This window comes from Microcella humidisoli, assembly GCF_024362325.1.
In the GTDB taxonomy this organism is placed as follows: domain Bacteria; phylum Actinomycetota; class Actinomycetes; order Actinomycetales; family Microbacteriaceae; genus Microcella; species Microcella humidisoli.
In genome coordinates this window covers 115344-227264 of record NZ_CP101497.1, presented here as the reverse complement: position 1 = coordinate 227264, position 111921 = coordinate 115344, and the positions used below count along the sequence as shown (strand labels likewise).

Genomic DNA, 111921 nt, shown 5'->3' with positions numbered 1-111921 from the left:
GACGACGTCGACGAGGCTTTCGTCGAGCTCGATCACTGGCTCGTCTTCGGCTGCTTTGTCGACGGTCGACTGGTGAGCGCGGCGAGCATGTACCCCTGGGATGGCAGCACACTGGCCGACACGGGGGTGCTCACTCTTCCCGCATACCGAGGCCGTGGTCACGGTGTGGCGACCGTTCGTGCACTGAGTGCCCGGGCGCTGCAGCTCGGGGATGAACCGCAGTATCGCTGCCAGGTCGACAACGTCGCGTCCGTGTCGCTCGCGCAGGCGGCAGGCTTCACACTCCTGGGCACGTGGGAAGTCGTTCTGCCGACGGACTGACGCCCGCCGCACTCGCAATAGGTGCCCTCGCGCCGCTTGCGCGCCGAGTGGCGGTATACTGGAGGGCTGTGCTCGAGATGGGCGCAGCATCCGCAGGCCGATCGCGTAGGAGGTGAACCGTGCCGAAGGAGAAGGGCGAGAAGGTCGTCGCGACCAACCGCAAGGCGCGGCACGACTACACGATCGAAGACACCTACGAGGCCGGTCTCGTGCTGAGCGGAACCGAGGTCAAGTCGCTGCGCATGGGTCGCGCGAGCCTCGTCGACGGCTACGGCTTCATCGACGGCGGTGAGGCCTGGCTCGATGCCGTGCATATTCCCGAGTACACGCAGGGCACGTGGACGAACCACCCGCCCCGCCGCAAGCGCAAGATGCTGCTGCACAAGGCGCAGATCATCAAGATCAGCCAGAAGGTCAAAGAGGGCGGCTACACCCTCGTGCCGCTGCGCATCTACTTCAGCGACGGCCGGGCGAAGGTCGAGCTCGCCGTCGCCAAGGGCAAGAAGGAGTACGACAAGCGGCACGCCCTGCGCGAGCGCCAGGACAAGCGCGAAGCCGATCGCGCCATGCGCACGCGCAACCGGCTCGGCGACTAGCGCCGGTCGGTCGCCCGTCGTCAGTCGACGTTTAGGGGCGCGGTTCCGGTCAGCTGCGGGTCGCGGTGGAACATCGGCCACGAGCCCGCGTCATCGACGGTCGCGCCGTCGCTGCCCGGGATCGAGTAGTGCTGCACGATGCTGCGCAGGGCGACGCGGCCTCCGGACAGTTCGCCGACATAGCCCGCGATTGTCACGCCGATGGTGCCATCCGGTCGCGCGGTGACCAGCGGCGAGTTCTGCAGCCCGATGCCGCCGATGGCGTGCACGAGTTCGCCCGTGCGGCCGTCGAGGATCCGCAGCCCGCTCGCCGTGGGCACGAGCACGCTCTGGTAGCCGTCGCCGAGATCAGCCGTCACGACCGAGCCGAAGACGCCGCCGCTCACCGGGCTGCTCCACAGCGTGTTGCCCGTGGCGCCGTCGAGTGCCCAGACGGTGGTGGTCGACGCGCCGACGCGCGCGGCGATCACGACGTCGAGGCTGCCGTCGCCCATGATGTCGGCCATGGCCGGGCTCGACCCGGTGGCGCCGTCGAGCTGACGCTTCCAGACGTCGCGGCAACGGTCGTCGACCATGAAGATGTACTTCGTCGAGGTCTGGTTCTTGTAGTACGTGCCGGTGCCGAAAGCGATGCCGGTCGCGCCACCCGCGAGCACGGGGCCGACGGCGGGCGACGACTGCACGACCTGGTTGGTACGGCGCTCGCAGATGAGCCCGCGGTTGGGATACCGCTCGCCGGAGCGGCCCGTCGGCTTCAGGATGCGCAGGGCGCCACCGTTCGTGTACGAGCGGTAGTACGAGGTGCCCGCCGTCGAGTCGGCTCCCGTGACGACGTAGTCGCGGCCCGTGCCGTAGAGATCGGCCAGCGCCGCCGTCGAGAAGGTCGAGTCGGCCGAGACCCACCAGAATCCAGGGATGCTCGAGCCCGACTCGGTCGCGAGCGCGTAGTGCAGCTGCCCCATCGTCGGGGCGTACACGTCGAGAGTCGACGGGCCGCGCAGGTGTCCGAGCGACACGGAGGCCTTGACGCCGCGCGTGCCCGACTGCGTGGGGTGCGCGCGCGGCGTCACCTTCCACATCACCACGCCGTTGTTCTTGATCTTCCAGATGCCGCCCTTGCTCGGGCTCGCACTGCCACCCACGCCGACGTACACGCGCGCGGAGTCGCCGCTGCCGAACACCGCCGGCGTCGAGTCGACCACGATTCCGCCCGTGCGCACCGGCCAGCCGCCCACCCACGAGCCGTCCGAGAGGTGCAACGCCCAGATGTTGCCCGCACGGTCGCCGACCACGACCGACTGGCCGCCGTTGTCGAGCGTGACGACGTTCGGTGACGAGGTCGCGATGGGCTTGCCGAGCGTGCCGCCCCGACGCTCCCACTCGAGGCACAGGGTGTCGCCGCACGACGGCGCCGCGGGCGCGACCGCGGTGCGCGCCACGCCCGATGCGCTGGTCGGGGTCACCGCGGTGGCCGGGCTGATGCCGGCGGCGATGATGAGGGCGGCACTCGCCGCTGATGCCGCGACCGTGCGACTGAGCTTGCCGACCATGCTGACCACGATGAATCCCCCCTGCGCATCCCCCCGGATACGACACACGTCAGGCTACCGGCGAGGGCGCCTCGGCACCCACCCCCGAACGGGTGTGCTGTTCGCTTCGCGAACCGCGCTCAGGCCGTGAATCGTGCGTCGACCGCGATCTCGATGATGATCGGCTGGGGCCGCAGGGCGAATCCCGAGCCGCCGGCATCCATCGCCATCGCCATGGCTTTCTCGAACCGCGGCTGGGGGATGGGCGACGGGCCGTCGAGCATGCCGGGGTCGGCGAGGGCGACTGCCACGACCTCCGACCTGCCGACCGCCGCCGCGAGCACCTGCGCCCGGCCGAGCGCGTCGCCGACCGCGAGCGTGCGCACCTCGGATTGCGCGGCGGCGAGCCGGGCATCCGTCAGCGACCACTCGAGTGCATCGATCGCGACCGTACCGTGGCCGGCGAGGGTGTCGACGAGCTCGGCGACGCCCGTCGCCTCAGCCAGCAGGGTCGCCCGCCCCGACGTGCTCGCCCGGTGCACGAGCGGGGCCTGGCTGCCGTCGTTCGTCCACGGTCGCTGCGCGCTCGCCGCGACCTGGTCGACCGACCACGCGAGGATCGGTCCGGCCTCGGCGTCGCATCGCTCGTCGAGCAGGGCACTGACCGCGGCGAGGCTCGCGGTCACCGCGTCGACGACGGGACGCCGGTCGGGGCCATCGGCGGCGACCGTGAACCGCACGGTGGCCCGCTCGGGCTCGAGCTCGATGCGGGCGGTGCCTTGCACGGTGAGGGTGAGGGGGGTCATCGGGTCCTCCTGTCAGCGGTGACGTATACTGTAGGGCTACGCCGCGAACGGCGTCTGACCGCCGGGCCTCGTGCGCCGGCCCCCACAACTCCACAGTGCGTGACAGCGACCCGCTCGTGCACCTCTCGATTCGTCGGGATGCGCGCGAGTGACCGAGGGGATGATCGGTTTCGACATCGCCTGCGAAACGGTGAGAAGCGGGTCGAGGATGCAGGGTTATCTCGTTAACGATCTCTGCAAACAACAGGTGCCAATGCTAAGCGCACCGACTTCGCTCTCGCCGCCTAGGCAGAGTAGATAGTCCGTCAGTCCGGGTGCGTCTCCGACCCGATCACTGGCGTCATGAAGGAGACTTGCTGCGTGCCTGCGCCTCAGGTGCACGTGGGACTTAAACTGAGGCTGGGCTCGTCGACCTAGGGGTCTGCAACAAAGGTCGGAGCCGAGGAGAACGTTTCAGCAGACTACGCCCGTAGAAGGCTCCGGCTCACAGCGATGGACGGGGGTTCAATTCCCCCCATCTCCACCACTGGTCGCTGTCACGCACTGATGGACCCGTCCCGCTCGCCGTACTGAACGGCGACGCAACTGGTGCCAGACTGATGCCATGCGCACCCTGCTCAACATCATCTGGCTCGTGCTCTCGGGCTTCTGGCTGTTCCTCGCCTACGCCCTCGCGGCGCTCATCATGTTCGTGCTCATCGTCACGATCCCGTGGGGCATCGCGGCCTGGCGCATCGGCGTGTACTCGCTGTGGCCGTTCGGCAAGACCGTCGTCGACAAGCCGAATGCCGGGGTGTGGTCGGTTCTCGGCAACATCATCTGGGTGCTGCTGGCCGGCTGGTGGCTCGCGATCGCGCACGTGACCTCGGCCGTCGCCCTCGCCATCACGATCATCGGTATTCCGTTCGCGTGGGCGAACCTGAAGATGGTGCCGGTGGCGCTGCTGCCGCTCGGCAAAGACATCGTCGACCAGCGGTGAGCCTGCGGCACTCGCTGCTCGCGCTGCTCGTCGTCGTCATCTGGGGCGCGAACTTCGTCATCATCGACGCCGGGCAGCAGGATGTCCCTCCGCTGCTCTTCCTCGCCCTGCGGTTTCTCGTGGTCTGCGTGCCCGCTGTCTTCTTCCTGAAGCCGCCCGGCATCGGCTGGCGGCAGCTGCTCCTGGTCGGCGGATTCCTCAGCCTCGGGCAGTTCGCCCTGCTCTACCTGGCCCTGGCTCTCGGCATGCCGCCGGGGCTTGCTTCGCTGCTGCTGCAGACCCAGGTCATGTTCTCGCTCGTCGTGGCGGCGCTGGTGCTGCGCGAGCGGCCGACCCCGCGCCAAGTGGTCGGGGTGGTTCTCGGCATGGCGGGCCTTGCGCTCGTGATCGTGGGGCACGCTCAGGCGGCGCCCTGGCTGCCGCTCATCGTGACGCTCGGCGCTGCGCTGTCGTGGTCGATCGGCAATGTGCTGGCGCGTCGGGCGCAGGCGAGCTCGGGGCTGTCGCTCGTCGTGTGGTCGGGCCTCGTCGTCCCCCTGCCGGCGCTCGCCCTCTCGCTTGTCGTCGATTCCCCTCCCGTGGTGTGGCAGGCGCTGACCGGGCTGTCGTGGGTCGCCATTCTCAGCACGGTCTACACGGCCGTCTTCGCGAGCCTCATCGGCTACGGCATCTGGAACTCGCTGCTCGCGCGCTACCCGACGAGCGCTGTGGTGCCGTTCACGCTGCTCGTGCCCGTGGTGGGCATCCTGACCGCGTGGCTCGTGCAGGGCGAGGTGCCCTCGGTGACGGAGTTCGTGGGAGGGGCGATCATGCTCACGGGCTTGGCGGCCGCGGTGCTGCAGCCGCGCCCCGCGCTCGACCCCCCGCCCGGAGTAGTCAAGAAAACTTGACATGATGTAATCCATCCTTTACCTTCGAACGTGTCAAGCATTCTTGACATTTTTCGAAGGGAGGCCGACATGGCCGACAGCGACGCGACGAAGAGCAACACGACCAGCAGTGACACGACCGACAGCGACGCGACCAGCAGTGACATGACCTACGAAGAGAAGGTCGCGTGGGCCGGGCTGATCGTCTCGATCGTCCACTTCACGGTCTACCTCAGTGTGCTGCTCTCGCGAGCGGCCGTGACCCCCATGCCCGAGACCCCCTACGTCGACGCCATGCTCTGGAGCATCGGTGCCGGGATCGTCGCGATGATCATCGTGTCGATCGTCGTGGCCGTCACGACGGGGAAAGACGGGCACGGCACCGACATTCGCGACAAGCAGATCAAGGCGCGCGCAGAGTTCACCTCGCGCGGCCTCCTGATCGCCGCCGCGCTCGCCGCGCTCATCTTCGCGATGCTCGAGCTCGACCCCTTCTGGATCGCCAACGTGCTCTACCTGGGCTTCTTCCTCTCGGCGATGCTCGAGACCGTCACGAAGATCGCGCTGTACCGCGGGGGAGTGCCCGCATGGTGAAGCCCACGCGCGTGACCAACAGCATCCGTGCCCTCCGCTTCGCCGCTGGCGAGTTGACGCAGGCCGAGCTCGCCGAGCGGGTGGGCGTCACCCGCCAGACCATCATCGCCATCGAGCAGGGCAAGTACTCGCCCTCGCTCGAGGTCGCCTTCCAGATCGCGCACGCACTCGGTGTGCGCCTCGACGAGGTGTTCAGCTACCCCACCACATCCACCACCACCACGACCGGAGCTCCATCATGACCACCGCCGCCCCCACCACCGCCACCATGACCGCGATCGTCCAGCACGGCTACGGCGGGCCCGAGGTTCTGAGCATCGACCGGATGCCCGCGCCGAGCCCGGGCCCCGAGCAGGTGCTCGTGCGCGTGTTCGCGGCCAGCCCCGACTCGGGCACCGTGCACCTCATGAAGGGTGATCCGTACGCGGTGCGTCTCGCGCTGGGTCTCCGGACTCTGCGGCAGCCGATCATCGGGCTCGCCTTCGCCGGGATCATCGAGGCGGTCGGCAGCGAGGTGAGCGGCTTCGCGGTCGGCGACCGGGTCGCCGGTTCAGCACCCGCCGCGTTCGCAGAACTCGTCGTGGCCTCGCCGGCGAAGATCGCGCGCATCCCCGACGGCGTCTCGATGACGGATGCGGCGACGCTGCCGATCTCCGCCGGCACGGCTCTGCAGGCGGTGCGCGACAGCGCCCGCGTGCAGTCGGGTCAGCGAGTGCTCATCATCGGTGCAGGGGGCGGGGTCGGATCGTTCATGACGCAACTCGCGGTCGCTCAGGGTGCCCGGGTCACGGGGATCGCGAGTGCCGCCAAGGCAGAGTTCGTGCGGTCGCTCGGTGCCGAGCGAGTGATCGACTACCGTGCCACGAGCGAGCCGCGCGACTGGGGGCGCTTCGACGTCATCATCGAGGCCGCCGACGGCCGTGCGCTGCACGTGCTGCGGCGCGCGCTCGCAGAGCGCGGCACGCTCGTGATCGTGGGCGCCGACAAGTCGGGCGGTCCGCTGCTGCGCGGTGCCGACCGCCAATTGCGTGCCCTGCTGCTCAACCCGTGGGTGCGCCACCGCCTCACGGCGGTCATGCAGCGCGAGAGCGGCGATGACCTCAGCATCCTGCTCGAGATGATCGCCGCGGGCAGCCTGCGCGCTCCGATCGACGAGGTGGTCCCGCTCGAGCGCGCCGCAGAGGCCATGGACCGCCTCGCGCGCCAGCAGACCCGGGGCAAAGCCGTCATCGAGCTGCAGGCCGAGCGCGACCGCTAGTCGGTGACGCCCTCGAGCGATCCCGTGACGGGCCCGTCGGGGTCGTAGATCACGCAGAGCACCTCACGGTCTCCGTTCGCCCAACTCTCGTCGGTCGGGTAGTAGAAGCTGAAGTCGAACCGCGACTCGAGGTACGGCTCGCCGACGAACTGCTCGAAAGCGGGCAGGCACAGAGCCTCGGCCTTGTCGACCACGACCTCCTCGCCCGGGTAGGCCGACTGGCCCAGCTGGTGCGACGAGTAGATCTCGCTGTCGTGCGGCTCGTCGCAGGGCACGGTCGGCACGGTCTGCACCTCGCCCGTCGCGCTCGCATCGTCGAGGCAGTCGCCCACCTGCAGAGCGAAGGCGTCGGTCTGCTCATTGGGCTCGATGATGCGCCCGTCGTCGTCGCGCACGGGTTCATCGTCGGGAACGATCGGCCCGAGCGCCGTGCAGGCGCTGAGCGCGACTACGGCGGCGCCGATCGCGAGCGTCGCGATCGGGCGCCACCGGGTCGAGTGCGTCATGGGCGGGATGCTCAGCGACCGATGTTCTCGAGCGAACCCGTGACCTGGCCAGCCTCGTCGTAGATCGTGCAGAGGATCTCGCGGTCGCCACCAGCCCAGCTGCCCTCGGTGGGGAAGTAGTAGCTGTAGTAGTACTGCGAGTCGGCGTACTCGATGCCCGCGAAGCCGGGGAAGGCCTCGAGGCAGGCGGCATCGGCCTCGGCGATGACGGCCTCGCTGCCGGGGAAGGTGTCGCCCTCGAGAATGATCGACGCGTAGATCTCGCTGTCGTGCGGCTCGGCGCAGGGCACGGTCGGGATGGTCTCGACGGTCTCCGAGGCCGTGGCGTCGTTGAGGCAGTCGCCGACCTGGAGGGTGAAGACGTCGGTGTTGTCGTTGCCCTCGACGACCTCGCCGCTGTCGTCGCGCGTGGCGTTGCCGCCGCCCGTGAACTGCTCGAGGATGCTGCAGCCGCTGAGGGCGACCGCGGCTGTCGCAATGCTGGCGATGGCGAGGGCGCGCGTCCAGGGCGCGGAGGAGACGATGGTCACAGGGGGCTCATTTCGGCTCGGGGTGTCGGGGTGGACGAGCGCTGGGCGATGCTGTGCACGGCGCTCGAGTGCGAGCCTACTCAGGCTGGAGCCGTCGCAACACCTCATCGTGCAGCAGGCCGTTGGTCGCGAGAGCACTTCCGTGCCACGGCCCGGCTTCGCCGTCGACCGAGCTGAAGCGCCCGCCGGCCTCTTCGACGATCGGCTGCAGCGCCGCCATGTCGTAGGGCTGCAGGTCGAACTCGCCGGCGATGTCGATCGCGCCCTCGGCCACGAGCATGTACGACCACATGTCGCCGATGGCCCGGGCGCGCCAGACCGCTCGGGTGAGGTCGATGATCTGCGTCAGTCGCCCGGCATCGTCCCAGCCCGGCAGGCTGTTGTAGCTCAGCACCGCGTCGCCCAGCTCGCGCACGCCACTGACCGACAGTCGACGCGGAGCGCCCCCCTGCACTGCCGCGTGGGCGCCGAGTCCGCGGGCCGCCCACCATCGCTGCCCGAGCGCCGGAGCGCTCACGACGCCGACGACGGGGACCCCGTCGACGGCGAGCGCGATCAGGGTTCCCCAGATCGGGACGCCGCGCAGGAAGTTGGCGGTGCCGTCGATCGGGTCGATGATCCACTGGCGATGGATACCGGCGCCCGTGCCCTCGGCCGTGCCGTACTCCTCGCCGAGGATCCCGTCAGTGGGGCGCTCCGTGGCCAGCCCCTCGCGGATCGCGCGCTCGACGGCCTGATCGGCGTCGGTGACCGGCGTGCGGTCGGGCTTCGTGGTGACCGCGAGATCGAGGGCACGGAACCGATCGAGCGAGACCGCATCCGCGCGGTCGGCCAGATCGAGGGCGAGCGCGAGGTCAGCGGCGAGGTCGACAGCGTGGTCGGATGCGGGGCTCACGGTCTCAGCGTATCGGCGCCGGTTCGCCCACTCGGGGTCATGAGCGTCGTCAGCAGGCGCTGCAGCGAGTCCAGCCGCTCGGCACCGAATTCGCCGAGCTCTCCGGCCGCGGCCCGCTCGACGAGCTCGCAGTCGGGCGCGTCGGGCAAGTGGGTGCAGCCGCGCGGGCAGCTCGCGCCGATCTCGGCGAGGTCGCCGAACGAGCGCAGGATGTTGTCGGGGTCGACGTGGCCCAGGCCGAACGAGCGCACGCCGGGGGTGTCGATGATCCATCCACCGCCGGACAGTCGCAGCGACACGGTCGACGAGGAGGTGTGTCGGCCGCGGCCGGTGACGGCGTTCACGACGCCCGTCGCGCGCCGGGCATCCGGAACCAGCGCGTTCACGAGGGTCGACTTGCCGACGCCCGAATGCCCGACCGCCACGGTCGTGCGGTCGTGCAGCATCGCGCGCAGCTCATCGACGGGTGGGGCATCGGAGCGACTCGTGACGACGCGCAGCTCGAGCCCGCGAAACTGCGCGAGAAACGGGGCCGGGTCGGCGAGGTCGGTCTTGGTCATGACGAGCAGCGGCTCGATGCCCGCGTCGAAGGCCGCGACGAGGTAGCGGTCGACGAGGCGCGGCCGCGGCTCGGGGTTCGCGGCCGCGACGACGATGAGCAACTGGTCGGCATTCGCCACGATGATGCGCTCGACGGCGTCGGTGTCATCGGCACTGCGGCGCAGCAGCGTGCGCCGCTCGTGGATGCGCACGATGCGGGCGAGGGAGCCCTCGACCCCGCTCGCGTCGCCCACGAGGTCGACCTGGTCGCCCGTGACGATCGCGCTCGTGCGCAGCTCGCGCGCGCGCGTCGAGATGACCTCGCGCTCGTCGGGGCCGCTCTCGTCGACGAGGCAGAGGTAGCGGCCGCGGTCGACCGTGACGACCCGGCCGACAACAGCGTTCTCGTGCGCGGGGCGCTGCTTCGAGCGCGGGCGGTTGGCCTTCGGGTTGGGCCGCGCCCGGATGAGCGACTCGTCGTACTGCTCGTACGGGTCGTCGTCGTCGGGCGGCAGCCAGCTCACGGAAGCCCTGCCGGATCCGCGCCACCCGACTGGTCGAGCATGGCGCTCCACAGCTCGGGGAACTGCGGCAGTGTCTTCGCCGTCGAGCCGATGTCGTCGACCCGCACGCCGTCGACGGCGAGCCCGATGATGGCCCCGGCCGTCGCCATGCGGTGGTCTTCGTAGGCGTGCCACTCTGCGCCGTGCAGCGGGCGCGGCTCGATCGCGAGGCCCTCATCGAGTTCGGTCGCCGCACCGCCGAGCGCCGTGATCTCGGCGGCGAGCGCGGCGAGGCGGTCGGTCTCGTGGCCGCGCAGGTGGCCGATGCCCGTGATCGTGCTCGGGGTGCTCGCGAGCGCGGCGAGCGCGACGAGTGCGGGGGCGAGCTCGCCACCCGTCGAGAGATCGAGGTCGACACCGGGCACGGTCGCGCCGCCGAGCAGTCCGGCACCGCCGTCGACCACGAGCGACTCGCCGTCGCGGTGCACGCTCGCCCCGAAGAGCGGCAGCAGCGTCTCGAGGTCGGCGCCGACCTGCGTGGTCGTCCGCGGCCATCCGTCGATCGTCACGGTGCCGCCCGCCACGATCGCGGCGACGAGGAACGGCGCGGCGTTCGAGAGATCGGGCTCGATCGCGAGCTCGCGGCCCGCGATGGGCCCGGGGGGCACGACCCAGACCCCCGGCTCGGGGCTCTCGACGACGACGCCGCGATCGGCGAGGGCGGCGATCGTCATCTCGATGTGCGGCATCGAGGGCAGGCGCTCGCCCGTGTGGCGCAGCACGAGGCCCTCGGTGAAGCGCGGGGCGGCGAGCAGCAGCCCCGAGACGAACTGGCTCGAGGCCGAGGCGTCGATGGCGATCTCGCCGCCGCGCACGGCACCCGTGCCCCACAGGCTGAACGGCAGGGCGCCGCGCCCGTCGTCGTTGACGTCGACGCCGAGCGCGCGCAGCGAGTCGATCGTCGTGCGCATGGGGCGGCGGCGGGCGCTCTCGTCGCCGTCGAACGCGACGGGACCGAGCGCGAGCGCGGCCACGGGGGGCAGGAACCGCATGACGGTGCCCGCCAATCCGCAGTCGATCGCGGTGCTGCCCGAGAGCTCTGCCGGGGGAGTGATGCGCAGATCGGGTCCGTAGTCGCCGTCTCCTGCGACCTCGTCGATACCGACGCCGAGCGAGCGCAACGCCTCGATCATGAGCATCGAGTCGCGCGAGTGCAGGGGCCGCCGCAGCAGCGACGGCGCGTCGGCGAGCGCCGAGAGCACGAGCTCGCGGTTGGTGAGGCTCTTGGATCCGGGGAGGGAGAGGCGAGCATCCAGCGGCGCGGTCGCCCGCGGGGCCGGCCACGCGTCGTCGGCGCCGAAGCCCGCGGAGACGCCCGTCAGCTGCTCGTCGCCGTAGGGCGTGAACCGAGCTCCGGAATAGGTGAAGACCTGCATCGGTTATCAGGGTAACGGCACCCGCTGGTGCCTGCCGCCCCGTGCTCGAGAGGAACCGCATGACGACGCTGCTGCTCGATGCTCCTGTCGCTGCTGCCGCCGCGAGCCCGTCGCAGGCGCGCTCGGTAGACTCGCGCGTGATGACCGAGATGACCGACGAGCTCGCCGAGCGCCGGCGCCTGTTCCAGGAGCAGGCGCTGCCGTTCATGGACCAGCTGTACGGCGCGGCCATGCGCATGACCAAGAACCCGGCCGATGCCGCCGACCTCGTGCAAGAGACCTTCGTGAAGGCCTTCGCCGCCTTCGCGCAGTTCGAGCAGGGCACGAACCTCAAGGCCTGGCTGTACCGCATCCTCACCAACACGTTCATCAACGTGTACCGCAAGAAGCAGCGCGACCCGTACCAGGGCACGATCGACGAGCTCGAAGACTGGCAGCTCGGCGGGGCCGAGTCGGCCACGTCGACGACCACGCGCTCGGCCGAGGCCGAGGCGATCGACCGCATGCCCGCGAGCGCGGTGAAGGATGCGCTGCAGTCGATCCCGGAAGACTTCCGGTTGGCGGTCTACTTCGCCGACGTCGAGGGCTTCTCGTACCAGGAGATCGCCGACATCATGAAGACGCCCGTCGGAACCGTCATGAGCCGCCTGCACCGCGGCCGACGCCTGCTGCGGGAACTGCTGGCCGACTATGCACGGGAGCGCGGCATGACCGCCCCCGATGCGGCCGCCACGACGAGAGGGAGCACGCGATGACCGACTGCGGCTGCGACAAGGCGAAGCAAGAGCTCGAAGAGTTTCTGCACAACGAGCTCACCCCCGAGCAGTGCGGCGACATTCGTGAGCACCTCGCGAACTGCGATGACTGCTCGGCCGAGCACCTCGTGGGCATCACCCTGACCACGAAGGTCAAGGAGGCGTGCCAGGAAAAGGCGCCCGACGAGCTTCGCAGCCTCGTGCTGGGCGCCATCTCGACGCTCGACGCGCGCTAGCCCGTCAGCTCAGCGCCGCATCCATGATGTCGGCGTGCTCCTGCGCGCTGCGCTTGCTCGAGCCCGTCGCCGGCGAGGCCGACGCGTGCCGCGAGACCACGCGCATCGGCCGCATGCCGCGCTTCTGACCCTCGAGCGCGAGGAACGGCCAGGCGCCCTGGTTCTCGGGCTCGTCCTGCACCCACACGACCTCGGCGTTGGGGTAGCGGTCGAGTACGGCGCGCAGCTGGGCCTCCGGCAGCGGGTGGTACTGCTCGAGGCGCACGAGGGCGACTCCGGTCGTTCCCCGCTTCTCGACCTCGGCCTTGAGGTCGTAGTGGATCTTGCCGGCGTGCAGCAGCACCCGGCGCACGGCGCCGGCATCCACGATCGTCGCGTCGTCGATGACGGGCTCGAAGCGACCGCTCGTGAAGTCGGCGACCTCGCTCGTCGCACCCCGCAGCCGCAGCATGGCCTTCGGGGTGAAGACGATGAGCGGGCGGCGCGGGCGCGCGTAGGCCTGACGGCGCAGCAGGTGGAAGTACGAGGCGGGCGTCGAGGGCCGCGCGATCGTCATGTTCTCTTCGGCCGCGAGCTGCAGGAACCGCTCGATGCGCGCCGAGGAGTGGTCGGGCCCCTGGCCCTCGTAGCCGTGCGGCAGCAGCAGCACGACGCTCGAGCGCTGGTTCCACTTCTGCTCGGCCGACGAGATGAACTCGTCGATGATCGTCTGGGCGCCGTTGGCGAAGTCGCCGAACTGGGCCTCCCACAGCACGAGCGCGTCGGGGCGCTCGACCGAGTAGCCGTACTCGAAGCCCATGGCCGCGTACTCGCTCAGCAGCGAGTCGTAGATCCAGAACTTTGCCTGGCTCTCGCTGAGGTTGGCGAGCGGCAGCCATTCCTGGCCGTTGACGCGATCGTGCAGCACGGCGTGGCGCTGCACGAAGGTGCCGCGACGAGAGTCCTGCCCGGCCATGCGCACGGGCGTGCCCTCCATGAGCAGCGAGCCGAGAGCGAGCAGTTCGCCGAAGCCCCAGTCGATCTGGCCGGTGCGGCTCATCTCGACGCGCTTCTTGAGCATCGCCTGCAGCTTGGTGTGCACGGTGAACCCGGCGGGCGGGTTGTCGTGCGCGTCGCCGATGTGCTGGATGACCGCCTGATCGACGCCCGTCGACTCGGGCTCGCCGGCGAGGTCGTCGGTCTCGGGAGCCGGCGTGCCCGTGATGACGGGCATGGAGCCCGTCTGGGCGGCGTGCGTCTCGGCGAAAGCGACTTCGAGGCGGTCTTGGAAGTCGCGGTGCGCGGCCTCGAACTCCTCCTCGGTGATGTCGCCGCGGCCGACGAGCGCCTCGGTATAGAGCGTGCGCACCGAGCGCTTGGCCTCGATGAGGTTGTACATGAGCGGCTGCGTCATCGAGGGGTCGTCGCCCTCGTTGTGGCCGCGGCGGCGGTAGCAGACCAGGTCGATGACGACATCGCGCTTGAACTGCTGACGGTAGGCGAAAGCCAGCTCGGCCACGCGCACGACGGCCTCGGGGTCGTCGCCGTTGACGTGGAAGATCGGCGCCTGGATGGTCTTGGCGACATCGGTCGAGTAGATCGACGTGCGGCCCTCGCCGGGAGGCGTCGTGAAGCCCACCTGGTTGTTGACGACCACGTGGATGGTGCCGCCCGTGCGGTAGCCGCGCAGCATGCTGAGTTGCAGCGTCTCGACCACGACGCCCTGACCGGCCATCGCGGCGTCGCCGTGCACGAGCACCGCGAGGGTGCTGAACGCGCCGTCGTTCTTGCGGTCCTGCTTCGCCCGCACGATGCCCTCGAGCACGCCGTTGACGGCTTCGAGGTGCGAGGGGTTCGCGGCGAGATACACGCCGACCTCTTGGCCCGCGGCCGACGTGAAAACGCCCTCGGTGCCGAGGTGGTACTTGACGTCGCCCGAGCCCTGCACCGACTTGGGGTCTTGCGTGCCCTCGAACTCGCGGAAGATCTGGCCGTAGGTCTTTCCGGCGATGTTGGCGAGCACGTTGAGGCGCCCGCGGTGCGCCATGCCGATGGCGACCTCGTCGAGCCCCTGCTCGGCGGCGCCCTGCAGCAGCTCATCGAGCAGCGGGATGACGCTCTCGCCGCCCTCGAGGCTGAAGCGCTTCTGACCGACGTACTTGGTCTGCAGGAAGGTCTCGAACGCCTCGGCCTGGTTGAGCTTGCCGAGGATGCGCATCTGCTCGTCGTGCGTCGGCTTCTGGTACGGCTTCTCGAGGCGCTCCTGGAACCAGCGGCGCTGCTCCGGCTCCTGAATGTGCATGTACTCGATGCCGACCGTGCGGCAGTAGGTGTCACGCAGCACGCCGAGCACCTCGCGCAGCAGCATCGTGCGCCGGCCGCCGAAGCCCGCCGTGACGAACTCGCGGTCGAGATCCCAGAAGGTCAGGCCGTGGCTCGAGATGTCGAGGTCGGGGTGGCTGCGCTGGCGGTACTCGAGCGGGTCGACGTCGGCCATGAGGTGGCCACGCACGCGGTAGGCGTTGATGAGCTCGTGCACGCGCGCGGTCTTGTTGATCTGGTCGGCCAGATCGACGTGGATGTCTTGCGCCCAGTGGATCGGGTCGTAGGGAATGCGCAGGTCGGCGAAGATGTCTTCGTAGAAGCGGCGCTCGCCGATGAGCAGCTCGTGCACCTTCTTGAGGAACTCGCCCGAGCCGGCGCCCTGGATGACGCGGTGGTCATAGGTGCTCGTGAGCGTGATGGTCTTGCCGATGCCGAGGTCGGCGAGGGTCGCCTGCGACATGCCCTGGAACTCGGCCGGGTACTCGAGCGCACCGGCGCCGATGATGGCGCCCTGGCCCTTCATGAGCCGCGGCACCGAGTGCACGGTGCCGATGCCGCCCGGGTTCGTCAGCGAGATCGTGTTGCCCTGGAAGTCGGTGGCCGTGAGCTTGTTGTCGCGGGCGCGCTTGACGACGTCTTCATAGGCGGCGATGAAGTCGCCGAAGCCCATGCCCTCGCAGCGCTTGATGCCGGGAACCAGCAGCGAGCGCGTGCCGTCGGGCTTGGGCAGGTCGATCGCGATGCCCAGGTTGATGTGGGCGGGGGTGACGACGACGGGCTTGCCGTCGACCTCGTCGTAGTAGACGTTCTGGCTGGGGAACTCGCGCAGCGCGCGCACCATCGCCCAGGCGATGAGGTGCGTGAAGCTGACCTTGCCGCCGCGCGCGCGCTTGAGGTGGTTGTTGATGACGATGCGGTTGTCGATCATCAGCTTCGCGGGGATGGTGCGCACGCTCGTCGCGGTGGGCACCGAGAGGCTCGCATCCATATTGGTCGCGAGGGTCTTGGCCATGCCCTTGAGGGGCGTGACGATGTCGTCGAGCTCGCCGTCGCCGTCGGCGTCGACGGGCAGCGTCATGGCGCCGGTCGTCGGCGCGGGCGCCTGGGCCGGAATAGGCGTGGGCTGCGGGGCGATCGAGGTGGTGCGTGCGACGGGCTGGCTGCCGGTGGCGGGCACGGCGGCGGAGGGGACCGACGCCGACGAGGCGGACGGCACTGCGGCGCTCGGCACGGCTGCGGCGGAGGACTCCGCGGGCGGCGGCGCGTCGATGGGGATCGTCGAGGGCGGCGGCGCGTCGACCGCACCCGCGGTCGACGACTGGTGGTACTTCTCGAGAATCGGCCACCAGGAGGGATCGACCGTGTTCTTGTCGACCTTGTACTGCTCGTAGAGTTCGTCAACGAGCCACTCGTTGGCTCCGAATTCGCCCGCGGCGTTGCCGTCAGGGCCGACTCCGGTCACTTGGCTTGACACAGCCGACCGCCCACTTTCGCTTCACATCGATGAGGTGGCACCGGCGGAGCCCTCGCTGGCACCGCCCGCACAAGCTTAACCGTTCCTGCACGCCGGTTTCGCCCCTGTGGGGGGCGAGTAGCGTTAATTCGTGCGATTCTTCCGCGAACCTCCTGCCCACGACCTGACCTACAGCGACGTCTTCCTCATGCCGCAGCATTCGGCGGTGGGCAGCCGGCTCGCCGTCGACCTCACCGTCGACGACCCCACGGGCCTGCGCACGCCGATCGTCGCCGCCAACATGACCTCGGTCACGGGCCCGCGTCTCGCCGCCGCGCTCGCCCGGCGGGGCGGCCTCGGCGTGTTGCCGCAAGACCTCGCGCCGCAGCAGCTCGTCGCCGCCATCGACTCGGTCAAGCAGGCGTCGACGCTGCTCGACCCGCTCGTGCTCGTCACGCGCGCCACGACGGTCGCCGTCGCGCGCGGCCTCGTGCCCGACACTGCCGGAGCCCTGCTGACGATCGTCGACGCCGAGGGGCAGCCCGAGCGCAGCATCCCCGCCGCCGCCCTGCGGCACGCGCTGCCCGACTCGGTCATCGGCGACCTCGTCGCGCCGAGCGTGCCCTCGATCGACGACGACGACGTCACCGAGGCGCGCGCGGCCTTCGCGCTCATCGACGCGGCGGGCGTCGAGGCCGTCGCGGTGCGCCACCACGGGCGCATCATCGGCTCGCTGAGCGCGCGCAGCGCCGTGCGGGCGACCCTGTACGAACCGGCGGTGGATGCTCACGGCCGGCTGCGCGTCGCCGCAGCCGTCGGCGTCACGGGTGATGCCGCCGCGCGGGCCGCCGCCCTCGTCAAGGCCGGCGTCGACGTCATCGTCATCGACACGGCGCACGGCCACCAGCAGCAGGCGGCGGATGCCGTGCGCGCGGTCGCCGCCCGAGGCCTCGGCGTGCCCATCGTCGCGGGCAACGTCGTCACCGCCGAGGGCGTCCGCGACCTCGTCGCGGCCGGTGCGCACGTGCTCAAGGTTGGGGTCGGACCGGGCGCCATGTGCACGACGCGCATGATGACGGCCGTCGGCCGCCCCCAGTTCTCGGCCGTGCTCGACACGGCGGCGACGGCGCGCGAGCTCGGCGCCCACGTGTGGGCCGACGGCGGCGTGCGGTACCCGCGCGACGTCGCGCTCGCGCTCGCCGCCGGCGCCTCGGCCGTGATGGTCGGCTCGTGGTTCGCGGGCACGCTCGAAGCACCGGGCGAGGTCGAGTCCGACGAGCAGGGCCGGTGGTTCAAGAGCAGCTGGGGCATGGCCTCCACGAAGGCGGTGGAGCAGCGGTTCCAACGGCTCGACGCCTTCGAGCTCGCGCGCAAGCGGTTGTTCGCCGAAGGCATCTCGAGTTCGCGCATCTACCTCGACCCCGAGCGGCCCTCGATCGACGACCTGCTCGACATGATCACGTCGGGGCTGCGGTCGTCGATGACGTATGCGGGAGCATCCACGCTGCCCGAGTTCCACGAGCGCGCGGTCGTCGGCACGCAGTCGGCGGCCGGGTACGAGGAGGGCAAGGCGCTGCCGGTGAGCTGGTAGCGGCACCCTCCCAGGCGCGAGCGACCCTCAGGCCCGTATAGTGGAGGCGTTATGGAGCCTCCTAGTACGGGCGATACGCCCGCCCCTGAAGAACCCAGTCATAGACCCTCGCCGATGATCGGGGGTCGCCGTGAGCGCTGAGTGGATCTCGCTGCTCGCTGGCCTGCTCCTGACCATCGGCACCGGCTTCTTCGTCGCGAGCGAGTTCGCGCTCGTCAATCTCGACCGCTCCGAACTCGAGGCGCGCCAGGCGCGCGGTGAGAAGCGGCTCGGCCCCACGATCGCGGCGCTCAAGATCACGTCGACGCACCTGTCGAGCGCGCAGCTCGGCATCACGCTCACGACCCTGCTCACCGGCTTCCTCATGGAGCCGGCGATCTCGAGCATGCTCGCCGACCCGCTGCGCTCGATCGGGCTGCCGGAAGGCGCCGTGCCCGTGGTCGGCTCGATCGTGGCGATCACGATCGCGACGCTGCTGTCGATGATCGTCGGCGAGCTCGTGCCCAAGAACTTCGCGCTGAGCCTGCCTCGCCAGACCGCGAAGGTCGTCGTGCCGTTCCAGTGGGCGTTCACGACCGTGTTCCGCCCGGCCATCGTCGTGCTCAACGGTTCGGCCAACGCCATCTTGCGTTCGATGGGGGTCGAGCCGAAAGAAGAGCTGAGTGGCGCCCGCACGGCCGAAGAGCTCGCCTCCCTCGTGCGGCGCTCCGCCAGCCAGGGGCGCCTCGACAGTGACACCGCCACCCTGCTCTCGCGCACGCTCGCGTTCTCGCAGCACACGGCGCAGGACGTCATGACCCCGCGTCCGCGCGTCGCCGCCGTCGAGCGGGGCGACAGCGCGCAGTCGGTCATCGAGCTCGCGCGCACGACCGGCCATTCGCGGTTCCCCGTCATCGACGAATCGATCGACGACATCGTCGGCATCGTGCACGTCAAGCAAGCCGTGGCCGTGCCGCGCGACCGTCGCGCAGAAGTGCCCGCCTCGGCGCTGCAGAGCGAGGCCCTGCGAGTGCCCGAAACGATGATGCTCGACACGCTGCTCGCCGAGCTTCGTGGTCGCGGCTATCAGATGGCGATCGTCGTCGACGAGTACGGCGGCACCGCCGGCGTTGCGACGCTCGAAGACCTCGTTGAAGAGCTCGTGGGCGAGGTGAGCGACGAGCACGACCGCGCCCGCGTCGATGTGGTGCGCTCGCGCAATTGGCTGACCTTCCCCGGAATCCTGCGCCCCGACGAGCTCACCGATCGCGCGGGCGTCACGGTGCCCGATGACGGACCGTGGGAGACCGTCGGCGGCTTCCTCATGGCCGAGCTCGGCCGTCTGCCCGAGGTGGGCGACACCGTCGAGATCGCGTCCGGCACGTTCCGCATCGAACGATTGGATGGCCGCCGCATCGATCGCGTGCGCTTCACCCCCCTCGCCACCGGTGAGATCGCCCTGCCCGCCGAGAGCGCGAACGGGGGTGCGTCACGATGACCGAAGCCGACTGGTGGGGCATCGCCTGGCTGTTCGTGCTGCTCGCGGGCAACGCGTTCTTCGTCGGCGCGGAGTTCGCCGTCATCGCCGCGAAGCGCTCGCAGATCGAGCCGCGCGCCGAGGCCGGCTCGCGCGCCGCGAAGACGGCGCTGTGGGCGATGGAGCACGCGACCCTCATGCTCGCGACGTGCCAGCTGGGCATCACGGTCTGCTCGCTGCTCATCCTCAACGTCTCCGAGCCGGCGATCAAGCACCTGCTCGAGATCCCGCTCGGGCTCACGGGCCTCACGCCGGAGTGGATCGCCGGCATCGCCTTCACGATCGCCCTGCTGCTGGTCACCTACCTGCACGTGGTGTTCGGCGAGATGGTGCCGAAGAACCTCTCGTTCACGCTGCCGACGCGCGCCGTGCTCCTGCTCGCGCCGCCGCTCGTGCTCGTCTCGCGCATTCTCTCGCCGGTCATCCGGGCCCTCAATGCGGTCGCGAACGGTGTGCTGCGCCTGTTCCGCGTCGACCCCAAGAACGAGGCCGAGAGCGCGTTCACGCTCGAGCAGGTCGAGACGATCGTGCGCCAGTCGACGCGCGAGGGCGTGCTCGACGACGCCACCGGCGCGCTCGCGGCCGCGTTCGAGTTCACGACGAAGGTCGTGAGCGATATCGCTCTGCCGATGGATGCCCTCACGTCGCTGCCCGATGACGCGAGTGCTCTCGACGTCGAGCGCGCCGTCGCCCAGCGCGGGTTCAGCCGATACGTGTTGATCGATGACGCGGGCGAGCCCACCGGCTACCTGCACCTCAAGGACGTCATCGACCTGCCCGACGACGAGCTCGACGACCCCGTGCCGCCGAAGCGCATCCGCCGGCTCGTGTCGATCCTCGCCACGGCCGACCTCGAAGACGCCCTCGCGGTCATGCGCCGCTCGGGCGCGCATGTGGCTCGCTCGGTCGACGCCGAGGGTCGCACGACGGGCGTGCTCTTCCTCGAAGACATCATCGAGGAGCTCGTCGGCGAGGTGCAGGACGCGACGCAGCGCGGCGGGCGCTAGGTTCCCGGCATGCTGCTCGAGACCGCTGACCTGCCATGACGCTGTCGCGTTGGGTCGGGGTCTGGCTCATGCTCCTGGTCGGCGGCACGGCCATCGAGGTGACCAGCGTCAGCAGAGCTGTTCGGCTTGCAGAATCGCTCGGTGACGCGAATGCCGGGGCACTCTGGGCTGACCTTCCTGCGACGTTGACAACGATCTACATCGGGTTGACCGCCGCCTACCTTCCGTTCCTCTTGCTCGGGGTCCCCGGAAGGCTGAATCAGAGTCGGGCGCGGCGCACCGCGACCACTGATCACGATGGGATCGTGCGAGGTGTCTGGAACCTCGCAGTGTCCGACGACCGGGGTGGTCCGCTGTTCGACGTTCCTCGCTTCAGCGCGATCTCGACGGTGCTTGCGGCGACGAGCGAAGGAATCCAACTCGCGAGCGGTGTCTTCAATCTCATCGCGAAAGCGCAGTTCTCCTGGGACTCCGTTGACGACATCACAGTCGTTCACCTCGCCAAGCGACCTCGTGTCATAGCCGGACCAGGTATCGCAATCCGTCTGCGAGAGTTCGACGAGCCGCTGGTCTTCTCCGTCGTCGTCGGAAGCTTCCCGTGGTTCGCCATCGGCTCTCTGCGATTCACAGAGGAAACCGCTTCGTCGTTACGGGCCCGGAGCGACGCAGCGCGCGATCGGTGACCAGGCGTGTCAGGGAGTTCAGTCGTTGAGGGATCTCGTCAGTAGTGCTGGCGGGCCTGCAGGATCACGATGTGGTCGTCGGTCACGAAGTAGACGAGGCGGTTCACGTCGTCGACGCGCCGTGACCACGCGCCCGACAGGATGTGCTTGAGCGGCTCTGGCTTGCCGATGCCCGCGAACGGGTCACGCAGAGCGTCGGTGATGAGCAGATTGATGCGCTTGAGCGTCTTGCGATCTTGGGACTGCCAGTAGACGTAGTCCTCCCACCCGTGCGGATCGAAGGCGACGGTGCGACTCATGAGTCGATCCGTTCTAGTCGTCGGTGAGGGTGTGCTGCTCGAACTCTCCACGGCGCGCGCGCTCGATCGAGGCGAGCAGTCGCTCGGCGCTCGCCGGGTTGCGCAGCAGGTACGCCGTCTCGGTCATGGCGTCGTAGTCGGCCTTTGAGAGAATGACCGCGTTGCCGTGCTTGGAGACGACCTCCACCGCGGTGTGGTCGTCGTTGACCTGCTGGATGAGCCCGAAGAGCGTCTTACGCGCTTCGGTGGCGCTAATGGCAGTCATGGCGACCTCCTGAGTGGTACTGGATACTGTACCACTCGGTGCGCGTTCCGACGCGGGCGCTAGCGGTACGCGCGCAGGTACTGCGGAGGCGTGCCGGCCGGGGCCCGGTCGACTTCGACGCCGAGCTCGCGCGCGAAGCGCAGTGCGGCGTGCGGGTCGCGCATGAACTCGCGGCCCATCATGACGGCGTCGGCCTGACCGGTGGCGACGATCGCCTCGGCCTGCGCGGCTTCGGTGATGAGGCCGACGGCGTTGACGGGAACGTCTCCCTCGCGGCGCACCGTCTCGGCGAACGGCACCTGGTAGCCGGGGCCGACCTCGATGCGAGCGCGCACGAGGCCGCCCGTCGAGATGTCGAAGAGGTCGGCGCCAGCGTCGCGCGCCCAGGCGGCCACGACCGCGGTGTCGTGCTCGTTCCAGCCCTGCACACCGGAATCGGCGAGCCCGTGCGACTCGAGCCAGTCGTCGTCGACCCAGTCGGTCGCCGAGAAGCGCACGAGAATCGGCACGTCGACGACCGCGCGCACGGCGCGCACGATGTCGAGCAGCAGGCGCGCGCGGTTCTCAAGGCTGCCGCCCCACTCGTCGTCGCGCGTGTTCGACAGCGGCGAGAGGAACTGGTGCAGCAGGTAGCCATGGGCCGCGTGGATCTCGACGAGATCGAAGCCCGCGGCGACGCTGCGGCGGGCGGAGTCGGCGAAGGCGACCACGACATCCTGAATGCCGGCGGCATCGAGCGCGACGGGCTCGGCGTAGCCGTCGAAAGCGATGGGCGAGGCCGACACGGTCTGCCACCCGCCCTGCTCGATCGGCACGGTGCCGTGGCCGGAGGCGCCGTTTGCCATCGCGCCCCACTCGGGGAAGACGGAGGCCTTGCGGCCGGCATGCGCCAGCTGGATGCCCGCCGCGGCTCCCTGCGAGTGGACGAAGTCGACCACGCGCGACCAGGCCTGCGCCTGCGCGTCGTTCCAGATGCCGGTGTCGTGGGGGCTGATGCGACCCTCCGGGTTGACGGCGGTCGCCTCGGCCATGACGAGCCCCGCGCCGCCCACGGCGAACGAGCCGAGGTGCACGAGGTGCCAGTCGGTCGGCACGCCGTCGGCGGCCGTCACCGAGTACTGGCAGAGCGGCGACACCCACAGCCGGTTGCGCAGGGTGAGCGAGCGGATGGTCAGGGGGGAGAAGAGCGCTGAGGTCACATCATCAGTCAAGCCCATCGCCCCCGGGTGTATTCCGTGCGGGGGCCCCGCGGCGGGCATAGGGTGGCCGCGTGAGCGAGGCACGCACCATCACGACCGCCGAGGTGGCGGCGCTGCTGCGCGTGCCCGGGCCGCACGACGACAAGTACTCGCGCGGTGTGGTCGGCATGATCACGGGCTCGACCCGATACCCGGGCGCCGCGGTGCTGGGCGTCGAGGCGGCCCTGCGCACGGGCGTCGGCATGGTGCGCTACCTCGGCCCCGCGCGGGCCGCCGACCTCGTGCTGCAGCGCCGCCCCGAAGCGGTGACGGCCGAGGGTCGCGTGCAGGCCTGGGTGCTGGGGTCGGGCATGGATGCGGGTGCCGCGTCGGTCGAGGAGGGACCGGACGCCGAGTCTGCCGGGCGGATGCGGGCGGCGCTCGCGAGTGGGCATCCATTGGTCATCGACGCGGGAGCCCTCGACGCCGTCGGCTCGGCTCGCGGCCCCGCCATCATCACGCCGCACGCGCGCGAGCTGTGCAGGCTGACCGGCAGCGACCTTGACGCTGTGCTCGCCGATCCTGCGAGTGCCGCGCGCGCGGCCGCCGATCAGCTCGGGGTGACCGTGTTGCTCAAGGGGCACGCGACGCACGTCGTGGCGCCCGGCGGGCCGATGCTCGTCGCACGTTCGGCGACCCCGTGGCTCGCGACCGCCGGGGCGGGGGATGCTCTCGCCGGCATCCTCGGCGCCCTCGTCGCGACGCACGAGGCCGCAGGGCCCGTCGACCTCGCGCATCTCGCGCGGCTCGGAGCCGCCGCGGCCGTCGTGCACGGGCTCGCCGCTCAGCGCGCCTCGGCGGGCGGGCCGCTCACGGTGCTCGACGTGTGCGCCGCGGTTCCCGCGACGATCGCGGCGTTGCTGCGGAGTCGCTAGAGCCGGTCGAGGTAACGCGAGAGGAACGCGCGCGTGCGCTCGTGCTGCGGGTCGCCGAAGATCTGCGCCGCCGTGCCTTCCTCGGCGATGCGCCCGGCGTCGAGGAAGACGACGCGGTCGGCGATGTCGCGCGCGAAAGCCATCTCGTGGGTCGCCATGACGATCGTCGTGCCCTCGTTCTTGAGCTCGCGCACGAGGTCGAGCACCTCGGTGACGAGCTGCGGGTCGAGCGCCGAGGTGATCTCGTCGAGCAGCAGCAGCTCGGGGCTCGTCGCGACAGCGCGCACGATGGCGACGCGCTGCTGCTGACCCCCTGAGAGGCGGTCGGGGAACTCGTGCGCCTTGTCGGCGAGCCCCACGCGCTCGAGCAGAGCGAGCGCGGTGGCTTCGGCCTCGGCGCGGGGCGTCTTGAGCACGCGGCGGGCGGCGAGGGTGACGTTGTCGAGCACGCGGATGTGCGGGAACAGGTTGAACTGCTGGAAGACGACACCGATGCGCGCGCGCACCGTGTCGACGGATACGCGCGGGTCGCTGATGTCGTCATCGCGCAGCCAGATGCGGCCGTCGTCGATCTGCTCGAGCAGATTGACGCAGCGCAGCAAGGTCGACTTGCCCGAGCCGCTCGCGCCGATGAGGGCGACCACCTCGTGCTCGGCAACCGCGAGATCGACGCCCTGCAGCACCGGGCTCTCGCCGAAGTTCTTGTGCACGTTCTCGAGGCGCAGCACGGCACTCATACGAGGCTTCCCATCTGTTCGCGGGCGCGCAGGCGGGCCGTGTACCAGTCGGTGAGGCGGATCATCGGCAGGGCGAGCAGCACGAACAGCAGCCCCGCGAGCACGTAGGGCGTGAAGTTGAAGGCCGCGGCGGTCTCGATCTGCGCGGCGCGCACGGCGTCGACGACGCCGAGCACCGAGATGAGCCCGACGTCTTTCTGCATCGCCACGAAGTCGTTCATGAGCGCGGGCGTCACCTTGCGCACGGCCTGCGGCAGCACGACGATGCGCATGGTCTGCCCGTGGCTCAGCCCCAGCGACCGGGCGGCCAGGCGCTGCGAGGGATGCACGGCCTCGATGCCGGCCCGGAACACCTCGCTCACGTAGGCCGAGTAGGTGAGAATGAGCGCGATCGTGCCCCAGAACTGCGCGGAGTTGCGCGGGAACAGCTCGAGCCCGGGAACCCCGAAGCCGATGAGGAAGAGCACGATGATGAGCGGCAGCCCGCGGAACAGGTCGGTGTATGCCGCCGCGAGGGCCCGCAGCGGGAACCAGATGGGCCCACGGAGGGTGCGGATCGTCGCGATGATGACGCTCAGCACGAGCACGCCGATGCTCGCGAAGAACAGCACCTGGATATTGACCCACAGCCCGGCGATGACGCGCGGCCACGCCTGGATCGCGGTCTCGAGGTCGAAGAAGCTGCGCTGCACCTGAGCCCAGCCGGGCGTGTTGATGACCGTCAGCCAGATGACGGCCGCGAACACGATCGTCGAGACGAGCGACACGAGCACCGACCGCGTGTTCTGGGTGCGGCGGTACTCGCGTCGCCCGATCTCGACGTCGCTGATCGGGCGGCTCAGCCCGGGCGGGTCGTTCGAAAAAGGCACTACTGAAGGATAGGCGCGCCTGCGTCGGCACCCAGCCACTCGTCGGCGATCTCGGCGAGGCGGCCGGAGTCGCGCAGGGCATCCACCGCAGCGGTCACCGCGGCCGTGAGGGGGCTGTCCTTCGCGAGCACGAGGCCCCACTCGTCGCTGATGCCGGCGTCGGCGGGCAGCTGGCCGAGCAGCACGCCGCCGTCGAGGATGACGCCCGTGAGGAAGAACGCCGTCGGCAGGTCGACGACGATCGCGTCGACCGTGCCGTTCTGCAGCGCGAGAACGGCGTCGTCGTTCGTGTTGAAGGCCTGGGCGCCCGCGCTCGGAGCGATCTGCTCTTCGATGGCCGTGAAGCTCGTGGTGCCGGTCGCGGCACCGACGAGCAGGCCCTCGAGGTCGGCGAGGCTGCCGGCCTCAGCGGCGGGCGAGCCCTCGACCGTGACGACCGCCTGCGGCGTCGAGTAGTACGGCGACGAGAAGTCGACGTTCGCGGCACGCTCGTCGGTGATCGTGTACTGCTGCAGGTTGAAATCGAAGTCCTTCGGGCCGGGCTGGATCGCGGCCTCGAAGCTCGTGCGCACCCAGACCACGTCTTCCGCCGCGAAGCCGAGCTCCTCGGCGACGGCGTAGGCGATGGCGGCCTCGAAGCCCTCGCCGCTCTCGGGCGCGTCATCGATGACGTACGGGAAGTAGGCGGGCTCGCCGGTGGCGATCGTGAGCTTGCCCTCGGTAACGAGGCCCGTGAGCTCGCCCTCGGCGGGCTCCTCGACGGGGGCTTCGGCGGCGGGCGTGCAGGCCGCGAGGGTCAGCGCGGCAGCGGCGAGGCCGGCCGTGAGGGCGGCGACGCGGCGCGCGCGGCGGGGGGAGCGGAACATGGTGCCTCCAGATGTCGAAGCGAGCAGCGTCACGAGGTCGTGCCGCAGAACGTGCAGGGAGTTTCATTATCGGTTGCGCCGTGTTTCACGCGTGTATCAGCGACGAATTGTTACACGGGCGCTCTCGCCGACCGGCGCTACGCTCGTCACCATGCCTGCGCCTGCCGCCCGTCTCGCGACCGCGCGCCGGTTCACCGTGACGGCCGCCGGCAGCGCCGTATCGCTCTGGGCCGCCTTCGCCGCGGTGCACCTCTGGCTCGGGTTCCTCAACCTCTACGGCCCCGGCCTGCCGATGGGCGACGTCACCTACGTCTACCTGTTCTGGGTCGAGCGCGGCGTGCTCGGCAACGAGTGGGTGGGCATCGACACCTCGTGGGTCTATCCGCTGCTCGCGCTCGTGCCCATGCTGGCCTCGTACGTCTTCGGGCCCGACCTCTACGGCACGACGTGGCTCACGATCGTCATGGCGCTCAACGCCGTCGCCCTCGTGTCGATCATCGGCGTCGAAGAGCGCGCCCGGCGTGCGGCGGTCGCCTGGTGGTGGATGCTCTTCCTCGTGCTCATCGGCCCGATCGCGCTCGGCCGCATCGACGCCATCACGGTGCCCGTGGCGCTGGTCGCCGTCATGCTCATCGCCGATCATCCCAAGTGGGGTGGCGCTCTGCTCGCGGTCGGTGCCTGGATCAAGGTCTGGCCCGCGGGCCTGCTGCTCGCCGCGCTCGTGGCCCTGCGTGCCCGCGGAGCGGTGCTCGCATCGGCCGTGGCGGTCTCGATGCTCGTCGTCGCCGCCGGTATCGCGCTCGGCGGCGCCTCGGCCCTGCTGACGCCCATCACCGAGCAGGCGGGCCGCGGGCTGCAGGTGGAGTCGCCCATCTCGACCGTGTGGCTCTGGGCCGCGGCGGCGGGGGAGTGGATGTCGCGCGTGTACTACGACCAGGGCATCCTGACCTGGCAGGTCGTCGGCGAGGGCAGCGCGCAGGCGGCCGCGGTCATGACGCCGCTCTTGGCGCTCGCGGTGCTCGTCATCACGGCGCTCGGCGTTATCGCCGTGCGGCGCGGGGTCGACGAGGTCGAGCTGTTCCCGGTGCTCGCGCTCGCGCTCGTCATGGCCCTCATCACGGTCAACAAGGTCGGCTCGCCGCAGTTCGCCACCTGGATCGCCGTGCCCATCGTGCTCGGGCTCGCCTGGCAGCGCTGGGGCGGACTGCGGTTCACCGTGCCCGCCGCGCTCGCGCTCGCGACCGCCGCGCTCACGCAGGTGGTCTACCCGGTGCTGTACGGCTCGCTGCTCGCGCTCGATCCGCGCATGCTCGTCGCGCTCTCGGCGCGCAACCTGCTCTACATCGTGCCGCTGGGCTGGGCGGTCTGGCAGCTCGTCGTGCTGTGCTGGCGTCCGCGGATCGTCGAGCCGGTCGCCGTCGGCGCGGCTCAGGAAGGAGCATCCTCATGATCGTCGCCTTCTCGGCGGCCCCCTCGGGCGGGTCGTCGTCGGATTCGGTGCACGACGCCGTCGCCGCCGCGGTGCGCGTCGTGCGCGAGTCGGGCCTGCCCAACCGCACCTCGTCGATGTTCACCGAGATCGAGGGGGAGTGGGACGAGGTCATGGATGTCGTGAAGCGCGCGACCCTCGCCGTGGCCGAGCACGGCACGCGGGTGTCGCTCGTGCTCAAGGCCGACTACCGTCCGGGCCATGTCGGCGAGCTCGACGGCAAGGTGCAGCGGCTCGAGGTCGCGCTCGAGGAGCCCGCCGACGGCTAAGAAATGTCGGTGGTCGATGGTGTGATTGCCTCATGAACGCACCCGAGGTCGCACTGGCTGAAGCGCAGTGGCCTTCGACACGGTTCGCAGACTCGCTGGTCGACCTGTTGCAGGCGGCGGCGACGCTCGACCGGGTCATCGCGTCGGCGCAGTCCATTCGGGCCGAGGTCATCGATCGCGCCCGCCAGCTGGCAGAGCTCTCTGCGGTGGCCGAGTCTGCAGAGCTGAACCGTGACGACTCGCCCTCGGCGCGACGTCAGCTCGCGCACCGAGTGCTCGTGTGTGAGGTAGCGTGCGCTCTGCGTCTGCCTGAGCGCACGGCCGAGCGGTTGATCGACGAGAGCGACATGCTCGTGACGCACCTGGGGGCAACTCACCGCGCGCTCGCCGAGGGGTCGATCAGCTACCGCCACGCCCAAGTGATCATCGACGAGGCGCACTCTCTGCCTGACGAGGCGCGACCCCACTTCGAGCAGACCGTGCTGCCCGCGGCCGAGCGACTCACCGCCGCTCGATTGCGACCGCGCGCGCGTGCCGAGCGCGAGCGGTGCCACCCCGAGAGCATCGAGCAGCGGGTCGAGAAGAGTCGCGCTGGTCGTCACGTGCTTCTCGAGCCAGCCCATGATGGCATGGCCTGGCTCAGCGCATTCCTGCCCGCAGTCCGCGCGAGCGCCATCTACGAGCGCATCACGACGGTGTCGGAGGGCATTCAGCGTTCCGAGGTCGGCAATGACGTTGCGCGCACTCTGGCGCAGTTGCGGGCCGACGTTCTCACCGATCTTCTTGTCGACGGCGTTGTCGATGCGACCGGATGCGGTACCGGGGTTCGCGCGACCGTGCACGTCACCGTGCCGGTCGAGCGGCTGCTCGGCGCTGCGACATCGGGCGAGGCGCACACACTCTCCACCTCGGCGTTCGTCCCTCCCGCCGAACTCGAGGGTTACGGCCCACTCGATGACGAGACTGCTCGCGAGCTGGCCGCTGGTGCGCCGTCGTTCACGCGCCTGCTGCGGCATCCCGAGTCGGGGGCCGTGCTGTCGGTCGGTCGCGATCGGTACTCAGTGCCCGCTGACCTCGCGACGGCCCTGCGCATTCGTGACCGCACGTGCCGCTTCCCGGGCTGTGGGCGCTCAGCCGCTCGTAGCGATATCGACCACACGGTCGACTGGCAGTTCGGCGGTAGGACGTCGATCGACAATCTCGCGCACCTGTGTCCGGCGCACCATCAGCTGAAGCACCGCAGCGAGTGGCAGGTGTCGCAGCAGGGCGGCGGAGTCCTTCGCTGGCGATCACCGAGCGGGTTGACCTACGTGACTGATCCTGAGGGCGGCCCCGCCCCGCCGTGAGGGACGATTGCAACGAAAGCTCGTTCTCTGGCCATGTCTCAGGTAGGGGCAACCAACCAGAGAGAGGTCGATCATGCACGACGACGACGTAGCGTTGCTGTTGAGGCAGTCTAATCCGGCAGCGGCCATAGTGCGGACTGAACGACTCGGCGCAGTCGAGGTCGAAGCACGTAGCCGGGCCGCAGGCACGCGTCTGCGACGACGGCGACTCGCCTGGATGATTCCCTCGATAGCGCTTGCTGGCGGGCTCACTGCGATCACGGCTGGGACCACGCTGGAGAACTTTGCGCTTTCGAGGCCGCCATTCTTTGGGCTTGCGCCTGATGAGCAGCGACCTGCCGTCGGGGCGCGATTCGTTCCCCAGAGCGGTCAGGACATGGGAGAACGGTGTTTGCTTTTTCCGGATTACGTCGGGCTTGAGAGCGATGAGCTACGAGTCATCACGGGAGCCATCGAGTCAGGTGCTTGGGAGGCGCCGCTCGCCGAGGCTTCCGAGCGAGCACTGAGGGATGCAGGTGTCGCTCCTCTTTCGTCTTCGGCGCGCTCCGACACGGCTCACGACGCAGAGATTGCAGAAGTCAATGTCGTCCTTCGTGAACTCAGCAAGAGTCTTGTCCCGTCGCTGAACGACGACGACAAGTACCTGACCGCGTTCACCATCACGTGTCGCGAGGGTCTGTGGTGAGCGGCAGCCGAGTCGCTGACGTGGATCAACTCGTACGCCGAGAGTCTGCAGATCTTCTCGCTTACTTTGCTCGGCGAGTCGAGCAGCCCGCCGACGCAGCCGATCTGTTGAGCGACACTTTGGTCGTCATCTGGAGGCGATCAGGAGATGTCCCTCGTGATCCCCATGACGCTCGACTGTGGTCATTCGGCATAGCCCGTAAGGTTCTGTCGGGGCACTGGCGATCGCGACGAAGGCGTGCAGACGCGGTCGTGAAACTAGGAGAAGAACTGACGACTGTGCTCTCGGAGTCAGACCAGGATTCTCTGCTGGATGTTCGATCAGCCGTTGCCCGTCTGTCAGAACTCGACCGCGAGATCGTGCGGCTTGTTTACTGGGAGGGCTTCACTCTGGAGGAGACGAGTCGTCTACTGGCCATGAGTTCAGCGACCGTCCGGAGTCGACATCATCGCGCGAAGGCGAAGTTGGCCGCCGAGCTGTCCGAACAGGGGGCACAGCCGTGAACTGTTGCTTCCCGCGATGATCCGCCATTCGTCGCGCTTGGAGTCGCATCGATAAACTCGGAATGAACCTGCCGGCAATGACGCGCGGCTCCACCCACTGCTCAGTTCGAGAGTTGCCGTGACCGTTTCGACCGCCAGTGTTCCCGTCATCGACGAGGCCAGCGCCGCTGCCTATGCGCGGCAACAGCGCGACCATGACGAGCAGCATCGCCGGGCGCACGGAGGTGCCGAGCGGGGCCCCCTGAGCCGCGCCCGCGTCTACGCCGCGCTCCTCGCGCTCGCGCTCGGCGGCTTCGGCATCGGCTCGACCGAGTTCGTGGCGATGGGGCTGCTGCCCGAGATCGCGCGCGACCTGCTGCCCGGCCTCTACGCCGCCAACACCGAGGAGGCGATCGGCCAGTCGGGCTGGGTCATCACGGCCTATGCGCTGGGCGTCGTCGTCGGCGCCCCGACGATCGCGGCGGTCGCGGGCCGGGTTCCGCGTCGGCGTCTGCTGCTGTGGCTCGCCGCCGCCTTCACCCTCGGCACTGTCGCCTCGGCGACCCTGCCGACCTTCGAGCTGGTCATCGCCGCGCGCTTTCTCGCCGGGCTCCCGCACGGCGCCTACTTCGGCGTCGCGGCGCTCGTCGCTGCGAGTCTCATGGGCCCGGGCAAGCGCGGCCAGGGCGTCGCCCTCGTGCTCAGCGGCCTGACGGTCGCCACCGTCATCGGCGTGCCCCTCATCACGGCCGTCGGCCAGTCCGCGGGCTGGCGCGCCGCCTACCTCGTCGTCGCCGCCCTGTTCGCGGCCACCTTCGTCGCCGTGCGCATCCTCGTGCCCTGGCAGCCCGGTGACGCCAACTCGACGGTGCGTCGCGAACTCGCCGCGTTCGGCAGTCTGCAGGTCTGGGTCGCCGTGGCCGTCGGCGCAATCGGCTTCGGCGGCTTCTTCGCCGTCTACAGCTACATCGCACCCATGGTCACCGACTCGGCGGGGATGCCGGGCGGCGCCGTGCCGTGGGTGCTCGCGAGCACGGGCATCGGCCTCACCATCGGCAACATCATCGGCGGGCGGCTCGCCGACGCGGGCACGGCGCGCGCCATGTTCTTCGGCTTCGCGGGCCTCATCGGCTCGCTCGCGCTGCTCGGGCTCACCGGCACGACGCCGGTCGGCCTCGTCGCCGGCACGTTCCTCGTCGGGTTCACCGCCTCGATCATGTCGCCCGTCATCCAGACGCGGTTGATGGATGTTGCGGGCGACTCCCAGACGCTCGCCGCGGCCCTCAACCACTCGGCCCTCAATGTCGGCAACGCGCTCGGCGCGTTCCTCGGTGGCCTCGTCGTCGCGGCCGGCTGGGGCTACCTGACGCCGGCGTGGGTCGGGCTGCTGCTCGCCCTCGGGGGCGTCGTGCTCGCGACCGTGAGCGTGGCGCTCGAGCGCCGCGCACGGCTCGCGGACTAGCGCCCCGACGGCAGCAGTGCAGGCCTAGAGGCCGCCGCCCCCGCCGGGAGCATCCACGAGGATGCCATCGGAGATGGCCTGCTTGCGCAGCGCGACCTTCGTACCCACATCGATGCCCGCGATGCGGTACTTCTCGCGGATGCGCTTGAGGTAGCTCTTGGCGGTCTCCTCCGAGATGCCGAGCTGGTACGCCACGGTCTTCACGGGCTCGCCGGCCCCGTACAGAGCCATGACCCGGCGCTCTTGCGCGCTGAGCCGAGGCGAGCCGCCGATGTCGGCGGCGTTGAGGGCCAGGTCGAGCTCGGCCGAGATGAACGACTCTCCCGCCCGCGCGGCGCGGATGGCCTCGACGATCATGCCCGCGTCCTCGCTCTTCACGAGGTAGCCGAGGGCGCCGGCGTTGAGCGCCTCGCGCACGACGTTCGGCTCGCTGTAGGTGCTCATGAGCACGACGCGCACGTTCATCGACTTGAGGGTCTGGATCTTGAGCGAGACGGGGATGTTGTCTTTCAGGTCGAGGTCGAGCAGCACGACGTCGACGGGGAAGGCGGGGTGCGAGAGCAGATCGGGCCACGACGCGACCGCGGCCACCATCTCGATGTCGTCGGCCGCCTGACGGATCCACTCGGTGAGCGCTCCGAGCAGCATGCGGTGGTCGTCGACGAGAGCCAGTCGAATGGGCGTGGACTGCGCCATCGCGGTGCCTCCTGGGGTCTCGGGCGGTTCGTGTTCAGAGCGTACGGGCGGCGTCGACCGGGTTGTCGACCGTGCAGTCGAGCTCGACCACGACCGTGCCGCTCGCCGTGCTGTCACTGTAGCGCCCGACCCGGTCGAGGGCCTCCCACACACCGGGGTCGACACGATTCCGTTTCAGCCCCGTGACCTCGACGCGCACGGGGATCACGAGGCGCCCGCCCGCGGGGGAGCGCTGCGGATCGAGCGGGCCGAGCTCGACCGTCACGGCCCGCGTCGGCGAAGCACCCGCCGGGTCGGCGGCCAGCAGCCACAGGGCCGCGAGCAGCGAGTCACGCTGCACGTCATCGAGCAGCCCCGCGAGCGTCGCGGGGTCGCTCACCGTGACGCGCCGCCCCAGATGCTCCGACTCGGTGATCGCGTGGAACAACCACGTTTCGCGCCGACCCTCGATGAGGTGCAGACGCAGCTCGGTCGCGAGCGTCGAGGCCCGCGACGAGTAGACCGCGGGCAGCGGCAGCGGCGCTTCTCCCGTGGCGACGGCCTCGAGCAGCTCCTCGGCATCGAGGTCGAGGCGCGCGAGCTCCTCGCTTGCGAGCATGCCGACCGCGAGGCGCGGGGCGGTCACGGTCGACTGCACGAGAACGCGGTCGAGCTCGCGCTTGAGCATCCGCTCGAAGCCGCTGACCAGCAGCACGCCCGTGATGCCGGGGCCGACCGCGAGGGCGACCGTGACGAGCTGCGAGGGGATCGTGACGGGGGTGAGCGGCGTCGTGAGCAGAATGGCGACGACGAAGGCGACGCCGAGCGCGGAGGTCGCGAGCAACACCTCCCATCGTGATCGCAGCGTCACGATGACGAGCAGCACGAAGCCGGCCGAGACCGAGGCGGTGGCGTGGCGACCGATGTCGCCGAGCGGCGCGATCGCGACGAAGTCGAGCCACACGACGGCGGAGAGCGCCGCGAGGAACACCGCGTAGAGCCAGTCGGGCAGCCGCTCGCCGCTCGCCGAGATCGTGATCGTGAGCCCGAGGAACGTCACCATGAGCAGCAGCCAGGCTCCGGCGACCGGCAGCACCGAGGGGTACTCGTCGATGCGCAGCAGGAAGAGCGCGATGCCGAGCATCGACTGCAGGGCGGCGATGATCGCCACGCCCAGACCGAGAAACCCCGAGCCGAGCGCCGAGGCATGCGTCGAGGTGGGGGTGCCGCGCCGCGTCGACGACCGCGCGCCCGCAGGGCGCACGAGCCCACCGAGGGTCGTCTCGTCGGGAGGTGTGTATCGGGCGCTCACCGCGGCACCTCGAGAATCACGGTCGTGCCGGCACCGGGGGTCGAGAAGACGCGCGCGTTGCCGCCGACGTCGTGCAGGCGGGCGACCACCGACTCGGTGAACCCGAGCCGCTCGGCCGCGACCTCGCTCGGGTCGAAGCCCACCCCGGCGTCGGTGACGACCGCGCGCAGCACGTCATCGCCCTGCGTGATCGTGACGTCGGCCTCGTCGACGCCCGCGTGCCGGCGCACGTTCTCGAGGCACTCGGCGAGCGCGAGCAGGAAGGCGTCGAGCACGTCGCTCGGCAGCAGCACCTGCCCGCTGCCGTGCCAGCGCACCGAGAGCCCCATGCGCAGGAAGCGCTGCTTGACCGACTCGAGCGTCGTGCCGAGCGGCGTCTCGGCGACAGGCTCGAGGCTGTACACGCCCGAGAACTGCGGCATGGGAGTCGAGCCGAGCCGCAGCTGGCGCAGCAGCCGGGCGTCCTCACCCGCCTGCTCGCGCAGCGCAGCGGCGGTGACACCGACGCCCGAGTGGGCGAGCAGCGTGAGCGTGGCGAGCACGGTGTCGTGCAGCAGCCGCGCGCTCTGGCGACGCTGGGCCTCGGTCTCGCTCGCCTGCCGCTCGAGGTGATGGGCGCGCCCGATGTTCTCGATGCGCCGAACCGCCCGCTGCACGCCGACCGTCACCCACAGGCCGATGATGAGCGTGATGACCCAGCCGGCGAGCGTCGCGATCGCCGAGGTCGAGAAGAACGCGCTCGTCGGGCCCGCCGTGGCCACGAGCAGGCTGCTGACGAGAGTGCCGCCCGCCCAGAGCAGCCAGCGTCCGGTGCTCTCGCTGAGCACCATGCCGACGGCGCCGAGCCCGGCGGCGCCGAGCGGGGCGAGCGAGGTCGAGAGCGCGAGCGAGGTCGACTGGCCCCACGGCAGCTGGGCGAGCGCGAGGGCCCCGCAGCCGAGCACGATCGTGAGGGCGACCCAGCCGAGGTGCCCGCTGCGGCCGACCATCACGAGCGACCCGGCCTGCCCGGCGAGCAGGATGAGCACCGAGGGCAGCACGTCGGGGTCGACGACCCCCGGCAGAGACAAGCACACCGCGGCGATGATCACGCCACTGAGCCCGAACGCGCGAGCCGCCGACTGGAGCAGCCGACGCCGCTCCTTCTCGATGAGCTCCATGGCGCTCAGTCTGGCACTCGAACGAGGGACAACCCCTACAGCCCGCACGCGCGTCGGAACGCGTCGTACAGCCCGCCCCGCGTTGCCGCATCGGCGGCGATCGTCACGGTGCCGGGCTCGCCGTCGAGGACGACGTCGATGCGGAAGAGCGTGCCCTGCTTGTCGTCGGCGAGGGCGTGCGCGTCACACCGCGCCGGCGTGAGCAGCAGCGGGATGCTCACCGCCGCCGCGCCGCCCCCCGTGCCGGTCGGCAGGAGCGCCTTCGTCACCCGGGTGCCGTCGCTCGCCTGCACGAGCCCGAACAGCACGGTGTCGCTGAGGCTCACGAGCTCGACCTCGGCCTCGCTGGCGCCGGCTCGCGGGGCGATGTCGAGCAGCAGCCCGATGTGCGCCCCCTCGTCGCGCGTCGCGTCGTGTCGCACCGTGATCCCCACCCGCTCGGCCACGGCGGCCGCGAAGCACTCGGCCGCCACCCACTCGGCCCACTGACCGATGCGGTCGACGGTCGGCACCGCGACCTCGGCGGTGCTGCCGTCGATGAGCTGCACGATGAGCACCGCCTGAGGGGGCTCGGGACCCTCGTCCGGGCACGCTGCGGGAGCGAGGGTGAGGGCGAGGTCGCGGGTGAGGCCGGGGCCGATGACGGTCGTGCGCTCGCGCACGATCGGCTGCTGCAGCGCGGGCGACTCGAGGCGGGCGCCGACGATCGTGAGCGGCACGGCACCGTCGTTGCGCACCGAGAGCTGCATGCCGCCGCGCGCCGGGTCGATGCGCGAGCGGTAGACCTCGGCGGTGACGGCGACGTCGGCGACCGTGACCGGCCCGGGCAGGGCGGCCGAGTCGAGGTCGGAGGGGGCGGCGGGCGAGCATCCGCTCAGCGCCGTCGATGCGACCACGAGCACGGCTGCCACGCGCGAAGCGAGGGGAGCGCGGCGGCGGGGCATGATCGCCTAGTCGGCGAGCAGCGCCGCGATCGGGGGCCCGACGAGGTCGTCCTCGATGAGGAACGCGTCGTGCCCGAAGGGCGAGGAGATGACGATGGCCTCCTCACCGTGGATGGTCGAGGGAAGGTTCGCCGCGAGCACCTGCTGCTGCTCGACGGGGAACAGCCGGTCGCTGTCGATGCCGAGCACGAGCGTGCGCGCGGTGACGCCACGGACCGCCTCGGCGAGCGAGCCGCGACCGCGCGTGATGTCGTGCGAGTTCATCGCCTCGACGAGCGTGATGTAGCTGCCGGCGTCGAAGCGCCGCGTGAACTTGTTGCCGTGGAAGTCGAGGTAGCTCTCGACCGCGAAGCGGCCACCGTGACCGAGCGGGTCGAGCACGCCCTGCCAGGACCGCTCGAAGCGGTCGTTGAGCTCGCTCGGCGAGCGGTAGTTGAGCAGCGCCATGCGCCGCGCGAGCGCGAGCCCGCGGTACGGCCCCTCGGGCTCGTCGTAGTAGTCGCCGTCGCGGAACAGCGGGTCCATGCGGATCGCCTCGAGCTGCACCGAGTTGAGGGCGATCTGGTCGGCGCTCGAGACCGCGGGGGCGGCGAGCACGGCGAGCCGTTCGACCCGTTCGGGATGCTGCACCGCCCACTCGAGCGCGTGCATGCCGCCCATCGACCCGCCGACGATCGCCGCGAACCGCTCGATGCCGAGCGCGTCGGCGAGCATGACCTGCGCCGCCACCTGGTCGCGGATCGTCAGGTAGGGAAACCGCGAGCCCCACTCGGAGCCGTCGGGCGAGAACGACGAGGGGCCCGTCGAGCCCTGGCAGCCGCCGAGCATGTTGGCGGCGATGACGAACCAGCGGTCGGTGTCGATCGCGCGGCCGGGCCCGACGATGCCGCCCCACCAGCCGGCGGTCGCATGCCCCGCCCCCGGTCGGCCGACCACGTGGCTGTCGCCCGTGAGCGCGTGCATGACGAGCACGGCGTTGTCGCGCGCGGCCGACAGGGTGCCCCAGGTCTCGTAGGCGAGGCGCACGTGCGGCAGCCGGGCACCCGACTCGAGCTCGAGCGGCCCGAGCGACTGGAACAGCCGATCGCCCGGATCGTCGCCCTCGCGCCATGCGCCCGTCGTGGGCGGCGTGCCCAGCATCGAGCGCCGATTGGCCTCGGTGATGAATGCCGAGGGCACCGTGTCTTCGCTCGTCTGCCAGTCCATGCTGGTGCCCATTCTGTCGCAGACACGGCCGTGCCCCCGCCGTATGACGACGGGGGCACGGTGAGCGCTGCCGAATGGCTGCCGCGGCTCAGACCGCCGCGTTGGCCGCGACGACCGCGCGCGCGGCCGTGAAGCCCGCCTCGAGGTCGGCGATGATGTCGTCGAGGTTCTCGAGCCCGACCGACAGTCGCACGAGGCCCGGCGTCACGCCGCTCGTCAGCTGCTGCTCGGGGGTGAGCTGCGAGTGCGTCGTCGAGGCCGGGTGGATGATGAGGCTGCGCACGTCGCCGATGTTGGCGACGTGGCTGAAGAGCTCGACGGAGTCGACGAGCGCGCGCCCCGCATCCACGCCGCCCTTCAGCTCGAACGAGAGCACCGCGCCCACGCCCTTCGGCGCGTACTTCTGGCCGGCCGCATACCAGGGGCTCGACGGCAGGCCCGAGTAGCTGACGCTCGCGACATCGGGGTGCGCCTCGAGCCAGTGGGCGACCGCCTCGGCGTTCTGCACGTGGCGCTCGACGCGCAGGCTGAGCGTCTCGATGCCCTGGATGAGCTGCCAGGCGTTGTCGGGCGAGATCGCGGCGCCGATGTCGCGCAGCAGCTGCACGCGCGCCTTGATGATGTAGGCGATGCCATCGCCGAGCACGCCCGTGTAGCTCGCCCCGTGGTACGAGGGGTCGGGCTCGGTGAGGCCGGGGAACTTCTCGGTGTTCTGCGACCAGGCGAACTTTCCGCCGTCGACGATGACGCCGCCGAGCACCGTGCCGTGGCCGCCGAGGAACTTCGTGGCCGAGTGCACGACGATGTCGGCGCCGTGCTCGAGCGGACGGATGAGGAACGGCGTCGCGATCGTGTTGTCGACGATGAGCGGGAGGCCGTGCGCGTGCGCGACCTCGGCGACCGCCGCGATGTCGAGGATGTTGACCTTCGGGTTGCCGATCGTCTCGCCGAACAGCAGCTTCGTGTTCGGGCGGATCGCGGCGGCCCACGCGGCCGCGTCATCCTGGTTCTCGACGAAGGTCACCTCGATGCCGAGCTTCGCGAGCGTGTAGGTGAAGAGGTTGTAGGTGCCGCCGTAGATCGACGACGACGACACGATGTGGTCGCCCGCCTGCGCGATGTTGAGCACGGCGTAGGTCGTCGCGGCCTGGCCCGACGACAGCAGCAGGGCTGCCGTACCGCCCTCGAGCGCGGCGATGCGCTGCTCGACCACGTCTTGCGTGGGGTTCTGGATGCGCGTGTAGATGTTGCCGAACTCGGCGAGCGCGAAGAGGTTCTTGGCGTGCTGCGCGTCATTGAACGTGTAGGCGGTCGTGCGGTACACGGGCGTCGCGCGCGCGTTCGTGACCGGATCGGGCTGAGCGCCCGCGTGGATCTGCAGGGTCTCGAACTTCCAGCTGGCGGTCATGGGGGTCTCCTCGTGGGTCGGTGGTTCGACTCGAACCGTACGACTCCGCGCAGGCGGCGGCAATGCCGGCCGACACACGCCGTAACCTGCCGCCGGGCTCAGTGCTCGTGGCCGGGCTCAGCGCTCCGGGTCGCGGCGCGAGCCCGTCGGGTCGGTGCGCGAGGGCTGGATGCGCAGCGGGCCCGTGCGCGCATCCAGATCGGGGCGGAACAGCCAGCGCGGCCTCGGCTCGACGAGCGGACGGAAGAGCCGTCGAACCGGTGAGCTTGCGAGCGCGATCGTGAGCAGCAGCGAGAACGCCACGAGCGCGACGAGCCACGGCCAGTCGGAGCGCTCATCACCGCCGATGACGCCGCTCTCGCGAATCGGGTAGAGCACGAAGCTGTGCAGCAGGTACACGTACATCGTGGCCTGTCCGAAGGGGGTGATGGCGATCGGGCGCCGCGGCACGAGCACGAGCACCGCCGCCGAAAGCAGGGCCGCGAGCGCGATGAGCCCGAGCCGAACGAGACCCGCCCACCATTCGTCCTGCCCGAGGTCGCGGTACGAGTCCTCGTAGAAGAACCAGAAGCGCAGGTCGATCGCGCGCCACACGTCGATGAATGCGATGAGCACGGCGAGCCAGGCGGCGAGCACGACGACCGCGATCGACCGCACGATCGCGGTCGGCGGGTCGGCGAGCCGCCAGCGGTCGACCACGCCCCACTCGTGCAGCTTCCAGCCGAGCACGAAGAAGGGCAGGATGCCGATCGCGCGCGAGAGCGAGAACGTCGAGTCGACGTTGCCGAAGTAGCCGACACCGACCGAGAGGGCGATCGACCACACGAGCGGCCACCGCACGAGGGCCAGGTACGGCAGCACGAGCCGGAAGATGCCGAGCGCGAGCAGGAACCACAGGGTCCACGACGGCCGGGTCGGGTTGAGGGTCCAGTTGCCCTCGACGATCGCCTGCACCGCCGTCCAGATGGTCTCGAAGATGAAGTACGGCAGCACGATGTCGGTGATGACGCGCCGCATCTGCCGCTCGTTCGGCGGGCCCGGCTTCGAGAAGTAGCCGCTGATGATCGCGAACAGCGGCATGTGGAATGCGTAGATGAACAGGTAGGTCACGAGCGCGGCGTCGGAGTCGGCGATGAGCCGCTGAATCGCGTGCCCCGTCACGACGAGCGCGATGGCGATGAATCGTGTTGTATCCCACAGCGGCACCCGCGGGCGCGCCGAGGTCGATGTAGCCCCCATGCGTCCAGGGTAGTGCGGGCCTCCGGGAAGGTAGCGTGGCCCCATGACCCCCTTGACAGCAGTCGTGACCGGTGCGAGCTCGGGAATCGGGGCGGCGACGGCCCGCCTGCTGCGCGGCCACGGGTGGCGCGTCATCGCCGTCGCGCGCCGCGCCGACCGGCTCGCGGCGCTCGCCGCCGAGACGGGGTGCGAGACCTTCGTGGCCGATCTGACCGATGCCTCGGCGGTGGATGCCCTGCGCGCGCACGTCGCCGCCTCCGGGCCGATCCACGCCATCGTCGCCGTCGCGGGCGGCGCGATCGGCACCGACACGGTCGAGTCGGCCGACGCCGCCGACTGGATGCGCATGTTCGACATCAACGTGCTGAGCGCGCAGCGGGTCATCGCGGCCCTGCTGCCCGCCCTGCGGGCCGGTGCGCGCGAGCGCGGGGTCGGCGACATCCTGGCCATCACGTCGACGGCCGGGCAGATCGCCTACGAGACGGGCGGCGGCTACAACGCCGCCAAGTTCGCGCTGCGCGGCATGATGCACGCGCTGCGATTGGAGCTCGCGGGCGAGCCGCTGCGCGTCATGCAGGTGGCGCCCGGCATGGTGCGCACCGACGAGTTCGCGCTCAATCGCTTCGGCGGGGATGCCGAGAAGGTCGATGCGCTGTACGAGGGCGTCGAGCACCCGCTGACGGCGCACGACATCGCCGAGCTCGTCGTGCATGCGATCGAGGCACCCGCCCACGTCAACGTCGACGAGCTGACCGTGCGCCCGGTGGCGCAGGCCGCCCAGCACAAGCTCATCCGGCGTCCCCTCGCGGTGCGCGAGGACTGAGCCCGCTACCGCGGCGCGTCGATCAGCGCCTCGTCGGCCGCGACGTCGCCGAAGGCGAGCCGCGGCACGAACAGCAGGGAGGCGGCCGCGACGAGCGCGGCTCCGCCGCAGATCGCGAACACGATGAGGTAGCCGAGCAGGCTTGACGCGGTCTCGGTGACGGCCTGGCCCGCGGCGAGCACGAGCACGACGGCGAAGACGGCGCTCGCGAAGGCGCCGCCGATCGTCTTGGTGGTGTTGGTGAGCCCCGTCGCGATGCCGGTCTGCCCGAGCGGCGCGGCGGCGGCCGCGGCGGCGGGCAGGGCCGCGACGAGCGCGCCCGAGCCGATGCCCGCGACGACCATGTTGAGGGTGACCCCCACCGCGGTCGTGTTGTTGACGAGGAACGCCAGGTACCCGAGCCCGACCGTCACCGAGGCGGCGATGAGGGCGAGACGCGGCGTGAACCGGCGGGAGACGACCGGGAAGAGCAGGGCGCCGATGATCATCGCCACGAGGTAGGCGCCGATGATGTACGACCGCTCGGTCGCGTCGAGGCCGAGCCCGAAGCCGTTCGCGGGGTCGGTGCCGGCGAAGGTGCTGAGCGGTGCCTGCGCTCCGAGAATGCTGATGCCGACGAGGCCGGCGGTCAGCTGCACGGGCCACATGCTCGGTTGCCGCAGCACGCGCAGGTCGATCGCCGGGTCGGGGTGCTTCAGCACCCACCGGCCGAAGGGGTACAGCAGCAGAAGGCCGACGACCATGAGCGCGTAGACCCACCACGTGGCGGGGCCGTTGATGCGCAGGAAGGTGAGCCCCGAGGTCACGGTGAGCAGCGCGATCGTCAGCAGGATGAATCCGATCGTGTCGAGGCGGCGCCCTGGCTGGGGGGTCGACTCTGGCACCCCGAAGAGGATCACGAAGAAGGCCGCCGTCACGGCGATGGCGGGGATCATGAGCGTCAGCGTGACGTTCTCGTTGAAGGCCGCGAACACGCGTGCGCCGCCGAGGGCGCCGACGATCGCGCCCGCCTCGAGCGCCACGACGAGGTAGCCCGCCGCGCGCCGCGTCTGCGAGGCGCCCGTGTCGCTGCGGCGGCCGCGGTCGAAGATGAGCGCGACCTCGAGCGGCAGCCAGACGACGTAGAACCCCTGCAGCGCCCACGCCGCGAGGAAGACCCAGAACGAGTCGGCGAACACGAGCCACCAGCTGGCCCCGGCGGTGAGCACGGTCGAGATGAGCAGCACCTTCTTGTGGCCGATCATGTCGCCGAGCTTCGCGAGCACGGGAACGACGAGCGCGCTCAGCAGCAGCTGCGCGGCCTCGAACCAGTTGAAGTCGGCGTCGCGGATGCCGAGGTACTCGACGAGGTCGCTGATGAGGGGCACGTAGTAGCCCTGCAGCACGCCGCTCACGAACTCGACGAAGAACAGGTAGCCGACGAGCCCCATCGTGATGGCCCCGGCCTTCCCGCGCAGAGGGGAGGGGGTGGTCGAGACGCTCGCGGGCTCGGTCATTCCGCGATGCTAGCGCGCGGCGGGGCGCGGTAGCGTGCTCGCATGAGCGAGGCACGGGCGGGCATGGCGCCCGACTGGGCCGCGGCGCTGGAGCCGGTCACCGACCGCATCGACGCCCTCCTGGCCGAGCTGCGCGCCGAGAGCGCAACGGGGTCGCCGTTCCTGCCCGCCGAGCACCTCGTGCTGCGCGCCTTCGCCCGCCCGCTCGGCGACGTGCGCGTCGTCATCGTGGGGCAGGACCCGTACCCGACCCCCGGCCATCCGATCGGGCTGAGCTTCGCCGTCGACGCGGCCGTGCGACCCGTGCCGCGCTCGCTCGCGAACGTGTACCGCGAGCTGCACGACGACCTCGGCATCGCGCCGGCCGCGCACGGCGACCTGAGCGCCTGGAGCGACCAGGGTGTGCTGCTGCTCAACCGCGTGCTCACGGTCGCGCCCGGTCGCGCCGGCTCGCACCGGGGGCGCGGCTGGGAGGAAGTCACCGCGTGCGCGCTCCAGGCTCTCGGCGCGCGCGGAGGGCCGCTCGTCGCCGTGCTGTGGGGGCGGGATGCGGCGGACGCGGCGCCGCTTCTGGGTGCCGTTCCCGTCGTCGCGAGCGCGCATCCGAGCCCCCTGTCGGCCCATCGGGGCTTCGTCGGTTCCCGTCCGTTCAGCCGCGTGAACCGGCTGCTCGCCGAGCAGGGTGCCGCGCCGATCGACTGGCGCCTCCCCCCAGCGGCGACCGTAGACTGACGCGGTCGACATCGAGAACGAGGCGCAGAGAGGGGCGGGATGCTCGAGGAAGAGTACGAGCGCCGTCGCACCCTGCCGCCCCACCTGCGCAAGCGCCCCGCGCCCGAGACGCCGTTCGCGTTCAGCGTGCGCGAGGCCGTCGAGCAGGATCTTCCCGACGTTCGCGAGATCTACAACCACTACGTGGCCAACTCGACGGTGACGTTCGACGAGTCACCGTGGACCCTGGCGGCGCTGCGCGAGAAGTTCGCGAAGGTGCGCGAGCTCGGCTACCCCTTCCTCGTCGCGGTCTCCCCGAACGGGGTCGTGCTGGGCTTCGCCTACGTGTACCCGTGGAAGGAGAAGGCCGCCTACCGCTTCACGGTCGAGAACTCGATCTACCTCGGCCCGGCCTCGACGGGCAAGGGGCTCGGCACGGCGCTCATGGGCGAGCTGCTCGACCGCGCGAAGGCCGCGGGCGTCAAGGAGGTCATCGCCGTGATCGCCGATCGCGGTGCCGAGGGCTCGATCGCCCTGCACGAGCGCTACGGCTTCGTGACGACCGGGTCGATGGGGCGCGTCGGCTTCAAGTTCGGCCGATGGCTCGGCGTCGTCATGATGCAGAAGTCGCTCGGCCGGCGCCGGTGAGCGCCTGCTGAGCCGCTGCTACTGGTAGACCTCGCCGGCGACTTCGGTGGCCAGCGTCACGGCCTCCTCGTAGAAGACCTCGCCGCCGAAGGTGCTGATGACGGAGATCCAGCTGTCGTCGGTGATGACGTTGTAGATCGCGGGCACGACGCCCTCGTCGCCCTGCTGGCTGTAGGTGACCGCGCCGTCGTCGGTCGTGGCCTCGTTGAGGCCCTGCGCCGTGAGGTCGTTGACGATGCCCGCACGGTTCGCGGCCGTGATCGGTGCGACGCTGATGAGCAGGCTCGAGAGGTCGACGCCGTCCTCGGCGTAGACGCAGCTGATGCCGCCCGCGAGCTGCTCGGGCGTCGGGTCGAAGAAGTACTCGTCGCCGTAGACGCCGCCCGGGCCGCCCAGCAGCTCGAGGTTCTGCTCGGCGAAGGCGTCGAGGCGCGACTGCGGCAGGATCGTCGTGCAGTCGGCGGGCATGGTGAAGAAGACGGGCTCGGGTTCGGGCTCGGTCGTCTCGACGGCCGTGGGCGTGGGCTCGGGAGCCTCGGGCTCGGCGACCGGCTCGGCCGCGGGAGCGCACGCGGCGAGACCGCCGACGAGGACGAGGACGGCGGTGCCGACGAGCAGGCGCTGCGCGATCATGGTGTTCCTTATCGAGGTGACCGAACCGAGAGGACGGGCGCCCCGAGCGGGCCCCCGGCGGCGAATCTAGCAGTCGATCCCCGGCGTTCTCAGGCCTCAGGACGGCGCAGGGCCCCTCGGGGCGCCCTTCGTTGTCGAATCGATATGCGCCGGGCGCGCAAGCTCGCCGCCGTAGGCTCGCAGGGTGTTCGAACTCCACCACCTCAGCGCGCTCGAGCAGGGGGAGTGGCTGCGTCGCGGCCGCATCAGCCCGCGCGAGCTCGTCGAGCACTACCTGGCGCGCATCGAGCGTCACAACCCGGCGGTGGGCGCCCTGACGGTCGTCGAGGCCGAGCGCGCGCTCGCCCGCGCCGAGGCGCTCGAGGGGCTCGTCGCGCGGTCGGCGCCGCTGTGGGGCATCCCGATCGCCGACAAAGAGCTCGTGCAGCGCGCCGGTCAGCGCACGACCTTCGGCTCGCGCCTGCGCGCCGATCATGTACCCGCCACTGACGACGAGCTCGTGCAGCACCTCGATGCCGCCGGCGCGATCAGCCTCGGGGCGACGGCCGCGCCCGAGTTCGGACTGCCCTCGTACACCGAGAGCCGGGTCGCGCCGCCCGCGCGCACGCCCTACGACCTGCGCCGCGGTGCGGGGGGATCAAGCGGGGGAGCGGCGGCGGCCGTCGCCGCGGGCCTGCTGCCCGTCGCGCCCGGCAGCGACGGCGGCGGCAGCATCCGCATCCCCGCCGCGGCCTGCGGTCTCGTGGGGCTCAAGCCTTCGCGCGGCCGCATTCCCGCGGGCAGCGGGCTCGACCGCCTCGCGGGCCTCGTCGTGCCCGGCCCGATCGCCCGCACGGTCGCCGACGCGGCGCTCATGCTCGATGCGCTCGTCGCCGCGGCGCCCTGGGAGTTCGCCACGCGCGCTCCGATCGATCCACCCCTCGCCTCCGGTCGCGAGCACCCGCACCACGGCCCCCTGCTCGGCGCCGCCGTGCGCGGCGAAGGCCGCTACCAGCTCGGGGTCATGACGACCTCGCCGTGGGACGAGTACGCCGACATCGCCCTGGATGCGGGGGCTCGGTGGGCGCTTGACGAGGCCGTCGCGGCCTTCGCGACGCTGGGGCACGGCATCGACGATCTCGCGCTCGACCCCGAGCCCGACTACGCGCGCCACTTCCGCACCGTCTGGATGGCGAGCGCCGCGGGCATTCCCGCCCGCACGGCCGACGAGCTCGCATTGCTCGAACCGCTCACCGCCTGGCTCGTCGGTCAGGGTCGAGCGCTGTCGGCCGAGACGCTCGCCGAATCGCTCGCGTGGTTGAGCGGCTTCGAGCGCCGGGTCATTCGCCGGCTGGCGAGCGTCGACGCCGTGCTCACGCCCGCGCTCGCAATGACCCCGCGCCCACTCGGCTGGTACGACGCCGAGGATGCTGAGCGCAACTTCACGCAGCAGGTGCAGTACACGCCGTACACGAGCTTCGTCAACGTGGCCGGGCTGCCCGCGCTGACCCTGCCGGTGGGGCTCACGCCGCCGACCTCGGAGGAGCCGGGGCTGCCCATGGGCGTGCAGCTCATCGGCCGGCCCGGCGGCGAGGCCACCCTGCTCGCGCTGGGCGCCCAGTTCGAGCGCGCGCGGCGCGGAGCAAGCATCCACCCGCCGCAGTGGTGAGGCTAGCGCCGTGCAGACGTGCCCGCGCCGCTACGGCAGCAGCTGGGCGAGCGCGTCGCCCGTGAGCGTCGCCGAGTCGCCGCCCGAGAAGTAGCTGCCGACCCAGAACCCGTCGGCGAGGATGTGGGTCTCGTTGTACGAGCCGATCTCGGAGTCGACCTCGATCTCGAACAGCGTGCCATCGACGACGTATCCGGCCGCGGTGAACGCGTCGATGAGCGTCGTGCGCGTGGCCTCGTCGAGCCGGGCGATTGACGTGGTCGAGCCGCTCTCGGTGGCGGGCAGGACCCAGGTGCAGCTCACGCGCTCGGGGATCGCGCTGAGTATGGCCTCGATGTTGTCGTCGGCGGTGCCCCAACCCCCCATGCCCGGCCCGCTGACGTCGCCGAGCGGGCTGCGCCCCTCGCCCGTGAGGCTCGCGACGACCGCGTCGGAGTAGATGGTGTCGCAATCGGGCAGCGCGATCGGCTCCGCCGTCGGAGTGGGCGTGCTGCTCGGGGCGGCGGTCTCGCTCGGCGTGGCGGTCGGCGCCGTGACGGGGGTCGGTGCGCACCCGGCGGCGAGCGCGACAATCAGGGCGGCGGGAACGAGCAGGGTGCGGCGCATGGCGTCAGGCTAGTGCGCGGCGGCGCGGCGGCGCATGAGTAATCACCGGTACCCGCCCTTCTCGAGGCCCGCTTCGACCTCGAAGCGGTTGTGCCGGGCATCCTGCCCCGCCGCGAGGTAGAGCGGGATGAAGGCGAGCCCGTACTTCTTCCACTGCGCGCGGTGCACGGCCTCGTGCTCGAGCACGCTCTCGCGCAGATTGTCGCGCGTGAGGTAGGCGGCGCCGATCGTCGTGCCGCCACGGCCGAACGCCCAGCGGGGCAGCCCTTCGCACACGATGACGCCCCCGCGCCGCGAGACCCGGAATCCGCCCAACAGGGCACCCCACGTGACGCCGACGGCCGTCGCGAACCAGTAGCCCGGCCGCGCGACGACGGGGTGCAGCCCGATCGCGCGCACGGCGCGGGTGCGGGCGAGCCGGTCGACGGCGCGCGCCGCGCGGCCGCGGGCGGGAGGCGCGCTCACGGCCGCCCGTAGCCTTCGAGCAGGCGCAGCCAGATCTCGCTGAGCGTCGGGTACGAGGGCACGGCGTGCCAGAGCCGGGCGAGGGGCACTTCGCCGACGATCGCGATCGTCGCGGCGTGCAGCAGTTCGCCGACGTCGTCGCCGACGATCGTGAACCCCACGATGACGCCGCGATCCTCATCGACGACCATGCGTGCCGTGCCGCGGTAGTCGTCGCCGTGCACGGTCGCGCCGGCGAGCCAGCCGAGCTCGTAGTCGACGACCCGCGTGCGCAGGCCCCGCTGCTCGGCCTGCGCGGCCGTGAGGCCGACGCTCGCGACTTCGGGGCTCGTGAAGGTCACCTGCGGCACGGCGTCGTGGTCGGCTGTCGCGACATGGGCGCCCCACGGGGCGTCGTCGATGGATGCTGTGCTCGCGCGCGCCGCGATCACGTCGCCCGCCGCCCGGGCCTGGTACTTGCCCTGGTGCGTGAGCAGTGCCCGGTGGTTGACGTCACCGACGGCGTAGAGCCAGTCGACTCCCCGCACCCGCAGGGTGTCGTCGACCTCGAGCCAGCTGCCGGGCTCGAGCCCGATGGTCTCGAGCCCGAGGTCGCCCGTGACGGGGGCGCGTCCCGTCGCGACGACGATCTCGTCGACCTCGAGCACCCGGCCGTCCGGGAGCGCGATCGTGACGGAGCCGTCGGCCGCACGGTCGACGCGGTCGGGGCTCGTTCCGAGCAGCACCTCGGCGCCGTCGGCGCGCAAGCGCTCGGCCACGGCCTCGCCCGCGAACGCCTCCACACCCGCGAGCAGGCCGCTGCGCGCGATGAGGGTGACCGCGCTGCCGAGGCTCGTGAAGGCCGTCGCCATCTCGCACCCCACCACGCCCCCGCCGATGATGGCGAGCCGGGCCGGCACGGTCTCGGTGCTCGTGATCTCGCGCGAGGTCCACGGCCGGGACTCGGCGAGCCCGGGAATCGGCGGCATCGCCGCGGTCGAGCCCGTGCAGATCGCCACGGCGTGCGCGGCCGTTACCGTGCGGGTTCCGCCGTCTGCCGCCGCGATGACGACGCGGCGCTCGCCGTCGAGCCGTACGTGGCCTCGGGCGAGCGCGATGCCGGTCTTCTGCAGCCACCGCACCTGGCCGGCGTCGTCCCAGTGGCTCGCCACCGCATCGCGGCTCGCGAGCACGGCTGCGGCGTCGACCGTGCCCGTGATCGCTGCGCGGGCACCCGGCACGGCGTGCGCCGCGCGCAGCACGCTCGCCGCCCGCAGCAGCGCCTTTGAGGGCATGCACGCCCAGTACGAGCACTCGCCGCCGACGAGCTCGTTCTCGACGATGAGCACGGTCAACCCGCCCTGCACCGCTCGGTCGGCGACGTTCTCGCCCACCGCTCCGGCGCCGATGACGACGACGTCGTACGTATCGAGTGGGGCGGCGTCGGTCTGGGCGGTCGTCGTGAGCGGGCGCATGCGCCTACCGTCCCACGAACTCCGGGTCGGTGCGAGTGAGAAAAGCCTGCATGCCGATGCGGGCATCCTCCGTCTGGGCGAGGCGCACGAGCTCGTGCGGCAGTCGCGCCTCGGCAGCGGCTTCACCCTCGCGCACCGCGAGGCGCGCGTTCGCGAGCGTCGCCTGCACGGCGAGGGGGGCCTGCGCCGCGATCCGACCCGCCAGCTCGCGGGCGCGGGCCAGCTGCTCGCCCGCGGGCACAACCTCCTGCACGAGGCCCATGCGGTGCGCCTCGGCGGCATCGAAGCGGTCGCCCGTGAGCATCCACCGCATCGCGTCACCCCAGCCAGCGGCCCGGGCGAAGCGCGTCGTCGCTCCGCCGAAGGGCAGGATCGCGCGGGCGACCTCGAGCTGCGCGAACACGGTGTCGTCGGCGGCGACGACGATGTCGCTCGCGAGCGCGAGCTCGATGCCGAGCGTCAGGCACGTGCCCTGCACGGCGAGCACGACGGGCTTGCGCACGCGCGTGCCGTCCATGCCCCAGGGGTGGATGCCCCCCTCCGGCACCATCGCGAGGCCCTGCGGCCCGATGCGCGGCACGACGTCGGCGAGATCGAGCCCGCCCGTGAAGTGGTCGCCGTGCGCGAAGACCACGCCCACGCGCAGTTCGGGGTCGCGGTCGAGCTCGCCGTAGGCCAGAGCGAGCTGCTCGAGCATCGCCACATCGGCGGCGTTGCGCTTCTCGGGCCGGTTGAGGCCGATCAGCAGCTGATGGCCATCGCGCTCGACGGTGACGCGGGGCGGGGTCGCGGTGTCAGAGGTGGTCTCGCTCATGCCCGTCAGCGTAGCCAGCGCATGCCCCGCGCCGGCCGGGCTTTGTCGCTCTCCGACGACGATTCAGCGGCTGAGAGCGGCCAAGATGCGCAGGATCACGGTGAGCGCGTCGGCCGAGCCCTCGTCGCCGTCCACGTCGGTCGCGCCCGCGCTGTCGCCCGGAACGGCCTCGCGCTCGGGGGCGGGAGCGAACTCGGTGAGCCCCGCGCCCACGAGGGGCAGCTCGGCGCGCGCGGCACCCAGCGCCGTCGTCAGCTGCTCGAGGCTCACGCCGAAAGGTGCGGGGAACCCGACACCGCCGAACACGGCCGGGTCGAGCACGTCGAGGTCGACGTGCGCGTAGAGAACGGGCTCGACGCCGTCGGCGCGGGCCGTCGCCACGCGCTCGGCGACGCGCGCGCCGACCTCGGTCGGATCGATGTGCGGCATGCCCGAGGATTCGATGAACTGCGCCTCGGCCTCGTCGAGGTCGCGCACCCCGAGCAGGAGGACGTCGGCAGCGTCGACGACGCCCGCGTCGACGAGCGAGCGCAGCACCATGCCGTGGAAGGCCTTGCTCGGCGAGGTTTCGGCCGTGTTGAGATCGGCGTGCGCGTCGGCCCACAGCAGGATCACGCGGCCCGCGCGCGCGGCGTGCTCGATGCCGGCGTACTCGACCCCGCAGTCGCCGCCGATGATGATCGGCATGTCGTCGAGCTCGGCGAGCTCGCGCTCGAGGCGCTCACGCACGAGCCGGATCGAGCTGTACCGCAGGATGCCCGTGCCCTCGCTGTCGCCGGCCTCGAGCGGCACCTCGATGAGGCGTGTCGCCGCGCTCGGCAGATCGGCCCGGATCGCGTGCGCGCCGTCGACGAGCCGCATGGCCCGCGATGAGCCCGAGCCCTGCCACTGCGGCACGACGAGGAAGGTGCTGGTCATGCGCCCAGTCTGGCACCCTGCCCATCATCGGCGCGGTCGCGGCCGCGGAACGGCAGCCCCGCCACGGTCGAGAGCAGCCATTCCAGCGGGCCGCGACGACCGAGTGCGTGCAGGACGAGCCCCAGCGCGCCGCCGCCGAGCGCCATCACGACGAGCAGCGGGATGCCCACCGCGGCCTCGAACAGGCCCGCCGGGCCGAGCGGCGCGAGCGCGGCGATCACGAGCACGTGGCCGACGTACACGGTGAGCGCCACGCGGCCGAGAGCCGTGAGGGGCGCGGCGACGAGCAGGGCGACGCGCCGGGGTTCGCGGCCGTCGAGCGCGAGCAGTGCCGCGCCGATGATCGCGATCGCGAGACCGCCCGCGCCCAGCAGCTCGGCGGTCGTGCCGCTGTGCGCCTCGGCGTCAATGCCCGGCAGCACGGCGGCCGCGCCGTAGCCCGCGACGCACGCCGCCGTGCCGAGCCCGAGCATCAGCACGCGCACGCGCGTCGATGCGAGCCCGGCGCGCGCGCACAGCAGGCCCACGAGCAGCAGCGGCAGCCAGAGCAGGGCCGGGTAGTAGCCCGTCAGCAACCAGTCGACGAGCACCGCACCGGGGTCGTCGCCGAGCGCGAGCGGTCCCGTCGGCCCGAGGCCCGTCAACTCGACCACCCGATCGCGCACGAGCGGCGCCACGACGAGGAATCCGAGGGCGAGGGCCGCGAGCAGCCCGCGCGCGGCAAACAGCACCGGCACGAGCAGCAGGAACATCACGCCGTAGGAGTCGAGGATGATCGCGATGCCGCTCGGGAGCATCCAGAGCAACAGGCCCATGACGACGAGCGCCGCGGCGCGGATCGCGAGGCGACCTCGGGCGGCGCCACGACGATCGGGTGGCGGCGCGTCGCCCCCGGTGACGAGACCGAGTGCGACGCCCGCGACGACCGCGAAGAGCACCGAGGGTCGGCCGTCGACGAGCAGCTCGCCCTGCTCGGCATCACGCGGCCAGGTGTGGGCCGCCATCATGCCGAGCACGGCGAGACCGCGGGCGAGGTCGACCCCGTGCCAGCGGGTGCGGGAGGCGTCGATCGCTACTGGCCGATCGCCTGCTGCGGGCCGCCCGACTTGAGCGCGGCGAGGCGGGCCTCGACCTCGAGCTCGACCCCGACGTCTTCGAGCGACTCGAACTGCGCGTCGAGCGTCGAGGCGGCGAGCTCCTGCCGACCCATGACCTTGGCCTCCTCGCGGCGGATCTTCTCCTCGAAGCGGCCGAGCTCGCTCGTCGGGTCCATGATGTCGATGCTCTGAACCGCGTCGATCACCTGGTTCTGCGCGTCGGCGATCTTGGCCCGGGCGATGAGCTGGTCGCGCTGCGAACGCAGCTGGTCGAGCTTGCCCTTCATGGCCTCGAGGCCGCTCTTGAGCTGGTTCACGATCTCGTTCTGGCTCGTGATCGTCGGCTCGACCGCCTTCGCCTCGGTCTCGGCTGAGAGCTGCTTGCCGAGAGCGACCTTGGCGAGGTTGTCGAACTTGTCGGCGTCGGCGGTGTTGCCCGCGGCACGCAGCTCGTCGGCCTTCGCGCTCGCGGCCACGGCCTTGCGGCCCCAGTCCTGGGCCGAGGCGACGTCTTCGGCGTGATCCTGCTCGAGCAGGCGCAGGTTGCCGATCGTCTGCGCAATCGCCGCCTCCGCCTCCTGGATGCTCGCGGTGTAGTCGCGCACCATCTGGTCGAGCATCTTCTCCGGGTCCTCCGCCGCGTCGAGCAGGGCGTGGATGTTGGCCTTCGCGAGCTGCGCGATGCGGCCGAAGATGGACTGCTTTGACATGAGTCGTGCCTTTCTGTCGGTGGTCGGTGGAACGTCGGGGATCAGTGACGGTCGTGTATCGGGGATCGTCGGGCTAGAAGCGGCCGCCTCCGCCGCGGCGGCCGGAGGACCGGCCGGAGGAGGAGCGTCGGGAGGACCCGCCGCCCGACGGTCGACGACCGCCGCTCGAGCCGAAGCGCGGCCGGCTGCTGCCGCCACCGCTGAAACCTCCGCCGCCCCCGCCGCTCAGCAGCCCGCCGATGAGCCCGCCGATGAGGGCCTCGCTGATGCCGCCACCGCCCCCGCCGCTTCGGCCGCCGCCGATGAGCCCGCCCACGGGGCCGCTCGGGGACATCGTCGCCCGCACGTCGTTCTCGGCCGACTGCAGCGCCTGCCCGGCGAGGTCGAGGGCGCGCTGCGCAGCGCTCAGCGCCCCGACCGGATCGGTGGCCTTCGTATCGGACGCGATCTGCTCCTGGGCTTGCGCCTCGGCGAGGCGCGCACGGGCATCCGCGCCGACCGCGCCCCGGTGCGCCGTCACGTACTCGGCAGCGCTGAGGATGCGGCTGCGCGCTGAGGCGAGCGTGCGCTCGAGCGCGGCCTCGGCCTTCGCGCGCCGCTCGCTCTCCTCGCGCGCCCCCGCGAGCTGCGTGTCGAGCTCACGGTCGACGGTCACAACGCGCTCGAGGGCGGCGATCGGATCGGCCGCGTCGGCGGAGGCGAGGGTCGACTCGGCGGCCGCGAGCGCGCTCGCGAGCGCCGCGCTCGTCGGCAGCGCGCCGGCCGCGGCGATACCGGCACGCAGGTCGTCCTGCTGCGCGGCGAGCGCGGCGCGGGCCGCAGCGAGCTCGGTCGCGAGCCGCTCGACGGCGGCCGTCGCGCTCGTCAGCTGGGCGATCGCGAGCTGCGCCGACCGCACGTCGATGGCCGCCTCGCTCGTGCGGCCGCCCTGCTGGTTCGCGGCGGCTTCGGCGAGCTCGGCGTCGGCGAGCTCAAGCAGGCGGCGGGCCTGGGCGGGAGCATCCACGACGCTCGCGATCGCCGTCGCCCCGAAGTCGGCGCGCAGGCGCTCCACGGTGGCTTCGGCGGTGTCGAGCGCGCCGGGGGCCTCGTTCCGCGCGGCCGTCACGGCGGCGAGGGCCGCCGGCAGATCCTGCTCGACGTCGCGCAGGGCCTCGAAAGCCTCCTCCTGGGCCTCAAGCAGCGCATCCGCCTCGTCGCACGCCGCGATGATGCCGATGAGCGCCGCGCGCTTCTGCTCGTCGGTCTCGGGGTTCTCGTCGTCGAGCTCGCGCCGCGCCCGGAACGCGTCGGCGACGAGCGACTTCGCTTGCGTGAGCGCGGTGCGGAAGCCCTCGGTGGGGGCGGCACCGAACTGGGCCTCGGCGAAGCCGAGCTCCTGCTCGCTCGTCGTGAGCGCGTCATCGAGCTGCACGAGCCGACGCGACGCCGACTGGTCGAGCTCGGCGACCGACTGCTGCTCGACCTCCGCGGTCACCGGGCCTTTCTTGCGTCGCGCGCGGGCGATGAGGAACCAGGCGATCGCGCCGGCGCCGCCGACGCCGAGCGCGATCGGCACGATCGGGATGCCGCCGCTCGCGCCGTCGACGGGGGTCCCCCCGGGCTCCGCACCGGAGGTCAGCGCCGCGGTGAGGCTGTCGGCGTAGGCGATGATGCCCTCGGCCCAGCGGTCCTCGCGCAGCTCGGGGATGAGGGCGTCGGTCTCGGCCGCAGTGAGCTCGGCGTCGCTCGCGGGGAACGCGCTGCCGACGCTCGTCGCGTACTCACGGTCGTCCACGGCGATCGCGAGCAGGGCATCCCGATCGCCGAGTCCCGAAATCGCCGCTGTCTCATCGGCCCAGGCGAGGCTATCGAGGGAGCCCTCGAAGCGGTCGACGATCACGACATAGAGCGCCGCACCGCCCGCGTCGAACAGCCGGTCGATGGCCTGCTCGACGCTCGGGATCCGGCCGTCGAGCACGCCCGTCTCGTCGAGCACGTAGGCGCCCGCCAGGTCGACGGGCGGCGCGGCGGCCGCGGGTGCCGCCGACGCCGCGAGCAGCCCGGCCGAGAGTGCCGTGAGAGCGAGGATGCGGCGGTGGCGCACAGTGGGCCTGCCCTTCATCGGTCGGGTCGCGCTGCGCGCCCTGTCGGGGGCCGAGGCGTCGTGCCGCGATTCTAGCCAGCCGGGGTTGCCGCGCGTCGAGCGGAACCCGATTCGCGCCCCGCTGCGCTCATTCCAGGCGCAGCAACGCCTCCGGTGCGATCAGCAGGCTCGGAGGCTCGTCGAACGAGCGGCTGGCGTCGATGACGGTGAGCACCGTGTACTCGCCGGGGGGCAGCGGTGCGCCGTCGAGGCACGAGGACGTCGACAGGCGGACCGGGATCGTGAGCGACCCGCCGGGCTCGAGGGTCGCGGATCGGGCGGCCTGGCCGACGACCGGGGACTCGCCCACGACCACGCCGTCCTGCAGGATGACCGCGCGCGCTTCCGTCCCCGTGATCAGGTCGCGCCGCTGAGCATCGGTACTGACGATTCTGGCGGTGCCCATGAGCTCGCTGCCCGTCGAGGCGCCGCTCGGCAGATCCGCCTCGAGCGCGAGCCCCGTGGGGCCCTGGCCCGGCGCGGGCGCGACCGCGCCGCACGACAGGAGCCCCTCGGCGACGGCGGGGGAGCCGCCATCCCGCTCCGGGGCTCCGAGCTCTTCCGCCCCTGCCGACTCGAGGTCCGCCGACTCGCCTGCCGCGATGAGGCTCGGCGGGGTCGCGGCAGCGACGGCTACGCTGCCGACCCCGAGTACGGCGACGAGGCCGAGCGCGCCGACGGCCCACTGGCGCGGGCGTCGTCGGGCGCGGGCGGCGCGCGTCACCGCATCCACATCGATCACCGACGCGTCGGGAGCGTTCGCCGCGGCGTCATCGCGCAGCGCCCTCCCCAGATCATCGAAGCTGGCCATGATGCTCCCTTCCGGGTTCGGTGAGAGCCGAGGCGAGCTTGGCGAGGCCGTCGCTCAGGTATCGCTTGACGGCACCCGAACTGATGCCGAGATCGGTCGCGATGTCGTCGACCTTCTGATCGCCGTAGTACCGCAGCACGACGCAGGCGCGCTCCCGCGGACTGAGTCCGTCGAGTTCGGCCTTCAGGTCGAGCCGGCGATCAATGGCCGCATCCGGGCCCTCGACCTGCTCGGGCACCACCTGCAGGTGCGCCGTCGCCCGCCAGCGCGACGCCCGGCGTCCGCGGTCGATGTAGGCCGAGGCGATCGCGCGGCGCACGTAGGCCTCGGCCCGCTCGATCGCGAAGCCGTTACGCAGCCGCCCGAAGGTCGCCACGAGCCCCGACTGCACGAGATCGGCGGCGTCATCCGCGTTGCCGCACAGCACATAGGCGTACCGCGTCAGGGCGTCGCCGCGCTCGGCGACGAGCGTCGCGAGCACCGACTCCCAGTCGGCGCGGGCCGTCTGCCCCACCGGGCCCGTCCTCTCCCGTCGTGCCGCAGGGTGCGCGGCATCCAGCACTGCTCTCACCCTCTCAGACGCGCGGCGCGGTGAGAACGTTGGGGCGCGCCGGTTCCGTTCGTCGTCGAATGCTGACACGCTGACTCGGGCACCGCCGCCATCGCTGCGGTGCTGTCACCCCTGTCGAACGGAGAACCTCATGGCTGGACGCGTCACGGAACGAACGGCGAATTGGCGGCTCTTCGGGGGCGGGGGGATGCTCGCCGGCAGTGTTCTCTGGCTCATCGCCCTCATCGCGGCCGCCGCAGGCTCGAGCGGTCCCGTCACCGGGTGGCTCACAACGATCGGGTTCCTGCTGCTGGGCGCCAGCGGGTTCTTCCTGGCCTTCGGGCAGACCGGCTCGAACGGCGTCGTCGGCGGTTCGGTGCTCGGCAAGCTCGGCTTCGTGGCCTTCGGCATCGGCTTCCTGCTGCTCGGGCTCGGCCCGCTGCTCGCCGCGTTCGGCGCGACGCTGCCGGCCGGCACGGGCACGGTGGCGATCGTGCTCATCGTTATCGGCGGCATCATCGGTGCCGTCGTCACCTACCAGAAGGGTGTCGCCCGCGGGGCGGCGCGTTGGTTCTTCGCCGTGCCCGTCGTGATGTCGATCGTCTGGCTGCTCGCCACCGCGGGCCTCCTCGCGATCACCGGCAACGTTCTGCCGCTGCTGGTCGCGCTCGCCTTCGCCCTCGCCGGCCTGCTCTTCCTGCTCAACCGCCGGTGAGCATCCGGCCCCCTACTGCTGCGCGGCCGCGAGTCGGTCGCGCAGCAGGGTGAGCTGGCGGCTGAGCTCGACCGGAAGTCGGTCGCCGAACGTCGCGAAGAAGGCCTCGATGTCATCGGCCTCGGCCTCGAACGCGGCCGGGTCGACCCGGAAGAGCTCGGTCAGCGCCGCCTCGTCGAGCTCGAGCCCCTCGACGTTGAGCGCGCCGTCGCTGGGCAGCGAGCCGATGGGGGAGTCGACGGCGCCGATCTGGCCGTCGAGTCGTCCGACCATCCACTCGAGAACGCGAGCGTTCTCGCCGAAACCGGGCCAGAGGAACGAGCCGTCGGCGCCCTTGCGGAACCAGTTGACCTGGAACACGCGCGGCACCCGGGCCGACCGGCGCAGGCGGCGACCGAAGTCGAGCCAGTGCGCGAAGTAGTCGGCCATGTTGTAGCCGGCGAACGGCAGCATCGCGAACGGGTCGCGGCGCAGCTCGCCAACAGTGCCTTCGGCGGCCGCCGTCTGCTCGGAAGCGATCGTGGCGCCCATGAAGACACCGTGATCCCAGTCGCGCGCCTCTACCACCAAGGGCACGTTGCTGGCTCGGCGGCCGCCGAAGATGATGGCGTCGATGACGACGCCTTCCGGGTCGTCCCAGTCCTCGGCGATCGAGGGGCATTGCCGGGCCGACACGGTAAACCGTGAGTTGGGGTGGGCCGCGGGGCGCCCGCTGTCGGGCGTCCACTGCTCGCCGCGCCAGTCGGTGAGGCGGGCCGGCTTCTCGTCGGTGAGCCCCTCCCACCACACATCGCCGTCGTCCGTGCGGGCGACGTTCGTGAAGATCGTGTTGCCCCAGAGCGCGTCGACCGCGGTGGGGTTCGTGCGCATCCCGGTGCCGGGGGCCACGCCGAAGAAGCCGGCCTCGGGGTTGATGGCGCGCAGGCGGCCGTCGGCCCCGATCCAGAGCCAGGCGATGTCGTCACCGATGGTCTCGACCTTCCAGCCGGGCAGGCTCGGGGTCATCATGGCCATGTTGGTCTTGCCGCACGCGCTCGGGAAGGCCGCGGCGAGGTGGTACGACTTGCCCGAGGGCGGCGTCACCTTGATGAGCAGCATGTGCTCGGCGAGCCAGCCCTCGTCGCGGGCCATGACGGAGGCGATGCGCAGGGCGTAGGCCTTCTTGGCGAGGATGGCGTTGCCGCCGTAGGCCGAGCCGTACGACCAGATCTCGCGGGTCTCCGGAAACTGCACAATGTACTTCGTGTCGTTGCACGGCCACGGGACATCCTGCTGGCCCGGGGCGAGCGGTGCGCCCACGCTGTGCACGGCGGGCACCCAGGATGCGCCGCGCGCGATCGCGTCGAGTGCCGCGTCACCCATGCGCGTCATCGTTCCGATGCTCACCACGACGTACGGCGAATCGGTCACCTGCACGCCGAAGCGCGCCATCGGCGATCCGATGGGGCCCATCGCGAAGGGCACGACGTACATCGTGCGACCGCGCATGGCCCCGCGCATGACGCCCTCAAGCTCGGCGCGCATGGCAGCGGGCTCGCGCCAGTTGTTGGTGGGCCCGGCGTCGGCCTCGTGCTCGGTGCAGATGAAGGTGCGGCTCTCGAGGCGGGCCACGTCGCTCTCGGCCGAGCGTGCGAGGAAGGAGTAGGGGCGCAGGTCGGGGTTGAGCTGCTCGATCGTGCCGGTCGAGACGAGCAGCTGCAGCAGCTCGTGGCGCTCGCGGGTCGAGCCGTCGACCCAGCGGATCTCCGCGGGTTCGAGTAGCTGGGCGATCTGCGAGACCCACACGTCGACCTCGGCGGGACGCTGCCGGCGCTCAGCGACGGGGGCGTTCGGGATGCTGGTGCGGTCGAGCAGGGTCATGGCGTCTCCCTCGGAGAATTCGGCGATATCCCCATGGTGTCGCGAAGGTTGCGTCTGTTCCGACGGTTTCGACTGGAAAGAACGACTGTTCTTTCGATATCGTCAAGGCATGAGCGACCTCGTGACTCTCGGCCAGCGCATCCGGCACTACCGAACGGCGGCGGGCCTGACCCTTGATCAGCTCGGCGACCGCGTCGGTGTGGCTGGCAGCCAGCTCTCGCTCATGGAGAACGGGCGCCGCGAGCCGCGCGTCACCCTGTTGACCGCGATCGCCACCGAGCTCGGTGCGACGCTCGGCGACCTGCTCGACACGACCCCGCCGACGCCGCGCGCGGCGCTCGAGATCGAGCTCGAGCGCGCGCAGCGCAGTCCGCACTACGCGGGCCTGGGCCTTCCCGTCGTGCGCGCGGGCCGATCGATGCCCGACGACGTGCTCGAGTCGATCGTGGGCCTGCACCGCGCCCTCGTCGAGCGCGAGCGACAGGCGATCGCGACGCCGGAGGAGGCGCGGCGCGCGAACACCGCGCAGCGCCTGCAGATGCGCACGGTCGACAACTACCTGCCCGACATCGAAGAACTCGCGCAGCAGGTCGTCGCCGAGTCCGGCCACTCGAGTGGAGCGCTCACGCACCGCGAGGTGGGCCTCATGGCGCAGAAGTTGGGCTTCGAGCTCGTCTACGTGAACGACCTGCCGCACTCGGCGCGCTCGGTCACCGACCTCGACCATGGGCGCATCTACCTGCCGCCCGCATCGATCCCCGGCGGGCACGGCCTACGCTCGATGGCACTGCAGGCCATCGCGCACCGACTGCTCGAGCACGAGGTGCCGACGAGCTACGCCGAGTTCCTTCGCCAGCGGCTCGAGATCAACTACTTCGCCGCGGCGTGCCTCATGCCCCGCGAGCAGTCGGTCGCCTTCCTCGCCCAGGCGAAGTCCGACCGCAACATCGCGGTGGAGGACTTCCGCGACGCCTTCGGCGTGACGCACGAGGCCGCGGCGCTGCGGTTCACCAACCTCGCCACGAGCCACCTCGATCTCACGGTGCACTTCATGCGCGTGGGCGGCGACGGCGCCGTCTACAAGGCCTACGAGAACGACGGGCTGCGCCTCCCGGTCGACGTCACCGGCTCGACCGAGGGCCAGCTCGTGTGCCGCAAGTGGAGCGCGCGCGCCGCCTTCGCGCGCACCAATCGCACGACCGAGTACTACCAGTACACCGACACCCCCGAAGGCACGTTCTGGGAGTCGACGCAGATCGGGTCAGGAACGTCCGACGAGTTCTCGATAACCGTCGGCGTTCCGTTCGCCGACTCCAAGTGGTTCCGCGGGCGCGACACCGTCAACCGGCATCGCTCGACGTGCCCCGACCCGGGGTGCTGCAAGCGGCCCGACGGCGAGCTCGCGACGCGTTGGCAGGGCAAGGTGTGGACGAGCGCGAAGCTGCACGCGCACATCCTGTCGCCGCTGCCGAGCGGCACCTTCCCCGGCGTTGACGATCAGGAGCTCTACCGGTTCCTCGAGAGCCACGCGGCCGACGCCGCGGTCGACTGAGTTCAGTCGCTCGCGGTCGCACTCCTCGGCAGCTTGCGCACAGCGGCGCGGCGGCGACGGCGGCTCGGTGTCATCGAGCGCATCTCCTCCATGCGGCCGAAGCACAGCAGCCGGTCCTCCGCCTGCAGCACCTGCGATCGCCGCGGGTTCGGGATCACCGTTGTGCCGCGATTGAGGGTGAGCACCGTGATGTCGCGGTCGAGGATGCCCGAGTCGCCGAGCGTGCCCCCGACGATCTCGGCTCCGGCGTGCACGACGAGCTCGGCCACCCCGTAGCCCGTCGACACCGAGAGCCGCTGCCGCACGTCGATGTCGGGGAAGGCGACCTCGTGCGAGATGTAGTCGATGATCGCGCCGGCGACGTCGAGCTTCGTCGCGCGCTCGATGCCTTCGAGGCCGGGGGAGGAGTTGACCTCCATGACGAGCGGCCCCTCGTTGCCCTCGAGCATGTCGACGCCGGCCACGCGCAGGCCCATGATTTGCGCCGAGCGAACGGCGGCGCGCTCGTACTCCGGGCTCAGCGTGACCGCCTCGACGGTGCCGCCGCGGTGCACGTTCGAGCGGAACTCGTCCCCCTCGGCCGTGCGCCGCATCGCGGCGACGACGCGGTCGCCCACGACGAGAGCACGGATATCGCGGCCGCGGCTCTCGGAGATGAACTGCTGGATAAGCACGTTCTGGTTCGTCGAGTGCAGCGTCTCGATGATCGCCTCGGCGACCTTGGCCTGCGGGGCGAGGATGACGCCGATGCCCTGCGTGCCCTCGAGCAGCTTGATCACGACGGGGGCGCCGCCCACGCGCTCGATCGCGGGGCGCACGTCGGCGCGGTTGCGCACGAAGGCCGTCGCGGGCATCCCGATGCCATGGCGGCTCAGAATCTGGGTGGCCCGCAGCTTGTCGCGGGCGTTGCTGATGCCGTTCGCGGTGTTGGGCGTGAAGACGTCCATCTGCTCGAACTGGCGCACGACGGCCGTGCCGAAGTAGGTGATCGAGTTGCCGATGCGCGGCAGCACGGCGTCATAGGTCGACAGCGGCTTGCCGCGGTAGTTGAGGTCGGGCTCGGGCCCCGTGAGGTCGACCGCGAAGCGCAGCGTGTTGAGCACCTTCACCCGATGGCCGCGCTGCTCCGCGGCCGCGCGCAGGCGCCCCGTGGAGTACGAGTGCGGGGCACGCGAGAGGATGGCGAGTTTCATGGGGTGCCCCTGACAAGATGAGGGTGTGACTGAGCCCGCCCATTCAACCACCATCGCCGGGTGGCGAGAGTGGGTCGGTCTGCCCTCCGCGGGCGTGCCGTGGATCAAGGCGAAGCTCGATACCGGCGCCCGCTCGTCGAGCGTGCACGCGTACGCCATCGAGACGATCGCACCGGATGCCGAGGGCATCGAGCGCGTGCGCTTCACGCTGCGTCCGTGGCAGCGATCCGACGCCGACTCGGTCGTGGTCGAGTGCCCCGTGCACGATCGCCGCACGGTGCGCAGCTCGTCGGGTCACACGGAGGAGCGCATCGTCGTGCTCATGGACATCACGCTCCTGGGCCGCACGGTCACTGCCGAGATGACCCTCAGCAACCGCGACAGCATGGGCTTCCGCATGCTCATCGGCCGCGAAGCGCTGCGCCAGGGATTCGTCGTCGACCCGCGCCGCTCGTTCCTCGGCGGCCGCGCGCCGAAGCCCGTGCGCCGCCAGAACCGCGGCGTCGCCGACTGACCTCGCCCGCGTCATCCGTCAGCGGCCGCGCGCCGGTCGTCATTCGTGGCATGAGTCGCGAAACGTCTCGCACCTCGTGCCACAAACCACGCCACTCGCCGCCGCCGTGCGGAAGCGGACGCTGCGCCGCAGAAGCGTCCACGGGCATCCCGAGCCGTGACCGCGAAGCGCGATGACCGCGCTCGTCGCGCGCAAGCGGACGCTGCGCCGCAGAAGCGGCGGCGCAGCAATCGGCACAGCGCCCCCGACAGGATTCGAACCTGCGACCCTCAGTACCGGAAACTGATGCTCTATCCCCTGAGCTACGGAGGCGGGTTCAGCCTAGCGGGTCTCGCGGGTGCCCTGGTCCCGTGCCAGGCTGACGGCATGGACATCGATCGCAGCATGCGCCGAACGGTCGGCTGCGAGATCGATGCGACGCTCGGCGAGGCGACGGCGATCGTGCTGGCTGTGGCGGTGTCGAGCGCACCCGGGCTGATGATCGACGAGCGGCTCGAGGTCACCGCGGGGGGTGCCCCGCTCGCGATGACCGAGGTGGTGGGCTTCAGCGGCACGCGCTGGCACACCGCCGATGCCCCGGAAGGCCCGCTCACGATCCGCTACTCGGCCACCGTGACGGGCCGCGGGGCTCCGCGCGTGGTCGACTCGACCGAGCGCATCCTCGCGGTGCGGCCGAGCCGCTACGTGCAGTCCGACGAGCTCGCCGGGCCGCTCATCGACGCGAGCATCATCGAGGGACTGTGCGCGCTGCCGGAGCGCGAGCGACTTCTCGCCGCACGCGAGTGGGTGGCGGGTCGGCTCGCCTACACGCCGGGTTCGACGTCGCCGACCGACGGGCTGCCCGAGATCCTCGCGACCGGGCAGGGCGTATGCCGAGACTTCGCGCACCTGCTCGCCGGTGTGCTGCGCGCGACCGACATTCCGGCTCGCGTCGTGTCGGTGTACGCCCCGCAGCTGCAGCCCATGGACTTCCACGCCGTGGTCGAGGCGCTCGTCGACGAGCAGTGGGTGGTCGCCGATGCGACGGGGCTCGCGCCGCGCACGGGCATGCTGCGCATCGCGACGGGGCGCGACGCCGCTGATACCGCGTTTCTCGCCAACGACGGAACGTCGCTCACCCTGCAGCGGCTGCACGTGCACGCCGAGGCCGATGCGCTTCTCGACGAGGACGCGCGCGCCCTGCTGCCGCTCGGCTAGCGCGCCGTCAGGGCAGCGCGGGCCGCAGCGCGGCCAGGAAGGAGCCGACTTCGTCGGCCCCCAGCAGGGCGGGGGAGTCGAGCACGATCCAGTAGCTGCCCTCGAAATCCTCCGCGTGTCCGACGCCGTTCTCCTCGCGGAAGTAGCCGTCGAAGTACTGCGTCTCGGGCTCGCCCCGTCGCGCCGCATCGCCGCGCACCCGATCGAGCGACGCCGCGTCGAGCTTGAGCACGCCCACCGAGATGCGGTCGCCGCTCGTCTGGTTGAGCCAGCCGCACGTGACGCCGCCCGCCTCGGCGATTGTCGCCACGAGTCCGGTCGCGCTCGGTTGCGGGTCGACGCCCACGTTCGGGTTGAACTCGTAGAGGGCATCGGCAGAGACGAGCTCGTCGCACGGGATCGAGAAGGGCAGCACCACGAGGTCGTTGGGCTGTTCGGTCGGCGAGCTGGTCGGCGTGGGCGACGCGGCCGGGGTCGAGGTCGGCGACGCGACGGGAGTCTCCTGGGGCTCCTCGGGCCCGCCGACGCAGCCGGCGAGCGCGGTGGCCAGCACGATCGCGGCGGCAACGGCAGGGGTCGTTCGCGAGAGCCTCATGCGGCCATTGTGGACCTCCCGCCCGCGGGAGGCGGGCAGCGACAGCCCGATAGGATCGACCCTCATGAATCCCGCCCAGCTCGCCGCCGCCCTGCTCGCCGTCGTCGTTGACGCGGTGGGGCGCCGCGACGCCGAGGCCGCGGGCCAGCTCACCGTCGACGACATCGCGCTCGAGCGCCCCCGCAACCGCGATCACGGCGACTGGGCCACCTCCGTCGCCCTCAAGCAGGCGAAGCGGGTCGGGATGCCGCCGCGCACCCTCGCCGACGAGCTCGTGCCCGGCATCCTCGCGATCGAGGGTGTCGCCGCGGTCGAGGTCGCCGGCCCCGGATTCCTCAACATCCGTCTTGAGGCGGGTGCCGCGGGCGAGCTCGCGCGTGCCATCGTCGAGGCGGGCGAGACCTACGGGCACAACGAGTCGATGCTCGGGCAGACCATCAACCTCGAGTTCGTGTCCGCCAATCCCACCGGGCCGCTGCACATCGGGCACACGCGCTGGGCGGCGCTCGGCGACTCGCTCGCTCGCGTGCTGAAGGCCAGCGGCGCGACGCTCGTGAGCGAGTTCTACGTGAACGACGCCGGCGCGCAGATGGATGTGTTCGGCGAGTCGGTGCTCGCCGCGGCCCTCAGCGAGCCTGCGCCCGAGAACGGCTACCCGGGCGAGTACATCACCGCGCTCGGGCTGCGCGCGCTCGGCGAGCGGCCCGATCTGGGTTCGCTGCCGCGCGACGAGGCGGTCGGGATCGCCCGCGAGCTCGCCTACGGCTGGCAGCTCGACGAGATCCGCGAGTCGCTCGAGCGCTTCAACGTGCACTTCGACGTGTGGTTCAGTGAGCGCGTGCTGCACGCCGTCGATGCGGCGAGCGGGTCGAGCCGTATCGACGAGGCCGTCGAGCGACTGCGCGCGCAGGGCCACGTGTACGACCTCGATGACGCCATCTGGGTGCGCACGACCGACTTCGGCGACGACAAGGACCGGGTCATCAAGCGCGGAAACGGCGTCTACACGTACTTCGCGGCCGACGCGGCGTACTACCTCTCGAAGAGCGACCGCGGCTTCGCCCATAAGATCTACCTGCTCGGTGCTGACCACCACGGATACGTGCACCGCCTGAAGGCGCTCGCCGGCGCCGCGGGCGATGACCCGGATCGCGACATCGAGGTGCTCATCGGGCAGCTCGTGAGCATCAACGGCGCGCGGCTCAGCAAGCGCGCGGGCAACATCATCGAGCTGAACGACCTGCGCGACTGGCTCGGCACCGATGCCCTGCGGTACTCGCTCGCGCGGTATCCGGCCGATTCGCCCCTCACGCTCGATCCCGAGCTGCTGCAGAAGCGCACGAACGACAATCCGGTGTTCTACGTGCAGTACGCCCACGCGCGCACCCACCAGGTGGCGCGCAACGCGGCCGCCTCGGGCGTCGACCGCGCGGAGTTCGCCGGCGAGCTGCTCACCGACGAGACCGAGAGCGTGCTGCTCGGCGCGCTCGCCGAGTTCCCCCGCATCGTCGCGCAGGCCGCCACGCTGCGCGAACCGCACCGCGTTGCCCGCTACCTCGAGGAGCTCGCGGCCGCGTACCACCGCTGGTACGACACCTGCCGGGTGACGCCGCAGGGCGACGAGCCGGTCTCGAGCATCCACGGCACGCGCCTGTGGCTGAATGACGCCACCGGACAGGTGCTGCGCAACGGCCTGACCCTCATCGGCGTCTCGGCGCCGGAACGGATGTAACCATGGCCGACCCGACGACGCCGAGTGAGCCCGAGCAGCCCGAGCAGCCCGAGCAGGAGCCGCAGCCCGAGCAGGAGCTGCAGCCCGAGCAGGAGCCGCAGCCCGAGCCGTCCGAGGCGAGCGAACCGCAGCCCGACACGGTCGTCGTCGTCGAGCCCGCGCCGCGCCCCCGCCGCCGAGGGCTCATCGCGGCGATCGTCGTGATCAGCATCATCGTCGTGCTCGGCGTCGCCGCGGTCATCGCCGAGTCGCTCGCGCGTCAGCAGGCCTCCGCACTCATCGCCGATCAGGTTCGCGAATCGCTGCAGCTCGACCCCGAGCATCCGGTCGAGGTCACGATCGACGGCGCCTCGGTGCTGCTGCAGGTCATCGGCGGGCGCCTCGACGAGGTCACGGTCGACGCGCCCGGCGTCTCCGTGGGCGAGCTCGCGGGCGACCTCACCCTCATCGCGCAGGGCGTGGCGATCGATCCGGCGCAGCCCAGCGACTCGGTGCAGGCCGTCTACCGCGTCGCCGAGGCGGATGTCGCGGCGATCGCCGGGTTCCTCGCCGGCACGGTCGTCAACGATGTGCAGCTCGACGAGCGCGAGATCCGGTTCCAGACCGCGTTCTCGTTCTTCGGCATCGATTTCTCGGTCGGCCTCGGCCTCACGCCCTCGGTGCAAGACGGGCAGTTGGCGTTCACCCCGTCGAGCGTGCAGCTCGGCGACGAGCGGCTCGACGCCGCACAGCTGCAGGAGCAGTTCGGCGGGCTCGTCGAGCCCCTGCTGACGTCGCAGCGCTTCTGCGTGGCGCAGTACCTGCCGCAGGCGCTCGAGCTCACCTCGGTGCAGGTCGGCGACGAGCAGCTCGTGGTGGTCTTCGCCGCCGAGGACGCGGCGCTGGGTGGCCCCGAGTTCTCGACGCGCGGCGCCTGCGGCTAGAACGCGCCTGCAGGCGAACCCTCGCGGGTGATTCCCCGCGCCGCGCGCCGCTAAACTCAGAACCGGCTTCAGGAACCAAGCCGGGTTCGCTCGCCTCACACTCCCCAGATCGTCGTCCCGTGAGGTCCTCCGTGCTCGCCAACCCGCTGTCGCCGTCGTGGCTGACGCCGCCCGCCGACGCGGGCGCGCTGCCGGCCCACGTCTGGCCCTCGAGCGCCGTGCGCACGGCTGACGGCGCGATCGCGATCGGCGGGGTGCCGCTGCCGCGCCTCGCCGCGGAGTTCGGCACGCCGCTCTACGTCATCGATGAGCAGGATGCCCGCGATCGGGCCGCGCGAACGCTCGCGGCCTTCACAACCGCGGCCGCCGCGCACGGCACCACCGCGGCCGTCTACTACGCCGGCAAGGCCTTCCTGTGCACGGAGGCCGCCCGGTGGATGATCGCCGCGGGCCTCAACATCGACGTGGCCAGCGGCGGAGAGCTCGCCGTCGCGCTCGCCGCCGGAGTCGATCCGGCCCGACTCGGCCTGCACGGCAACAACAAGTCGCTCGTCGAGATCGACCGCGCCGTCGAGGTCGGCGTGGGCGCGATCGTCATCGACTCCCTCATCGAGATCGAGCGCGTCGCCGCCGCGGCCCAGCGCCACGGGCGCGTGCAGCCGGTGCGCCTGCGCATCAACTCGGGCGTGCACGCCCACACGCACGAGTACCTCGCCACGGCTCGCGAAGACCAGAAGTTCGGCATCCCGATCTCCGATGCTCCGGATGCAGTGGCCGCCATCCGCGCCCACCCCGGTCTGCACTTCCTGGGCCTGCACTCGCACATCGGCTCGCAGATCTTCGCCGTCGAGGGCTTCCTCGAGGCGGCGCGCCGACTGCTGACGCTCCACGCCGCGCTGGGCGCCGGAGGCGAGGTGCCCGAGCTCAACCTCGGCGGCGGCTTCGGCATCGCCTACGTCGAGAGCGACGAGGCGCCCGCGATCGAGCAGGTCGCCGACGCGCTGCTCGCGGCCGTGGCCTCCGTGTGCCAGGAGTTGAGCATCCCGATGCCGAAGGTGGCTGTCGAGCCGGGCCGCACCATCATCGGGCCCGCGGGCGTCACGCTCTACACCGTCGGCACGACGAAGGACGTCGTGGTGACGCTCGAGGGCGACGAGCAGGCGGCCGCCGTGCGCCGCTACGTCAGCGTCGATGGCGGCATGAGCGACAACGCCCGCCCCGCCCTCTACAGCGCCGACTACTCGGTGGCGCTCGCCGGCCGCGGATCCACGGCCGAGCCCGTGCTCGTCCGCGTCGCCGGCAAGCACTGCGAGAGCGGCGACATCGTCGTGCGCGATGCCTACCTGCCCGCCGACACCGCGCCCGACGACCTCGTCGCCGTGCCCGCGACGGGCGCGTACTGCTTCTCGCTCGCGAGCAACTACAACTACCTGGCGCGGCCCGCGGTCGTCGCCGTGCGCGACGGCGCCGCGCGACTGCTCGTGCGCGGCGAGACCGAGCACGACCTGCTGCGCCGCGACGTGCTCGCCCAGCTCCCCCCTGCGACCCAGCCCCGAGGAGACACTCCGTGATCGAATACCGCAACCTCCGCGTCGCCCTGCTCGGCGCGGGCAGCGTCGGCGCCCAGGTCGCCGACCAGCTGCTGACGCACCGCGACGAGCTCGCCGCGCGCATCGGCGCCGGCATCGAGCTCGCGGGCGTCGCCGTGCGCGACCTCGATGCGCCGCGTGACACGGCCATCCCGCGCGAGCTGCTGACGACCGATGCCGAGTCGCTCATCCTCAGCTCCGACATCGTCGTCGAGCTCATGGGCGGGCTCGAGCCCGCGCGCACGCTCATCCTGCAGGCGCTCACCTCGGGCGCCGACGTCATCACCGCCAACAAGGCGCTCCTCGCCACCCACGGCCCCGAGCTCTTCGAGGCGGCCGGGCAGGTCGGCGCGCAGCTGTACTACGAGGCGGCCGTGGGCGGGGCGATCCCGATCATCCGCCCGCTGCGCGATTCGCTCGCGGGCGACCGCGTGGAGCGCATCCTGGGCATCGTCAACGGCACGACGAACTTCATCCTCGACCGCATGGACACGCAGGGCGAGTCGATGGAGCAGGCGCTCGCCACGGCGAGCGCGCTCGGCTACGCCGAGGCCGACCCGACGGCCGATGTCGGGGGCTACGACGCCGCGCAGAAGGCGGCCATCCTCGCGAGCCTCGCCTTCCACACGCTCGTGCCCGCCGACGCCGTGCACCGCGAGGGCATCACGGAGGTCACGCTCGAGCAGGTCGTCGCGGCGCGCAAGGCCGGCTACGTCGTCAAGCTGCTGGCCATCTGCGAGCGCCTCACCGATCCCGCGTCCGGCGTCGACGGCGTGAGCGTGCGCGTGCACCCCGCGCTCATCCCCGACACGCACCCGCTCGCGGCCGTGCACGGCGCGAACAACGCCGTGTTCGTCGAGGCCGAGGCCGCCGGCTCGCTCATGTTCTACGGCGCGGGCGCGGGCGGCATCCAGACGGCGTCGGCCGTGCTCGGCGATGTAGTCTCGGCCGCCCGCCGGCACGTCGTCGGCGGCCCCGGCGTCGCCGAGAGCACGCATGCCGACCTGCCCGTGCTGCCGATCAGCGCCATCACGACGCGCTACCAGATCACCCTCCTCGTCGCCGACGAGCCGGGCGTGCTCGCCGTCATCGCGGCCCTGTTCCAGAGCCACGGCGTCTCGGTCGAGACGGTGCAGCAGTCGGTGACCCCGGCCGACCCCGCGCGTCCCTCGGGCGCGGCGAGCGCGGCTACCCTGGTTATCGGCACTCATGAAGCCTCCGAGGCCGATCTCGCCGCAACGGTCGCGGCACTGACCACCAGCAGCGTCGTCCACAGCGTGACGAGCGTGCTGCGAGTAGAAGGACTGTAGATGGCGAAGCAGTGGCGCGGACTCCTGCACGAGTACGCCGATCGACTCGATATCAGCGAGGCCACCCCGATCATCACGCTCGGTGAGGGCGGCACGCCGCTCATTCCCGCTCGGTACCTCAGCGAGCGCACGGGTGCGTCGGTCTACGTCAAGTACGAGGGCATGAACCCGACCGGGTCGTTCAAAGACCGCGGCATGACGATGGCCATCTCGAAGGCCGTCGAGCACGGCGCGAAGGCCGTCATCTGCGCCTCGACCGGCAACACCTCGGCGTCGGCCGCGGCGTACGCCACGCACGCGGGCATCACGGCCGCGGTGCTCGTGCCCGAGGGCAAGATCTCGATGGGCAAGCTCAGCCAGGCGGTGGCCCACAAGGCCGAGATCATCCAGATCGAGGGCAACTTCGATGACTGCCTCGACATCGCCCGCGACCTCTCGGCCAACTACCCCGTGCACCTCGTCAACTCGGTCAACCCCGATCGCATCGAGGGCCAGAAGACGGGCGCGTTCGAGGTCGTCGAGGTGCTGGGGGATGCGCCTGACTTCCACATTCTTCCCGTGGGCAATGCGGGCAACTACACCGCGTACCACCGCGGGTACCGCGAAGAGCTCGACCGCGGCGCGACCACGAAACTGCCGCGCATGTTCGGTTTCCAGGCCTCGGGCAGCGCACCCATCGTGCTCGGCGAGCCCGTGCGCAAGCCCGAGACGATCGCGAGCGCGATCCGCATCGGCAACCCCGCGTCGTGGGAGCTCGCGCTCGCCGCGCGCGATGACAGCAACGGCTACTTCGGGGCCATCTCCGACGAGCACATCCTGCTCGCGCACCGTCTCCTCTCGCAGGAGGTCGGCATCTTCGTCGAGCCGGCATCGGCCATCTCTGTCGCGGGCCTGCTCGAGCGCGCCGAGGCGGGCGCCATCCCCGCCGGCTCGACCGTCGTGCTGACGGTCACCGGCCACGGGCTCAAAGACCCGCAGTGGGCGCTCAAGGGCCCCGACGGCGTGGACGTGTCGCCGACTGTCGTGCGCGTCGACACTGCCGAGGTCGCCTCGGTGCTGGGCCTGCAGCGGGTGTCGGCGTGACCGCCGTCGACCCGCGGCTGCTCGGTCGCCGCGTCACGGTCAAGGTGCCGGCGACGACCGCCAACCTCGGTCCGGGCTTCGACACGCTCGGTCTCGCACTGTCGGTCTACGACGAGCTCGAGGTGAGCGTGCGCGAGGCGCCAGGGGCCTCCGTTGCCGTGCACGGCGTCGGCGAGGGCGAGGTGCCGACCGACGAGTCGAACCTCGTCGTGCGCTCGATCGCCCACACGTTCGCCGCCCACGGGCTCGCGATGCCGGGCCTCGACCTCGTCGCCCACAACGTCATCCCGCACGGCCGCGGCATGGGCTCGTCGGGTGCGGCGATCGTCTCGGGCGTCATGGCTGCCAAGGGCCTTCTCGAGGGCATCGTCGACATGACGGCCGACGACTTGCTCGCGCGGGCGACCGAGCTCGAGGGCCACCCCGACAACGTCGCCCCGGCGCTCTTCGGCGGTCTCACCATCGCCTGGGTCACACCCGAGGGCCCGCAGCACAAGCGTCTGACCGTGCACCGCGGCGTCTCGCTGCTCGTCGCCGTGCCCGAGACGAGCACCATGTCGACAGCCCTTGCCCGCTCGCTGCAGCCCGAGTCGGTGCCTCACCAAGACGCGATCTTCAATGTCTCGCGCTCGGCCCTGCTCATCGCCGCGCTCATCCAGAGCCCTGAGCTCCTGCTCGCCGCGACGGAAGACAAGCTGCACCAGACCTACCGGGCAAGCGCCATGCCCGAGACGAACGCGCTCATCACGGTGCTGCGCGAGCACGGGCTCGCCGCCGTCGTGTCGGGCGCCGGACCCTCGGTGCTCGTGCTGTGCAGCGACCCCGCGCAACGGCTGCAGGCGGCCGAGCTCATCGAGCAGCACGCCACCACGCCGTGGGTGTCGCACATGCTGGCCGTCGATTTCAAGGGTGCTACAGTGAACACGCATCCGGTCGAGGCCGCGGTCTAACCGCCCTCCAGCCGAGCATTACCAGCAGCCCCGCTGCTTCCACTCGCGCCACCCCAGCGTTCGCGCGGTCGACACCGCTTCTCGGTCTCCTCCCCGCACCGCACCGGTATCGCGATCATGAGGCACCCGGCATCCTCCGTGGCGTATCTCGCTCGGAGCCGAAAGGAACAATTCCCGTGACTGACCCCATCGTCCGCGCCTCGAGCGCGGATGCCCCCGCCGACCTCGGCACCCTCAAGCTCGCCGAGCTGCAGCTGCTCGCGACCGAGCTCGGTGTCGCCGGCGTTTCGAAACTTCGCAAGGGAGAACTGGTGGACGCGATCACCCAGAACCGTGCCGAGTCCGCCGGCGAGGCCGTCGCCGCAGAGCCTAACGTCGAGCCCGCGGCCGAGCCCGTCGCCGACGCCGTCGCCGAGCCCGTCGAGCAGGCCGAGGCCACGACGCCCGTCGCCGACCAGGCCCCGCGCCGTCGCGGCTCGCGCCGCGTGACGAGCGACACCCTCACCGCCCTTCCGGTTGCCGACGCGGCCCCGGTCGAGAGCGCGTCCGAGCCTTCCGGTGCCGACAGCGCGGCCACTGAGCCGACCGACGCCCCGGCAGCCGCGTCGACCGACGGCGACTCCGCCGCGGGCGAGCCGGGAGAGGGCGACGAGTCGGCCACCGCGGGCGGCCGCAACCGCAGCCGCAACCGCAACCGCCGGGGTGCCGATCGCGGCGACCGCGCCGAGAACGGCGAAGCCCGCGGCCAGCAGAACGGTGGCCAGCAGAACGGTGGCCAGCAGAACAACGGCCAGCAGAGCGGCGCGCAGCAGAGCGGTGGCCAGCAGTCGGCCCGTGAGCAGCAGCGTGCCGAGGGCACCGCCCGCGCCGCCGAGCAGAACCGCGGGCCGCAGAACGACCGTGCCGAGCAGGACGCCGACGGTCGCAACCGCAACCGCGGTCGCGGCCGTGACCGCAAGCGCGGCCCCGGCGGCGACGAGCTCGAGCCCGAGATCAGCGACGACGACGTGCTCATCCCCGTGGCGGGCATCCTCGACGTGCTCGACAACTACGCCTTCGTGCGCACCACCGGCTACCTGCCGGGCCCGAGCGACGTGTACGTCTCGCTCGGCCAGGTCAAGAAGTACGGCCTGCGCAAGGGTGACGCGGTGGTCGGTGCGATCCGCCAGCCGCGCGAAGGCGAGAACCAGGGCCGCCAGAAGTACAACGCCCTCGTGCGTGTCGACTCGATCAACGGTCAGACCGTCGAGGAGGCCGCCGCCCGCGTTGAGTTCAGCAAGCTCACGCCGCTGTACCCGACCGAGCGCCTGCGCCTCGAGACCGCGCCGGGCACGCTCTCGACGCGCATCATCGACCTCGCGGCCCCTATCGGCAAGGGCCAGCGCGGCCTCATCGTCTCGCCGCCCAAGGCCGGCAAGACGCTCGTGCTGCAGGCCATTGCCGACGCGATCGCGAAGAACAACCCCGAGGTTCACCTCATGGTCGTGCTCGTCGACGAGCGCCCCGAAGAGGTCACCGACATGCAGCGCTCGGTCAAGGGCGAGGTCATCGCCTCGACGTTCGACCGCCCCGCGGAGGACCACACGACGGTCGCCGAGCTCGCCATCGAGCGCGCGAAGCGCCTCGTCGAGCTCGGGCACGACGTCGTCGTGCTGCTCGACTCGATCACCCGCCTCGGCCGCGCGTACAACGTGACGGCACCGACGAGCGGGCGCATCCTCTCGGGCGGTGTCGACTCGGCCGCGCTGTACCCGCCGAAGCGCTTCTTCGGCGCCGCGCGCAACATCGAAGACGGTGGCTCGCTCACCATCCTCGCGACGGCGCTCGTCGAGACCGGGTCGAAGATGGACGAGGTGATCTTCGAGGAGTTCAAGGGCACCGGCAACATGGAGCTTCGCCTCTCGCGCCAGCTCGCCGACAAGCGCATCTTCCCGGCCGTCGACATCTCGGCGTCGGGCACGCGCCGCGAAGAGATGCTGCTCGGCGCCGACGAGGTGCGCGTCACGTGGCAGCTGCGTCGTGCGCTCGCGAGCCTCGACACGCAAGCGGCGCTCGAACTCGTCCTCGGCAAGCTGAAAGACACGGCCTCGAACGTCGAGTTCTTGGTGGCCGTGCAGAAGTCGCTGCCGCAGGCGTCGACGCACGCCGACAGCTGAGCGTCGTGTTCGAATCGGTCGGCGCCCTGATCGCCGAGCACGAGTCGTTGCAGGAGCAGCTCGGCGACCCCGCCGTGCACGCCGACGCCGCGCGCGCGAAGAAACTCAACCGGCGCTACGCCGAGCTGAGCCAGATCGTGGATGCTCACAGCAAGTGGCAGCAGTCGGAAGAGGACCTCGTCGCGGCTCGTGAGCTCGCGAAGGACGACGAGGCGTTCGCCGACGAGGTGCCCGCTCTCGAGCAGGCCGTGACCGAGCGCGCCGAGAAGCTGCGCTGGCTCCTGATCCCGCGCGACCCGGACGACGGGCGCGACGTGATCATGGAGATCAAGGGTGGCGAGGGCGGCGAGGAGTCGGCGCTGTTCGCGGCCGACCTGCTGCGCATGTACAGCTACTACGCCGAGTCGCGCGGGTGGAAGGTCGAGCTGCTCGACGCCACCCGCAGCGACATGGGCGGGTACAAAGACGTGCAGGTCGCCATCAAGGGCAGCTCGAGCGATCCCGCTGAGGGCCCGTGGGCCAGCCTCAAGTACGAGGGCGGCGTGCACCGCGTGCAGCGCGTGCCGGCGACGGAGTCGCAGGGACGCATCCACACCTCGACGACGGGCGTGCTCGTCTTCCCTGAGGTCGATGAGCCCGAAGAGGTCGAGATCAACCAGAACGACCTCAAGATCGACGTCTACCGCTCGTCGGGCCCCGGCGGGCAGTCGGTCAACACGACCGACTCCGCCGTGCGCATCACCCACCTGCCCACGGGCATCGTCGTGGCGATGCAGAACGAGAAGAGCCAGCTGCAGAACCGCGAGGCGGCGATGCGCGTGCTGCGCGCCCGCATCCTCGCGCGCCAGCAGGAGGAGCGCGACGCGGTCGCGAGCGATGCCCGCAAGAGCCAGATTCGCGGTATGGACCGCTCGGAGCGCATCCGCACCTACAACTTTCCCGAGAACCGCATCGCCGATCACCGCACGGGCTACAAGGCCTACAACCTCGACGCCGTCATGAACGGAGCGCTCGCGCCCGTGGTCGAGTCGTGCATCTCGTTCGACGAAGAGGCGCGGCTCGCGGCTCTCGGCGACACCGACGCCTGACCCCCGACCGTGAGCATGCCCGACCTGGCGACGTTGCGCGCGCACGCCGTCAGCGTGCTGGGTGAGGCCGGCGTGCCGACGCCCGAGGCTGACGCCGACCTGCTCATCGGCCACGTGCTCGGCATGAGCCGCGGGCAGGTGCAGGCCAAGGCCCTCATCGGCGCGCCCGTCGATGCCGAGCAGGTCATGACGATCACCGAGTACATCGAGCGCCGCGCGACGCGCGAGCCCGTGCAGCACATCACGGGGGTCGCGCCGTTCCGCACGCTCGAGCTCGCGGTCGGCCCCGGAGTGTTCGTGCCCCGGCCCGAGACCGAGCTCGTCGTGCAGTTCGCGATCGACGCCCTCGCGGCCGTGCCGAGCGCGAGCCCGCTCGCGGTCGATCTCGGCAGTGGCAGCGGAGCGATCGCCCTCGCGATGGCTGTCGAGGTGCCCCACGCGCAGGTCGTCGCGGTCGAGAACTCGGCCCCCGCGTTCGTCTGGACGACTCGCAACGTGCGCCGCTACGGCGACGATCGCGTGCGGCTCGTCTTCGCCGATCTCGCGGATGCGGTGCCCGAGCTCGACGGAACCGTCGACGTCGTCGCCTCCAACCCGCCCTACATCCCCGTGGGCGCGGTTCCCCGCGACCCCGAGGTGCGCCTCTTCGACCCGGAGCACGCTCTCTACTCGGGTGCCGACGGGCTGGACGCCGTGCGCGCGCTCGTCGTCACCGCGCACCGCCTGCTGCGACCCGGCGGCACTCTCGTGATCGAGCACGGCGAGCTGCAGGCCGCGGCCATCGCGACCATCGTGCGCGCGGGGGGCTTCACCGCGGTCGCCTCACATCGCGACCTGCTCGGCCGCGACCGCGCGACCACCGCGCACCGCTGAGGATTCTCGTCTCCTCTCGATAGCACGGTGATATATTCACCGCATGGGCCGTTTCAGCACATCGCAGCCCGGCGAGCTCATCCGCCGGGCTCGGCTCGACGCGGGGCTCACGCAGAGTGAGCTCGCGCGCCGAGCCGGTGTGAGCCAGCCGAGCCTGGCGCAGATGGAGGCCGGCACCCGTGCCGCGTCGGACGAGATGCTCGAGCGGGTGTTGCGCGCGGCCGACTACCGGCCGTCGCTCCCGCTCGCCGATTGTGCTGAGCAGATCACCGCCCTCGCGGCCCAGCGGGGAATCGAGCGCGTGCGGGTCTTCGGCTCGACAGTGCGTGGTGAGGACCACTTCGACAGCGACATCGACCTGATCGTGTCGCCGGGACCGCGGGTCGACCTCTTCGACCTCGCCGTGTTCGCAGAAGAAGTGCGCGCCCTCACAGGATTCCCGGTCGACGTCGTTGCTGACACTGCGGACTCGCCACAGTCCGCGGAGGCGGCGCTCGAGGCAGTCGCATTGTGACCGACGACCAGAACCAGCCCCGCTTTTCGCCGCGCCCTCGTGCTGAGACCGATCGTCGGGCCCGCACTGACGCGCAGAACATCCAGGAGGAACTGCGCCGCATCTTGCAGCGGTGCTCGCTCGTGAGCGAGTCTGGCCGCGAGACGTTCGCCGAGGGAGCAGCACACTACGACGTCGCGAGCATGGTCGTCATTCGGCTCGCGGCCCTGCTCGAGCGCCCCGAGTTCGCCCCGCGCGCCGAGAAGCTGACTACCGACGAGATCACCGCGATCAAGGCGACGCGCAACATCGCCGCGCACGCCGGCTACGTCGGCATGAACGACGACCTGTTCTGGGCCGCCGTGACGATCCGCATCCCCGAGATCGTGCGCCGGCTCGTCATCGACGTATCTCCCGACTCGGAGGGTGAGGAGCCTTGGACCAGCTCAATCCGGTAGTTGTGCTCGTAACGGTGGCAATGGTGGTGATCGGAGCACTCGTGCTGGTCTTCGCGGCGCGGGTCGCCGATGCCAACCGGAAGCTGCTGGAATCCGCCTCGACTCGTTCATCGCTCAAGGCATCAAAGAACTCAACGCCGACCCAGTTCCGAATCGTCGGCGGGGGAATGTTGTTGATGGGAGTAGTGAGCTTCCTCTACGGAGTATTGCCGCGCCTACAAGCCTGAGTTGGCCGGGTACGGGTACTCGGCCGACCGCCCCTGGAACGTCAGGATCGCCTCGTTGCGCACGCGGCCATCCTCGATCTCGATCGCGCGCCGAATGGTGTCCGACGCCGCCCACGACGCCGGCCCCTCCATGACCGTGCGGAGGAAGGGCAGGAGCGCTTCGCTGATCTCCCACGTCGTCGAGTTCCAGAGCAGCGAGGGGCTGTGGTCGACGGCGTAGTAGTTGGTCGAGTCGCCGACCGTGATCATCGGCTCGGCGAACGAGGTGGCGCGCGCCCAGCTGAAGCCCATGCCTTCGTCGATCGACACGTCGACGATGAGGCTGCCGGGCCGGAACGCGTCGAGGTCGTCAAGCATCAGGTAGGTCAGGGGGTCGTTCGGGTCCTGCAGCGTGCAGTTGACGACGATGTCGTTCTCGGCGAGATACACCGCGAGCGCCACCGGCCCCTCGTCGGTGTTGACCGTGCTGCCGACCGCGGGGTCGTCGTCGTGCTCGAACTGCACGATGTCGACGGAGGGGATGGGTGCGCTGACAGCAGCGATGTCGCGGTTCGTGAGCACGCGCACATCGTGGATGCCGTGCGCATTGAGCGCCGTCACCGCGCCGCGCGCGGTCGCCCCGAATCCGATCACGACCGCCGTCAGTCGTCGGCCGTAGTCGCCCGTCGAGCCGCACAGCTGCAGCGCGTGGATGACCGAGCAGTAGCCCGCCAGCTCATTGTTCTTGTGGAAGACGTGCAACCCGAAGCTGCCGTCGGAGCGCCAGTGGTTCATCGCCTCCCACGCGATGAGGGTGAGGTGCTTGTCGATCGCGAGCTGCGTGATGGCACGGTCTTGCACGCAGTGCGGCCAGCCCCACAGCGTCTGGCCCTCGCGAAGGTCCGCGAGGTCGGCGGCTTGCGGCTTCGGCAGCAGCACGACGTCGGACCGGGCGATGACCTCGGCGCGGTCGACGAGGGGGCCGACGAGGGGCTCGAGCTCCGCATCCGCGATGCCGAACCGCGCGCCGTAGCCGCGCTCGAGGGTCATGGCCGCACGCAGGTCGGCGTCGATGCGCTCGAGGTGCCCGGGGTGGATCGGCAGCCGGTGCTCGTCGGGCTTGCGCGAGGTCGCGATGACGCCGAGGTGCAGCATCAGGCCGCCCGCGCCTCGGCTGCGAACGCCTCGATCGCCGCACGCAGCGACGCTTCGTCGACGTAGAGGTGCGCGGTGATGCCGATCGACTCCGCGCCCTCGATGTTCTCGGTGCGGTCATCCGTGAAGAAGGTGTCGGCGGCCGAGGCGCCGTAGTGGGCGATGATGCGCTCGTAGACGAGCGGATCGGGCTTGCGCGCCCCGAACGCGGCCGAGGCGTGCATGTGCTCGCGCCCCATGATGCCCACGAGCTCGGGCGCCACCTCGTGCAGGTGGTGGTGGATGAGGATGCCGTTGTTGGTCAGCAGCGCGACCTGTCCCAGCTCGGCGGCGCGGCGCACGGCCTCGAGGGCGGCGGGCCGCGCGTGCGTCGCCTCGGCGCGGATGCGCACCCACTCGTCGCGCGAAATCGGCGCGCCGATGGTCTCGGTGACCATCGCCAGATACTCGTCCGGGTCGCTCGGGTCGCCGGCCTCGGCCTTCCACTCCATGCCGCTGATCCACCACCGGCGGCGCAGCTCGTGCAGGTCGTGGCCGGTGACCGCGGTGAGCGACTGCATGCGCGCGCGCCAGTCGTAGTCGTAGAGAACATCATCCATGTCGAACACGAAGAGCAGGGTCACGCTGCTCAGTCTGCCCCAGTACGATGAACGCATCATGACCACCGTGTACGACTGCTCTGTCGAGAGCGAGCTGCTCGAGGGTCTGCGGGCGGCGCGCGGCGCCATCGGCCGTGGTGAGCTGGTCGTCATCCCGACCGACACCGTCTACGGGCTCGCGGCCGACGCATTCCGCCCCGCAGCGGTGCAGCGCCTGCTCGATGCCAAAGAGCGCGGGCGCGATGCCCCCCCGCCCGTGCTGATTCCGGGTATTCCCACCCTCACCGCGCTCGCCGAGAACGTGCCCGAGGTGGTCGAGAAGCTCGTGAAGCAGTTCTGGCCCGGTGGCCTCACCGTCATCGTCGAGGCGCGCGAGTCGCTCGCCTGGGACCTCGGCGAGACGCGCGGCACCGTCGCCCTGCGCATGCCCGATAACCGGCACGCCCTGCACCTGCTCGCCGACACCGGCCCGCTCGCCGTGTCGAGCGCCAACATCAGCGGAATGCCCGCCGCGACGACCGCACAGGAGGCGCTCGCCATGCTCGGCGACCGCGTCAGCGTGTACCTCGACGGCGGTGCGGTCGGGGCCGTGCTGCCCGCCGGCGCCGACCCGGGCTCGACGATCGTCGACGCCACGAGCCTGCACCTGCCCGAGGGCAAGCTGCGCATCGTGCGCCACGGCGTGATCCCCGACGACGAGATCATCCGCGTCGTCGGCGCCGAGCTGGTGTCGTGACCTTCTACCTGCTCGTGGCCCTCATCGCGGGCCTCGTGAGCTTCGGCGCCTCCTGGGGGGTGCTGCGGCTGAGCCATCGCTTCAAGCTGTACCCGGGCATCCGGGAGCGCGATGTGCACACGACGCCGACGCCGCGCCTCGGCGGCATCGCGATCGTCATCGGCATCGTCGTGGCCCTCGCGATCGCCTCGCAGATCAGCTGGTTCGACCTCGTCTACGCCGACCCGTTCCCGATCATCGCGATCATCGCCTCGGCGCTCATCATGCTCGGCCTCGGCGTCGTCGACGACCTCTACGACCTCGACTGGATGACGAAGCTCGCCGGCCAGCTGCTCATCGCCGGATTCCTCGCCTGGTCGAGCCTGCAGCTGACCTCGCTGCCAGTCGGCCCCGACGGCGGCATCACGGTGCTGTCGCCGACGCTGTCGCTCGTGGTGACCGTGCTCGCGGTCGTGCTCGTGATGAACGCCGTCAACTTCATCGACGGACTCGACGGCCTCGTTGCGGGCGTCACGATCATCGCGGGCACGGTCTTCTTCATCTACAGCTACCTGCTCTCGATCGACACGGCGCAGACCGCGTTCAACCTCGCCTCGCTCGTCATGGCCGTGCTGCTCGGGGCCACCGCGGGCTTCCTTCCCTTCAACTGGCACCCGGCGAAGATCTTCATGGGCGACGGGGGAGCCCTCGTCGTCGGCATGCTCATGGCCGTCTCGACGATCTCGGTCACGGGGCAGATCGACCCGGGCATCGACCGCAGCCAGCTCGTGCCCGCCTTCATCCCGCTGCTGCTGCCCTTCGCCGTGCTCATCGTGCCGCTGCTCGACTTCGGCCTCGCGGTGCTGCGCCGCCTGCGCGCGGGCAAGTCGCCGTTCAGCGCCGACCGCAAGCACCTGCACCACCGCCTGCTCGACATGGGGCACTCGCACTTCCACGCCGTGCTGATCTTCTACGCGTGGACGGCCGTCGTCGCCTTCGGCGCCCTCCTGTTCCTGTTCTGGACGTGGTGGTGGGCGCTCACCGCCATGGTGGTCGGCCTCGTGGCCTGCACCCTCGTCACCCTCGCCCCGCTGAGTCGCCGCAAGCGCATCGAGGCGGTCGCGCAGTCGGCGCCCGAGAGCGAGGAGGCGCTCGCACGCTTCGATCCGCTGGATGCCGCCGCGCCCGATGCGCTCGATGACGAGTCGCTCGACGCCGAGGCCGTCGCCACGGGCCTCATCGACCCTCCGACCGCCCCTGCCGACCCTGCTCTCCGACCCGAGGAGTCCCGTTGACCACGTCGCCCGACCCCCGTCCCTCGACCGCCGCTCCCGTGCTGCGCCGAGCTCTTATCTACGGCGCCGCGCTGTCGTTCGCGATCGCGATCGTCGGCAGCGTGGCCGGGGCGCTCGTCGCCGAGCTGCCCGGCATGCTGAGCGCCCTCATCGGCGCGGGCATGGGCTTCGTGTTCCTCGCGCTGACCGCGGCGAGCATCCTGCTGGCCGATCGGGTCACGGGCAGCGACCTGCTCTCGCCCGCCTACTTCGGCATCGTCATCGGCGCCTGGATCCTCAAGTTCATCGTGTTCCTCGTGCTCGTGTTCACGCTGCGCGACGCCGCCTTCGTCGAACCGGTCGTGCTCTTCGTCTGCCTCGTGGCGGCCGTCATCGGCGGGCTCGTGACCGACATCATCGCCGTCACGCGCTCACGCGTCCCCTATGTGAGCGACGTGCGGTTGCCGGGCAAAGACGAGATTCCCGACCTGTGACGCCCACGCCCTGAGAAGGGCCTTTGAGGCGCGGCCGATCGGCCGCCCCGCGTACGTCGGTGCCCGGTTCTCTTGGTAGGGTGGAGGAACCGCCGCCGATCGCCGCGAAGCCGACCGTTTCGCCCCGATGCTGGAGACTCCCCTGAGCGCTGCCGCCCTGATCCCCGCCCTCGCTTTCGCGACCGCTCCCGCGACGGATGCTCCGGAGTTCAAGGGGCCGTCGATCCTCGACTTCTTCCCGCCGGCCATCTTCTTCGAGGGCAACGAGTTCTTCGAGATGAATCGCATCATGCTGCTGCGGCTCGTCATCGTCGCCCTCATCTTCATCCTGTTCTGGCTCGGTACCCGCAAGATGCAGCTCGTCCCGGGCCGCTTCCAGGGCACGATCGAGATGGGCCTCGAGTTCGTGCGCAAGAGCATCGTCGAAGACCTGCTCGGGCAGAAAGACGGCAAGCGGTTCCTGCCGCTCATCACGACGATCTTCTTCCTCGTGCTGTTCATGAACCTCACGGGCATCGTGCCCGGCATCAACATCTCGGCGAACTCCGTCATCGGCATGCCCCTCGTGCTCGCCGTCGCGGCGTACATCGCGTTCATCTGGGCCGGGCTGCGCAAGCACCCGTGGGCGTTCCTGCGCAACGCGCTCTTCCCGCCCGGCGTTCCGCCGTTCCTCTACATCATCGTCACGCCGATCGAGTTCGTGTCGATGTTCGTGCTGCGGCCCGTCACGCTCACGCTCCGACTGCTCATGAACATGATCGTCGGCCACCTGCTGCTCGTGCTCTTCTTCTCGGCCACGGCCTTCTTCATGGTCGAGCTGGGCGGCTGGTGGATCGCGGCGAGTGCGGTGACGCTCGCGTTCGGCACGGCCTTCACGTTCTTCGAGATCCTCGTCTCGGTGCTGCAGGCCTACGTCTTCGCCCTCCTGACCACTGTCTACATCCAGCTCGCGCTGGCAGACGAGCACTAGAAACGACCCTCCGGGCGCGCATCCGCACGCCCGGTTCCGATACGGAAGGAAACACCCCTCGTGGACGCAAACACGGTTCTCGCTGAGATCAACGGCAACATCGCGACCGTCGGCTACGGCCTCTCGGCCATCGGTGCCGGTATCGGCGTCGGCATCGTCGTCGGCAAGACGATCGAGTCGGTCGCCCGTCAGCCCGAGCTGCAGGGCCGCCTGACGGTGCTCATGTACATCGGTATCGCCTTCACCGAGGCGCTCGCGTTCATCGGCATCGCGACGTACTTCATCTTCACGAACTAGGGATTCCGTCATGCTCGCAGAGCTCATCATCGCGGCGGAAGAGACGCCGAACCCGCTGCTTCCGGCGTGGTACGACATCGTCTACTCGCTGATCCCCTTCATCCTCGTCCTGCTGCTCTTCTGGCGCGTGGTGCTGCCGCGCATGCAGAAGACGCTCGACGAGCGCGCAGCCCTTATCGAGGGCGGCATCGAGAAGGCGGAGTCGGCGCAGGCCGAGGCCAAGGCCGCCCTCGAGCAGTACAACGCGCTGCTCGCCGAGGGTCGCGCCGAGGCGGCGAAGATCCGCGAGCAGGCGCGTGCCGAGGGCAACGCCATCCTCGCCGAGCTCAAGGAGGCCGCGCAGGTCGAGGCCGCTCGCGTCACCGCGACGGCTCAGCAGCAGATCGAGGCTGAGCGCCAGGCGGCGCTCGTGTCGCTGCGCGCCGAGGTCGGTTCGCTCGCTCTCGACCTCGCGAGCGGCGTGATCGGCGAGAGCCTCGCCGACGACAAGCGCGCAACCGCGCTCGTCGACCGCTTCCTCGCCGACCTCGAGAACGACACCGCCACGTCGAAGAAGGCGGCCAAGTAGCGATGGGGTCCGCGACGCGCAGTTCCCTCCAGACGGCCCGCTCCGCGCTGGCCGCCGCGAAGGGCGTTGATCTGGCGACGGGCGAGCAGCTGCTCGCCGCCGCGCGCACGATCGGCGGCTCGACGCAGCTCCTCAGCGCGCTCGCGAACCCCTCGGGCGACGCCGCCGGCACGAAGGCGCTCGTCGCCGCGGTGTTCGGCGAGATCGGCCCGACCGCTCGTGGTCTCGTCGACGTCGTCGTGAGCAGCCGCTGGTCGAGCGGAGACGACGTGCTCGCCGGTCTCGAAGAGCTGGGCATCCGGGCCATCGCGACCACCGCGACGACGCCCGGTGCGATTGAGGCCGAGCTCTTCGAGTTCGGCCGGGCCGTGACCTCGGATGCGGAGCTCGAGCTCGCGATCGGCAGCAAGCGCGACTCCGCGGCCGGCAAGCTCAGCCTCGTGCAGAGCCTGCTCGGCGGCAGCGCCTCGGCTCAGACCCTCGCGATCGCGGGGCACCTCGTGCAGCAGCCGCGCGGCCGCCGGATCGGCGAGCTCGTCCGCGGTGCTGCGGCCATCGTCGCCGACACCGCCGGCAAGGGCGTCGCGACCGTCACGGTCGCCCGTCCGCTCTCGGCGGCGCAGATCTCGGCGGTGACGGCGAGCATCGCGCGCCGTTACGGCCGCGACCACGTGGTCAACCAGGTCGTCGACGCCTCCCTCGTGGGCGGCGTGCGCGTGCAGGTCGGCGATGAGGTCATCGACGGCAGCATCGCCTCGCGACTGGCCGATGTGAAGCTTCAGCTGGCCGGTTAGGCGCAGCCCACCAGATACCAGACGAGCACCCGCAACGGTGCTCGAACGAAAAGGGAAGAACATGGCAGAACTCACGATCAGCCCGGACGAGATCCGCGACGCGCTGAAGAACTTCGCGAAGTCCTACGCCCCGGGCACGGCCGTCGCCACCGAGGTCGGTCACGTCATCGATGCCGCTGACGGCATCGCGCACGTCGAGGGCCTTCCGGGCGTCATGGCCAACGAGCTCATCCGTTTCTCCGACGGCACCCTGGGCCTGGCTCAGAACCTCGACGAGAACGAGATCGGCGTCGTCGTGCTCGGCGAGTTCACCGGCATCGTCGAGGGCATGGAGGTCACCCGCACGGGCGAGGTGCTCTCGGTGCCCGTGGGCGACGCCTACCTCGGCCGCGTCGTCGACCCGCTCGGCGCCCCCATCGATGGCCTCGGCGAGATCGCGAGCGAGGGCCGCCGCGCCCTCGAGCTGCAGGCGCCCGGCGTGATGCAGCGCAAGAGCGTGCACGAGCCCCTGCAGACCGGCATCAAGGCCATCGACGCCATGATCCCCGTCGGCCGCGGCCAGCGTCAGCTCATCATCGGCGACCGCCAGACCGGCAAGACGGCCATCGCGATCGACACGATCATCAACCAGAAGGCCAACTGGGAGTCGGGCGACGCCAACAAGCAGGTGCGCTGCATCTACGTCGCCATCGGCCAGAAGGGCTCGACGATCGCGGCCGTGAAGGGCGCGCTCGAAGAGGCCGGCGCGATGGAGTACACGACGATCGTTGCGGCTCCCGCCTCCGACCCCGCAGGCTTCAAGTACCTCGCCCCCTACACGGGCTCGGCCATCGGCCAGCACTGGATGTACGGCGGCAAGCACGTGCTCATCATCTTCGACGACCTGTCGAAGCAGGCCGAGGCCTACCGTGCCGTCTCGCTGCTGCTGCGCCGCCCGCCGGGGCGCGAGGCCTACCCGGGCGACGTCTTCTACTTGCACTCCCGTCTGCTCGAGCGTTGCGCCAAGCTCTCGGACGAGCTCGGCGCCGGCTCGATGACGGGTCTGCCGATCATCGAGACGAAGGCCAACGACGTCTCGGCGTACATCCCGACCAACGTGATCTCGATCACCGACGGCCAGATCTTCCTGCAGTCCGACCTGTTCAACGCCAACCAGCGTCCCGCGGTCGACGTCGGCATCTCGGTCTCGCGTGTCGGTGGCGACGCCCAGGTCAAGAGCATCAAGAAGGTCTCCGGCACCTTGAAGCTCGAGCTCGCGCAGTACCGCTCGCTGCAGGCGTTCGCGATGTTCGCGAGCGACCTCGACGCGGCCAGCCGCCGTCAGCTCTCGCGGGGTGCCCGCCTCACCGAGCTGCTCAAGCAGCCGCAGTACTCGCCCTACCCCGTCGAGGAGCAGGTCGTCTCGATCTGGGCCGGCACCAAGGGCAAGCTCGACACGGTCGACGTCGACGACGTGCTGCGCTTCGAGGCCGAGCTGCTCGACCACTTGCGCCGCAACACCTCGATCCTCACGACGCTGCGCGAGACGAACGTGCTCGACGACGCGACCGAGGCCGAGCTCGAGAAGGCTGTCGACGCCTTCGTCGTCGCCTTCCAGGGCGGCGAAGAGGGCGGCGTGCACGCCGGCAGCGAGCAGTTCGACGCCGTTGAGGCGGAAGACATCAACCAGGAGAAGATCGTCCGCCGCAAGAAGTAGGGCTCCGGGCGGGCGCTTCGCGCCCGCCCCATCCCCGGCGATCGACCACGACAGCACCGACCAAGAAACGGAAACCAACCATGGGAGCGCAACTTCGGGTCTACCGGCAGAAGATCCGTTCTGCCCAGACGACCAAGAAGATCACGCGCGCGATGGAGCTCATCTCCGCCTCGCGGATCCAGAAGGCGCAGGCGCGGATGGCGGCATCCGGCCCGTACGCGCGCGCCGTCACGCGCGCCGTCTCGGCCGTGGCCACCTACTCGAACGTCGACCACGTGCTGACGACGGAGCGCGAGAACCCGACGCGCGCCGCCGTGGTGGTCTTCACCTCCGACCGCGGTCTCGCCGGCGCGTTCAGCTCGCAGGCGATCCGCGAAGCGAACGAGTTGCGCACCCGGTTGGAGGACGAGGGCCGCGAGGTCGTCACCTACCTCATCGGTCGCAAGGCGGTCTCGTACTACGCCTTCCGCCGCCGCGCGGTCGAGAAGCAGTGGACGGGCAACACCGACCAGCCTGAGTTCGCCACCGCCAAGGAGATCGCCGACACGCTCGTCGAGGCTTTCGTGCGCGGCGGCACCGACGGCGGCGTCGACGAGATCCACATCGTCTACAACCGCTTCGTGAGCCTCGTGACGCAGACCCCCGAGATCGTGCGCGTGCTGCCGCTCGAGGTCGTCGATGGCGTCGACGAGCCCGGATCGACCGACGTGCTGCCGCTCTACGAGTTCGAGCCCGAGGTCGACAAGGTGCTCGACGCGCTGCTGCCGGTCTACATCGAGAGCCGCATCTTCAACGCCATGCTGCAGTCGGCCGCCTCTGAGCACGCCGCCCGTCAGAAGGCGATGAAGTCGGCGAGCGACAATGCCGACAAGCTCATCACCGACTACACCCGACTGGCGAACAACGCTCGCCAGGCGGAGATCACCCAGCAGATTTCCGAGATCGTCGGCGGCGCCGACGCACTCGGCTCGAAGTAGCTGCGGCTCGACCGCGCACCGACACACACAGAGACGACAGGAAGAGAAACCATGGCTACCGCAACCAAGAAGGCCCCGGCCGCGAAGGCTGCCTCCGCAGGAGTCGGGCGCATCGCCCGCGTGACCGGCCCGGTCGTCGACATCGAGTTCCCGCACGACGCCATCCCCGGCATCTACAACGCGCTCTCGACCACGATCACGATCGATGGCGAGTCGACCGAGCTCGTGCTCGAGGTCGCTCAGCACCTCGGTGACGACCTCGTGCGCGCGATCGCGCTCAAGCCGACCGACGGCCTCGTGCGCGGCCAGGAGGTGCGCGACTCGGGCTCTCCCATCACGGTGCCCGTGGGTGACGTCACCAAGGGCAAGGTCTTCAACGTCACGGGCGACGTGCTCAACGGCGCGCCGGGCGAGACCATCGAGGTCTCCGAGCGCTGGCCGATTCACCGCAAGCCGCCGGCGTTCGACCAGCTCGAGTCGAAGACCCAGCTGTTCGAGACGGGCATCAAGGTCATCGACCTGCTCACGCCCTACGTGCTCGGTGGCAAGATCGGCCTCTTCGGCGGTGCCGGCGTCGGCAAGACCGTTCTCATCCAGGAGATGATCCAGCGCGTGGCGCAAGACCACGGCGGTGTGTCGGTGTTCGCCGGTGTCGGTGAGCGCACTCGTGAGGGCAACGACCTCATCCACGAGATGGAGGAGGCGGGTGTCTTCGACAAGACCGCCCTCGTCTTCGGCCAGATGGACGAGCCCCCGGGAACCCGTCTGCGCGTCGCCCTCTCGGCGCTGACCATGGCGGAGTACTTCCGCGATGTGCAGAACCAGGACGTGCTGCTCTTCATCGACAACATCTTCCGGTTCACGCAGGCCGGCTCCGAGGTGTCGACGCTGCTCGGCCGCATGCCGTCGGCCGTGGGCTACCAGCCCAACCTCGCTGACGAGATGGGCATCCTGCAGGAGCGCATCACCTCGACGCGCGGCCACTCGATCACCTCGCTGCAGGCGATCTACGTTCCCGCCGACGACTACACCGACCCGGCCCCGGCGACGACCTTCGCGCACCTCGACGCGACGACCGAGCTCAGCCGTGAGATCGCGTCGAAGGGCCTCTACCCGGCCGTCGACCCGCTGACCTCGACGAGCCGTATCCTCGACCCGCTCTACATCGGCGAGGACCACTACCGCGTGGCGACGACGGTCAAGCAGATCCTGCAGAAGAACAAGGAGCTGCAGGAGATCATCGCGATCCTCGGTGTCGACGAGCTGTCGGAAGAGGACAAGATCACGGTGTCGCGGGCGCGCCGCATCCAGCAGTTCCTCTCGCAGAACACCTACATGGCCAAGAAGTTCACGGGTGTCGAGGGCTCGACCGTGCCGCTCAAGGACACGATCGAGTCGTTCGACGCGATCGCGAAGGGCGAGTTCGACCACGTGGCCGAGCAGGCCTTCTTCAACGTCGGTGCCATCAGCGACGTCGAAGAGCGCTGGGCGCAGATCCAGAAGGAGAACGGCTAGTCATGGCCGAGCTCACGGTGAGCGTCGTCTCGGCCGACCGCGAGGTGTGGTCGGGCACGGCGAAGCAGATCGTCGCGCGTACGACCGAGGGCGAGATCGGCATCCTGCCCGGTCACGAGCCCCTGCTCGGCATCCTGAGCGCCGGCGAGGTGCGCGTCACGCCGACCGAGGGCGCTGTCATCGTCGCGCAGGCGGAAGACGGCTTCCTCTCGGTCGAGAACAACACCGTGACGATCGTCGCGGGCGCCGCCGCGCTCGTCTAGCTCGGTCGGAGAGGGCGTCGTGCTCGTCGCGATGGCGGGCCTGCCGGGCTCGGGCAAGAGTGCGGTGGCCGACGAACTCGCGCGCCTCGTCGGCGTGCCCGTGGTCTCGGTCGACCCGCTCGAGTCGGCGATCCTGCGCGCGGGCATCGACGCCGACCAGCCGACCGGGCTGGCCGCCTACCTCGTGGCCGAGACGATCGCCGACGCCGTGCTGCGCTCGGGGCAGAGCGTCATCATCGACGCCGTCAACGCGGTCTCACCCGCCCGCGAGCAGTGGGTGCTGCTGGGCGAGCGGCTCGGTGTCGACGTGCGGTTCATCGAGACGGTGTGCAGCGACCCGGCGGTGCACCGCCAGCGTCTCGAGCAGCGTCGCCGCGACCTCGCGCACATCGCCGAGCCGACGTGGCACGCCGTCGAGCAGAGCCTCGACGAGTACGCCCCCTGGTCGGGGATCGCCGAGCAGCGACCCCGCCTCACGCTCGACACCGTGCAGCCGCTCGCCGCGCTCGTCGAGCGCGCGGCGGCCTTCGTGCGCGCCTGATGCGCTTCCTGCTGCCCCCCTCTGAGACCAAGCGCGACGGAGGTCTCGGCGCCCCGCTCGACCTCGCCGCGCTGTCGTTCCCGATGCTGACGGATGCCCGGCGCGCGGTGCTCGACGCTCTCGCACAGCTCTCGACCGACGACGCGGCGGCCGCGCGAGCCCTCAAGCTCGGCGCCAAGGCCGCGCCGCTCGAACTCGCGCGAAACCGGCAGCTCGAGCGCAGCGGCACGATGCCGGCGATCGAGCGCTACACGGGCGTGCTGTACGACGCGCTCGACGTGGGGTCGTGGGGGGCGGATGCGCGCGCGCGAGCATCCCGGCACCTCATGGTGCACTCGGCCCTGTTCGGACTCGTGGCGGCCGACGACGCCGTGCCCGCCTACCGCCTCTCGCACGACACCCGCCTGCCGGGCCTCGTGCTGCGCTCGCACTGGGCGCCCGCCAACGCCGCCGTGCTCGCCGCCTGTGAGGGGCCGTTCATCGACTTGCGGTCGGAGGGCTATGCAGCGCTCGGCCCGTTGCCCGCCCGTGACGACGCACTGTTCGTCCGCGTGGTCGCGATCGGCGACGACGGCGTGGCGCGCGCGCTCAACCACTTCAACAAGAAGGGCAAGGGCGAGTACCTGCGGGCCCTGTTGCAGCACGGCCCCGTGCCCGCGTCGGTCGACGAGTTGTGCGCGATCTCGACCGCGCTCGGGTGGCCGTTGCGCCGCTCCCGGCCCGGCGAGCTCGAACTCGTCGTGCCGGGAACGCTTCCCCCGCGCTGAGCCGGGGGCGTCAGACCGCGCGCCAGCAGCCCGCGACGTGGTCGTCGACGAGCCCCGCCGATTGCATGAGCGCGTAGGCCGTCGTGGGCCCCACGAAGCGCAGCCCCCGGCTCTTGAGCGACTGGGCGAGGGCGCGCGAATGCTCGGTCTGGGCGGGCACCGCGGCGAGTGTCGCGGGTGCCGCGTCTCGTCGCGGCTGCGCGTGCGACCAGACGAGGGCGTCGAGGCCTCCCGGCTCGGCGTCGAGCCACGCGACGAGAACGCGGGCGTTCGCGATGGTCGCCTCGATCTTGGCCCGGTTGCGGATGATGCCGTCGTCTGCGAGCAGCCGCCGCACCTCGTCGTCGCCGTAGGCCGCGATGCGGTGCCAGTCGAAACCGTCGAAGGCCCTCCGGAAGCCCTCGCGCCGACGCAGGATCGTGATCCACGACAGTCCGCTCTGAAAGGCCTCGAGCGTGAGCTTCTCGAACAGGGCGCGATCGCCGTGCAGCGCGACGCCCCACTCCTCGTCGTGATAACGCTCGTAGAGGGCATCGGCGCCGACCCAGGCGCAGCGCGCCACTCCGTCGGCGCCGACCCGCACGGAGGGCGCGGTCATCGGTGCGCGATGCCTTCGTGATCGAGCAGCCAGACCTTCGTCGGAATTCCGTCGCCGGCGCTGTAGCCGGTGATGCGGGCGTCGCTCGCGAGCACGCGATGGCAGGGGATGAGCAGCGGCACAGGGTTCGCCCCGACCGCACCGCCGACCGCGCGGCCGGCGGTGGGCCGGCCGGTTGCGCGCCCGAGCTCACCGTAGCCGCGCACCGCGCCGAAGGGGATCTCGCGCAGCTGCTGCCAGATCGCCTGCTGGAAGGGCGTGCCGTGCACCCGCACGGGCACGTCGAACGCGGTGCGCCGGCCCGAGAAGTACTCGGCGAGCTCGGCGGCGGCCTGCCGCAGCACGGGCGTCGGGGCGTCGGGTACGCCCTCGGTCGAGAGGTGGCCGCCCGTCGCGATCTCGAGCCGCGTCACGGCCTGCGCGTCGCCCTGGAGGGCGATGCGGCCGAGCGGGGAGTCGATGGTGAGCAGGCCCACGGGGGGAGCGGTGGGGGTCGTCATGGTCCGAGGCTAACGCGAGCGCGCATCCCGGCACTGGCGGTTTCGCGACACGGGGATTGCGCGTCGCGAGCCCGCCCGGGGGAGGATGGAGGCATGACCTCGATGCCGCAGCGCGCCCTCGCCGATACCGACCTGCTCGTCTCGGCCGTGGGACTCGGCTGCAACAACTTCGGCCGTCCCGGGTCGGCGACCGAAGAGCAGGGCGGCACCGATCGCGTGCTGCACGCGGCGATCGATCACGGCATCACGCTGCTCGATACGGCGGAGATGTACGGCTATGAGCACGGCCGCAGCGAGTCGATGATGGGTCGAGCGCTCGCCGGCCGTCGCGACCGCGTCGTCATCGCGACGAAGTTCGGGCACGCCGACGCGAAGAACCCCGACCTGCTCGATGTGCCGCACGGCTCGCGCGCCTATGTCCGCACGGCGGTCGAGGGCTCGTTGCGCCGGCTGCGCACCGACCGCATCGATCTCTACCAGGTGCACACGCCCGACCCCGAGACGCCCATCGACGAGACGCTGAGCGCCCTGCACGAACTCGTCGACGAGGGCAAGGTGCGCTTTCTCGGACACTCGAACTTCATGCCCGCGCAGGTCGAGGAGGCCGAGCGTGCGGCGACCGCCGCCGGTCACCCCCGGTTCGTGAGCGCCCAGAACGAGTACAGCCTGCTCGTGCGCGAGGCCGACACCGAGCTGCTGCCCGCCCTCGAGCGCCATCGACTGGGCCTGCTGCCCTACTTCCCGCTCGCGAACGGCTTGTTCACCGGCAAGTTCTCGCGCGAGGGCGGACCGGCCGATTCGCGCATCATGCGGCAACGACCGCATGTGGCCACCGACGCCCCGTGGGACGCGATCGAGGCGTTCGCGGCGCTGTGCGCCGATCGGGGGGTCGGGATGCTCGAGGGCACGATCGGCTGGCTGCTGAGCCGCCCGGCGATGGCCTCGGTGATCGCGGGGGCGACGACCGAGCAGCAGGTCGCGCAGAACGCCGCGGCCGCCGGGGCGTGGACGCCCGATGCCGAGGCGCTGGCGCGCATCGACGAGCTGTTCCCGTCGCGTGCGTAGTCGCTAGTCGGTGGGGGCGATCGGCTGCGGATCGATGTTGAGATCTTTGTCGAGCGCTGCGGCCTGCTCGTTGAGGGCCGTGAACTCGTCGACGAGCTCGTTGTAGCGGTCGATCTTGGCGTTGGTCTCGTCGATGCGCCGTGTGAGAGCCGACTGCCGGTCGAGCAGAGCCTGTCGGTCGCGCTCGAAGGCCGACTGGCTCGTGTAGCCGCCCGGCCGTGAGGCGCGCGCGTTGAAGGCGGTGATGTCGCGCTCGAGGGCGGCGGCGGCGCGCTCGGCGGCAGCCTGGTCGTCGTCGATCTCAGCGCTCAGCGCTTCGAGCTCGGTGTTGAGGCGTTCGAGTTCTTCTTCGAGCGCGACGAAGATCGCCTCGACCTCCTGCCACAGGGCGACGACGGCACTGCGGTCGTCGAAGTACTGCGCGTAGTGCTCCTCGAGCACGGCGGGAATCTGCGGCAGCTCGGTTCCGACGATCGCGTACAACTCGGGAATGCGCGAGTCGCGGTCGTAGTCCTCGTAGGCGGCGATGCGCTCCGCAAGCTCGCTCTCGGGCCCAACGGTGGCGAAGGCCTCTTCGAGCGGCTCGACGAGCGCCTCCTGCTGCTCGATCGGCAGGCGGTCCCACGCGGCGTGCAGCATCTCGTGGGCGGCGACGACGACCTCGAAGGCGGCGAGGTCGACGTTCGTGATGTCGTACAGGTAGATGCGCCCATCGGCGAGCGTGTAGCAGCCGAGCACGCCGATGTCGGGCTCGTCGCGCGAGCACAGCCGGTCGAACTCGGCATCCGGCACGACGGCAGGCGTGCTCGCGTAGAACAGGAAGCGCCCGCGCTCGCTCATCGCCGCGCGCGTGGCGTAGCCGGCGATTGCCGGAGTGGGGTCGTACTGCCAGACCGTGAGCTGGTCGCTCACGGCCCGCGGGTTCGCGACGGCCCAGGCGGTCGAGGCGATGAGCGCGGACTGCGCGACGATCGCGACAGCGGCGATCCCGAGCAGGATGCCGCGCCCGACCCGGGCGGCCCGGCTGCGGCGCCCGGGCGGTTCGGGGGCGATCGGCGGGGCGAACTCGGTCATGCGTCCACGCTAGCGGCGGTCACGTCGCTAGCGGGCGAGCACCGCGATCGCCGCGTTGAGTGTCGTGGCGAAGAGCGCCCAGACCCAGTACGGAACCAGCAGGGTCGCGGCGAGTCGGCTGACGTCGCCGAACCGGATCATCGTGGCGAGGATCGCGAAGTCGAGGACGACGATCACGACGAGCGCCACCCACGCGCCGGGTGCCCCGAGGAGCGCACCGAGGCCGAAGAAGGCCGGGCTCCAGACGGCATTGAGCCCGAGCTGCACGGCATAGACCCGCAGGGCTCGCGTGCGCGCGAGTGAATCGGGCCGCCGCCAGACGAGCCACGCGGCGACCGACATGAGCGCGTAGAGCACGGTCCAGACGGGCGCGAACACGGCATCGGGCGGCGTCCACATGGGTTTCGGCGTCTCGGCGTACCAGCCGGCGATGCCGGGAGCTGAGAGCACGGAGCCGAGTGCGGCGGCCCCCGACGCGATGACGAGCAGCAGCACGAGGGCGAGCGCGGATCGTGCCGCTGAGCGCTCGGGAACCGCGGTCGACGACGCGGTCGGGCGCGAGTCCATCGGTCGCGGAGTGGCCGGCATGGCGCTCGAACGGTTCGCGGACGGGAGACCCTGCCGCGGGCCTTCCATCGACTGCGTCGCCGTCATCGCACCTCCTCTGCGCTCCCGCGAGAGTAGACGCCGATGCTCCGAGCATCCTGCGCGTCGACTGCGCACATCATCGATGCGGACGCGTCAGTTGAGGAGGGCGATGCCGATGGTGAGGGTCGCAGCGTAGGTCACCCACACGAGGTAGGGCATCATCAGCACCGCCGCCGCGCGATCGATGGGACGGAACTCGGCGATCGTGACGATGATCGCCACGAGCAGCAGCACGTGCACCGTGAGCGAGAGCCACGTCGCCGTCTCGCCGATGACGGGGTAGAGCGCGAAGAACAGCGGCGACCAGATGGCGTTGAGCACGAGCTGCACGGCGTAGAGGGTGAGCGCCCGATCGACCCTGCGGCGGCGGCGTTGCCGCCAGACGAGCCACGCGGCCACCGAGGTGCTGAGGTACAGCACCGTCCACACGGCCGAGAACACCCAGTTCGGCGGCGTCCATCCGGGCTTCACCGCCTCGGCGTACCAGCCCTGGATGAAGGGTTGCGATACCGCCGAGCCGAGCGTCGCCGACAGAACGTTGATGGCGATGATCGCGCCGAGCACGAGCAGCGACAGCGCGGTCGACGTCGCGGTGCGCCGCGCCATCAGTGCCCGATGAGCGGGCTCATCGCTCGAGCGATCACGGAGGACCGCCCGGTCGCGCGCTCCTCCGCATCGGCTGTCGTCATCGCGACGAGGCCGGCGTTGGCCCCGAGGAACCGCAGCGGTTCGGGCTCCCACGAGGGTGAGCGGTGCCCCACCCATGGCAGTCGGGTGAGCGCGGTGTCGCGGCCCGTCACGAGGTCGGCGAGCGTGCGACCGGCCAGGTTCGTCGTCGAGAGCCCGTCGCCCACGTAGCCGCCGGCCGAGCCGATGCCCGTCGTCGGGTCGTAGGCGACGCTCGCGTGCCAGTCGCGCGGCACGCCGAGCGGTCCGCCCCAGGCATGCTCGATCTCGAGTGGCGGCAGCTGCGGGAAGAGGTCGTGCAGCGTCGCGACGAGGTGCTCGAAGACGCGGTCGACGCGGTCGTACTCATCGCGGATCGCGCTACCCCAGTGGTACCGCGCCCCGCGTCCGCCGAAGGCAATGCGGTTGTCGGCAGTGCGCTGGCCGTAGATGACGAGGTGGCGGCCGTCGGAGAACGTCTGCCCATGGGCGATGCCCATCGCCTCCCACACGGCGTCGTCGAGCGGCTGCGTCGCCACCATGAGCGAATAGAGAGGCAGGATGCGGCGCTTCGACTGCGCGATCGTCGCCCCGTAGCCTTCGAGCGCCGTGATGATGTGCCGCGCGCGCACGGTGCCGCGGTCGGTGCGCACGGCTCCCGGCGTCCAGCTCTCAACGGCGGTGTGCTCGTGGATGACCGCACCGCGCTGCTCGACACGGCGCGCGAGCCCGCGCACGAGGGCGGCCGGGTGCACGCGGGCGCAGGCCGGGTCGTAGACCGCGCCCCGGGCATCCCGTGCGTGAACGCGATCGGCGCCCCACAGCTCGAGGGCGTCGACGCCGTAGCCGCGCGCGTGCTCGACCTCGTGCTGCGCGGCGCGCCACTGGCTCTCGCTGCGGGCGAAGACGATCGTGCCGCCGCGCTCATAATCGCAATCGATGCCCGCCTCGGCGGCGGCCCTGCCGACCTCGTCGACGGTGTCGATCATGGCCCGGCGCATCGCGAGGGCGGCTTCGCGGCCGTGCTTCTTCTCGAGCGCCGCGGTCGAGGCCGGGAAGAGGGCGCTGCACCATCCGCCGTTGCGCCCGGAGGCGCCGAAGCCCGCGATGCGCTTCTCGAGCAGCGTGATGCGCAGCCCGGGGTCTCGCCGCTGCAACTCGTACGCCGTCCACAGGCCCGTGAGTCCGGCTCCCACGATGGCGACGTCGGTGTCGAGGTCGCCATCGAGGGCGGGGCGGGGTGTCAGGTCGTCGTCGACCGTCGCGTGCCAGAAGCTCAGGCCGCGGTAGTCGGCAGCGGATGCGGGGCGCGCGGTCGTGCTCAGAGCAGTGTTCCCGCCTCGGTCAGCACGCGGCGCAGAATCGCCTCGATCTCGTCGAACTCGGCCGGTCCGATCGTGAGCGGGGGAGCGAGCTGGATGACGGGGTCGCCACGGTCGTCGGCGCGGCAGTAGAGCCCTGCGTCGAAGAGTGCCTTCGAGAGGAATCCGCGCAGCAGGCGCTCGGACTCCGCCTCGTTGAAGGTCTCCTTGGTCTCCTTGTTCTTGACGAGCTCGATGCCGAAGAAGTACCCCTCGCCGCGCACGTCGCCGACGATCGGGAGGTCTTTGAGGCGCTCCAGCGCCGCGCGGAACTTCGGAGAGTTCTCGCGCACGTGGGCGAGGATTCCCTCTTCTTCCATGATGTTGAGGTTCTCGAGCGCGACGGCGGCCGACACCGGGTGCCCGGCGAAGGTGTAGCCGTGGTAGAACGCCGTCTGGCCGTGCTTGAACGGCTCGTACAGGCGGTCGCTCACGATCATGGCGCCGAGCGGCGAGTACCCGCTCGTGAGACCCTTCGCGCTCGTGATGATGTCGGGCACGTAGCCGAGGGCGGTGCAGGCGAACATCTCACCGATGCGGCCGTAGGCGCAGATGACCTCGTCGCTCACGAGCAGCACGTCGTACTTGTCGCAGATCTCGCGCACGCGCGTGAAGTATCCGGGGGGCGGCGGGAAGCAGCCGCCCGAGTTCTGCACCGGCTCGAGGAAGACCGCCGCGACGGTGTCGGGGCCCTCGAAGAGGATCGCTTCTTCGATGCGGTTGGCCGCCCACTGCCCGAACTCCTCGAGCGAGCCGTGGAAGCCCATCTCGGCGGCGCGGTAGTAATTGGTGTTCGGCACGCGGAACCCGCCGGGCGTCAGCGGCTCGAACATCTCTTTCATGCCCGGGATGCCCGTGATCGCGAGGGCGCCCTGCGGCGTGCCGTGGTAGGCGATCGCGCGCGAGATGACCTTGTGCTTCATGGGCTTGCCGGTGAGCTTGAAGTACTGCTTCGCGAGCTTCCACGCCGACTCGACGGCTTCGCCGCCGCCCGTCGTGAAGAAGACGCGGTTGAGGTCGCCAGGCGCGTAGTCGGCGAGACGGTCGGCCAGCTCGATCGCGGTCGGGTGGGCGTACGACCACAGCGGGAAGAACGCGAGCTCTTCCGCCTGCTTGCGGGCTGCCTCGGCGAGACGCTCGCGGCCGTGGCCCACCTGCACGACGAAGAGGCCCGAGAGGCCGTCGATGTACTTCTTGCCGTGCGAGTCGTAGACGTGGTGGCCCTCGCCGCGCACGATGATGGGCACGCCGTTGCCGGCCTCCATGCCCGACTGGCGGGCGAAGTGCATCCAGAGGTGGTCTTTCGCCTTCTGCTGCAGGTCGGCCTCGGTCGAGGCGTCGAGGGCGGTGCCCGCCGGGGCGATGGAGGTGTCGATCGACATCGTGTGCTCTCTCGTGTGGTGCGTCGGCTCGGCGTGCGTCGTGGGCGCGCTGATCGTCGCGGTCGCGGTCTTCTTGCGGAAAATACTCATCGGGTTCCCCAGTTGTAGAACTGCTTCTGCAGTCGTAGATAGACGAAGGTCTCGGTCGACTGCACGCCCTCGATCGCACGGATGCGACTGTTGAGCAGGTCGATGAGGTCGTCGTCGTCTTCGCAGACGACCTCGGCGAGGATGTCGAAGCTGCCGGCCGTGAGCACGACATAGTCGACGGCGCGCATGTTGCTCAGCTCGTCGGCAACATGCGTCGTGTCGCCCACGACGCGGATGCCGATCATGGCCTGGCGGTAGAAGCCCAGCTGCATCGGGTCGGTGACGGCGACCACTTGCATGACCCCGGCATCCGTCAGCTTCTGCACGCGCTGGCGCACTGCCGCCTCGCTGAGGCCAACGGCCTTGCCGATCTCGGCGTACGAGCGGCGGCCGTCGGTCTGCAGCTGCTCGACGATGGCCTTCGACACGTCGTCGAGGTGCACCGGCTTGCTTCGGGAGGCCATGGGCTGATTCTGACAGTGTCAAGCCGGGAATACAAGTGAATCCGCAGTAACAGACGCCATCGAGCAACGGAATCCGTCGCAGTAGGGGTGGATGCGCGCTCCCGTGCGCGCTACAGTGGCGCCATGAGCGCCCGCATCCTCCGTAACGTCATCGGCGGCGAGTCCGTCGAGAGCACCTCCGACACTCACCTCGACCTCATCGACCCGGCGACGGAGGAGGTCTACGGTCACGCTCCCGTGAGCACGGCGGCGGAGATCGACTCCGCGTACCGCGCCGCCGAGACCGCGTTCCGCCACTGGGGCCGCACGACGCCCGCCGAGCGCCAGCTCGCGCTCTTCCGACTGGCCGACGTCATGGCCGAGCACGCCGAGGAGCTCGCCGACCTCGAGTCGCTCGACACCGGCAAGCCGCGCGCGAGCCTCGTGGCCGACGAGATCGATCAGTCGGTCGACCAGCTGCGGTTCTTCGGCGGCGCCGCACGCGACCTCGACGGCCGCTCGGCGGGGGAGTACCTCGCCGACCACACCTCGTACGTGCGGCGCGAGCCCATCGGGGTCATCGGGCAGGTCACGCCCTGGAACTACCCGCTCAACATGGCCGTCTGGAAGATCGCCCCGGCGATCGCGGCGGGCAACACGGTCGTGCTCAAGCCCTCCGACACGACTCCGCTCTCGACCGTGCGGTTCGCCGAGCTCGCCGCCGGCGTGCTGCCCGCGGGCGTGTTCAACGTCGTGATGGGTGACCGCACGACGGGTGCGGCCCTGCTGCAGCATCCGACCCCCCAGATGGTCGCGATCACCGGATCGGTGCGCGCGGGCATGGAGGTCGCGAGGGCGGCCGCAACCGACCTGAAGCGCGTGCACCTCGAGCTCGGCGGCAAGGCGCCCGCGATCGTGTTCCCCGACGCCGACCCGCAGAAGGTGGCCGAGGGGCTCGTGCTGGCCGCGTACTTCAACGCCGGGCAGGACTGCACGGCCGCGACGCGGGTGATCGTGCACGAGTCGGTGCACGACGAGGTCGTGGCCGCGCTCGTCACCCGCGCAGCGACGCACGCCGTCACGGGCGGACCGCGCGACGACGGCGTCTTCTACGGCGCGCTCAACAACGCCGCGCAGCTCGAGCGCGTCGCGGGCGTCATCGAGCGGCTGCCCGCGCACGCCGAGATCGTGGCGGGCGGCGCCCGGCAGGGCGATCGCGGCTACTTCTGGCCCGCGACGATCGTGACCGGCATGCGGCAAGACGACGAGGCCGTGCAGGAGGAGATCTTCGGGCCCGTGCTCACGGTGCAGACCTTCCGCACTGAGGAGGAGGCGCTCGCGCTCGCGAACGGTGTGCGCTACGCCCTCGCGTCGTCGGTGTGGACGAGCGACCACACGCGGGCCATGCGGTTTGCCCGCGACCTCGACTTCGGGTGCGTGTGGATCAACACCCACATCCCGTTCGTGTCGGACATGCCGCACGGCGGCTTCAAGCACTCCGGCTACGGCAAAGACCTCTCGCACTACGGCTTCGAGGACTACACGCGCCTCAAGCATGTGATGTCATACATCGGCGACTAGCCGATGGATGACCAGGGGGCACGGCATACGAGGGCGGCCCGCCGGGGTCGCCCGTCCATCGGCGACTAGAGGGACGATCGAGGCGGGGGGCGCCATGGGGGATTGGCCGGAGGACACCGGCGACACGGTGCTGCGTCCGCGTGGTGCGGACCGCGCGGGCGACCGCCCCGTCGCCCCTGACACTGGGCCGCCGTCGGCCCGCGATGTCGAGGACACGATCATCCGCCTCGTCGAGCCCGCGCGCCCGGCCGCGGCCGGTGCGCTGCCGCTCGACGCCGCGCTGCCGCCGGAACCGCCGGAGCCCGACCCCGTCGACTGGGCGCTGCGGGTGCGCGGCACGAGCACGGTCGTGCCGCTCGATGTGCCCGTCGTCATCGGACGTCGGCCGGGGGCACCTCGACCGAACGAGCACCCCGTGCCGCGGCGCGTGGTCATCCCCGCCGATCGTGCTGACGTCTCTGCCCGGCACGCCCGCATCGAGCGGCTCGGGCGCTCGCTCGTGGTCGCCGACCTCGGGTCGACGAACGGCGTGGTCGTACACTGGTCGACGGGGTCGAGTCTGAGGCTGCGGCCGGGCGACTCGTGCGCCGTGCTGCCCGACGCGATCATCGAGCTGGGCGACGGCGTCGAGGTCGAGTTCGTCGCCCCGAGCATCCCGCACCCACCCCGACCTTCGGAGCCCTCGTGACCGCCCTCGGCCGCAGCAGCGTACGCCACATCGTCGCTCTGCCCGATCGCGGCGAGCCCGTCGAGCTGTCGTGGCACGGGGTGACCCACACGGGCTACCGACGTTCGGGCAACGAAGACAGCTACCTCGCCGATGTGCCCCTGTTCGCGGTCGCCGACGGCATGGGCGGCCACTCGCACGGCGATCGGGCGAGCGACGCCGTCGTGCGCCGGCTGCAGGCGGCCGTCGACGGCGACTTCATCGAGCCGTCCGCGATCGTCGATGCGCTCAATCTGGCGACGTGGGACATCCACCAGCTCGATGATGCTGATCACGGCATCGGCACGACGGTCACGGGCGTCGCTCTCACGCTGGTCGACGGGCATCCGCAGCTCACGGTCTTCAACGTCGGCGACTCGCGCGTGTACCGGTTCTCGGGCAACGAACTCAGCCAGGTGACGACCGACCACTCGATCGTGCAAGAGATGGTCGACGCCGGGCAGCTGAGCGCCGAGCAGGCCGAGAACCATCCCGACTCGAACGTCATCACGCGCGCGGTCGGCTTCTCGGTCGAGCCCGAGGTCGATCTGAGCGTGCTGCCCCTCGAGCCCGGGATGCGCCTGCTGGTGTGCTCCGATGGGCTCACGAAAGAGGTGCCGCTCGAGCGGCTGCGGCTGCACCTCGCTGCGCGCTTGAGCGCCCGCGAGACCGCGAATGCGCTCGTGGATGCGGCGCTCGCGCAGGGCGGACGCGACAACATCACCGTGATCGTCGTCGACGTGGTGCGCGCCCCCGGCCCCTGACGCCCCGCACTCCCTACACTGGGGGGACATCGTGCCGGGAGGGGGAACCATGACGCGACGTCGACCGTCGGAACCCCCGATCCTGCCCGGGTTCAGTCACGTGCGCCTGCTCGGCAGCGGCGGCTTCGCCGACGTCTTCCTGTACGAGCAGAACATGCCCCGGCGGCAGGTCGCCGTCAAGGTCATGCTCGCTGACGTGGTCACCGAGCACGTGCGGCAGATGTTCCAGGTCGAGGCCAATCTCATGGCCCAGCTCTCGTCGCACCCCGGCATCCTGACCGTCTACCAGGCGAGTATCTCGGCCGACGGTCGCCCCTACCTCGTCATGGAGCTCTGCTCGGCACAGCTCGCCACGCGGTACCGGGCCGAGCGCATCCCCGTGCCGGAGGTGCTGCGCATCGGCGTGCAGATCGGCAGTGCGATCGAGACGGCGCACCGCACCGGGGTGCTGCACCGCGACATCAAGCCCTCCAACATCCTCATGACCGCCTACGGGCACCCGGTTCTGAGCGACTTCGGCATCGCCTCCTCGCTCAGCGCGGCCAGCAGCACCGACTCGGTCGGCATGTCGATCCCCTGGTCGGCGCCGGAGGTGCTGCTCGACGAGACGGCCGGCACGGTGCTGAGCGAGGTGTGGTCGCTCGGGGCGACGCTGTACACGCTGCTCGCCGGACGGTCGCCCTTCGAGGTGCTCGACGGGTCGAACACCTCCGACGAACTCATCGGCCGCATCGCGCGCGCCCGCGTGCCGGCGATCGATCGCGAGGATGTTCCCGCATCGCTCGAGGCCGTGCTGCGCCGCTCTCTCAGCCGTGATCCGGCCAAGCGCCAGCAGTCGGTGCTCGAGCTCGTGCGCGATCTGCAGCGGGTGGAGGCGGAGCTCGGGCTCGTCACCACGCAGGCCGACGTGGCGATGGACGACTGGGCGCTCGCGACCATCGGAGACCCGGGCGATCGCACGATCGTGCGCGCGATCGCGCCGCGCTCGCCGGGTTCGTCGACGGGCCGCCGGCGGCGCCGGCGCACCGCCGCGGCGCAGGCCGCCGCGGTCGACTCCGCTCCCGAGCTCGTCGGCACGGCGACCCGGCGTACCGCGACGCGCACCCGCTTCCTCGCCGCAGGCCTCGTCGTCATCTCGCTCGCCGTCATCGCGCTCGGCGCAACGGCGACGCTGCTCGCCATCCAGGGAGGCGATCGCGACCTGCCGAGCGTGACCAACGTCGAGGCGGTGCTCGACGGGACAACGGTGGTGTTCTCGTGGAGCGACCCGGGCATCCAGCCCGACGACACCTACCGCGTGCAGCTGGCCGGCGGCGCCGAGACCTTCCAGCGCACGACGGAGTTCGCCGTCGTCGCGGCCCCGGGCGACCGCGTCTGCGTGACGGTGCGGGTTGCGCGCGAGGGTCGCCTGGGTGCACCGAGCGACGAGAAGTGCGCCGAGGTCGCGGCAGGGTGACATCGTGATCCGGCAGTGGTTCGCGCGGCACCGATCGGCCGCCCTCACGGGGGTCGGCGGCGGTCTCGTCGCGGTCGTCGTGGCGACCATCGCGGTCGTCTACCCCGGTTTCGAAGCCCAGCGGCTCGACATCAATGACGGCGCCGTGTGGGTCGTCAACGGCGACCGCCAGGCGGTCGGCCGCGCCAACCTGCAGGTGGGCGAGCTCGACTCGGTCATCCCCGGCGAGGGGTCGCAGCTCGAGCTCGTGCAGCGGGGCGCCGACGTCATCGTCGTCGACACGGTCAACGCCACCGCCGAGATCGTCGACACCGCCCGCTCGGAGGTGCTCGAGTCGGTGCCGCTGCCGCCCGACGAGCCGCAGGTCATGCTCGCCGCCGACAGCGTCGTCGTGCACAGTGTGGGCTCCGGCGAGACCTGGGTCACGGCCCGCTCACTGTTCGCCGATTTCGACCCCGCGACCGTCGCGGCGTTCCAGTTCGGCCCCGACAGCGTCGTCGCCACGACCGATGCCGTGGGCATCGTCGCGGTCGCCCCCGGGCTCGGCGAGGTCTACCGCGTCGCCCCGGGCGCCACCGATCGGGTCGACCGCACGTGGAGCATCGACGTCGAGGAGACCGTCGAGCTGCAGATCACGATCGCGGGCGGGCGCTGGGCGGTGCTCGACACGGGCACACGGCTGCTGCACACCGAGTCGGGCGTGGTCGACCTCTCGGGCGTCATCGGCGCGGCCGACGATCCGCGCCTCGCCCAGGCGAGCGATGACGCCCAGCAGGTGCTCGTGGCGCACCGCGGCGGGCTTGTCTCGGTGGGGCTCGACGGCTCGGCGCTGACCGAGCTCGTCACCGGTCGGCAGGGCCGCCCCGCCGCCCCCGTCGTGCTCGGGGACTGCGCCTTCGCCGCGTGGACCGACGGCATCTCCTGGCGTCGCTGTGGCGAGCAGGTGACCGAGCTGCCTCTCTCGGCGGTTCCGGCCGCCGCCGATCTGGCCTTCACGGTGCGTGACGAGCGCCTGGCCCTCAACGATCGGGCCGGCGGCGCCGCGTGGGCGGTGCAGAGCGACGGCCGGCTCATCGACAACTGGGATGACCTCATCCGCGACGAGGAGGATGAGCGGCAAGAGCAGCTCGACCAGCTCGACACGCCCCCCGAGCTCGAGCGCGCGCAGCAGCCGCCGATTGCGGTCGATGACGAGTTCGGGGCGCGACCCGGACGCGCGAGCGTACTGCCGGTGCTGCTCAACGACACCGATCCGAACGGCGATGTGCTCGTGATCACCGAGGTCACCGCGATCGATCCGGCGATCGGGCGGCTCGACCTCATCGGCGATGCGCAGCAGCTGCAGCTGACGCTCGAGAGCGGGGCGAGCGGCGAGATCGACTTCTCCTACACGATCACCGACGGCCGCGGCGGGTCGGACTCGGCGACGGTGCGCGTGGATGTGCGCGCGGCGGGCGAGAACGGCGCGCCCGTGCAGGTGCGAGCGAGCAAGACGACGGTCGCCGAGGGCGGCACGGCGACGGCGGCGGTGCTCGCGGAGTGGGTCGATCCGGACGGCGACCCGATCTATCTGCAGGCCGCGAGCATCCCGCCCCCCGATGTCGTCACGTTCCGCCCTGATGGCCGCGTCACGATTTCGGAGGCGGGCGGGGCGGGAACGCTGCGCACCGTCGCGCTGACGGTGACCGACGGCCTCGCGACCGGGCTCGGCACGCTCGCGGTGACCGTGCGGCCGGCTGGTCAGACGCCCATCATCGCCGAGCCCTTCGTCGTGCTCGCCTACGCGGGTCAAGAGGTGCGCATCGAGCCGCTCGTGCACGTGCGCGGCGGCACGGGCACCATCCGGTTGAGCGCCGTTCCCGAGAAGAGCGGCACGACGATCACGCCGAGCTTCGATCGCGGCGTCTTCCGATTCGTCAGCGACGAGGTGCGCACGCACTACCTCGAGTACGTCGTCACCGACGGGTCGACGACGGCGACCGGCATCATCCGCGTGGATGTCGCCGCTCCGCCTGCGGCGGGCGCGGCGCCGATCACCGTGCCGAAGACGCTCTTCGTGCGCACGCTCAGCAACGCGACCATCGGCGTCGCGACCGCCGACATCGATCCGGGCGGCGGGGTGCTCGTCGTCACGGGCGTCATCGGCGTGCCGCCGACGAGCGGGATCCGCGCGGAGGTGCTCGATCAGCGCGATGTGCGCATCACCCTCACGCGACCCCTCGACGGTCCGCAGATCGTGACGTACCGCATCAGCAACGGCCTCGCCGAGTCGACGGGCGAGATCACCGTCATCGAGATCCCGCGACCCGATCGGCTGCAGCCGCCCGTCGCGATCGACGACACGATCACGGTGCGTGTTGGCGATGCCGTGAGCATTCCCGTGCTGGCCAACGACGAGCACCCCGACGACGAGCCCATCACGCTCTCCCCGAGCCTCGTGCAGGGGCTCACCGGCGAATCGGGCCTGCTCTTCGTCGCCGGTGATCGGCTGCGCTACCTCGCACCCGACCAGCCGGGCGACTTCACCGCCGTGTACGAGGTGCTTGGCCCCCTCGGGCAGGAGCGCGCGCAGGCGAGCGTGCGCATTAGCGTGCGCGAGGTGAATGAGGCGACGAACCAGGCGCCCGTGACGCGCACGGTCACCGCGCGCGTCATCGCGGGCGACTCGGTGCGCGTGCGCATCCCGGTCGACGGCATGGATCCCGACGGCGACTCGGTGCAGGTCATCGGGCAGGAGTCGAGCCCCCAGAAGGGCGCCGTCGTCGAGACGGGGCTCGACTACCTCGACTACCAGGCCGGCAGCTACTCGGCCGGCACCGACGAGTTCCGATACACGGTCGTCGATGCGCTCGGCGCGCGCTCGTCGGGCGTGGTGCGCATCGGCATCAGCCCGCGGCTCGAGGGCGCCCGCAACCCCGTCGCGAACGACGACCAGGTGCTCATCCGGCCGGGGTTCACGGTGCTGGTTCCCGTGCTCGACAACGACACCGACCCCGACGGCTCGGCGCTCACCGTGACGGGCGTCGAGGCGAACGGGGCCGAGCTGAGCGCCGAGATCGTCGACGGGCAGTTCGTGCGCGTCGTGCCGCCCGCCGCCCCGGGCCGGTACGGGCTCGTCTACACGATCGAGAACGCGCTCGCGGGGGCCTCGCAAGCCTTCATCACGATCATCGTGAGCCCGGATGCTCCGCTCTCGGCCCCCGTCGCCCGAGACACCGTGCTCTCGCTCACCGACATCCTCGATCGCGACGAGCTCGACGTCGACGTGCTCGCGAGGGTCTTCTTCGCCGAGGGTGAGGTCTCGGAGCTCGGGCTCGAGCTCGTGCCCGGCTACGAGTCGGGCGCCGTCGTGCAGCCTGACCGGCGCGTGCGCGTGCAGGTCGGCGCGCAGCGTCAGATCATCCCCTTCCAGGTCGTGCACCCCGCCGATCCGACCGTGCGCTCGACCGCCTTCATCTGGGTCCCCGGCACCGATGATGCGCTGCCGCAGCTCGACCGCCGCGCTCCCCGCATCGAGGTCGTCAGCGAGGAGACCGTGACGATCGACATCAACGACTACGTGCTCGCCGTCGGCGGGGCGCAGGTGAGGCTGACCGACACGGCCACCGTGAGCGCGACGCAGTCGAACGGCGAGCCGCTCGTCGTCGACGAGAACACGCTGCGTTTCACCTCGGCCGACCTCTACTTCGGCCCCGCCTCGCTCACCTTCGAGGTGACCGACGGCGCCAGCGCGACCGACCCCGAGGGGCGCGTCGCCACCATCGTGCTGCCCATCGAGGTGACGGCGCGCGAGAACCAGCCGCCCGTGCTGATCGGCGCCGCCCTCGAGCTCGAGCCCGGTCAGGAGCGCCTGCTCGACCTCGTGCGCGTCACGGCGTACCCCTACCCTGACGACGTCAACGAGCTCGCCTACTCGATCATCGAATCGGCATCGCCCGGGCTCGAGGTCGAACTGAGCGGGCAGTCGCTGCGGGTGCGCGTGCTGCCCAGCACGCCGCGCGGCACGACCACGGGCGTGACCCTCGGCGTGCGGGATGACGCCGCGCCGGGCACCCCCGGCCGCATCCAGGTCACCGTCGTGCCGTCGACGCGCCCGCTCGCGCGACCCGCACCCGACGCCGTCATCGCGCCCCGCTCGCAGACGACGACCGTGCGCGTGCTCGACAACGACCAGGCGAGGAACCCCTTCCCCGGCCAGCCGCTGCGGGTCGTCGCGGTGCGCGGCCTCGAGAGCGGCAGCCTGCCCGCGGGCGTCAGCATCGTGCCGAGCGCCGACGGCCAGACGCTGCTCGCCACCATCAGCGCAGCGGCTGAACCCGTCGACACCAACCTCGAGTACCAGGTGGCCGACGCGACGAACGATCTTGAGCGGTTCGTCTGGGGCGCCGTGCGCATCTCGGTGCAAGACGTGCCCGACCCGGTGACGAACCTGCGCGTGTCGTCGTTCGCCAACCGCAGCCTCACGATCGCATGGGCGCCCGGCGCCTCGAACAACGCGCCCATCGAGCGCTTCGAGGCCACCGTGACGCGTGTGAGCGACGGCAGTTCGACGACGACCGTGTGCCCCGCCTCGCCATGCGCCGTTCCGACGCCGGGCAACGGCTCCGACAATCGCGTGCGCATCAGCGTCATCGCGGTCAACGCGCAGGGCCCCTCGGCACCGACCGTGCTCGCCGACGCCGTATGGAGCGACCTCGTGCCGCCCGCTCCGGCGCTGCTCGGCGTGACGCCGCTCGATCACGGCCTCCGCATCGGCTGGACCAAGCCCGCTCAAGACGCGGCGGCCTCCGACATCCGCAGCTACCGCGTCGCGGTCGGGCCGGTCGTGCGCACGGTCACCGTTCCTGCGAGCGACCCCGTCGGCACCGAGTACTGGCTCTCGGTCGTCGATGTCGGGGCGCTCGACAACGGCACCGCGTACCCCGTCTCGGTCAGCGCTCGCAACGACTCGTTCGACCCGCTCACCTCGTGGAACAGCTCCACGACGACGGGCACGCCGGCGGGGGCGCCGCTCGCGCTCGCGGCGCCGACGGCGGTCGGATCCACCTCCGATTCGGGGGCGGGCGACGCCTCGGTGACCGTCTCGTGGGCGGGCGCGTTCTCGGGCAACGGCCGCGCCGTGCAGGCCTACTACGTGTGGATCGGCACGGCCGGCTCGCCCCCCGCCTGCACCGTGACGGGCGTCGAGGAGGGCGCTCCTGCGCACGTTCCCCCCGCCGGGGTCACCCAGCTCGCGGGCTCGCTCACCGCGACGACCGTCTCGGGCCTCTCCGCCGACACGACCTACCGCGTCGTCGTCTACGCGTACAACGGGCAGGGCTGCACCGAGAGCGTCGAGGTGACCGCGACGCCGCGTGAACGCCCGAGCACGATCACCGCGATCACCCTCGACGGGCCTGTCGCCAACGGCGAGGGGCGCTGGGACTTCCGCCTCACGGGCGTCACGACGGCCGGGGGCGATGGCGTCGACCAGGTGCAGTACCGCCTGATCGGCGCGGGGGTGGACCCCGCCGAGTCGAGCGGTGCGACGCTGCCCCAGTTGCTCACCGCCGGCACGAGCCACTACGGCCGATCGGTGCAGGTCGAGGTGCGCGGCTGCCGCCAGTACGAGCAGCTGCTGTGCGGCACCTGGTCGGCCCCGTTCGCGGTCGGCGTCGCGGTGCGCATCGACGTGCAGCCGACCATCACCGCGACGGGCGAGGCCCCGAACGACCGCAGCGTCGCCATCACCTGGACGCCCGTCGAGCAGGGCGACTACGACGCCGTCGAGCACACCTGCGCGGGCGGCGACCCCATCGACACCCCCACCCCGTCGAGCTGCACCATCACCGCCGCGCCACCCGACGACCCGCGCCTCATCGTGAGCGTCACCGAGAACGGCATCACCTACACCCGGGAGTACCGACCATGACCATGACCCCCGAGCAGGCCTCCTGGTTCGCCGACATCGTCGAGCGCATCGTGGGCAACGTCGAGCACGTCGTGCTGGGCAAGTCGTACGTGATCCGGCTCAGCCTCACGGCCCTGCTGAGCGAGGGCCATCTGCTGCTCGAGGACGTGCCCGGCACCGGCAAGACGTCGATGGCACGGGCGCTTGCGCAGAGCATCCGGGGCACGACGACGCGCGTGCAGTTCACCCCCGACCTGCTGCCCGGAGACATCACGGGCATGACCGTCTACGACCAGCGCTCGGGAGAGTTCGAGTTCCACCGCGGACCAGTGTTCGCCACGATCGTGCTCGCGGACGAGATCAACCGGGCGAGCCCGAAGACGCAGTCGGCCCTGCTCGAAGTCATGGAGGAGGGGCATGTCACGATCGACGGGGTGACCCACCCCGTCACGGCGCCGTTCCTCGTCATCGCGACCCAGAACCCCATCGAGCAGGCCGGCACCTACCGGCTGCCCGAGGCGCAGCTCGACCGCTTCCTCATGAAGACCGCGATCGGCTACCCCGACCACGCGGCGACCGTGCGGATTCTCGACGCCGCGGGCGGGCCGCGGGCCGCGGTGCTCGAGCCCGTCGTCGAGCTCGACGTCGTGCGCGACATGATCGCCGTCGCGCGCACGGTGCACATCGACCCCGTCATCACCGACTACGTCGCTCGACTCGTCGACGCCACCCGCACCCACCCCGACGTGCGGCTCGGCGCGAGCGTGCGCGGAGCTCTCGCCCTCGTGCGGTGCGCGAAGACCTTCGCCGCGATCCAGGGGCGGCACTACGTCGTGCCCGATGACGTCAAGGCGCTCGCCGAGCCCGTGCTCGCGCACCGCCTCGGCCTCGACCCCGAGTCGGAGTTCGACGGCGTGACCGCCCCCTCCGTGGTCGCGCAGATTCTCGTCGAGACCCCGCCGCCGAGCGATCGGGTCGCCGTGTGACGAGCGCTCCCGAGAGTCGCGGCCGGGCTCCCGCCGCAGCGCCGTCGAGCGAGCGATCGCGGCGCACCGTCGACGAGTCGACCATCGGGTCGACCGTCACGACGGCGCGCACGCGGATCGTCGGCGAGCGCACCGGCTGGGGGGCGGATGCCGTGGTCGCGATCGTGCGCTCGGCCCGTGCCGCGCGCACCGGTCTCGACCGCGCCCGGCAGGCCGCGTCGTCGGTCGTCACGCCGCTCGGCTGGACCGTGGCGGCCCTCGTGCCCGTCGCGCTCCTCGCGGGATACGCATGGGGATGGGCAGAGCTCGTCGTGCTCGGCATGGTCGGCGCCACCCTTGCCGTGGTCGCGGCCGTCTATCTTCTCGGGCGGACGAGCCTCAGCGTCGAGCTGGCTCCGCCGCCCCATCGCGTCGCGGTGGGCGACCCGGCCGTCGCCCGGCTCCGTGTGCGCAACCCGAGCGGCCGCCGGTCGTTCGGGCAGGTCGTCGACCTGCCGGTCGGCGCGGAGATCGTGCCGGTCTCGGTGCCGGGCCTCGCTCCCGATGGCGACATCGCCCGCGAGGTCGCCGTGCCCACCACCCGCCGCGGCCGCGTGGGCCTCGGGCCGGTGCGCTCGGTGCGCGCCGACCCCATCGGCCTCGTGCGTCGCGAGCTCATCTGGACTCCGGCGGTCGAGATCGTCGTGCACCCGCGCACGATCGACATCCCCTCCACTTCGAGCGGGCTCGTGCGCGACCTCGAGGGCCAGCCGACGCGCGACCTGACGCCGAGCGACCTGGCCTTCCACGCGCTGCGCGAGTACGTGCCCGGCGACGACCGGCGCCATATCCACTGGAAGTCGACGGCGAAGACGGGCACCTTCATGGTGCGCCAGTTCGAAGAGACTCGGCGCAGCCACCTGATCGTGGCGCTCAGCATCGCGAGCATCGATTTCGGCTCAGACGAGGAGTTCGAGCTCGCGGTGAGCGTGGCGGGCAGTCTCGGAGCGCGCGCGATCCGCGACGCGCGAGAGGTCTCGGTCGTCGTGAGCGCCGTGACCCCCGAGTTCGCCAAGCGCGCCGTCGTGGCGCTGCGTCCGCTCTCGACGCTGACCCCGTCCCGACTGCTCGACGAGCTCGCGGTCGTCGAGCACGGGCCGGCCGCCCTCGGAATCCTCGACGTCGCGCGCCTCGCGGGCGAGAGCGCCCGCGGAGTCTCCGTGGCGTTCCTCGTCGTCGGCTCCACCGTGACGCCCGCCCGCCTGCGCACGGCCGCGGCGGGCTTCCCGCCCGCGGTCGAGGTCGTCGTCATTTTGTGCGACCCCGACCACGTGCCGGGTCGCCGACGCCTGGGCGCGTTCTCGGTCGTCACGATCGGCTCGCTCGCCGACCTGCGCCGAGCCATGCGGGGGGCGACGACATGGTGAGCGCATCCCGGCGCCCCGCCGCGCGCCGTCCCGTCGTCCGTCGTGCGCCGCGCCCCCGCGCCTCGCGTGCCGTCATGACCACGGCGACCGCGTTCACGCTCGTCGCCTGGACGGTCGTCGCCGTCGTGCTCTGGCCGATCTACCGCGACCCCGCGTTCGTCGTGCTCGCGGTCGTCTCGATCGGGCTCGGATGCGCGCTCGCCCTGGCCGGGGCGATCGCGCGTTGGCCCGCCTGGGGCACCGCGCTCGCCGTGCTCGCGGCCTTCACCGTATTCGGGGTTCCCCTCGCGGTGCCGAGCCGCACCGTCTACGGCGTCCTGCCCGAACCGGCGGGACTGCTCGACCTCTTCGCCGGCGTCGCGCTCGGCTGGCGGCAGCTCATCACGATCGACCTGCCTGTGGGCTCCTATCAGGCGCTGCTCGTTCCCGCGTTCGTGCTGCTGCTGATCGGTCCGGTGCTCACGCTCACGATCGCGGTGCGCGCGGTTCGCGGCGAGCTCGCGGCCATCGTGCCTCTCGCCGCCTTCCCGATCGCCGTCGCGCTCGGGCCCCAGCAGCCGCTGCTGCCGATCTCGACGGCGATCGCCCTCGCCACCACCCTGCTGCTCTGGATGGCGGTCTGGCGACGCCACCGGCGGGCGGCCGCCGTCGGCGCCGCGGCGGCGGGCGACTCGCGCTGGCTCGGGGCTCGGGCCCTCGCGTCCGGCGTGGCGCTGCTGCTCGTCGCCGGCGGAGTGGGGGCCGCGACGGTCGCCGCGGTGCCGCCCACCAGTGATCGCACGGTGCTGCGCACGAACGCCGAGCGTCCCTTCGACCCGCTCGACGAGCCCAGCCCGCTCGCCGCCTATCGCGCATCGTTCGACCCCGCGATCGCGGATGATGCGGCGCTCACCGTGACGGGCGCGCCCGCTGGAGCGCGCATCCGCCTCGCCGTGCTCGATAGCTACGACGGCACCGTCTTCGCCGTCGGCAGCGATCTCGTCGACAGCGAGTCCGGCCGATTCGTGCGCATCCCGACGCGGCGCGACCTGACCGGGGTCGACGGCGATCGCGTCACCGCGACCCTGACCGTGCAGCGCGGCACCGGGGTCTGGTTGCCGTCCATCGGCGACTTCGGGGCCATCAGCATCGCGGGCGAGGACGCCGCCGACCTGCGCGACCGCTTCGTCTACAACGCTGTCACAGGCACGGCGGCCTTCGTCGGGGGAGTGCCCGTGGGGCTCGAGTACACGATCGACGCGGTGCTGCCGCCGCGGCCGGTCGAGAGCCTCGCTGACGCGGCCCCCGGATCCGCGGCGGTGCCCGCGATCACGGCCATCCCCGAAGCCCTCAGTACGTGGCTCGGCGACGTCGTCGCCGGCGTCGAGGGCTCGGGCCCGCGTTTGCAGCGAGCGCTCGATACTCTGCGCGAGCAGGGCTACCTCAGCAACGGGGTGGCCGACGACGAGCCCCCCAGCCGATCGGGCCACTCGGTCGAGCGCATCGAGCAGCTCGTGCTCGACCGGCCCATGATCGGCGATGCCGAGCAGTACGCCGTCGCGGCCGCGCTCATCGCGCGCGAGCTCGGGTTTCCCTCCCGCGTCGTGCTGGGCTTCGGGCCGATCGACGAGAGCGGTACGACGACGTTCGTCGAGCGCGACCGCACCGCGTGGGTCGAGGTGTCGACCGCCGGCTCGGGCTGGGTCGCCGTCGATGTCGTGCCCGAGCGCCGCGAGATCCCGCCGACCGAGCCCGACGAGCCCGTGCCGGTCGCGCGTCCCCAGAACGCTGTGCCGCCGCCGGTCGACGACCCGCCCCCGCTGGAGGAGCTCGCGCCGCCCGAGATCGAGCAGCTCGACGACCCCGCGATCGATCCCTTCTGGCAGGCCGTGCTCGCCGTGCTCTCCGTCGTCGGGCCGGTGCTGCTCATCGCGGGCCTCATCGCCTCGCCGCTCATGGGCATCGCGGCCGCGAAGCTGCGTCGGCGCCGTCGTCGCCGCACCGCGAGCGATCCGGCCGCGCGCATCCTCGGCGGATGGCGCGACGTCACCGACGAGGCGATCGACTTCGGTGTGGCGCTGCCGCAGTCGGCAACGCGCTCCGAGGTCGCCGCGGTCATCGGGCGTCCGCAGGCCATGGTGCTCGCCCGCGTCGCCGATCGTGCGGTGTACGCGCCCGAGGCGCCGGAATCGGCGGAAGCCGAGCGAGTGTGGGCGACGGCCGACGCGGTGCGGGCATCCCTCGCCGAAGGGCGCACCCGCCGGGAGCGCTGGCGGGCGGCGATCTCGCCCCGATCGCTGCGCCGGTATCCTGAACGGCGACGGACGACGGGGGGTCGGGCATCGTGACGTGCCAGCACTGCGGGGCAGCGCTGCCGCCGTTCGCCCTGTTCTGCGGGGAATGCGGGCGGTCTGTCTCGGCCCCGGCCGTCGTTCCTCCCGTCGTCGAGCGGCCCGCGGCGCCTGTCACGGCGCCGCTGCCGGTGCCGGTGGCCTCGCCGGATGCGGTGCCGTGGTCGGTCGACGGACCGTTGTCGATCGACTCTCCCGCTGCGGCCGAGGCGCCGACGCCCCCCGTGGCGGCGGTCGCGCCCGCGCGTGACGCCGACCCGAGCCCGTGCCCGATGTGCGGGGCCGCGCGCGAGCCGGACGATCGCTACTGCGCCGAGTGCGGTTCGCCGCTGCCGGGCGACACCCGCATCATCGAGCCGATCATCGCGTTGCGGCCGGAGCCTGAGCTGGAGCCTGAGCTGGAGCCGGAGCCGGAGCCGGAGCCGGAGCCTGTGCCGCAGCCGCAGCCTCAGCCTCAGCCTCAGCCCCAGCCGGTGCCGCAGCCCCAGCCGCCCGCCCCGCCGGTCGCTGTCGAGCCGGCACCCGTGCCCGTACCCGACGTGGAGAGCACCCGGATTGTGCCGCGCGGCACGGGTGGGGCGCGGTTCGTGCTGCAGTTCAGCACGGGCGAGAGCTATACGG

The 111921-nt window shown here is 71.0% G+C and carries 109 protein-coding genes, 1 tRNA gene and 1 other RNA gene (2 of these 111 running past the window's edge); 64 read left to right on the top strand and 47 right to left on the bottom strand.

Annotated features, from left to right (window positions below; genetic code table 11):
• Together NNL39_RS01020 and smpB are read left to right on the top strand one after the other, a co-directional pair.
• Window positions 1-321, top strand: the 3' portion of a protein-coding gene (locus NNL39_RS01020; RefSeq protein ID WP_255159864.1) for a GNAT family N-acetyltransferase. The gene continues 315 nt to the left of window position 1, outside the view; the window shows 321 of its 636 coding nt (coding positions 316-636); its start codon lies beyond the left edge, outside the window; its stop codon occupies window positions 319-321.
• 119 nt (window positions 322-440) lie between these two features.
• Entirely contained in the window at window positions 441-917 is a 477-nt protein-coding gene (gene smpB / locus NNL39_RS01015) for an SsrA-binding protein SmpB (protein WP_255159863.1), read from the top strand.
• A 20-nt stretch (window positions 918-937) separates the two neighbouring features.
• Here the strand turns inward: smpB and NNL39_RS01010 are convergent, their stop codons facing one another.
• Together NNL39_RS01010 and NNL39_RS01005 are read right to left on the bottom strand one after the other, a co-directional pair.
• On the bottom strand, window positions 938-2476 hold the full coding sequence (locus NNL39_RS01010; protein ID WP_255159862.1) for a hypothetical protein: 1539 nt from the start codon (window positions 2474-2476) through the stop codon (window positions 938-940).
• A 110-nt stretch (window positions 2477-2586) separates the two neighbouring features.
• Complete coding sequence (locus NNL39_RS01005) at window positions 2587-3252, bottom strand: SIMPL domain-containing protein (protein WP_255159861.1); 666 nt, start codon at window positions 3250-3252, stop codon at window positions 2587-2589.
• Window positions 3253-3408: 156 nt separating this feature from the next.
• On the opposite strand from NNL39_RS01005, the gene ssrA reads away from it, so the two are divergent.
• From ssrA to NNL39_RS00975, 6 genes are all read left to right on the top strand, one after another.
• Window positions 3409-3778: a transfer-messenger RNA gene (gene ssrA / locus NNL39_RS01000) on the top strand.
• A 78-nt stretch (window positions 3779-3856) separates the two neighbouring features.
• Window positions 3857-4231 carry a YccF domain-containing protein gene (locus NNL39_RS00995; protein ID WP_255159860.1) on the top strand — a complete coding sequence of 125 codons (375 nt, stop codon included), beginning with the start codon at window positions 3857-3859 and terminating at the stop codon, window positions 4229-4231.
• Complete coding sequence (locus NNL39_RS00990) at window positions 4228-5121, top strand: EamA family transporter (RefSeq protein ID WP_255159859.1); 894 nt, start codon at window positions 4228-4230, stop codon at window positions 5119-5121. The genes NNL39_RS00995 and NNL39_RS00990 overlap by 4 nt, the downstream gene beginning before the upstream one ends.
• Before the next feature lie 69 nt (window positions 5122-5190).
• Window positions 5191-5694: a hypothetical protein gene (locus NNL39_RS00985; protein ID WP_255159858.1), complete on the top strand. Its 504-nt coding sequence runs from the start codon at window positions 5191-5193 to the stop codon at window positions 5692-5694.
• The gene (locus NNL39_RS00980; protein WP_255159857.1) at window positions 5688-5936 is read left to right on the top strand and encodes a helix-turn-helix transcriptional regulator; all 249 of its coding nucleotides are present in this window, start codon (window positions 5688-5690) and stop codon (window positions 5934-5936) included. Before NNL39_RS00985 ends, NNL39_RS00980 begins: the two co-directional genes overlap by 7 nt.
• A complete protein-coding gene (locus tag NNL39_RS00975) occupies window positions 5933-6952 on the top strand; it encodes an NAD(P)-dependent alcohol dehydrogenase (protein ID WP_255159856.1) in 1020 nt (339 codons plus the stop codon). The genes NNL39_RS00980 and NNL39_RS00975 overlap by 4 nt, the downstream gene beginning before the upstream one ends.
• Here NNL39_RS00975 and NNL39_RS00970 read toward each other — a convergent pair.
• From NNL39_RS00970 to aroA, 5 genes are all read right to left on the bottom strand, one after another.
• A complete protein-coding gene (locus NNL39_RS00970) occupies window positions 6949-7458 on the bottom strand; it encodes a septum formation family protein (protein WP_255159855.1) in 510 nt (169 codons plus the stop codon). The genes NNL39_RS00975 and NNL39_RS00970 overlap by 4 nt on opposite strands.
• Window positions 7459-7469: 11 nt before the next feature.
• Window positions 7470-7988, bottom strand: a complete 519-nt coding sequence (locus NNL39_RS00965; RefSeq protein ID WP_255159854.1) for a septum formation family protein — start codon at window positions 7986-7988, stop codon at window positions 7470-7472.
• 76 nt (window positions 7989-8064) lie between these two features.
• Entirely contained in the window at window positions 8065-8883 is an 819-nt protein-coding gene (locus tag NNL39_RS00960; protein WP_255159853.1) for an inositol monophosphatase family protein, read from the bottom strand.
• The gene (gene rsgA, locus NNL39_RS00955; RefSeq protein ID WP_255159852.1) at window positions 8880-9947 is read right to left on the bottom strand and encodes a ribosome small subunit-dependent GTPase A; all 1068 of its coding nucleotides are present in this window, start codon (window positions 9945-9947) and stop codon (window positions 8880-8882) included. The genes NNL39_RS00960 and rsgA overlap by 4 nt, the downstream gene beginning before the upstream one ends.
• Window positions 9944-11362, bottom strand: a complete 1419-nt coding sequence (aroA, locus tag NNL39_RS00950; protein ID WP_255159851.1) for a 3-phosphoshikimate 1-carboxyvinyltransferase — start codon at window positions 11360-11362, stop codon at window positions 9944-9946. Before aroA ends, rsgA begins: the two co-directional genes overlap by 4 nt.
• A gap of 59 nt (window positions 11363-11421) precedes the next feature.
• Between aroA and NNL39_RS00945 the strand changes: the two genes are divergently transcribed.
• Window positions 11422-12117 carry a sigma-70 family RNA polymerase sigma factor gene (locus NNL39_RS00945; RefSeq protein ID WP_407665130.1) on the top strand — a complete coding sequence of 232 codons (696 nt, stop codon included), beginning with the start codon at window positions 11422-11424 and terminating at the stop codon, window positions 12115-12117.
• Window positions 12114-12353 (top strand): zf-HC2 domain-containing protein, encoded by a 240-nt coding sequence (locus NNL39_RS00940; RefSeq protein ID WP_255159850.1) that lies wholly within the window; start codon window positions 12114-12116, stop codon window positions 12351-12353. The genes NNL39_RS00945 and NNL39_RS00940 overlap by 4 nt, the downstream gene beginning before the upstream one ends.
• 4 nt (window positions 12354-12357) lie before the next feature.
• On the opposite strand, the gene NNL39_RS00935 is transcribed toward NNL39_RS00940, so the two are convergent.
• The gene (locus tag NNL39_RS00935; protein ID WP_255159849.1) at window positions 12358-16131 is read right to left on the bottom strand and encodes a multifunctional oxoglutarate decarboxylase/oxoglutarate dehydrogenase thiamine pyrophosphate-binding subunit/dihydrolipoyllysine-residue succinyltransferase subunit; all 3774 of its coding nucleotides are present in this window, start codon (window positions 16129-16131) and stop codon (window positions 12358-12360) included.
• A gap of 130 nt (window positions 16132-16261) precedes the next feature.
• On the opposite strand from NNL39_RS00935, the gene guaB1 reads away from it, so the two are divergent.
• The 4 genes from guaB1 (at window position 16262) to NNL39_RS00915 (ending at window position 20907) form a co-directional block, all read left to right on the top strand.
• Entirely contained in the window at window positions 16262-17701 is a 1440-nt protein-coding gene (guaB1, locus tag NNL39_RS00930) for a GMP reductase (RefSeq protein WP_255159848.1), read from the top strand.
• A gap of 130 nt (window positions 17702-17831) precedes the next feature.
• Window positions 17832-19178 (top strand): hemolysin family protein, encoded by a 1347-nt coding sequence (locus tag NNL39_RS00925; RefSeq protein WP_255159847.1) that lies wholly within the window; start codon window positions 17832-17834, stop codon window positions 19176-19178.
• Window positions 19175-20224 carry a hemolysin family protein gene (locus tag NNL39_RS00920; protein ID WP_255159846.1) on the top strand — a complete coding sequence of 350 codons (1050 nt, stop codon included), beginning with the start codon at window positions 19175-19177 and terminating at the stop codon, window positions 20222-20224. Before NNL39_RS00925 ends, NNL39_RS00920 begins: the two co-directional genes overlap by 4 nt.
• A 35-nt stretch (window positions 20225-20259) precedes the next feature.
• Complete coding sequence (locus NNL39_RS00915; protein ID WP_255159845.1) at window positions 20260-20907, top strand: hypothetical protein; 648 nt, start codon at window positions 20260-20262, stop codon at window positions 20905-20907.
• A 38-nt stretch (window positions 20908-20945) separates the two neighbouring features.
• On the opposite strand, the gene NNL39_RS00910 is transcribed toward NNL39_RS00915, so the two are convergent.
• From NNL39_RS00910 to NNL39_RS00900, 3 genes are read right to left on the bottom strand one after another with little or no spacing between them, the layout of a single operon-like run.
• Window positions 20946-21206, bottom strand: coding sequence for a Txe/YoeB family addiction module toxin (locus NNL39_RS00910; RefSeq protein ID WP_255159844.1), 261 nt, complete (start codon window positions 21204-21206; stop codon window positions 20946-20948).
• A 13-nt stretch (window positions 21207-21219) separates the two neighbouring features.
• Window positions 21220-21471: a type II toxin-antitoxin system Phd/YefM family antitoxin gene (locus NNL39_RS00905; protein ID WP_255159843.1), complete on the bottom strand. Its 252-nt coding sequence runs from the start codon at window positions 21469-21471 to the stop codon at window positions 21220-21222.
• A 59-nt stretch (window positions 21472-21530) separates the two neighbouring features.
• Window positions 21531-22688 carry an NADH:flavin oxidoreductase/NADH oxidase gene (locus tag NNL39_RS00900; protein ID WP_407665129.1) on the bottom strand — a complete coding sequence of 386 codons (1158 nt, stop codon included), beginning with the start codon at window positions 22686-22688 and terminating at the stop codon, window positions 21531-21533.
• 53 nt (window positions 22689-22741) lie between these two features.
• On the opposite strand from NNL39_RS00900, the gene NNL39_RS00895 reads away from it, so the two are divergent.
• Window positions 22742-23584 (top strand): ADP-dependent NAD(P)H-hydrate dehydratase, encoded by an 843-nt coding sequence (locus tag NNL39_RS00895; RefSeq protein ID WP_255159841.1) that lies wholly within the window; start codon window positions 22742-22744, stop codon window positions 23582-23584.
• Here the strand turns inward: NNL39_RS00895 and NNL39_RS00890 are convergent.
• The 3 genes from NNL39_RS00890 to NNL39_RS00880 are packed head-to-tail and all read right to left on the bottom strand — an operon-like array spanning window position 23581 to window position 26056.
• Complete coding sequence (locus tag NNL39_RS00890) at window positions 23581-24321, bottom strand: amino acid ABC transporter ATP-binding protein (protein ID WP_255159840.1); 741 nt, start codon at window positions 24319-24321, stop codon at window positions 23581-23583. The two genes, NNL39_RS00895 and NNL39_RS00890, sit on opposite strands and share 4 nt — an antisense overlap.
• Window positions 24318-25190, bottom strand: a complete 873-nt coding sequence (locus NNL39_RS00885) for an amino acid ABC transporter permease (protein ID WP_255159839.1) — start codon at window positions 25188-25190, stop codon at window positions 24318-24320. Before NNL39_RS00885 ends, NNL39_RS00890 begins: the two co-directional genes overlap by 4 nt.
• On the bottom strand, window positions 25190-26056 hold the full coding sequence (locus tag NNL39_RS00880) for an ABC transporter substrate-binding protein (RefSeq protein ID WP_255159838.1): 867 nt from the start codon (window positions 26054-26056) through the stop codon (window positions 25190-25192). The genes NNL39_RS00885 and NNL39_RS00880 overlap by 1 nt, the downstream gene beginning before the upstream one ends.
• Window positions 26057-26207: 151 nt before the next feature.
• Between NNL39_RS00880 and NNL39_RS00875 the strand changes: the two genes are divergently transcribed.
• The 6 genes from NNL39_RS00875 (at window position 26208) to NNL39_RS00855 (ending at window position 31789) form a co-directional block, all read left to right on the top strand.
• On the top strand, window positions 26208-27506 hold the full coding sequence (locus NNL39_RS00875; protein WP_255159837.1) for a glycosyltransferase 87 family protein: 1299 nt from the start codon (window positions 26208-26210) through the stop codon (window positions 27504-27506).
• Window positions 27503-27814, top strand: a complete 312-nt coding sequence (locus tag NNL39_RS00870; RefSeq protein ID WP_255159836.1) for a thiamine-binding protein — start codon at window positions 27503-27505, stop codon at window positions 27812-27814. Before NNL39_RS00875 ends, NNL39_RS00870 begins: the two co-directional genes overlap by 4 nt.
• A gap of 32 nt (window positions 27815-27846) precedes the next feature.
• Window positions 27847-29160 (top strand): HNH endonuclease signature motif containing protein, encoded by a 1314-nt coding sequence (locus tag NNL39_RS00865; protein ID WP_255159835.1) that lies wholly within the window; start codon window positions 27847-27849, stop codon window positions 29158-29160.
• 73 nt (window positions 29161-29233) lie between these two features.
• Window positions 29234-29845, top strand: a complete 612-nt coding sequence (locus NNL39_RS00860) for a hypothetical protein (protein ID WP_255159834.1) — start codon at window positions 29234-29236, stop codon at window positions 29843-29845.
• A complete protein-coding gene (locus NNL39_RS13025; RefSeq protein WP_407665128.1) occupies window positions 29824-30348 on the top strand; it encodes an RNA polymerase sigma factor in 525 nt (174 codons plus the stop codon). Before NNL39_RS00860 ends, NNL39_RS13025 begins: the two co-directional genes overlap by 22 nt.
• A gap of 241 nt (window positions 30349-30589) precedes the next feature.
• Entirely contained in the window at window positions 30590-31789 is a 1200-nt protein-coding gene (locus NNL39_RS00855; protein ID WP_255160970.1) for an MFS transporter, read from the top strand.
• A 24-nt stretch (window positions 31790-31813) separates the two neighbouring features.
• Here NNL39_RS00855 and NNL39_RS00850 read toward each other — a convergent pair whose 3' ends face one another.
• From NNL39_RS00850 to NNL39_RS00820, 7 genes are all read right to left on the bottom strand, one after another.
• Complete coding sequence (locus NNL39_RS00850; protein ID WP_255159833.1) at window positions 31814-32485, bottom strand: response regulator; 672 nt, start codon at window positions 32483-32485, stop codon at window positions 31814-31816.
• Window positions 32486-32519: 34 nt separating this feature from the next.
• Window positions 32520-33776: a hypothetical protein gene (locus tag NNL39_RS00845; protein WP_255159832.1), complete on the bottom strand. Its 1257-nt coding sequence runs from the start codon at window positions 33774-33776 to the stop codon at window positions 32520-32522.
• Window positions 33773-34936 (bottom strand): sensor histidine kinase, encoded by a 1164-nt coding sequence (locus NNL39_RS00840; RefSeq protein ID WP_255159831.1) that lies wholly within the window; start codon window positions 34934-34936, stop codon window positions 33773-33775. Before NNL39_RS00840 ends, NNL39_RS00845 begins: the two co-directional genes overlap by 4 nt.
• Before the next feature lie 35 nt (window positions 34937-34971).
• Window positions 34972-35880, bottom strand: a complete 909-nt coding sequence (locus NNL39_RS00835; RefSeq protein ID WP_255159830.1) for a hypothetical protein — start codon at window positions 35878-35880, stop codon at window positions 34972-34974.
• 6 nt (window positions 35881-35886) lie between these two features.
• Window positions 35887-37086: a homoserine O-acetyltransferase MetX gene (gene metX, locus NNL39_RS00830; protein WP_255159829.1), complete on the bottom strand. Its 1200-nt coding sequence runs from the start codon at window positions 37084-37086 to the stop codon at window positions 35887-35889.
• 88 nt (window positions 37087-37174) lie between these two features.
• Window positions 37175-38494, bottom strand: coding sequence for a bifunctional o-acetylhomoserine/o-acetylserine sulfhydrylase (locus tag NNL39_RS00825; protein WP_407665127.1), 1320 nt, complete (start codon window positions 38492-38494; stop codon window positions 37175-37177).
• A 117-nt stretch (window positions 38495-38611) separates the two neighbouring features.
• On the bottom strand, window positions 38612-39733 hold the full coding sequence (locus NNL39_RS00820; RefSeq protein WP_255159827.1) for an acyltransferase family protein: 1122 nt from the start codon (window positions 39731-39733) through the stop codon (window positions 38612-38614).
• 43 nt (window positions 39734-39776) lie between these two features.
• On the opposite strand from NNL39_RS00820, the gene NNL39_RS00815 reads away from it, so the two are divergent.
• Window positions 39777-40556, top strand: a complete 780-nt coding sequence (locus NNL39_RS00815) for an SDR family oxidoreductase (protein ID WP_255159826.1) — start codon at window positions 39777-39779, stop codon at window positions 40554-40556.
• A gap of 5 nt (window positions 40557-40561) precedes the next feature.
• Here the strand turns inward: NNL39_RS00815 and NNL39_RS00810 are convergent, their stop codons facing one another.
• Window positions 40562-42052, bottom strand: coding sequence for an MFS transporter (locus NNL39_RS00810; protein WP_255159825.1), 1491 nt, complete (start codon window positions 42050-42052; stop codon window positions 40562-40564).
• A 42-nt stretch (window positions 42053-42094) separates the two neighbouring features.
• On the opposite strand from NNL39_RS00810, the gene NNL39_RS00805 reads away from it, so the two are divergent.
• On the top strand, window positions 42095-42784 hold the full coding sequence (locus NNL39_RS00805; protein WP_255159824.1) for a uracil-DNA glycosylase: 690 nt from the start codon (window positions 42095-42097) through the stop codon (window positions 42782-42784).
• A gap of 39 nt (window positions 42785-42823) precedes the next feature.
• Complete coding sequence (locus NNL39_RS00800) at window positions 42824-43411, top strand: GNAT family N-acetyltransferase (RefSeq protein ID WP_255159823.1); 588 nt, start codon at window positions 42824-42826, stop codon at window positions 43409-43411.
• 18 nt (window positions 43412-43429) lie between these two features.
• Here NNL39_RS00800 and NNL39_RS00795 read toward each other — a convergent pair whose 3' ends face one another.
• Window positions 43430-44044 (bottom strand): hypothetical protein, encoded by a 615-nt coding sequence (locus NNL39_RS00795; RefSeq protein WP_255159822.1) that lies wholly within the window; start codon window positions 44042-44044, stop codon window positions 43430-43432.
• Between the two features lie 184 nt (window positions 44045-44228).
• Between NNL39_RS00795 and NNL39_RS00790 the strand changes: the two genes are divergently transcribed.
• On the top strand, window positions 44229-45692 hold the full coding sequence (locus NNL39_RS00790) for an amidase (protein ID WP_255159821.1): 1464 nt from the start codon (window positions 44229-44231) through the stop codon (window positions 45690-45692).
• 30 nt (window positions 45693-45722) lie between these two features.
• On the opposite strand, the gene NNL39_RS00785 is transcribed toward NNL39_RS00790, so the two are convergent.
• The 10 genes from NNL39_RS00785 to NNL39_RS00740 form a co-directional block, all read right to left on the bottom strand.
• A complete protein-coding gene (locus tag NNL39_RS00785) occupies window positions 45723-46298 on the bottom strand; it encodes a hypothetical protein (RefSeq protein WP_255159820.1) in 576 nt (191 codons plus the stop codon).
• Between the two features lie 42 nt (window positions 46299-46340).
• A complete protein-coding gene (locus NNL39_RS00780) occupies window positions 46341-46763 on the bottom strand; it encodes a hypothetical protein (RefSeq protein ID WP_322972919.1) in 423 nt (140 codons plus the stop codon).
• Window positions 46760-48217: a dihydrolipoyl dehydrogenase family protein gene (locus NNL39_RS00775; protein WP_255159819.1), complete on the bottom strand. Its 1458-nt coding sequence runs from the start codon at window positions 48215-48217 to the stop codon at window positions 46760-46762. The genes NNL39_RS00780 and NNL39_RS00775 overlap by 4 nt, the downstream gene beginning before the upstream one ends.
• A 4-nt stretch (window positions 48218-48221) precedes the next feature.
• Entirely contained in the window at window positions 48222-49031 is an 810-nt protein-coding gene (locus NNL39_RS00770; protein WP_255159818.1) for a crotonase/enoyl-CoA hydratase family protein, read from the bottom strand.
• Between the two features lie 63 nt (window positions 49032-49094).
• A complete protein-coding gene (locus tag NNL39_RS00765) occupies window positions 49095-49949 on the bottom strand; it encodes an arginase family protein (protein WP_255159817.1) in 855 nt (284 codons plus the stop codon).
• Window positions 49946-50956, bottom strand: coding sequence for a DUF418 domain-containing protein (locus NNL39_RS00760; protein ID WP_322972933.1), 1011 nt, complete (start codon window positions 50954-50956; stop codon window positions 49946-49948). Before NNL39_RS00760 ends, NNL39_RS00765 begins: the two co-directional genes overlap by 4 nt.
• A 65-nt stretch (window positions 50957-51021) precedes the next feature.
• The gene (locus NNL39_RS00755) at window positions 51022-51756 is read right to left on the bottom strand and encodes a PspA/IM30 family protein (RefSeq protein WP_255159816.1); all 735 of its coding nucleotides are present in this window, start codon (window positions 51754-51756) and stop codon (window positions 51022-51024) included.
• Between the two features lie 73 nt (window positions 51757-51829).
• A complete protein-coding gene (locus tag NNL39_RS00750) occupies window positions 51830-53842 on the bottom strand; it encodes a TPM domain-containing protein (RefSeq protein WP_255159815.1) in 2013 nt (670 codons plus the stop codon).
• Between the two features lie 127 nt (window positions 53843-53969).
• Complete coding sequence (locus NNL39_RS00745; RefSeq protein WP_255159814.1) at window positions 53970-54692, bottom strand: hypothetical protein; 723 nt, start codon at window positions 54690-54692, stop codon at window positions 53970-53972.
• Window positions 54676-55206, bottom strand: a complete 531-nt coding sequence (locus tag NNL39_RS00740) for a sigma-70 family RNA polymerase sigma factor (protein WP_255159813.1) — start codon at window positions 55204-55206, stop codon at window positions 54676-54678. Before NNL39_RS00740 ends, NNL39_RS00745 begins: the two co-directional genes overlap by 17 nt.
• A gap of 187 nt (window positions 55207-55393) precedes the next feature.
• On the opposite strand from NNL39_RS00740, the gene NNL39_RS00735 reads away from it, so the two are divergent.
• Complete coding sequence (locus NNL39_RS00735; protein WP_255159812.1) at window positions 55394-55957, top strand: hypothetical protein; 564 nt, start codon at window positions 55394-55396, stop codon at window positions 55955-55957.
• A 12-nt stretch (window positions 55958-55969) separates the two neighbouring features.
• Here NNL39_RS00735 and NNL39_RS00730 read toward each other — a convergent pair whose 3' ends face one another.
• The gene (locus tag NNL39_RS00730; RefSeq protein WP_255159811.1) at window positions 55970-57817 is read right to left on the bottom strand and encodes a phosphoenolpyruvate carboxykinase (GTP); all 1848 of its coding nucleotides are present in this window, start codon (window positions 57815-57817) and stop codon (window positions 55970-55972) included.
• Window positions 57818-57926: 109 nt separating this feature from the next.
• On the opposite strand from NNL39_RS00730, the gene NNL39_RS00725 reads away from it, so the two are divergent.
• The gene (locus NNL39_RS00725; RefSeq protein WP_255159810.1) at window positions 57927-59369 is read left to right on the top strand and encodes a helix-turn-helix domain-containing protein; all 1443 of its coding nucleotides are present in this window, start codon (window positions 57927-57929) and stop codon (window positions 59367-59369) included.
• 2 nt (window positions 59370-59371) lie between these two features.
• Here NNL39_RS00725 and NNL39_RS00720 read toward each other — a convergent pair whose 3' ends face one another.
• Window positions 59372-60562, bottom strand: coding sequence for a RimK family alpha-L-glutamate ligase (locus NNL39_RS00720; RefSeq protein ID WP_255159809.1), 1191 nt, complete (start codon window positions 60560-60562; stop codon window positions 59372-59374).
• A 25-nt stretch (window positions 60563-60587) separates the two neighbouring features.
• On the opposite strand from NNL39_RS00720, the gene NNL39_RS00715 reads away from it, so the two are divergent.
• Window positions 60588-61076 carry an ATP-dependent zinc protease family protein gene (locus NNL39_RS00715; RefSeq protein ID WP_255159808.1) on the top strand — a complete coding sequence of 163 codons (489 nt, stop codon included), beginning with the start codon at window positions 60588-60590 and terminating at the stop codon, window positions 61074-61076.
• Between the two features lie 239 nt (window positions 61077-61315).
• Here the strand turns inward: NNL39_RS00715 and NNL39_RS00710 are convergent.
• Window positions 61316-61388, bottom strand: a tRNA-Arg gene (locus NNL39_RS00710).
• A gap of 54 nt (window positions 61389-61442) precedes the next feature.
• On the opposite strand from NNL39_RS00710, the gene NNL39_RS00705 reads away from it, so the two are divergent.
• Complete coding sequence (locus NNL39_RS00705) at window positions 61443-62273, top strand: transglutaminase-like domain-containing protein (protein WP_255159807.1); 831 nt, start codon at window positions 61443-61445, stop codon at window positions 62271-62273.
• A gap of 7 nt (window positions 62274-62280) precedes the next feature.
• On the opposite strand, the gene NNL39_RS00700 is transcribed toward NNL39_RS00705, so the two are convergent.
• On the bottom strand, window positions 62281-62868 hold the full coding sequence (locus NNL39_RS00700; protein WP_255159806.1) for a hypothetical protein: 588 nt from the start codon (window positions 62866-62868) through the stop codon (window positions 62281-62283).
• A gap of 64 nt (window positions 62869-62932) precedes the next feature.
• Here NNL39_RS00700 and argS point away from each other — a divergent pair, with 64 nt between their 5' ends.
• From argS to NNL39_RS00640, 12 genes are all read left to right on the top strand, one after another.
• Window positions 62933-64600 (top strand): arginine--tRNA ligase, encoded by a 1668-nt coding sequence (gene argS, locus NNL39_RS00695; RefSeq protein WP_255159805.1) that lies wholly within the window; start codon window positions 62933-62935, stop codon window positions 64598-64600.
• 2 nt (window positions 64601-64602) lie between these two features.
• A complete protein-coding gene (locus NNL39_RS00690) occupies window positions 64603-65523 on the top strand; it encodes an LmeA family phospholipid-binding protein (RefSeq protein WP_255159804.1) in 921 nt (306 codons plus the stop codon).
• Window positions 65524-65654: 131 nt separating this feature from the next.
• On the top strand, window positions 65655-67094 hold the full coding sequence (gene lysA, locus NNL39_RS00685; RefSeq protein ID WP_255160967.1) for a diaminopimelate decarboxylase: 1440 nt from the start codon (window positions 65655-65657) through the stop codon (window positions 67092-67094).
• Window positions 67091-68422, top strand: coding sequence for a homoserine dehydrogenase (locus tag NNL39_RS00680; protein WP_255159803.1), 1332 nt, complete (start codon window positions 67091-67093; stop codon window positions 68420-68422). The genes lysA and NNL39_RS00680 overlap by 4 nt, the downstream gene beginning before the upstream one ends.
• Window positions 68423-69505 carry a threonine synthase gene (thrC, locus tag NNL39_RS00675; protein ID WP_255159802.1) on the top strand — a complete coding sequence of 361 codons (1083 nt, stop codon included), beginning with the start codon at window positions 68423-68425 and terminating at the stop codon, window positions 69503-69505. It abuts the gene before it with no gap.
• On the top strand, window positions 69502-70455 hold the full coding sequence (gene thrB, locus NNL39_RS00670) for a homoserine kinase (protein ID WP_255159801.1): 954 nt from the start codon (window positions 69502-69504) through the stop codon (window positions 70453-70455). The genes thrC and thrB overlap by 4 nt, the downstream gene beginning before the upstream one ends.
• A 176-nt stretch (window positions 70456-70631) precedes the next feature.
• Window positions 70632-72611 (top strand): transcription termination factor Rho, encoded by a 1980-nt coding sequence (gene rho / locus NNL39_RS00665; RefSeq protein ID WP_255159800.1) that lies wholly within the window; start codon window positions 70632-70634, stop codon window positions 72609-72611.
• A gap of 5 nt (window positions 72612-72616) precedes the next feature.
• Complete coding sequence (gene prfA, locus NNL39_RS00660) at window positions 72617-73699, top strand: peptide chain release factor 1 (protein ID WP_255159799.1); 1083 nt, start codon at window positions 72617-72619, stop codon at window positions 73697-73699.
• Window positions 73700-73714: 15 nt separating this feature from the next.
• Window positions 73715-74572, top strand: coding sequence for a peptide chain release factor N(5)-glutamine methyltransferase (gene prmC / locus NNL39_RS00655; RefSeq protein ID WP_255160966.1), 858 nt, complete (start codon window positions 73715-73717; stop codon window positions 74570-74572).
• A 43-nt stretch (window positions 74573-74615) separates the two neighbouring features.
• Window positions 74616-75086 carry a helix-turn-helix domain-containing protein gene (locus NNL39_RS00650; protein WP_255159798.1) on the top strand — a complete coding sequence of 157 codons (471 nt, stop codon included), beginning with the start codon at window positions 74616-74618 and terminating at the stop codon, window positions 75084-75086.
• Window positions 75083-75523, top strand: a complete 441-nt coding sequence (locus NNL39_RS00645; RefSeq protein ID WP_255159797.1) for a ribonuclease HepT family protein — start codon at window positions 75083-75085, stop codon at window positions 75521-75523. The genes NNL39_RS00650 and NNL39_RS00645 overlap by 4 nt, the downstream gene beginning before the upstream one ends.
• A complete protein-coding gene (locus NNL39_RS00640) occupies window positions 75502-75750 on the top strand; it encodes a hypothetical protein (RefSeq protein WP_255159796.1) in 249 nt (82 codons plus the stop codon). Before NNL39_RS00645 ends, NNL39_RS00640 begins: the two co-directional genes overlap by 22 nt.
• Here the strand turns inward: NNL39_RS00640 and NNL39_RS00635 are convergent.
• Both NNL39_RS00635 and NNL39_RS00630 read right to left on the bottom strand, forming a co-directional pair.
• Window positions 75739-76884, bottom strand: coding sequence for a N(5)-(carboxyethyl)ornithine synthase (locus NNL39_RS00635; protein WP_255159795.1), 1146 nt, complete (start codon window positions 76882-76884; stop codon window positions 75739-75741). The genes NNL39_RS00640 and NNL39_RS00635 overlap by 12 nt on opposite strands.
• Window positions 76884-77543 (bottom strand): HAD family hydrolase, encoded by a 660-nt coding sequence (locus tag NNL39_RS00630; RefSeq protein ID WP_255159794.1) that lies wholly within the window; start codon window positions 77541-77543, stop codon window positions 76884-76886. Before NNL39_RS00630 ends, NNL39_RS00635 begins: the two co-directional genes overlap by 1 nt.
• On the opposite strand from NNL39_RS00630, the gene NNL39_RS00625 reads away from it, so the two are divergent.
• The 13 genes from NNL39_RS00625 to NNL39_RS00565 all read left to right on the top strand — a co-directional run bounded on the left by NNL39_RS00625 (window position 77542) and on the right by NNL39_RS00565 (window position 88354).
• Complete coding sequence (locus tag NNL39_RS00625; protein ID WP_255159793.1) at window positions 77542-78219, top strand: L-threonylcarbamoyladenylate synthase; 678 nt, start codon at window positions 77542-77544, stop codon at window positions 78217-78219. The genes NNL39_RS00630 and NNL39_RS00625 overlap by 2 nt on opposite strands.
• Entirely contained in the window at window positions 78216-79493 is a 1278-nt protein-coding gene (locus NNL39_RS00620; RefSeq protein WP_255159792.1) for an MraY family glycosyltransferase, read from the top strand. Before NNL39_RS00625 ends, NNL39_RS00620 begins: the two co-directional genes overlap by 4 nt.
• Complete coding sequence (locus NNL39_RS00615; RefSeq protein WP_255159791.1) at window positions 79490-79966, top strand: hypothetical protein; 477 nt, start codon at window positions 79490-79492, stop codon at window positions 79964-79966. Before NNL39_RS00620 ends, NNL39_RS00615 begins: the two co-directional genes overlap by 4 nt.
• Before the next feature lie 127 nt (window positions 79967-80093).
• Window positions 80094-80936: a F0F1 ATP synthase subunit A gene (gene atpB / locus NNL39_RS00610; protein WP_255159790.1), complete on the top strand. Its 843-nt coding sequence runs from the start codon at window positions 80094-80096 to the stop codon at window positions 80934-80936.
• A 60-nt stretch (window positions 80937-80996) separates the two neighbouring features.
• Window positions 80997-81233: an ATP synthase F0 subunit C gene (gene atpE / locus NNL39_RS00605; RefSeq protein WP_047569154.1), complete on the top strand. Its 237-nt coding sequence runs from the start codon at window positions 80997-80999 to the stop codon at window positions 81231-81233.
• Between the two features lie 10 nt (window positions 81234-81243).
• The gene (locus NNL39_RS00600) at window positions 81244-81801 is read left to right on the top strand and encodes a F0F1 ATP synthase subunit B (protein ID WP_255159789.1); all 558 of its coding nucleotides are present in this window, start codon (window positions 81244-81246) and stop codon (window positions 81799-81801) included.
• Between the two features lie 2 nt (window positions 81802-81803).
• The gene (locus NNL39_RS00595; protein WP_255159788.1) at window positions 81804-82595 is read left to right on the top strand and encodes a F0F1 ATP synthase subunit delta; all 792 of its coding nucleotides are present in this window, start codon (window positions 81804-81806) and stop codon (window positions 82593-82595) included.
• Window positions 82596-82656: 61 nt separating this feature from the next.
• Entirely contained in the window at window positions 82657-84291 is a 1635-nt protein-coding gene (atpA, locus tag NNL39_RS00590) for a F0F1 ATP synthase subunit alpha (RefSeq protein ID WP_255159787.1), read from the top strand.
• Between the two features lie 80 nt (window positions 84292-84371).
• Window positions 84372-85268, top strand: coding sequence for a F0F1 ATP synthase subunit gamma (locus NNL39_RS00585; RefSeq protein ID WP_255159786.1), 897 nt, complete (start codon window positions 84372-84374; stop codon window positions 85266-85268).
• Window positions 85269-85319: 51 nt separating this feature from the next.
• Window positions 85320-86783 (top strand): F0F1 ATP synthase subunit beta, encoded by a 1464-nt coding sequence (gene atpD, locus NNL39_RS00580; RefSeq protein WP_255159785.1) that lies wholly within the window; start codon window positions 85320-85322, stop codon window positions 86781-86783.
• Window positions 86784-86785: 2 nt separating this feature from the next.
• Window positions 86786-87046, top strand: coding sequence for a F0F1 ATP synthase subunit epsilon (locus tag NNL39_RS00575; RefSeq protein ID WP_255159784.1), 261 nt, complete (start codon window positions 86786-86788; stop codon window positions 87044-87046).
• 19 nt (window positions 87047-87065) lie between these two features.
• Window positions 87066-87587, top strand: a complete 522-nt coding sequence (locus NNL39_RS00570) for an AAA family ATPase (RefSeq protein WP_255159783.1) — start codon at window positions 87066-87068, stop codon at window positions 87585-87587.
• A complete protein-coding gene (locus NNL39_RS00565; RefSeq protein WP_255159782.1) occupies window positions 87587-88354 on the top strand; it encodes a YaaA family protein in 768 nt (255 codons plus the stop codon). Before NNL39_RS00570 ends, NNL39_RS00565 begins: the two co-directional genes overlap by 1 nt.
• Window positions 88355-88364: 10 nt before the next feature.
• On the opposite strand, the gene NNL39_RS00560 is transcribed toward NNL39_RS00565, so the two are convergent.
• Both NNL39_RS00560 and NNL39_RS00555 read right to left on the bottom strand, forming a co-directional pair.
• On the bottom strand, window positions 88365-88952 hold the full coding sequence (locus tag NNL39_RS00560) for a DNA-3-methyladenine glycosylase I (protein ID WP_255159781.1): 588 nt from the start codon (window positions 88950-88952) through the stop codon (window positions 88365-88367).
• Entirely contained in the window at window positions 88949-89452 is a 504-nt protein-coding gene (locus NNL39_RS00555; RefSeq protein WP_255159780.1) for a methylated-DNA--[protein]-cysteine S-methyltransferase, read from the bottom strand. Before NNL39_RS00555 ends, NNL39_RS00560 begins: the two co-directional genes overlap by 4 nt.
• A gap of 93 nt (window positions 89453-89545) precedes the next feature.
• On the opposite strand from NNL39_RS00555, the gene NNL39_RS00550 reads away from it, so the two are divergent.
• A complete protein-coding gene (locus NNL39_RS00550; RefSeq protein ID WP_255159779.1) occupies window positions 89546-90517 on the top strand; it encodes an aldo/keto reductase in 972 nt (323 codons plus the stop codon).
• A 3-nt stretch (window positions 90518-90520) separates the two neighbouring features.
• Here the strand turns inward: NNL39_RS00550 and NNL39_RS00545 are convergent, their stop codons facing one another.
• The 6 genes from NNL39_RS00545 to NNL39_RS00520 all read right to left on the bottom strand — a co-directional run bounded on the left by NNL39_RS00545 (window position 90521) and on the right by NNL39_RS00520 (window position 96202).
• Window positions 90521-91591: a hypothetical protein gene (locus NNL39_RS00545; protein WP_255159778.1), complete on the bottom strand. Its 1071-nt coding sequence runs from the start codon at window positions 91589-91591 to the stop codon at window positions 90521-90523.
• Window positions 91592-91618: 27 nt separating this feature from the next.
• Window positions 91619-92245, bottom strand: a complete 627-nt coding sequence (locus NNL39_RS00540; protein WP_255159777.1) for a TspO/MBR family protein — start codon at window positions 92243-92245, stop codon at window positions 91619-91621.
• Between the two features lie 87 nt (window positions 92246-92332).
• Complete coding sequence (locus NNL39_RS00535) at window positions 92333-92845, bottom strand: TspO/MBR family protein (RefSeq protein ID WP_255159776.1); 513 nt, start codon at window positions 92843-92845, stop codon at window positions 92333-92335.
• Entirely contained in the window at window positions 92845-94152 is a 1308-nt protein-coding gene (locus NNL39_RS00530; protein WP_255160965.1) for an NAD(P)/FAD-dependent oxidoreductase, read from the bottom strand. The genes NNL39_RS00535 and NNL39_RS00530 overlap by 1 nt, the downstream gene beginning before the upstream one ends.
• Window positions 94153-94226: 74 nt before the next feature.
• The gene (locus NNL39_RS00525) at window positions 94227-95648 is read right to left on the bottom strand and encodes an aspartate aminotransferase family protein (RefSeq protein ID WP_255159775.1); all 1422 of its coding nucleotides are present in this window, start codon (window positions 95646-95648) and stop codon (window positions 94227-94229) included.
• 86 nt (window positions 95649-95734) lie between these two features.
• Window positions 95735-96202 carry an Lrp/AsnC family transcriptional regulator gene (locus NNL39_RS00520; RefSeq protein ID WP_255159774.1) on the bottom strand — a complete coding sequence of 156 codons (468 nt, stop codon included), beginning with the start codon at window positions 96200-96202 and terminating at the stop codon, window positions 95735-95737.
• 123 nt (window positions 96203-96325) lie between these two features.
• On the opposite strand from NNL39_RS00520, the gene NNL39_RS00515 reads away from it, so the two are divergent.
• From NNL39_RS00515 to NNL39_RS00475, 9 genes are all read left to right on the top strand, one after another.
• Entirely contained in the window at window positions 96326-97762 is a 1437-nt protein-coding gene (locus NNL39_RS00515; RefSeq protein WP_255159773.1) for a gamma-aminobutyraldehyde dehydrogenase, read from the top strand.
• Between the two features lie 94 nt (window positions 97763-97856).
• Window positions 97857-98450 carry an FHA domain-containing protein gene (locus NNL39_RS00510; protein ID WP_255159772.1) on the top strand — a complete coding sequence of 198 codons (594 nt, stop codon included), beginning with the start codon at window positions 97857-97859 and terminating at the stop codon, window positions 98448-98450.
• A complete protein-coding gene (locus tag NNL39_RS00505) occupies window positions 98447-99232 on the top strand; it encodes a PP2C family protein-serine/threonine phosphatase (protein ID WP_255159771.1) in 786 nt (261 codons plus the stop codon). The genes NNL39_RS00510 and NNL39_RS00505 overlap by 4 nt, the downstream gene beginning before the upstream one ends.
• 49 nt (window positions 99233-99281) lie before the next feature.
• A complete protein-coding gene (locus NNL39_RS00500; protein WP_255159770.1) occupies window positions 99282-100688 on the top strand; it encodes a serine/threonine-protein kinase in 1407 nt (468 codons plus the stop codon).
• A gap of 4 nt (window positions 100689-100692) precedes the next feature.
• A complete protein-coding gene (locus NNL39_RS00495) occupies window positions 100693-106599 on the top strand; it encodes an Ig-like domain-containing protein (protein WP_255159769.1) in 5907 nt (1968 codons plus the stop codon).
• Window positions 106596-107564 carry an AAA family ATPase gene (locus NNL39_RS00490; RefSeq protein ID WP_255159768.1) on the top strand — a complete coding sequence of 323 codons (969 nt, stop codon included), beginning with the start codon at window positions 106596-106598 and terminating at the stop codon, window positions 107562-107564. The genes NNL39_RS00495 and NNL39_RS00490 overlap by 4 nt, the downstream gene beginning before the upstream one ends.
• On the top strand, window positions 107561-108970 hold the full coding sequence (locus NNL39_RS00485; protein WP_255159767.1) for a DUF58 domain-containing protein: 1410 nt from the start codon (window positions 107561-107563) through the stop codon (window positions 108968-108970). The genes NNL39_RS00490 and NNL39_RS00485 overlap by 4 nt, the downstream gene beginning before the upstream one ends.
• A gap of 74 nt (window positions 108971-109044) precedes the next feature.
• Window positions 109045-111297: a transglutaminase domain-containing protein gene (locus NNL39_RS00480; protein ID WP_255159766.1), complete on the top strand. Its 2253-nt coding sequence runs from the start codon at window positions 109045-109047 to the stop codon at window positions 111295-111297.
• Window positions 111294-111921: the 5' portion of a zinc-ribbon domain-containing protein gene (locus NNL39_RS00475; protein ID WP_255159765.1), read on the top strand. Its footprint extends 281 nt past the window's final position; only the first 628 of its 909 coding nucleotides appear in the window; the start codon lies at window positions 111294-111296; its stop codon lies beyond the right edge, outside the window. The genes NNL39_RS00480 and NNL39_RS00475 overlap by 4 nt, the downstream gene beginning before the upstream one ends.

What these genes read in the sequence shown, in the direction of transcription:
- NNL39_RS00690 (WP_255159804.1), top strand. Translation starts at nt 64,603, where the DNA reads ATGGCCGACCCGACGACGCCGAGTGAGCCCGAGCAGCCCGAGCAGCCC.
- NNL39_RS00890 (WP_255159840.1), bottom strand. Translation starts at nt 24,321, where the DNA reads ATGAGTGCCGTGCTGCGCCTCGAGAACGTGCACAAGAACTTCGGCGAG.
- atpD (WP_255159785.1), top strand. Translation starts at nt 85,320, where the DNA reads ATGGCTACCGCAACCAAGAAGGCCCCGGCCGCGAAGGCTGCCTCCGCA.
- NNL39_RS00970 (WP_255159855.1), bottom strand. Translation starts at nt 7,458, where the DNA reads ATGACGCACTCGACCCGGTGGCGCCCGATCGCGACGCTCGCGATCGGC.
- NNL39_RS00480 (WP_255159766.1), top strand. Translation starts at nt 109,045, where the DNA reads ATGACCACGGCGACCGCGTTCACGCTCGTCGCCTGGACGGTCGTCGCC.
- NNL39_RS00745 (WP_255159814.1), bottom strand. Translation starts at nt 54,692, where the DNA reads ATGGCCAGCTTCGATGATCTGGGGAGGGCGCTGCGCGATGACGCCGCG.
- NNL39_RS00835 (WP_255159830.1), bottom strand. Translation starts at nt 35,880, where the DNA reads ATGCCCCGCCGCCGCGCTCCCCTCGCTTCGCGCGTGGCAGCCGTGCTC.
- NNL39_RS00520 (WP_255159774.1), bottom strand. Translation starts at nt 96,202, where the DNA reads ATGGCCTCCCGAAGCAAGCCGGTGCACCTCGACGACGTGTCGAAGGCC.
- NNL39_RS00550 (WP_255159779.1), top strand. Translation starts at nt 89,546, where the DNA reads ATGACCTCGATGCCGCAGCGCGCCCTCGCCGATACCGACCTGCTCGTC.
- NNL39_RS00975 (WP_255159856.1), top strand. Translation starts at nt 5,933, where the DNA reads ATGACCACCGCCGCCCCCACCACCGCCACCATGACCGCGATCGTCCAG.
- NNL39_RS01005 (WP_255159861.1), bottom strand. Translation starts at nt 3,252, where the DNA reads ATGACCCCCCTCACCCTCACCGTGCAAGGCACCGCCCGCATCGAGCTC.
- NNL39_RS00910 (WP_255159844.1), bottom strand. Translation starts at nt 21,206, where the DNA reads ATGAGTCGCACCGTCGCCTTCGATCCGCACGGGTGGGAGGACTACGTC.
- NNL39_RS00795 (WP_255159822.1), bottom strand. Translation starts at nt 44,044, where the DNA reads ATGATCGCGCAGCGCCTGCTCGTCGGCACCGCCGTCCTCGTCCTCGTC.
- atpA (WP_255159787.1), top strand. Translation starts at nt 82,657, where the DNA reads ATGGCAGAACTCACGATCAGCCCGGACGAGATCCGCGACGCGCTGAAG.
- NNL39_RS00825 (WP_407665127.1), bottom strand. Translation starts at nt 38,494, where the DNA reads ATGACCGCCAGCTGGAAGTTCGAGACCCTGCAGATCCACGCGGGCGCT.
- NNL39_RS00720 (WP_255159809.1), bottom strand. Translation starts at nt 60,562, where the DNA reads ATGAAACTCGCCATCCTCTCGCGTGCCCCGCACTCGTACTCCACGGGG.
- NNL39_RS00840 (WP_255159831.1), bottom strand. Translation starts at nt 34,936, where the DNA reads ATGGAGCTCATCGAGAAGGAGCGGCGTCGGCTGCTCCAGTCGGCGGCT.
- NNL39_RS00940 (WP_255159850.1), top strand. Translation starts at nt 12,114, where the DNA reads ATGACCGACTGCGGCTGCGACAAGGCGAAGCAAGAGCTCGAAGAGTTT.
- NNL39_RS00585 (WP_255159786.1), top strand. Translation starts at nt 84,372, where the DNA reads ATGGGAGCGCAACTTCGGGTCTACCGGCAGAAGATCCGTTCTGCCCAG.
- NNL39_RS00775 (WP_255159819.1), bottom strand. Translation starts at nt 48,217, where the DNA reads ATGCGCCCGCTCACGACGACCGCCCAGACCGACGCCGCCCCACTCGAT.
- argS (WP_255159805.1), top strand. Translation starts at nt 62,933, where the DNA reads ATGAATCCCGCCCAGCTCGCCGCCGCCCTGCTCGCCGTCGTCGTTGAC.
- NNL39_RS00760 (WP_322972933.1), bottom strand. Translation starts at nt 50,956, where the DNA reads ATGATGGCGGCCCACACCTGGCCGCGTGATGCCGAGCAGGGCGAGCTG.
- NNL39_RS00540 (WP_255159777.1), bottom strand. Translation starts at nt 92,245, where the DNA reads ATGACGGCGACGCAGTCGATGGAAGGCCCGCGGCAGGGTCTCCCGTCC.
- NNL39_RS00555 (WP_255159780.1), bottom strand. Translation starts at nt 89,452, where the DNA reads ATGACGACCCCCACCGCTCCCCCCGTGGGCCTGCTCACCATCGACTCC.
- NNL39_RS00765 (WP_255159817.1), bottom strand. Translation starts at nt 49,949, where the DNA reads ATGACCAGCACCTTCCTCGTCGTGCCGCAGTGGCAGGGCTCGGGCTCA.
- NNL39_RS00860 (WP_255159834.1), top strand. Translation starts at nt 29,234, where the DNA reads ATGCACGACGACGACGTAGCGTTGCTGTTGAGGCAGTCTAATCCGGCA.
- thrC (WP_255159802.1), top strand. Translation starts at nt 68,423, where the DNA reads ATGGCGAAGCAGTGGCGCGGACTCCTGCACGAGTACGCCGATCGACTC.
- metX (WP_255159829.1), bottom strand. Translation starts at nt 37,086, where the DNA reads ATGGACTGGCAGACGAGCGAAGACACGGTGCCCTCGGCATTCATCACC.
- NNL39_RS00980 (WP_255159857.1), top strand. Translation starts at nt 5,688, where the DNA reads ATGGTGAAGCCCACGCGCGTGACCAACAGCATCCGTGCCCTCCGCTTC.
- NNL39_RS00510 (WP_255159772.1), top strand. Translation starts at nt 97,857, where the DNA reads ATGGGGGATTGGCCGGAGGACACCGGCGACACGGTGCTGCGTCCGCGT.
- NNL39_RS00985 (WP_255159858.1), top strand. Translation starts at nt 5,191, where the DNA reads ATGGCCGACAGCGACGCGACGAAGAGCAACACGACCAGCAGTGACACG.
- prmC (WP_255160966.1), top strand. Translation starts at nt 73,715, where the DNA reads ATGCCCGACCTGGCGACGTTGCGCGCGCACGCCGTCAGCGTGCTGGGT.
- NNL39_RS00545 (WP_255159778.1), bottom strand. Translation starts at nt 91,591, where the DNA reads ATGACCGAGTTCGCCCCGCCGATCGCCCCCGAACCGCCCGGGCGCCGC.
- NNL39_RS00805 (WP_255159824.1), top strand. Translation starts at nt 42,095, where the DNA reads ATGAGCGAGGCACGGGCGGGCATGGCGCCCGACTGGGCCGCGGCGCTG.
- aroA (WP_255159851.1), bottom strand. Translation starts at nt 11,362, where the DNA reads ATGCAGGTCTTCACCTATTCCGGAGCTCGGTTCACGCCCTACGGCGAC.
- NNL39_RS00915 (WP_255159845.1), top strand. Translation starts at nt 20,260, where the DNA reads ATGACGCTGTCGCGTTGGGTCGGGGTCTGGCTCATGCTCCTGGTCGGC.
- NNL39_RS00800 (WP_255159823.1), top strand. Translation starts at nt 42,824, where the DNA reads ATGCTCGAGGAAGAGTACGAGCGCCGTCGCACCCTGCCGCCCCACCTG.
- NNL39_RS00945 (WP_407665130.1), top strand. Translation starts at nt 11,422, where the DNA reads ATGACGACGCTGCTGCTCGATGCTCCTGTCGCTGCTGCCGCCGCGAGC.
- NNL39_RS00500 (WP_255159770.1), top strand. Translation starts at nt 99,282, where the DNA reads ATGACGCGACGTCGACCGTCGGAACCCCCGATCCTGCCCGGGTTCAGT.
- NNL39_RS00725 (WP_255159810.1), top strand. Translation starts at nt 57,927, where the DNA reads ATGAGCGACCTCGTGACTCTCGGCCAGCGCATCCGGCACTACCGAACG.
- NNL39_RS00870 (WP_255159836.1), top strand. Translation starts at nt 27,503, where the DNA reads ATGATCGTCGCCTTCTCGGCGGCCCCCTCGGGCGGGTCGTCGTCGGAT.
- NNL39_RS00535 (WP_255159776.1), bottom strand. Translation starts at nt 92,845, where the DNA reads ATGGCGCGGCGCACCGCGACGTCGACCGCGCTGTCGCTGCTCGTGCTC.
- NNL39_RS00560 (WP_255159781.1), bottom strand. Translation starts at nt 88,952, where the DNA reads ATGACCGCGCCCTCCGTGCGGGTCGGCGCCGACGGAGTGGCGCGCTGC.
- NNL39_RS00900 (WP_407665129.1), bottom strand. Translation starts at nt 22,688, where the DNA reads ATGGGCTTGACTGATGATGTGACCTCAGCGCTCTTCTCCCCCCTGACC.
- NNL39_RS00515 (WP_255159773.1), top strand. Translation starts at nt 96,326, where the DNA reads ATGAGCGCCCGCATCCTCCGTAACGTCATCGGCGGCGAGTCCGTCGAG.
- NNL39_RS00735 (WP_255159812.1), top strand. Translation starts at nt 55,394, where the DNA reads ATGGCTGGACGCGTCACGGAACGAACGGCGAATTGGCGGCTCTTCGGG.
- NNL39_RS00820 (WP_255159827.1), bottom strand. Translation starts at nt 39,733, where the DNA reads ATGGGGGCTACATCGACCTCGGCGCGCCCGCGGGTGCCGCTGTGGGAT.
- NNL39_RS00730 (WP_255159811.1), bottom strand. Translation starts at nt 57,817, where the DNA reads ATGACCCTGCTCGACCGCACCAGCATCCCGAACGCCCCCGTCGCTGAG.
- NNL39_RS00755 (WP_255159816.1), bottom strand. Translation starts at nt 51,756, where the DNA reads ATGTCAAAGCAGTCCATCTTCGGCCGCATCGCGCAGCTCGCGAAGGCC.
- NNL39_RS00595 (WP_255159788.1), top strand. Translation starts at nt 81,804, where the DNA reads ATGGGGTCCGCGACGCGCAGTTCCCTCCAGACGGCCCGCTCCGCGCTG.
- NNL39_RS00810 (WP_255159825.1), bottom strand. Translation starts at nt 42,052, where the DNA reads ATGACCGAGCCCGCGAGCGTCTCGACCACCCCCTCCCCTCTGCGCGGG.
- NNL39_RS00600 (WP_255159789.1), top strand. Translation starts at nt 81,244, where the DNA reads ATGCTCGCAGAGCTCATCATCGCGGCGGAAGAGACGCCGAACCCGCTG.
- NNL39_RS00625 (WP_255159793.1), top strand. Translation starts at nt 77,542, where the DNA reads ATGACCACCGTGTACGACTGCTCTGTCGAGAGCGAGCTGCTCGAGGGT.
- NNL39_RS00880 (WP_255159838.1), bottom strand. Translation starts at nt 26,056, where the DNA reads ATGTTCCGCTCCCCCCGCCGCGCGCGCCGCGTCGCCGCCCTCACGGCC.
- NNL39_RS00995 (WP_255159860.1), top strand. Translation starts at nt 3,857, where the DNA reads ATGCGCACCCTGCTCAACATCATCTGGCTCGTGCTCTCGGGCTTCTGG.
- NNL39_RS00630 (WP_255159794.1), bottom strand. Translation starts at nt 77,543, where the DNA reads ATGATGCGTTCATCGTACTGGGGCAGACTGAGCAGCGTGACCCTGCTC.
- NNL39_RS00650 (WP_255159798.1), top strand. Translation starts at nt 74,616, where the DNA reads ATGGGCCGTTTCAGCACATCGCAGCCCGGCGAGCTCATCCGCCGGGCT.
- NNL39_RS00490 (WP_255159768.1), top strand. Translation starts at nt 106,596, where the DNA reads ATGACCATGACCCCCGAGCAGGCCTCCTGGTTCGCCGACATCGTCGAG.
- NNL39_RS00875 (WP_255159837.1), top strand. Translation starts at nt 26,208, where the DNA reads ATGCCTGCGCCTGCCGCCCGTCTCGCGACCGCGCGCCGGTTCACCGTG.
- NNL39_RS00905 (WP_255159843.1), bottom strand. Translation starts at nt 21,471, where the DNA reads ATGACTGCCATTAGCGCCACCGAAGCGCGTAAGACGCTCTTCGGGCTC.
- NNL39_RS00575 (WP_255159784.1), top strand. Translation starts at nt 86,786, where the DNA reads ATGGCCGAGCTCACGGTGAGCGTCGTCTCGGCCGACCGCGAGGTGTGG.
- NNL39_RS00770 (WP_255159818.1), bottom strand. Translation starts at nt 49,031, where the DNA reads ATGAGCGAGACCACCTCTGACACCGCGACCCCGCCCCGCGTCACCGTC.
- NNL39_RS00785 (WP_255159820.1), bottom strand. Translation starts at nt 46,298, where the DNA reads ATGCGCCGCACCCTGCTCGTTCCCGCCGCCCTGATTGTCGCGCTCGCC.
- NNL39_RS00525 (WP_255159775.1), bottom strand. Translation starts at nt 95,648, where the DNA reads ATGTCGATCGACACCTCCATCGCCCCGGCGGGCACCGCCCTCGACGCC.
- NNL39_RS00705 (WP_255159807.1), top strand. Translation starts at nt 61,443, where the DNA reads ATGGACATCGATCGCAGCATGCGCCGAACGGTCGGCTGCGAGATCGAT.
- atpB (WP_255159790.1), top strand. Translation starts at nt 80,094, where the DNA reads ATGCTGGAGACTCCCCTGAGCGCTGCCGCCCTGATCCCCGCCCTCGCT.
- NNL39_RS00815 (WP_255159826.1), top strand. Translation starts at nt 39,777, where the DNA reads ATGACCCCCTTGACAGCAGTCGTGACCGGTGCGAGCTCGGGAATCGGG.
- NNL39_RS00700 (WP_255159806.1), bottom strand. Translation starts at nt 62,868, where the DNA reads ATGAGGCTCTCGCGAACGACCCCTGCCGTTGCCGCCGCGATCGTGCTG.
- NNL39_RS00565 (WP_255159782.1), top strand. Translation starts at nt 87,587, where the DNA reads ATGCGCTTCCTGCTGCCCCCCTCTGAGACCAAGCGCGACGGAGGTCTC.
- NNL39_RS00920 (WP_255159846.1), top strand. Translation starts at nt 19,175, where the DNA reads ATGACCGAAGCCGACTGGTGGGGCATCGCCTGGCTGTTCGTGCTGCTC.
- NNL39_RS00865 (WP_255159835.1), top strand. Translation starts at nt 27,847, where the DNA reads ATGAACGCACCCGAGGTCGCACTGGCTGAAGCGCAGTGGCCTTCGACA.
- NNL39_RS00850 (WP_255159833.1), bottom strand. Translation starts at nt 32,485, where the DNA reads ATGGCGCAGTCCACGCCCATTCGACTGGCTCTCGTCGACGACCACCGC.
- NNL39_RS00635 (WP_255159795.1), bottom strand. Translation starts at nt 76,884, where the DNA reads ATGCTGCACCTCGGCGTCATCGCGACCTCGCGCAAGCCCGACGAGCAC.